Origin of the sequence: [Haemophilus] ducreyi (assembly GCF_900109315.1) — a bacterium.
GTDB lineage: Bacteria > Pseudomonadota > Gammaproteobacteria > Enterobacterales > Pasteurellaceae > Haemophilus_B > Haemophilus_B ducreyi.
Window position 1 is genome coordinate 115,344 of record NZ_FOJC01000002.1, and the last position, 115,343, is coordinate 230,686.

Here is a 115,343-nt window from a genome sequence, read left to right on the forward strand (position 1 = left end):
TTTGCGGATAACGTCCGAATTGAACAACAGGCACCACAGCATCGCAAAGCATTTTTAATTGGTCGCTATCAATATCAAGATAACCTAATTCAAGCAGAAGGGCATAATGCCTTGCTAGACTTACAGAGTAAAGAGGCTCAAGTGGCGAATACTACTTATCAATTAGTGGGGCGTCAAGGCAGAGGTGAAGCAGAAAGTGGTCAGTTTACGCCACAAACACGGCGTTTGAAAAATGCTAGTTTTACTGCTTGTTTATTGAATGATAATACTTGGTCAATTGAAGCAAATGAAATGGTGCAACATATTAAAGCAGGATATGCTGAGATGTGGCATGCACGTTTTAAGATCTTTGATGTACCTATTTTTTATTCACCTTATTTGCAATTTCCACTTGGGGATCAACGCCGTTCGGGTATCTTAACGCCTAAACTGTATCATTCGACTAAAGATGGCTTCATTTATTCTCAGCCATTTTATTGGGATATTGCACCGAATATGGATGCAACCTTTACTTCAAACTATTATTCCCGCCGTGGGTGGCAAATTAATCCAGAGTTTCGTTATTTAACTGCGTTAGGACAAGGTATTTTGGCTGGCGAATATCTAGCAAATGATCGTTTAGATACCTATCGACCAAAGGATATGAACGATAGACGTTATTTATTCCATTGGCGTCATAATATGAGTTTTTTGACCGATTGGCATTTAGATGTAGATTATACTAACGTAAGTGATCGACGCTATTTTTCTGATTTTGATTCTAGTTATGGTAATGTAACAGATGGTTACGCTCTTCAACATTTTAAATTAGGTTACTATCAACCGCAGTACAACTTGTCTATTTCAGGTAAAGATTTCCATACATTTGATAATGTTAAACCATATCGTGTATTACCGCAAATTGATTTTAATTATTACCAAGATCAATTTCTTAAAGACAGTCGTTTTAGTTTTTTTGCACAGATAGCACGTTTTGAAAATGATAGTAAGTCAATGCCGAATGCGTGGCGTTTTCATGCAGAGCCGATTATCAATATTCCTTTTGTTAATCATTATGGAAGTCTAAATTTTGAAACAAAATTATACGCTTCACATTACCAACAACAAAAGGGAGAGAATCAAATTGCCGAAGAAGTAAAAAAACAGCTAACCCGTATTATTCCGCAAGTTAAATTAGACTTTCAAACGGTATTAGAAGCAGATAAATCACTGTTTAGTGGTTTCAAACAAATCCTTGAACCTCGTTTGCAGTATGTCTATCGCCCTTATAGAGATCAAAGTGAAATTGGTTCAAAATCACATGAAAGCGTTGGTCTAGGCTATGATTCAGCATTATTACAAACGGATTATTACTCATTATTTAATGATCGTCGCTATAGTGGTTTAGACCGTATTTCATCTGCAAATTTAATTACAGCGGGAGCGAGCACGCGTTTCTTTAATAAGAAAACCGGTGAAGAAGTGTTTAATATTAGTGTAGGGCAAACTTATTATTTGAGACCATCAAGGGTAGATAGCTTAGCGATTGATAGTACGGCAGATCGCTCATCTTCATGGTCAGTTGAATCCAATTGGCGTTTTCAGCCTAAGTGGAATTGGCATGCTAGCTATCAATATGATACGCGTTTACATAAATCATCATTAGCAAATATGTCATTACAATATAAGCCTAGTACAGAGAATGTATTTCAGCTTAATTACCGTTATGTGAATGAAGATTACATCAATCAAAACTTAAGTTTTAACCGCTATGGGCAATATATTAAGCAAATTGGCGGTATGATCGGTTGGAATTTAACTGATAAGGTGGCAATTATGGCGAGCCATTATCGAGATATTGCTTTGAAAAAAGCAGTAGAAACGCAATTATCGTTGAATTATAACGCGTGTTGTTGGAGTGCTAATTTATATGTTGCACGTCAATTAACCACAACACCTATTGGCGCAAAAGACAGCATTCGCAATTTATATTATGATAATAAATTTGGCATTAATTTTGAATTACGTTTTGGCCATGATTATAGTAGTGGTATGCATAAAATGCTGAGTAAAGGGATTTTGCCATACGTAGAACAATATGGCATTAACTAACCAATAATAAAGGCAAGCTGATACTTGCCTTTATTTTTATCTTTTTATTAATGGCGAAAATGACGCATACCTGTTAAGACCATAGCCATACCGTGTTCATTTACTGCATCAATCACTTCTTGATCGCGTATTGAACCCCCCGGTTGAATAACACAACTAATACCAACTTTATTTGCTGCATCAATACCATCACGGAAAGGGAAAAATGCATCAGAGGCCATTACACAACCTGTCACTTGTAAGCCTTCATCTTCCGCTTTAATCCCTGCGATTTTGGCAGAATACACTCGACTCATTTGGCCTGCACCAATTCCAATCGTTTGGCCATTTTTCGCATAGACAATCGCATTTGATTTAACATATTTAGCGACTTTCCAGCAAAAGAGTAAATCATCTAATTCTGCTTGAGTAGGTTGACGTTTTGAAACCACTTTGAGTTGATCTAATGTAACAATGTCTTGATCGGCTTCTTGCACTAATAAACCACCGTTTACGCGTTTGAAGTCTAAACGTTGTGAAGCAACACTAAATTCACCGCATGCTAATACACGGACATTTTTCTTTTGGGCTAAAATAAGTTGAGCTTCTTCAAGCATGGTTGGCGCAATAATCACTTCAACAAATTGACGATCTACAACTGCTTGTGCAGTTTTAGCATCTAATGCACGGTTAAAGGCAATAATACCACCAAAGGCTGAAGTCGGATCTGTTTGATAAGCCCGATCATAGGCTTCTAAAATATCTTTGCCTAATGCCACTCCACAAGGATTAGCGTGCTTAACAATTACACAGGCTGGTTCTGCAAATTCTTTTACACATTCGAGTGCGGCATCAGTATCTGCAATATTATTATAAGAAAGTGCTTTACCTTGTAATTGCTTAGCCGTTGCTACGGAGGCCTCTTGTAAGTTATTTTCAACATAGAATGCCGCATTTTGATGGGCATTTTCGCCGTAGCGCATAGTTTGTTTACGGATAAAATTTAGGTTTAATGTGCGTGGAAATTGACCGCATACTTGGTTGAGATCCTCTTCAACACCTTGATAAGGCGGTACTTTTTGACCAAAATAGTTAGCAATCATTGCATCATATTGTGCGGTATGTTCAAATGCCTTAATTGCTAAGTTGAAACGTGTTGCTAATGTTAGTTCATTTGCATTTTCATCCATTTCAGTCAGAATCGCCTCAAAATCATGATTATTTACGACAATGGCAACATCTTTATGATTTTTGGCGGCAGAGCGTACCATTGTCTGCCCGCCAATATCAATATTTTCAATTGCATCAGCTAAGCTACAATCAGGTTTGGCAACCGTTTCAGCGAAAGGATAAAGATTTAGCACGACCATATCAATAGGTTGAATATTGTGTTGTTGCATTGTTGTGTCATCTAGGCCTCGACGCCCTAAAATGCCACCATGAATTTTGGGATGTAATGTTTTTACCCGGCCGTCCATCATTTCAGGAAACCCCGTATAATCAGATACTTCTGTAACAGGTAAGCCTGCTTCGGCTAATAATTTTGCAGTCCCGCCCGTGGAAAGCAATTTCACGCCACGTGTGTGTAAACCTTGTGCAAATTCGATAATACCTGTTTTATCAGACACACTTAATAATGCTTGTTGAATAGCCATATTTAATAATCCTTAACAATAAATACTTACTATAAAAAGTGTCAATTATAACGCAAACGTTTGCTTATTTCATCTGCAAGCGGTTTTTTTGTTGAAAAATTTTGCAAAATAGATCGCTTGTTTGCCTTCTAAAGTCGGTGCCAAAGTAAAAATAGCATACCAAGTCGATTAACGTTATTCATTATAGAGCGCCATATAAAGCTGTTGCTCAAAATTCACCAATGGCGTACGTTTGGTTTTGCTTTCTAGTTCACCGGTTGAATAGCCGTTTACAAATTGAACGAATGCAATGCGTTGGCCGCGTGCATTTTTCATAAAGCCCGCTAAGTTATATACACCTTTGAGCGATCCTGTTTTCGCAATTAAATTTTTAGCAAGAGGTTGTTTGATAATAGAACCACGTCCTGAAATTGTGCCATCTACGCCTGCAATAGGGAATGTTTCAAATAATTGTAAGTTAGCTTCATTATTTGCAATATATTCTAATGCTTGTAATAGCGTTTTTGCATTCACTTGATTATGTCTTGATAAGCCTGAACCATCGACTACCACACTATTATTAAATTGTACGCCAACTTTTGATTTTAATAACTGACGTATAGTTTGGCTAGCAAATGGAAAAGAAGCGGGGCGATTTTTTTGTTGGTTAGCAATAATGCGAAATAAACTATCGGCAATTTGATTATCCGATTTTTTCATCATTTTTTTCAGTAAGGTTGGTAATGGTTCAGAATTATGTTCTGCAAGTAAATGCCCTTGTTGTTTATTGAGTGATTCTTGAACTTTGCCATTAAACGCAATGCCTAAACGAGTTAAGTTTGCTTTGATTAGATTTGCACCATATGCTACAGGATCTTGCACAGAAAAACTTAAACCGAAAGGTTGCGTTTGGCGAGCCATACAGCCTTTTACGTGGTAGCGGTTATTATCATTCACCACCACATCTAATTGACAATAAGGTGCTTCTGCTTTATCGACAATATACGCTGAACTAAACACTTGAACCGGATAAGCAGCAGGCACGTTGACTTTCGCGAATTCCCCCACATTTTGGTTGGCATCTAGCATAATATGGAAACAATTATGATCAACATTGATAGCCGCTGGTGGGGAATTAAAACACATGGCTAAATCATTCCAAATCCAACCGGTTGCTTTATTATGGCTAGCAAAAACAGAAGTGTCTAAAATTAAATCCCCTGTAATTTTGCTAATGCCTTGTTTCTTCAATTGGCTGATTAATTGATAAAGGTGACCGCTTGTTAATAGCGGATCGCCTGTAAATTTAGCAATTAAATCACCTTGTAATATACCGTTTTGAATTGTGCCATTGGTTAACAGTGTTGTGTGAAAGCGGAAATCATTTGGTAAAGCAAGTTTTGCTGCGAGTGCAGTAAACACCTTTTGTGTACTAGCAGGTAACATAAAAATATCACTTTGATATTGTGTAATGATCTGCTTAGTATCTAGGTTTTTAGCAATAAAACTGGCAGAAGAGCCCGCAGGTAAATTAGCTACAATTGCATTGGTATTAATTGCCGCAGTGGCAAAAGTCGAGTAAAAAAGCGTGAAACCAATCAACGCGGTTTTTTTGAGAGATAAGTGAATGGATTTTAACAACATAGAGAATTGAATAGTTGATATTTTTAATAAGACGTTGAATAATATCGCTTTGCATAGTATTCGTAAACCTTAAATTTTTAGAAAGGATAGATAATGAAACAAATTCCAATGACAGTACGTGGTGCAGAATTACTTCGTGAAGAATTAGAATTTTTAAAAAATGTTCGTCGCCCGCAAATTATTGATGCGATTGCAGAGGCTCGTGAACACGGTGATTTAAAAGAGAATGCAGAATATCACGCAGCGCGTGAGCAACAAGGTTTCTGTGAAGGCCGGATTCAAGAAATTGAAGGAAAATTAGGTAATGCACAAGTGATTGATGTAGCAAAAATGACCAATAATGGTAAAGTAATTTTTGGTGCAACTGTTGGGCTAGTGAATATTGATACAGATGAAGAAGTGACTTATCGTATTGTTGGTGATGATGAGGCCAATATTAAAGAAGGATTAATCTCAGTTAATTCGCCGATTGCGCGCGGTTTAGTGGGTAAAAGTGTCGATGATTCAGTCAGTATTATTACCCCGGGTGGTAAAGTAGAATTTGATATTATTAGTGTAGAATATCAATAATAAGCGTTTTTTAGCTAAAAAAGCGGTCAATTTTATCAAATTTTGACCGCTTTTGTTGCTTTTTGATTATGCAAATAAATGATGGTGTTTAACTAATTCTTCACGAGTTAGGCTAAATACGCCAACACCGCCATTTTTTAATGTAATCCAATTAAATGGTACTGCCGGGAATTGTTCGATTAAATGCAACATACTGTTGCCAACCTCACAAACTAACACGCCGTTATTCGTTAAATAATCAGGTGCTTTGGTTAAGATTTGTTTAGTAATGTCTAAGCCATCTACTCCAGAACCTAGTGCAAGTTTTGGTTCGTGTTGGAATTCATATGGCATTTCATTTAAATCTTCTTCATCTACATAAGGTGGATTGGTTACAATCAGATCATATTTATCTTGGGGAATATCACTAAATAAATTAGAGTTGATAGGGAAGACTTGATGCGCAACTTGATGGCGTTCGATATTAATTTGCGCAACATCTAACGCATCTATCGATAAGTCAACCGCATCTATTTCGGCATTTGGGAAACGTTGTGCACAAGCGATAGCAATGCAACCGCTACCGGTACACAGATCTAAAATACGTTTTGGTTCTGCGTGTAAAATACCGGTAAAACCCTGTTGAATTAATTCACCAATTGGCGATCGAGGTACGATAACTCGTTCATCAACATAATATTCTGTACCACAGAACCACGCGGAGTTGGTTAAGTAAGCCACGGGTTTACGCATACCTAAGCGTTGCGAAACCATATCAATAATACGTTCTTTTTCAATACGAGTAATATTTGATGAATACATTGTTTCAGGTACATCAATCGGCAAACTTAATCCGTTTAACACTAATTGATTTGCTTCGTCCCAAGCATTATCTGAACCATGACCATAATAAATATCTGAAGCATTAAAATAGCTATAACTCCAACGCATCATATCTTGGATTGTTTTTAGATCCTCTTTCGTTGATGAATCAAATATTTCTTCCAACAATTCTAAATTATGTTCAAACATATATAACCTCTTTTAAGTGAGAGTTGCCCTATTCTATACCCATATGCCTTTTTGTGCTAGAATTCGAGTAAATAATCAGGAGAATAAAAATGAAAGTAAGTGAGCTTATTGACCTAGATCAGCAACATATTTGGCACCCTTACTCTTCAATGACTGATCCTATCCCTGTTTACCCCGTTGAATCAGCTAACGGCGTAAAAATTCGCTTAAAAGATGGTCGTGATTTAATTGATGGAATGTCTTCATGGTGGGCGGCATTACATGGCTATAATCACCTGCGCTTAAATCAAGCAGCAATCAATCAGTTACAGAAAATGAGCCATATTATGTTTGGTGGTTTGACACATGAACCAGCGGTTAAGCTTTGCCAAAAATTATTAGAAATTTTACCGCTTAGCTTAAATAAAATCTTTTTTGCGGATAGCGGCTCTGTTGCAGTAGAAGTTGCGATGAAAATGGCATTACAGTATCAACAAGCTAAAGCATCGCAAATAGGCGCAGCCAAAACATCAAAAACGCGCGCAAAATTTGCCACTATTCGCGCCGGTTATCACGGCGATACCTGGCTTGCTATGTCTGTTTGCGATCCGGTTACGGGAATGCACGGACTGTTTAATTCAAGTTTACCCGTTCAGTTTTTTTGCCACAGCTAAGCATCAAATTTGGCGAACCGTGGCAAGACACTGCTATACAGCCATTACAAGATTTATTTGAACAGCATGGTAATGAAATTGCTGCCTTGATTCTTGAACCGATTGTGCAGGGCGCAGGAGGAATGTATTTTTATTCGCCTGTTTATTTGCAAAAAGCACGTGAATTATGCGATCAATTTGGTATTTTGTTAATTTTTGATGAGATTGCCACCGTATTTGGTCGAACGGGTAAATTGTTTGCTTTAGAATATGCGAATGTCGTACCCGATATTCTTTGCTTGGGTAAAGCATTGACGGGAGGATATCTAACGCTTTCAGCGGCCATTACGACTACCGCAGTAGCTAATATTATTTGCGGAGGCGAAGCAAAATGCTTTATGCATGGCCCTACTTTTATGGCTAATCCATTAGCGTGTGCGATTGCTTATGAATCAATTAATTTATTATTAGCCACTGATTGGCGGTCAAATATTCAACGTATTGAACAACAACTTACTCAGCAATTAGCTATTGCAAAACAGTTCAACGCAGTGGCTGATGTGCGTGTGCTAGGTGCAATTGGTGTAATCGAAATGCGAGAACCGGTTGATTTAGTACAGTTACAGCACTATTTCGTTGAGCACGGTATTTGGGTCAGACCATTTGGCAAATTATTGTATATTATGCCACCCTTTATTATTAACGAAGCTGAATTAACTTTTTTAACTAGTCAATTAATTGCAGTATTAAGAAAAGTATATAACGAGTAAAATCTGCACGCGTAGCAAGTGGTAACAATAAAAGGCACAAGCATATGTTTGTGCCTCTATTTTTAAGGAAGTCGTAACGAAAAATGAGTTATTTTGCCGAAAAATTAGCTGAACTTGCTCAAGTTGGCTTAAATCGATCATTACCCGAGATTGAGCATCAAGGTAAATGGATTATTGCTCAAAATAGAAAAATGTTAAATTTTTCTTCAAATGATTATTTAGGGCTTGCTTCAGATACCGAATTACAACAGACGTTTTTGCAAAATATCTTGCAAGAAGCACCGCTTCATCAGTGGTTTAGTTCATCGTCTTCGCGTTTGTTAACGGGGAATTTCCCCATTTATGCGCGATTAGAGCAATTACTGGCACAACGTTTTCAGCGCGAAACGGCGTTATTATTTAATAGTGGTTATCACGCTAGTATTGGTATCTTACCAGCTTTAGTGGATAAACATAGCTTGATCTTGGCAGATAAATTAGTGCATGCGAGTTTAATTGATGGAATCCGTTTAGCAGGCTGTGATTTTTATCGCTATCAACATAATAATTTGGCACATTTAACACAATTGCTTGAAAAATGTACAGGACAATATAGGCGTATTATCATTGTGACAGAAAGCGTATTTAGTATGGACGGTGATGTAGCGCCTTTGCCACAATTGGTTGCACTTAAAAAGGCGTTTAGCTCACAAACAGAAGTTATGTTGTATGTTGATGAAGCACACGCGATAGGCGTGTATGGTGTCAATGGCTTAGGAATGGCGGAATTTTTTGATTGTATTGATGATATTGATTTATTAGTCGGGACTTTTGGCAAAGCTTTGGCATCAATGGGGGCGTATTTAATTTGTGATCAGCTCATTAAACAATATTTGGTCAATACTATGCGGCCGTTAATTTTTTCGACTGCGTTAGCGCCAATTAATGTCGCTTGGACTCATTTTTTATTTGAAAAACTGCCACAGTTTCAGCCCAAACGAGCACATCTTGCACGGTTAAGCCAGCAATTAAAACAAGCGGTTGAATTACGAAATGGTGATACTTTAGCGACTCAAAGTTGTATTGTGCCTTTTGTGGTTGGGGAAAATAGGCACGCAGTCGAAAAATCACAATATTTACAACAACAAGGCTATTATTGTTTACCAATTAGGCCGCCAACTGTACCCAAAGGTACGGCTAGAATTAGATTTTCATTAACAGCAGATTTAACAGAAGCTGAATTAAATGGCTTAATTGCTTGCTTATAAGCCAAGAGGATAATGATGAAAAGCAGATTATTTTCAACTAATCAACCAAATTTGATTATTTATTTTGCTGGTTGGGCGACACCGCTAGCCGTAGTTAATCATTTGGCATTGCCCCCAAATTATGATTTATTGTTTTGTTATGATTATCGAGATTTAACTTTTGAACGACCAGATTTGAGCCACTATCAACAAATCCGGCTAGTTGCTTGGTCAATGGGGGGTTGGGTTGCGCAAAAAGTTTGTCAAATCATACCGCTTGTTTCTGCCACGGCTGTGAATGGTACATTGTTGCCAAAACATAATGATTTTGGTATTCCGACAGCTATTTTTGATGGGACTTTAACTAGCCTAAATGAAGTAAATAGGCTTAAGTTTGCGCGACGAATGTGTGGTGGTAAAACACAGTTTGAGCGTTATCAACAATTGCCTGATCATCGTCCGTTTGTTGATGTATTATGGGAATTGAATAGTTTGAATCAAGCCATTTCTGATGGTGAGACTTTGCCAGCTAAATTATTGCCTTGGAGCCATATCTTTATCGGTCAAAAAGATAAAATTTTTCCCGCTGAAAATCAGCAACGATTTTGGCAACAATATCCGGTAAAAATATGCCCACTTGAACAAGGTGAACACTATTTGTGGTACGCTTTTTCTGATGGGAACAGCTATGGCAAAATTAGCAAAACAGCTGATTGCTAAACGATTTGTTAGCCATTTAACTGAATATGATCAGTATGCTATTGCTCAGCAACAAATTAATCATCAGCTAGTTGATTTATTACAAGCAAACACAGATAAGACTTTTCAACGCGCACTTGAAATTGGGTGTGGTACAGGCGATCTAACCGAAAAACTATTAGCCAAAATTCCGATTGAACATCTCACATTAAATGATTTTAACGCAATTTATTATCCGACGGTATTGCAAAAAATAAAACAGAAAAAACCGCTAGTAGTTGTTGATTTTATGCAAGGCGATGCTGAACAGCTTGTTTTTACACGCAATTTTGATTTAGTCAGTGCAGCTTCAGTCGTGCAATGGTTTGATAATCCGCAACAATTTTTACGCAATAGTGCAGATGCATTAAAGCCGGGAGGCGTGGTTTTATTTAATAGTTTTTCACCATTAAATTTGCAAGAAATTCGTCAACTAACGGGTATAGGCCTGAATTATCCAACACGATTGCAATGGCAAGAATGGCTAGCACAGGATTTTGAGCAATGTCAGCTTATTGAACAACCGATTAAATTAACGTTCGACTCACCGTTAGCGGTCTTAATTCATTTGAAAAAAACGGGTGTGACTGCGGTATCTAATAAACCTTGGAACCGTCACCAAATTAAGCAATTTTGTATGGAATACCAAGCATATTTTGCTTGTGAGCAAGGTGTTTATTTAACGTATACGCCTATTTTAATGTTGGGAATAAAGAAAAATGGGTAAAATAATTTTTGTTTCAGGTATTGATACTGATATTGGTAAGACTATTGCGACAGGTTTTTATGCCAAAAGATTGATGCAACAAGGCTTTTCCGTTATTACGCAAAAAATGATTCAAACCGGTTGTCAACACATCTCGGCAGATATTAAACACTGTCAGCTACAAGGGATTGAACTAACGGCAGAAGATTTAAATGGCATAACTTGTCCATATTTATTCCGTTACCCTTGTTCGCCACATTTGGCGGCTGAAATGGAAAATAATCCAATACTTCCATCAAAAATTGCACAAGCCAGTGCGTTATTAGCGCAAAAATATGACTATGTATTATTAGAAGGGGCTGGTGGTTTGGCGGTTCCTTATAATTCACAGCAAACAACATTAGATTATCTCGTTGAACAACAATTACCGTTGATTTTAGTGACTTCCGCTAAGTTGGGCTCGATTAATCATACTTTATTAAGTTTAATGGTTTGTCAGCAACATAAAATTGAAGTGGAAGCGGTTATTTATAATACTTATCCACTAGAAGATGAAAAAATAGCCAAGAGTACGCAGTTATATTTACAGCAATATATTAAACAACATTTCCCTAATACCGAATTTTTAGTAATGGATAGACAATGATTGAGCATGATGATTTAGCGTTATTTAGAACAGCAATTAAGGGCACCAAAAAAATTAAGCAAGATACGTTTGTACCTAAAACAATGCCACGTAAAAAGGTCAGTGAATGGCGAGAAACACAACAACAAAAAGACACTGAATTTTTCTTTTCTGATGAGTATGAACCGTTATTAAAAGAAGAAAATGAGAAAGTTAAATATTTACGGGCAGATATTGATCCCTATATTTTAAAACAATTACGGCGTGGCGATTTTCAACCGGATCTTTTTTTAGATTTACATGGATTAACTAGGCAAAAAGCAAAAACAGAATTAGCGGCGTTGATTTTAGCGTGTGAACGTGAACAGGTTTATTGTGCCAGTATTATGACCGGTTATGGTACACGTACTCTGAAAGAGCAAATTCCGCGTTGGTTAGTGCAACATCCAAAAGTAATTGCATTACATCAAGCGCCAAAACAATGGGGCGGAGATGCTGCCATTCTCGTATTAATTGAACAGCCGGAAAGCCTTGAAAAATGTTTATTTTAACATTAACCACAATCAAATAAGAGAATAGTGGCGGTACTTTGTTGGTTAATGATTTCATAAAATGGGCGCTTTATTGCTATCTCAAATAGGCAAAAATTTGTAGAATGCCACTTAAAATAATCTGAAAAGGAAAATGCTATGTTAGAACTCATTATTGCGATTGTATGTAGTGTCGCTGTTGGTGTATTAATCAAGTTTGCTCGGCAAAAGCAAGTAAATATTGCTCAAAGTATCGCAATGAATTATGTCGTAACTACAGCAATGAGTTATTGGCTATTAACGCCTGACTTTAAAGGACAAACAATAGTAGAAATTGTAGCGAATAATCCTTCTGCTTATCTATTTGTTGCATTAGGTTTTTTATTGCCTAGTATTTTTTTGATTCAAGCAAAATCACTTGAATTTGCAGGCATTATCCGTACCGATGCCGCCCAACGTTTATCGCTATTTTTACCTATTTTGGCGGCCTTCACCTTGTTTGGTGAGCAAATTACTGCACATAAATTAATGGCGTTAGTCTTTGCATTTATAGCATTAGCCTGTTTACTGTGGCGAACTCAAAAAGGGATCACGCATAACGCAGGTAAAATGGCTATCATCAGTTTAATGGGCGTTTGGTTTGGTTATGGCTTGATCGACACTTTATTTAAACAGATCGCTAAATCAGGATCGGCATTCCCAGTGACATTGTTTATCGGCTTCGTATTTGCGGGTTGTTTAATGTTTATCTATTTATTATTAAAACGGACCAAGTGGAATGTTAAAAATGTGTTGGTTGGCTTAATATTAGGCGCATTAAATTTTTGTAATATTTTATTCTATATTAAAGCACATCAAGTGATGAAAGATGATCCAACTTTGGTCTTTACCGGTATGAATCTAGGTGTTATTTGCTTAGGAACGGTTATCGGTGCTCTGGTCTTTAAAGAAAAAATCAACAAAATTAATTACTTAGGTGTTTGTATTGCTATTATTTCAATTATTTGTTTATTTTATTGGAAATAAAGGCATAAAAGGAACCGCTTGAGTGGAAGGAAGGTGTATGAAATTAATCAAAAAGTGTAGCCAAAATTATGTCAATTGGGTGCTACGTTTAGGGCGTGGTAAAGCAGCATTACTTGGTGTGTTTGTGCTTGCATTTTATGCATTGATTATACAAAGTGCCTTGACCTATCTATTTACCCGCGAAATTAAAGCACAAGATATTTTGCGTTCAATTTCATTTGGTTTAGTTTCAGCACCTTTTGTGATTTATTTTTTCAATTTAATTGTAGAAAAACTAGAGAAATCAAGAATTCAATTAGAAAAAAGTGTTTATGATTTAGGCATTTTACGCGAACAAGACGCACGTTTAAATGCGATGCTTGAGAAAAATAGCCGCGATAAAACCGTATTAATGGCAACCATTAGCCACGAGTTACGTACGCCTCTCAATGGTATTATTGGACTTAGTCGGATTTTATTAGAAAGTGAATTAAATGCACAACAGCGTGAATATTTAAAAACTATTAACATTAGCGCCGTTTCTCTGGGGCATATTTTTAGCGATATTATTGACTTGGAAAAAATTGATAGTCGTCGTATCGAGCTTTTTAAAAAAGAAGTGGAGTTTTCGCAACTGATTAGCGATATCAGCCATTTCGGGCATTTAATGGCAGCACAAAGACAGATTCACTTTCATATTTGTTATGCAGATGATTTACCAAATTTTATCTATGTAGATAATGCACGTTTGAGCCAAATTTTATGGAATTTGGTTAGCAATGCGGTCAAATTTACGCCCGCAGGTGGAGATGTTTATTTAACGGTTAAGCGATTAGATAAAGATCACTTTAGCTTTAGTCTGAGAGATACGGGGATTGGTATTCCAACCAAAGAACAACGAAAAGTATTTGCTCTGTTTTATCAAGCTGAAAACGCACAGGCGAAAAAAGCACAAGGGAGTGGCATCGGCTTAGCCATCTCTAAGCGGATAGCCAAATTAATGGGCGGTGATTTAACCCTAGAAAGTGAAGAAGGTAAAGGTTCTACCTTTGTGTTGACTATTCAAACCGAGCCCGTTAAAGCACGAAAAGCGGTTGAAATTATGGCACATTCGTTACGAGTATTATTGGTGGAAGATATTGAAGTTAATGTGATTGTAGCACGTACGATGCTTGAGAAGTTTGGCTGTCAGGTTGATGTGGCAATGAGCGGCGCTGATGCATTAGCCCAATTTGCAGAACAAACCTACGATCTAATTTTGTTAGATATTCAATTACCTGATATGAGTGGCTTTGATATTGCACAAACATTACGGCAACGTTATCAAAATGAACAACTTGATTATTTACCATTATTAATTGCATTAACAGCAAATGTTATGCAAACGAAGCAAGAATATCAGCAACAAGGTATGGATAATGTTTTGCATAAACCTTTATCGTTAGAAGCATTGGCGGAATGTTTAAATCATTATTTTGGTGGCGATTTTATGCAAAATTCAGCTGAAATCTTACCGCTTACCCAACAGCAAAAGCCTCAAGCAGATAACTCAACGGTAGTTTTTGATCAAAAAATGTTGAAAGAATTAGTTGAGATAATGGGTAAAAAAGCGGTATTAGCTAATTTTGATTTGTTCGCTAAGTTAATGCCGACTTATTTAGTGAACGCGAATCACTATCTCACAGAATGGCAGGCAGGGGCATCGCCTGAAATACGGCAAAAAATTACAGAAGAAGCGCATAAAATTAAAGGTGCATTAGCGGCTGTTGGGCTTAAACAATTACAACATATCGCCCAACTTGCTCAACGAGATAATGGTGAACAATGGACAAAACACATTGCCGAATGGTTGAACAATATTGAACAAGAATGGCAAACTGATCTTGAGCAAGCAACACATTGGTTGATAAGCCAACATTATGCTTAATGGACGAAGGGTTATTCAACTAAATAATGCGCACCTAAACTTTGCTCTGCTTGCGAATGTAACGTATCTAAGGTAAGCGGTGTTTTTGGTGTGTTTTTTTGCACATATTTGACCGCTTGTGCGATGGCACGTTTAGCAAAGGCTAAGCCCCGCAGACTGGGTTGCCACCTAAGCGATTGGCTCCCTGATGAAAAGATCAAAGCGTGTTATAACAAGGACGGTGTTGCATTAAGTAATGTACGTGTATATTCTTCGCGAGGCTGATTAAATACTTGATCGGCACGGCCTGTTTCGACTACTTTACCGCCATTCATTACAACAATGCGGTCAGATACTTGATGAACTGTTTGTAAATCATGAGAAATGAACAGCATTGCCAAATTTAATTCTTTTTTTAAATCAGCAAGTAGATTCAATACTTGAGCACGTACGGATACATCTAACGCAGAAGTTGGTTCATCTGCTACGATCAATTTTGGATTAAGTGCTAATGCTCTGGCAATTGCCACCCGCTGTTTTTGCCCGCCTGATAAACGTGTTGGCTCAACTAATGCTACAGAGCGAGGTAAACCGACTCTTGAAAGTAATTGATAAACGCGTTTTTCACGTTCTTGTGGTAGCAGAATATTATGTATATCCATAGGATCTTTTAAGATATCTAATACCCGCATACGAGGATTTAGTGCTGTTGAAGGATCTTGGAAGATAACCGAAACTTGGCTACCAAAATATTTGCGCGCTTCGGCACAGTTATACCGCATTTCTAAACCATTGAATTTCACAGAGCCGGAGGTTGGTTTTTGTAAACCGATCATAATATTTGCTAAAGTTGATTTACCACAACCCGATTGACCAACCAAGCCGACTGTTTCACCGGCATGAATGGCTAAACTGACATTATCTACGGCGGTAAACTTCTTGGGATTAAACAACCTTCTATCACGAGAAGTAAACTGTACAACAATATGGGATAATTCAATAATTGGCTTTTCTTTTACTACTTTTATGCTCATAGGATAGTCCTCAATGATTAGCGTGGATTTTAATTTTTCTCTAAGTGAGAGGCCCAAAAATGTTCCGGATGATCCGCAGTCGCTACCATCGTTAATCGTTGGTTTGGATCGGCATTTGGACGTAATGAACGGCTAGCAAAGCGGTCTCCTTTAGCAAAATCAAACGGCGATGGAACACTCCCCGGGATTTGATATAAACGCTTAGCACGCACTTCCGTTGAAAGGACCGAACCAAGTAGACCACGAGTATATTCGTGGGTTGGATTAGCAAGCAATGGCGTAGTAGGTGCTTTTTCCACCACTTGACCGGCATACATTACGGTAATGTAATGTGCAATTTGCGCAACTAATGCTAAATCGTGGCTAACAAACACCATGGCAAAACCGAGTTTTTCACGTAATTCATTTAATAGCTTGATAACTTCAGCTTGTACCGTTACATCTAAAGCAGTCGTCGGTTCATCTGCAATCAATAGCTTAGGTTCTCTGGCTAATGCCATAGCAATTAATACACGTTGTCGTTGGCCACCAGAAAGCTCGTGTGGATAGCGATTTAAGGTTTTAGCTGGGTCCAATTTTACCCAATGTAATAACGTTTCAGCAGAGTGTTTACCGCCTCGGCTAATTAATTGTGCCATTTGATCTTTAATCTTCATTGAAGGATTTAATGCACTGAGCGCATCTTGATAAATCATCGAAATTTCATGGCCACGTAGCGCATTTAAATTAGCTGATTTCAATAAATCGTGTTGTTTGCCACTGCGATCAGTAAATAAAATTTTACCGGTAATTTTCGCTGTTTGAGGTAATAGTCCCATAATCGAAAACGCCGTGATAGATTTGCCACAGCCTGATTCGCCGACTAATCCCATTGTTTCGCCTTCATGAATAGTAAAACTAATATTATCAACTAACGGTATTTCATTGTAACGATTGGGAAAACGAATGGATAAATTCTCAACCTGTAAAATTACGTTTGTGTTTGGATTTAATATCATTCTGTCTGTCCGAGACATTTCTTTTTCGTGCAAACGCAGTAAATAGCGTTTTAACGCGAGTGTTTCTGCCATCGCTTCTTGTACATCAGTAGCAAGTGGTTTAGTCACATCGTCTTTATTTTTGGTTGAGCGTGTTAGTTTTGGATTGACTAAGGCATAAGTTAAGCCTTCCGCCAAGATATTTAATGCGAGTACCGTGAGTAGAATCATCAGACCTGCAAAAGTCGTTGCCCACCAAAAACCACTTAACACCAAATTACGGCCTTCCGCTAAAATATTTCCCCATGATGGGAAAGGGGGCTGTACTCCTGCCCCTAAGAAAGAGAGCGAAGCTTCGAAAACAATTGCATCGGCAACCATAACGGTGGCAAAAACGAATACGGGCGCAGCGGTATTACGTACTACGTGTTTTACGAGAATATAAGTACGGCTACCTCCTAATACTCGTTCAGCACGAACATAATCTTCCTCCCATTGTGCTAGGACATTAGCACGTACAACACGTGCAAGTTGTGGCGTATAAACGACTGCTATGGTAATAATAATAACCGGTACAGAATTACCAAAAGTTGCCAGTAATACAGCAGCTAATGCGATACCTGGAAAAGCCATTAAGATATCCATTGATCGCATAATCACTTCATTGCCAAGTCTATCAGCGGTTGCAGCAGTTGCACCTAATACACAGCCCAATAGAATAGCAAAAGTAACCGCACCTAAACCAATAAAGAGCGACGTTCTTGCGCCCCATAGTATCCGCGAGAAAATATCTCTACCTAGGCGGTCTGTACCAAATAAGTAGTCTGTACTTGGTGCTTGAACCGGTCTCAGTGTTTGTAAAGGATCATAAGGCGCGACTATGGGGGCTAAAATGGCAATAATGGCAACAAATAGAATAAATATCAAGGCGATTTTTGAACTGGTGGGTAATGATTTAAACCTTGCACTGCCTGACGCAAGTCTATGCGCTAATGCTTGACGAAACATTATAGACTCCGGATTTTAGGGTTGATAAATAAGTATAAAATATCTACCATAATATTGACTAAAACAAAGGTGAATGCGATGGTTAAAACTACGCCTTGCACTAAATGTAAATCATGATTGACAATGCCATTGAAAATTAATTTTCCCATACCTGGTAGATCAAAAATTTGTTCAATAACGACCGCTCCTCCAAGTAAATAACCAACCCGTAAACCTAATACTGTTACGGGGGTAATAAGTGCATTGCGTAATACATTATGCCGAATGACAGTTGCATAAGGCACGCCATTACCGATAGCGGTTCTTACATAATCTTTATCCATTTCTTCTACCATCGTAGTTCGTACGACACGAATCAATGAGGCACAAACAGGTAAAGCTAAAGCAAGTGATGGCAGAATCATTGATCGGACGTATTCATGTGGATCTTCACTAAGCGGTACAAAACCACCTGAAGGTAGCCAATCAAGTGTTAAGGAAAAATATTGAATGAGTAAGATACCTAGCCAAAAAGAAGGCGTTGCAATGGCTGCGACAGAAATTAAGCGGATAATTTGATCAATCCAACGATCACGATAAAGGGCAGCCAAAATACCGAGAGAAAAAGAGACGGTAGCGGCTAAAAATACGCCAATCAATGTCAGTTGTAAGGTGAGTGGAAATGCTTTTGCGATCATATCAATAATCGGCTGTTGTGGCGGTGTAGTTAGCCCAAAATCAAGTACCACTAGATTAGCTAAAAAACGAACATATTGCACAACCAAAGGATCATTTAAGCCGTGTTGTTGTCGATAAATTTCTTTAGCGACTTCCGAAGCACTTTCTCCTAGCGCAACAGTGGCGGGATCACCGGGCGTGAATTGTAATACGATAAATACAAGGGCGGTAACACCTAAGATCATTATGGGAAGAGCCATTAAACGCCGCCATAATAATCGGAGTATGATTTGCATTTTATTCTCCTTAAATGTAGAGATACTCCAAAAAATTCTATTTACTGCTATATCATATCATCATTATTACTATGTTGCTGATTGAAGAGGTGGCAATTGGATAGGGATTTAGGATGTAAAAGCGAATAATTAAATTCATTAAAATATAAAAATAGCGCAACTTTATCAACAAAACGGTTAAATTTAGCCAAAATTTAACCGCTTATTAGTTGTTCACTTATGTACGACCTACACCAAGGAAAGACAAACCTGTTGTCGGTAATGGTTGGAAATCGGTTAGTTTTTTAGTATTCCACGCAGTTGGTAATTTACGGTGTATGATGGGATAAAGTGGCACCTGTTCAGCAATAATATTGATGGCTTTTTGCCAAGCAACTTTTGAGCCTGCAGGATTTTTTATTGCTTCGTCCAGTAATTTTTGTACTTCGTGATATTTTGCGGTATTTGCCCAACGGAAGCGGCGTTTTGGCCAAACATCACCACGATACCACCAACTTAATAATAAGTCTAAATCGTTGCCAAATACGGACGGATCTCCGGGTGCAATAACGACTTCATAAGCACCTTTATCGACATGCGCACTATATAACGCACCTGATTGTAAATGTTGTAGCGTGACTTTTACCACACTCAGCGCATTCCAAGACTCTAGAATTAATGGCGCACATTCTTTAACCCAAGCATGATCAGTTGCGAGTAATTGGAAAGTTAAGTTGGTGATTCCTGCTTCAGCTAATAATTTTTCCGCTTTAGCTTTATCATAATCATATTGTGAACTCGCTTTGACATAATCTGGGTGGGTATCCTGTAGGTAAGACGTTGCTGCTTTAGCGTTCCCTAAGAAAACAATATCAATTAATTTTTGCTTATCTAAAGCATAATGTAATGCTTGGCGCACTTTAGGATTATCAAATGGTGCTTTTTCGCAATTAAACATTAAAAAGAGCAGACCAAATGATTGTACAGACTCAACATTACTTTTACGTTTTAAGTGTTCAGCATCAAGATATGGCACAGATTCAATCGCTTGCACACGACCTGATTCTTGAGCTGTAACACGTGCTGTATCGTCAGATAATAAGAACCAAGTCATCTTTTCTACTTTAGCAGGGTAGTGCCCGTTATATACGGTATTTGCTTCAAATACGATGCGATCATCTTTTGTCGCAGAAACAAATTTGTATGGACCGGAACCGATAGGTTTAGCATCAAAAGCAGATTGTCCAGCTTCGACAATATGTTTGGGTACAATTTTAATAATTGTTAACCGTTCTTTGAATAAAGCAAAAGGGTATTTCAATTTGAATTCAACAACATTGTCATCTAGCGCTGTAACAGAAGCAATAAAGGGAATAAATTGAGCAAATAGTGAGGCTTTTGCCGGATTTAAAACGCGTTCAAATGAATAGACTACATCTTCAGTAGTAACAGGGCTACCGTCGTGGAACATTGCGCCTTCCCGTAAGCTAATATGATAAGTTAAATCATCTTTTTGCTCAGGTTCTTTAGCGGCTAGTGCCAAATAAGGCTGACGCGTTACCGGATGTAAATCCACTAAACCTTCGAAAATATGCAGATTGGCTGCCATTGACGATGCACCACTTGAGGTTAAAGGATCAAAACCGGTTGAAATTGGATATGCAATCCCTGCTTCAATTGTTGAGCCTGAAGGCGCGCTAAACGCATCGGCTGAAAATGCACCTAGCGTGCCACTGAATGCAATACCAACGCCAGCACTTGAAAGTAATTTCATAAAATGGCGGCGAGATTGATTGTATTCAAAATGAGAAGTCATAGAATACCTCCTATAAGGGTATAAATAAATATTCAGTCAGGGATTGTCTGAACTTGTAATATAGTTGCCACATTAAAATGAAGCGAATTTATCAAATTTTTATAATAAAATAGATTAATTCTGTCATAACGATTTATATTTTACCATAAAGTTAAGAATAGCAAATTTGTGATCTTTCTGACAGAAAACTTGCTTTGCAGATAAAGCGCTTTTCGGTATTATCTTTTTTATTTTTTAATTGGCAAATCACGTGAGTCGTATCCTTCCACCTTTAAGCCTTTATATTCATATCCCTTGGTGTGTGCAAAAATGCCCATACTGTGATTTTAATTCACATACACGGAAAGGAACCATTCCTGAAGCTGAATATATTCAACATTTATTAGCTGATTTATCGCAAGATTTAGTCACTTATAAAACGGCTATCGCAAATCGTAAAATTCATTCCATTTTTATTGGTGGAGGAACTCCTAGCCTTTTTTCAGCAGAAGCAATAGCTTACTTATTAGCAGAAATTAAGCAACGGATTGCGTTTGCTCCACAAATTGAAATCACACTTGAAGCCAATCCCGGTACCGCAGAAGCAGAGCGTTTTATTTGTTATACCGAAGCAGGGATTAACCGTATTTCAATGGGGATTCAAAGTTTTGAAGAGGAAAAATTACGCAAGTTGGGGCGTATTCACGATGCTCATGAAGCTAAACAAGCGGTCTATTTTGCCAAAAATGCACTTATTTCGCCATCACGAACAGTAGGGTTACACAGTTTTAACCTTGATTTAATGCACGGGTTGCCAAACCAAACGCTTGAACAAGCATTAGCGGATTTAAATACGGCTATTTCGCTTAATCCACCGCATTTTTCTTGGTATCAATTGACTATTGAACCAAATACAATGTTCTATTATCGTCAGCCGACGTTACCTGATGATGATGAACTATGGGCTATTTTTGAACAAGGCCATCAGTTATTGACTATGGCGGGTTATCAACAGTATGAAACTTCTGCTTATGCTAAGCAGGGATTCCAATGCCAACATAATTTAAATTATTGGCGATTTGGTGATTATTTAGCCATTGGATGTGGTGCTCACGGGAAAATTTCTTACCCAAGCGGTGAAATTTATCGATTCAGTAAAACCAAACATCCTAAAGGCTATATGCGCGGTGATTATCGCGATAGCCAACAATCGATTCAACTTGATGATCGCCCCTTTGAGTTTTTTATGAACCGCTTTCGTTTACTTGAGCCAACACCAAAGCAAGAATTTGAGTGCTATACTGGATTAGATTGTGAAAGGGTAAGGCCAACGATTGATTGGGCATTAAATAAACATTATATTTCAGAAACTAGAACAACTTGGCAAGTTACACAAAAAGGCAAACTGTTCTTAAACGAGCTATTAGCAGGCTTTTTGACATAACTTGAAAATTTTTGGGAAAAAATAACCGTTTGTAGTAGAATGTAAGCGGTCTTTTTTAGGGATTTTTAGCCATGAATACACTTAAAGTGGGTGATACCGCGCCACAATTTACATTATTAGATCAAACTGAACAACCTGTTTCGTTAACGCAATTTACAGGTAAGAAAGTCTTAGTCTATTTCTATCCTAAAGCACTTACGCCAGGCTGTACGACTCAAGCATGCGGTTTACGTGATAGCAAAGCGGAATTAGATCAATTAAATGTAGTTGTGCTTGGCATTAGCCCAGATTTACCGAAAAAACTAGCGCAGTTTGTCACAAAAAAAGCGCTTAATTTTACATTATTGTCTGATCCTGAACATCAAGTCGCGGCCGATTTTGGGGTTTGGGGCGAGAAAAAATTTATGGGTAGAACCTATGATGGTATTCATCGGATTAGCTTTTTAATTAATGAACAGGGTATAATCGAGGCCATATTTGATAAATTCAAGACCGCACAACACCATCAAATAGTAATGGATTTTGTAAAAGGACTAAATTAATGGGAAAAAAAGCGGTTTTTTTAGATCGTGATGGTACCTTGAATATTGATCATGGTTATGTTCATCAAATTGATGATTTTCAATTTATTGAAGGCGTTGGTAAGGCATTAAAACAATTACAAGATAAAGGTTATTTGTTAGTGTTAGTCACTAATCAATCTGGTATTGCGCGTGGTTATTTTAGTGAGCAACAATTTCAGCAATTAACAGAATGGATGGATTGGTCGTTAGATGAAGACTATGGGGTTGTGTTGGACGGTATTTATTATTGTCCACATTACCCAGAAGGTCAGGGCGAGTATCAGCAGAAATGTGATTGTCGTAAACCAAAAGCCGGTATGTTTCAGCAAGCGATTAAAGATTTAAACATTGATCCCGCTCAGTCTTATATGGTCGGCGATAAATTGGAAGATTTATTAGCTGCAGAAACCGCAGGCGTAAAAACGAAAGTCCTTGTGCGAACAGGTAAGACAATTACCGCAGAGGGTGAAAAAAAAGCAGATTTAGTACTAAATAGTTTGGTTGGTTTAGTACCTTACGTAAACTAATAGGTAAAATATATGAGTTACACTGATACAGTATTGTCATCTCTTAAATTAGGGCAAAAAACAGAATACACGGGGGAATACGATCCTATGTTATTACAAGCCGTACCACGTAAATTAAATCGTGATAATTTAGGGATCACAGAACAACAACCTTTTAACCAAGGCGCAGATGTTTGGACGTGTTATGAAGTTTCTTGGTTGAATTTAAATGGTTTACCTCAAGTGGCTATTGCAGAAGTGGTCATTGATGCAAATAGCGAAAATTTGATTGAATCAAAAAGTTTTAAGCTTTACTTAAATAGTTTTAACCAAACTATATTTGAATCATTAGAGCAAGTTGAATATATCATTGAATCTGATTTAAGTCGCTGTGCTTGCGGGCTAGTTTGGGTAAAAATTCACAAATTATCTGAATATAAGAATGAAATTATTGCTGATTTCAGTGGTGAATGTATCGATGAACAAGATATCGAAATTGATAACTACCAATATTCAGCGCAATATTTAGAGCATTCAGCAGAAGGTGAAGAGGTTGAAGAAACACTTGTTAGCCATCTACTCAAGTCGAATTGTTTAATTACGTCACAACCTGATTGGGGCAGTGTGCAAATCCATTATGTGGGTAAAAAAATCAATCGTGAAAAATTATTACGTTATTTAGTGTCATTCCGTGAGCATAATGAGTTCCATGAACAATGTGTTGAACGCATTTTCACAGATTTAATGACGTTTGCTAAACCAGAAAAATTAATGGTGTATGCACGTTATACGCGCAGAGGTGGTTTAGAGATTAACCCGTTCCGTGCAAATTTTGATGCAATGCCACAACATATAAGAATGGCTAGACAATAATAGTAGATCGCCCGTTTTCAAACGGGCGATTTTTTTATGCGTTTAGCAAAGAAATCAGCATTTAATTTTACTGAAAGACATATTGGCAGGCATAAAGGTTTATAAGGATTAGGGCTGCCTTTTGAATTATGATATCCGATGTTTTTCCACGGCAGTAAGCATTCCTCGTAATAAGTTTAATTCATTTTCTTCTAGTTTTGCTCGTTGGTATAAACGGCGTAATTTTAATATTACTGCATCATTCCGAATAAAGCCTAATTCTTTATATAAGCGTTCTGTATGGTCGAAGAAATGTGCCATTGTTGCGGCAGTAGGATAGTTTTTCTCTTCAGTAAGCGGTTGGATTATCGGTTTTTTTTGCAGTTCCAACCAAGCCATTCGAATTTCATAACACGCTAATTGAACCGCCATTGCTAAATTTAAAGATTCATATTCAGGATTCGTTGGGACGTTTAAATGATAATGGCATTTCAGTAATTCTTCATTCGTTAAGCCGATTCGTTCGCGTCCAAAAATTAAAGCAATTTTGTGTTGGTTGGTATTATTAATTATCAATTTGCCACATTCACGAGGTTCAACCAGTGTGCTTTGTAAGTGACGTAAACGTGCGCTTGTGCCGATAATAAGCTGGCAATCTGCTATTGCAGCGTCAAAAGTGTTAAAGATTTGGGCATTATCAAGAATGTTTTTAGCTCCTGCTGCGAGTGCAGTTGCCTGTTCATCTAGTGGGTTTTTAGGTCTAACTAAGCGTAAATTAGACAATCCCATGGTCTTCATTGCCCTTGCGGCAGAGCCAATGTTGGCGGATAAGGAGGTTTCTACTAAGATAATTTGAATTTGATTTAAGCGGTCCATTTTTTATTTTTGTTAGGTTTCTTTGCTTGAAGATTCTAACAAATTTGTGGAGAACAAGGAATTTATAAATGAGTATCAAATAATTTATTTGAGAGGTATAATTTTTTACCTATTAAATCTATTTAGTGATACATTTACACGCATATTTATTTGTAATAAATAGCACATTCTAAGTAAGCTGAATGGCGAAATTGAGCTTATCTTTAAATTAATACTTATCCAACCATACAGGAGTTTTTATGCTTATTGGTATACCAAAAGAGCTTTTAAACGGTGAAACTCGTGTGGCGGCAACGCCTAAGACCGTTGAGCAAATTAAAAAACTTGGCTTTGATGTTATTGTAGAACGTGATGCTGGCTTTAAAGCGAGTTTTGAAGATGCAGCTTTTGTTAGTGCAGGTGCAAATATTGGCACACAAAAAAAAGTGTGGAAAGCTGATATTATTTTTAAAGTAAATGCGCCAACTGATGCTGAAATTGCATTAATGAACGAGGGCACAACATTAGTCAGCTTTATTTGGCCCGCACAAAATGCAGAATTAATGCAAAAATTGACCACTAAGAAAATTAATGTATTAGCGATGGACACAGTCCCACGTATTTCTCGTGCTCAAGCGCTTGATGCGTTAAGCTCAATGGCAAATATTTCAGGTTACCGAGCAGTAATTGAAGCGGCAAATGTTTTTGGTAGCTTCTTTACAGGGCAAATTACTGCTGCCGGTAAAGTGCCACCCGCAAAAGTGTTAGTGATTGGTGCGGGTGTTGCGGGATTAGCTGCTATTGGTGCGGTAAATAGCCTTGGCGCAATTGTAAGAGCCTTTGATTCACGTCCAGAAGTAAAAGAACAAGTTAAATCAATGGGCGCTGAATTTTTAGCCATTGATTTTGAAGAAGAGGCTGGATCAGGTGATGGTTATGCGAAGGTTATGTCGGAAGAATTTAACCGTCGTTCGATGGAGCTCTATGCTGAGCAAGCAAAAGACGTAGATATTATCATTACAACTGCGGCTATTCCGGGTAAGCCCGCGCCACGTTTGATCACTAAAGAAATGGTAGATTCAATGAAGCCTGGTTCTGTTGTGGTCGATTTAGCCGCGGCAACCGGTGGTAATTGTGATTATACTAAAGCCGGAGAAGTGGTTATCACTGATAATCAAGTGAAAGTGATTGGTTATACTGATTTTCCTGCCCGTTTGCCGACACAATCTTCTCAGCTTTATGGCACTAATTTAGTTAATTTATTAAAACTACTAACGCCGAATAAAGATGGTCAAATTGCGATTAATTTTGATGATGTTGTTGTGCGTGGAGTAACGGTTATTCGTGATGGTGAAGTGACTTGGCCCGCACCACCTATTCAAGTATCAGCACAACCACAAAAGCCAACAGTAACGCCGATTACGCCTAAAGTATATAAGCCTGCAAGGTCTGGCGTTAAATATAGTATTATCGGTGGCGTAATTGCACTATTTTTCTGGATAGCCTCTATTGCACCTGCTGCATTTTTATCCCACTTTACGGTTTTCATGTTAGCGTGTGTAGTGGGTTATTATGTTGTTTGGAATGTAAGCCACGCGTTGCATACGCCATTAATGGCCGTTACTAATGCTATTTCAGGCATTATTATTGTTGGTGCAGTGCTACAAATTGCACAGCCAACCGGTAACTTATTTATTGATTTGTTGGCATTTTGTGCAATTTTAGTCGCTAGTATCAATATTTTTGGTGGTTTTAAAGTGACTCAACGTATGTTGGCAATGTTTAGAAAAGGTTAAGGAGAACGTTAAATGTCTTTAGGATTTGTAACTGCGGCATATATTATTGCTGCTCTTCTTTTTATTATGAGCTTAGCAGGGCTTTCTAAGCATGAAACTGCTAAAGCAGGTTGTTGGTATGGCATTTCCGGAATGGCGATTGCCTTATTCGCAACAATTTTGGGTCCACAATCTTATGGCACTATTTGGATCCTCGTTGCTATGGCGATAGGGGGATATATTGGTATCCAGAAAGCCTTAAAAGTAGAAATGACAGCAATGCCAGAGTTAGTGGCAATTTTACATAGTTTTGTTGGTTTAGCGGCAGTATTAGTTGGCTTCAATAGTTATGGTTTACATAATGATCCGTTAATACCGTCGAATTTAGATGCGGTAGCACGAGCTAATTTCATCGTAAAGCAACAAACCTTAGCTACTATTCATTATATTGAGGTATTTTTAGGTATTTTCATTGGTGCGGTTACTTCTTCTGGCTCATTGATTGCATTTGGTAAATTAAGCGGTAATTTATTTGGATGTAAAGTATCCTCTGTTGCATTAAATTTACCTAATAAACACAAGCTCAATTTAGCAGCATTAATTATTTCCGGCTTATTAATGATGGTGTTTTTGAATAACCCGCTAAATATTTTCCCAGTGTTAATTATGACGATTATTGCACTTGCGCTTGGTTGGCATTTAGTTGCATCGATTGGTGGAGCGGATATGCCTGTTGTTGTTTCTATGTTGAATTCATATTCAGGATGGGCAGCTGCGGCGGCAGGTTTTATGTTAAGTAATGATTTGCTTATCGTAACTGGTGCGTTAGTTGGTTCATCTGGTGCAATTCTTTCTTATATTATGTGTAAGGCGATGAATCGTTCATTTATTAGTGTTATTGCCGGTGGTTTTGGGAATGAAATGAAAGCTGATTCAGCAGCAGAACAAGCACAAGGCGAACACCGTGAAACAACGGTAGACGATGTGGCAGAAATGTTGAAAAACGCACATTCTGTGATTATCACTCCCGGTTATGGAATGGCGGTTGCGCAGGCCCAGTATCCGGTCGCGGAAATCACCGCTAAATTACGTGAAAAAGGCATTAATGTTCGTTTTGGTATTCATCCAGTCGCGGGGCGATTACCAGGTCATATGAATGTATTGTTGGCGGAAGCGAAAGTGCCTTATGATATTGTTTTAGAAATGGATGAAATCAATGATGATTTTGAAAATACAGATGTTGTGTTGGTCATTGGTGCTAATGATACAGTGAACCCAGCTGCGTTAGATGATCCATCAAGCCCAATCGCAGGAATGCCTGTGCTAGAAGTTTGGAAAGCCCAAAATGTTGTGGTATTTAAACGTTCTATGGCAGTGGGTTATGCTGGAGTACAAAATCCATTATTCTTTAAGGAAAATACCCAAATGTTATTTGGTGATGCTAAAGAACGTGTAGATGATATTTTACGAGCATTAAATTAGCATTATTAATGAGTAAAGCGGTCTGATTATTGAAATATGATGTAAATCAAGTAGATAATTAGATCGCCTATGAATGAAAAAAGCCTTAATTTAAGGCTTTTTATGTTGATTAACGGAAAGATTTATTTATCTTCATTGATACGACTTGAAATCGCACTTTGTTGATTTTTATATTTTGCATCTTTACGCGCGTTATAAGGCTTAGCTGCAGATCCACTCAATACTTCAAAGCTTAATGCACCAATCACCATATTAGGACGCAGGGCTAATGGTAGTTTACCGGCGTTAAAGAATTCTAATACAATTTTGCCGTGCCAACCTGGATCAATGCGATGAGCGGTAACATGTACCATTAATCCTAGGCGAGCCAATGAAGAACGTCCATCTAGCCAACCAACAATATTATCCGGTAATTTCACTGACTCTAGGGTAGTGGCCAAGGCTAACTCACCTGGATGAAGGAAAAAAGCTTCACCTTCTGCTAAAATAATTTCATCACTCATGATTTTTTCAAGTTGTGCGCTGACTTGTTCACGAGGTCCACTTAAATCAATATAAGGTGTGGCGTGCTCACGAAAAACACGGAATGAATTTCCTAGTCGCACATCAACGGTCGCACCAAAAATTTTATCATTAGTTGGGCGAGGGCTAATGTTAATGAGATCTTGATCTAAATAATGCTCAATATCGGTATCACATAGACGCATAATGTATCCTATTTTTTTGATAATAATTGTTTGATTTGGGCTTTTAATATATCGATCGCAATTCGGTTTTTACCGCCTTTGGGTATAATGATATCGGCATATTGTTTAGATGGCTCAATAAATTCTAAAAACATTGGGCGGACAGTTTTTCGGTATTGCGATATGACCGAATCCATTGAACGACCACGTTCAATTAAATCACGCTGTAAACGGCGAATGGAACAAATATCTAATGGCGCGTCAACAAAGATTGAAACATTAATTTCATTGCGGATTGTTTCATGCATTAACAATAAAATGCCTTCTAAAATAATAATTTTTTTTGGTTCAAAATGCTTACTAGATGTTTTTCGATTGTGCTTAGCATAATCATATTCAGGAATTTGAATGGGCTTTCCTTGTTTTAGTTGGCGAAGGTGTTCAACTAATAGATAGTGATCCATTGAATCGGGATGATCGTAATTCGTTTGCTCACGTTCATCCATCGTTAAATGCGTTTGATCTTTATAATAAGCATCTTCAGAAATAATATCGATATCATTGGAATCTAATTCTTCTTTCAGTTCTTTATAAATGGTAGAAGCAATAAGGCTTTTACCTGAAGCAGAAGCACCTACAATAGCAATAACGATACAAGCTTGATTTTCAATGGTCTCTGGCATAGAAGTTCCTAGTGTCAGCGTATAAATGAGTGAAAAAATAGCCTATCATACCGTATTTTTGTAAGTTTTTAGCTATAATTGACCGCTAATTTAGCATACAGAAAACTAATAGTGGCAATCCTAGTAATTTTCCATTGGGTTTATAAAATAAAAAACGTCCAAATTATTTGTCTGAACGTTTTTTATTTAGATTGAATTATAAATAGAATTTTTCAATGAAATTTAATTTGCTGTCTAGTTTTAAGACTAATGGTTGACCTGTTGGAATCTCAAAGTACATAATTTCAGCATCAGAAATCCCGATAATATGTTTGGCAAGTGCGCGTAATGAATTACCGTGGGCCGTTACTAAAACGCGTTTGCCAGATAATAATGCGGGGGCAATTTGATCTTCCCAAAATGGCAGAACACGTTCTAAAGTGACTTTTAAATTCTCACCATTCGGCACAACTTCTTTGGGTAGGTGCGCATAACGGCGATCATTATGGGCTGAATTTGGATCTGATGGTGCTAATAGTGGTGGTAGGGTATCATAAGAACGGCGCCAAATATGTACTTGTTCATCTCCATATTTTTCTGCCGTGGCTTTTTTATCTAAGCCTTGTAATTCACCATAATGACGTTCATTTAAACGCCAATGTTTCACCTGTGGAATCCATAATTGATTAGATTCTTCTAATACAATATTACACGTTTTGATTGCACGAGTCAGTACGGAAGTGAATGCGATATCAAATTCATATCCTGCAGCTAATAGTTTTTGCCCTGCTGCTTTTGCTTCTTCAACGCCACGGTCGGTTAGATTTACATCGCGCCAACCAGTAAATAAGTTTTTCGCATTCCATTCACTCAATCCGTGACGAATAAATACTAATTCCATAAACACTCCTTTGTGTTAATATTGATTTTAAAATGGTATATTTATAACAAAAATCAATATACTTTGAAATAGTTATATTATTTCTTTTTATAAAAGCAACAGAAAAGCTGATTTTCCTCAAAGATTTGATTAAAATAGCAATTTTAATAATAGTTTATGGATGATTGGTGTAGGTAATATTCTTGTGAAAGTGTTTTTTTGTTTTTCTCCAATTGTGGTGCTTATTATGGTTATTCAGTCCGTTAATGCTACGGAACTTTTGAATATTCAGCAAAAAATTCAACAGCAAGAAACTAAAATTAATGATCAACGCCAAAAAAGAGATACATTACAAGTGAGCTTAAAAAGCCAAGAAGTTGAAATGGGTAAGATCATTGAGCAACTTAAAGAGACTGAAATGTCTTTAAAAGAGATACAAGATGCTATTAAGCGAACAGAGCAAGATATTCGTCAATTAGAAAGACAAGAAAAAGCCCAGCAAGAGCAGCTAAAGAAGCAATTAGATTCAGCTTATCGCTCAGGTATCCAATCTTCAGTGTTAGCTAGATTGCTTTCTGATCAGGCAAAAGAAGCAGAGAGAATGATGGCTTATTATGGGTATCTTAATCAAGTGCGGATTGATATTATTCATCAATTACGTCATACACAAGAAACGCTTAAAACACGGCGAACTGAATTAAAACAGCAACAAAAAGAACAACAGGCGCAATTAACTATACAAAAAAAACAAGAAAAAACACTAAAAAAAGTACAAATAGAACGGGAAACTACCTTGCATTCGCTAGATAAAACATTAGCACAGGAGCAAAGCCGTTTAGATGCATTGAAAAATAATGAAATTGCGTTACGAGCTCAGTTAGCCAAGGCGATGGAAGAGGCTAAACGAAAAGATAAATTACAACAAGCACAATTAGAGCAAACACGAAAACAAAAAGAACAACAGCAAGAAACAGAAAAAAAATCAACAGCGAAAGTAGTAGAACAGCCTAAAATACCTGAGAAATTGACTAAAACGGCACAAGGTTTAGGTATACCAAATAAACAATTTAATATGCCTGTCGTTGGTAAAGTTATCAATAGGTTTGGTACCACTCAAATGGGAGAGTTAACTTGGCGAGGAACAGTGATTGAGGCTAACCAAGGCTCACCAGTACACGCGATTGCAGGAGGGCGTGTGGTTTTAGCAGATTGGTTACAAGGGTATGGACAAGTTGTGGTTATTGATCATGGTAAAGATGATATGTCCTTATATGGTTATAATCAATCTTTAATGGTACGTAAAGGCGATGTTGTTGCACTAGGACAAAAAATTGCTTTGGTTGGCAATACCGGTGGTCAAAATCGGTCAGCGCTTTATTTTGAAATTCGCCGTAAAGGCAATCCAAAAAATCCGATGGGATGGGTGAAATAAAATGCAGAATTTATTAAAAAGTAAGCAGTCTATTATTCGATTATTTTGGCAAATTCTATGCTTTTTGATACCGCTTTTTTCATTTTCACTACAAGCAGAGGTGAAGTCGGCTAAATCAATTATGCCCGTTAAATTAGCAATTGTGATTGATGATATTGGCTATCGAACTAAAGAAGATAGTGCTATTTATGCATTACCAAAAGAAGTCAGTGTTGCCATTATTCCTAACGCACCTTATGCGACTGAACGTGCTAAAAAAGCGTTCTTACAAAAACGAGATATATTAATTCACTTACCCATGCAGCCTAAAGATAAATCTAAACCTATTGAAGCGGACGTATTAATGGTGAATGATAGTCAAGATGAGATTAATCAATTAATTCGTACTGCGCGTAGGTAAGTGCCTTATGCAATTGGCTTGAACAACCATATGGGGAGTAGCGCGACCGCTGATCGGCTAACAATGACCAATTTAATGCAGGTATTATTAAAAGAACAACTCTTTTTTTTAGACAGTAAAACAGGCCCTAGTGTAGCAGCGAAGATAGCACGTCAATTGGGTATAAGAACGTTAGAACGCCATTTATTTTTAGATAATAGTGACAATTTAGCTGATATTACCGCACAATTTAATACCGCTATTGATTACGCACGCAAGCACGGTAATGTAATTATAATTGGCCACCCTCGTAAAAATAGCATTGAAGTATTACAGAAAAGGTTAGCCTCTTTGCCTAAAGATATTCAATTAGTTGGCTTAGGCTCATTATGGCGTGATGAAAAAGTGACGTCACCAAAACCATTTATTATGTACTTTGAAAATAGAGCAGCTTTAACATCGGTAGCACCATTTAAATCCGTTGCTGTGCTTAGAGGATTACCCAAAGACTAACTTTTTACTTTTAGGAAAAATACTGTGAATTTTAATTTCCGTTTTTTTATAACAGGCTGTTTTTTAACATGTTCGCAAATTATTTTTGCTGAACAATTAGCGACTACATCACAACAAGAGATACTTGCCGAACGTCCTCAATTAACAGCTAAAATAGCTGTTGATTTAGATGTTAAAGGGATTAAAGAAAAAGATGAAGATGCTTGGCAAAATGTACAAATTTATTTGGCACAAATTAATAATGAATACGCAGATGGTTCGGAACGTTATCAATATTTAGTCCAAACAACAGTCGATAAGGCATTACGTGCTAAAGGATATTACAACTCACAATATCAATTTGTAAAAACAGTAAGCGCAGAGCAAAAGCCTTTATTGACACTTAATGTGCAATTAGATAATCAAAAAGTAAAAATTGATGAAGTAGATATTCAGCTTCAAGGCGATGCTAATACAGATGAAGATTTTGTTGAACTGAAAAAGACCGCACCTAATCAAGGTGATAGTTTAGCACATAATGCTTATGATGATTTTAAAAGCCATATTGAAGGTTTAGCCTTTAAAAAAGGGTATTTTGATGGACAATGGTTATATCACCGCTTAGAAGTATATCCACAAAACCATTCAGTTAATTGGCGTTTAGCTTATGACAGTGGCAAGCGTTATCGCTATGGCGAAATTAACTTCATTGATAACCAAATAAAAGAAGAATATTTAACTAATATTTTAAAAATTGCACCACAACAATATTATTATGCAAGTGATCTATCATTGATGACTGCTGATTATTTATCAAGTAATTGGTTTTCTTCGGTATTAGTTGAACCAAAATTAAATGAAAAAGCAAAACTTGTTGATTTAAAAATATTTTTTCAACCTAAAAAGAAAAATAAAGTTGAGATTGGCGCTGGGTTTGCCACGCAATTAGGTACCCGCTTGCAATTAAATTGGAAAAAACCATGGTTGAATGAACGAGGGCATAGCATTGATTCTCGTACTTACCTTTCATTGCCAGAGCAAACGCTAGAGTTAGGTTATAATGTTCCATTGCGACAAAATCCATTACATTATTATTATCAATTCTCTGGCTCACTAGAACATCAGAATCAGCAAGATACAAAATCAATAGCGGGTTCATTTGGTTTACAACGTTTTTGGACACACGAAACGGGATGGTCATTCTCTGCGGGCGTTAAGTCGCGTTATGATTCCTTTACACAGGCAAATGATAAGCATAAAACATTACTCGTTTATCCAACAGCAGCGTTAAATCGTACCCAAACTGATGGAAACCGTTTTCCTCTTTGGGGGGATAGTCAAAGAATAACAGTGAATTGGGGCGCAAAAATATTTGGCTCAGATGTAAGCTTTTACAGTTGGAAAGCGTCAAGCACTTGGATTCGAACTTATTTAGATCGTCACAGGTTATTTTTACGTGGAGAGGTGGGGCAAGTTCATACTAAAGATTTTCATCAGATCCCGCCAACATTACGCTATTTTGCTGGCGGCGATATGAGCATTAGAGGCTTTGCTTATAAAAGCATTTCACCTAAAGAACCTAAAAGTGGTAAGTTAATAGGCGGTTCACACTTAGTGACGACTACGGCGGAATATCAATATCGTATTTACCCAGATTGGTGGGCTGCCATTTTTTATGATACCGGTTTAGTATCAGATAAATTTGATCATCGTGCATTACATTCTGGTGCTGGCGTTGGCGTGCGTTGGGTTTCACCAATTGGTGCTATTAAATTTGATATTGCAACACCTGTTAAATCACCTAATAACAAACGTGGGGTACAATTTTATATTGGCTTAGGTTCAGAATTATAATTACTCAGTCTTATTATGCATAAACAACCAAATACACATCAGACGGAACATTTTGCTGACTCTTCTGCGCCAGCAAAATCGACTTCAAAAAATAAATGGCGATGGTTTCGTCGTGCCTGTTGCTTATTATTAGCCTTATTGTTTCTTCTTTTACTATTTTTATTTACAGCTAAAGGGCAACAAACTGCTTTTCGATTAGTAGATAGATGGCTAGAACCATTAACTATTGGCAAAGTAGAAGGCAGTATCCAACAAGGGTTAACTTTATCAGATACTCAATTTGTTATGGAGGGAGTAAATGTTAATGTTGGGCAAGCGACCTTACATATAGGTTTTGAATGTTTAATCTATCGTCGAGCCTGTGTGGAAAATATTGCACTGAAAGATGCTCACGTTACAATTGATAGCACTAAACTTCCGCCCTCGAAAAAAGTAGAAAGTAAGCCATTTACTGAATTGAATATTCCGTTAGAGATTGCATTAAAAAAACTATCGTTGGATAACATTCACGTTAAAATTGATGATATGGATATTCAGTTAGATTCTTTCTCGTCAGGAATCACGGGAAAAGGACGTGTACTTAACTTATCACCCACTCAGCTGACAGGTTTACAACTTTCGTTAGCACCCGTAGCGCAGTTAGATCAACAAGCGGTTGAAAAAGCAGACAATCTTGCAAAAAATAGCGTAAATCAGCCCGCACATTCAATAGATTGGTCTGCTATTAAGCAACAGTTAACCAGCCCATTATTGTCAAAACAATCACCCATTAGTTTACCTTTAGACGTAATTATTCCGCAATTTGAAGGGAAAAATATTCTTATTCAGCAAAAAGTTAGAGATCAAGCCGGAGAAGTCAATAATGTTAAATCGTTGGTGCATATTGATTCACTACAATTACGCGCAAATGTAGATCAACAAGCGATTAGATTAGAAGATTTTAGCTTAGTAAGTGATCAAGGTCATTTACTCTCGAAGGGATCGTTAATGTTAGCTAACGACTATCCGTTAAACTTACATGTAATGGCTAATTTGGCGGAGCAAAGATCGATTAACTTGCCGGCGAGTGAATTAACAACAACATTAAGCGGTTCATTATTGGCTACGACACATTTAACCATGCAAACCAGTGGCGTAGCGAATATGAAGCTAGTAAGTGATGTGCAATTGGCTGAGCCAAAAACGCCTTTAAAAGTCAGTTTAAATAGCTATGCAATTCATTATCCTTTATTCAGTAATACGTTTGAACAGCCACTTAAGATTCAGGCAGCAGATATACAGTTAAATGGCGATTTACTTGATTATCAATTAGATACGCAGATCAGTGTTGCTGGCATGGGAATGCCAAAAAGTCAATTAGCGCTCAAAGGACAAGGGCAAATCACACAATTTAATATTGAAGAACTACGGCTAGACGCTTTGGAGGGTAATGCCAAATTAGGCGGTAATGTTGATTGGTCTGACGGTGTCAAATGGAATGCAGATTTAAGACTAGCAGGAGTCAATACTCAAACGTTATTACCAAATTGGCCAGCAAATTTATCGGGAATGTTACAGTCAAAAGGTTATGCAGCACGTGGTGCAGAGAACGATTGGCAATTGGACTTTCCACAATTGGATATAAAGGGACAATTATTCAATAAAGATCTACATTTACAAGGTGATTTGAAATCCAGTAGTCAAACTTTGCTTGATATTGCCAACGCTAGTTTGATTTATGGTGACAATAATATTGTGATGAAAGGGCAATTAGGCAAACAATCTGACTTTTTTGCAGATATTAACGCCCCTAATTTGCAAGGGTTAATTCCAAAGTTATTAGCGAATATTAATGGATATGTGAAATTAACCGGTGATATTAGTGCGCCTAATCTCGATCTTGATCTCGATGCCAAGAAGCTTAGTTATAATGATATACAATTGAAGCATTTAACTGCAAAAGGACAGCTCACTACAGAAAAAAGGGTGCAAGGTAAGTTAATCCTTGGAATGGATCAGTTTTCTTATGACAAGATCAATATTAAACAAGCGGACTTAATCGTGGAAGGAAATGAAGATCAGCATAGTTTAAGATTGGTGGCTAAAGGCCAGCCTGTAGGCGCAGATTTAAAACTGAAAGGTAAATTTGATCGTGCTCATCCAGTTTGGACAGGGCAGATTGATCAGTTAGCATTTGATAGCAAAGAATTTGGTACGCTTAAAACGCAAGAAGCGGTCAAATTAAATTATGATCATCAAAAAATCAATACAACGATTGCAGCACACTGTTGGCGGAATCGACAATTTCAGCTGTGTTTTCCACGATCATTTAATGCCGGAGTAGAAGGGCAATTACCTTTTGAGCTTAAACAGCTTAATTTAGCAATATTACAACCTTTATTAGCGAAACAGAGTCAAATTGCGGGTATTGTTAATGCAAAAGGTGAGGTAGCCTGGGGCAAACATAAGTTACCACAACTGAATGTTCAATTAGATTCCCATTTGCTTCAATTTACACAAAAATTGGAGGAAGGTAAAACGCTACCATTAATACTTTCACCGGTCAGTATTAACGTGAATTTAGCAGACGACAATTTGAAATTACAAACGGCGATGGGGACTCAAGATAATGGCAATCTGAAAGCGGATTTATCTATGTTAGAAATTGCAGCTAATCGTAAATTATCGGGTAATATTGATATTAATCAGCTCAGTTTGAAACTAATTCAGCCTTTATTAAATGCCGGAGAAAAAATGGATGGCAAAATTAATGGTCATTTAAGTTTAGCGGGTAATGTTAGCTCGCCTCTATTGAATGGTTCGCTTAACTTAAGTGCTTTGCAAGCCAAAGCAAATGCAATGCCATTTAATGTAACCGCAGGGCAGTTAGATCTTGCTTTCCACGGTGCTACGTCAACATTAACAGGTAAAATTCGTACTGTAGATAGTGAATTAGAACTAACGGGTAATGCCGATTGGTGCCATTTAGATGCATGGAGAACGCAATTACAAGCTAAGGCGCACCGCTTCCGTTTGGATATGCCAAATTTAGCTAAAGTCGAGTTTAGTCCAGATATTGAAGTGGTTGCTACACCAAAATCGCTGAACTTAAGTGGTCAGATTGATATTCCATCGGCGCGAATTCAAGTGGAAAAATTGCCTGAAAGTGCGGTTAGTGTAAGCAATGATGAAATTATTATGGGCCAGTCGGTGAAGAAAATTGGTCGATTAGCTAAACAGCCTATTCCGCAACAAACTGAAAATGGAACGCTGATTAACGCTAATATTAACATTAATATTGGTAATGACGTTTATTTAAATGCGTATGGTCTAAAAAGTTATTTAGGTGGCACTATTGCTGTCCGTCAAGGTAAACAAGGGCTTGGTTTGTATGGCCAAGTGCATATGAAAAAAGGCCGCTATGCGTCATTTGGTCAAGATTTACTCATTCGCCGTGGTGTGATTAATTTTGCAGGCCTACCTTCTCAGTCAACTTTAAACATTGAGGCGATTCGTAATCCTGATGCAATGGATGATCCTGATATCGTTGCAGGCGTGAAAATTAATGGTTTAGCGGATGCCCCAGAAGTAAAAGTCTTTTCAGAACCAGCACTTTCGCAAAATGAAGCACTTTCTTATATTTTAACTGGGCGTTCATTAGAAAACAGCGGTGATTCAGCTAAAGGCAATGCAATGGCGATGGCATTATTAAACTTAAGTTTAGCGAAAAGTAGTAAAACAGTCGGCAAAATTGGCAGTGCTTTTGGATTGAATGATTTAACGGTAACCACAGCGGGTATTGGCGATAAGACTAAAGTCGAAGTGAGTGCCAGTTTAACCCCCAAATTCCGCGTTAAATATAGTATTGGTATTTTCGCGGCATTAACTGAATTGACTTTACGTTATAATCTTACGCCTAAACTTTATCTACAATGGGTATCCAGCGTAAATCAGGCGGTTGATTTAATGTATCGCTTTGAATTTGACTAACTATTCAATTTTGGCAGAAGGAGCGGTCAGTTTTGCAAATATTTTGTTAAGGCTGACCGCGTTTGTTTACCATTTTGTTACTCATATTTATAAATGGCGTGCTAAAATTACAAAGCATATCTCTTTAATTTAGTAATAAGATGTAAAAAATGGAAAGACAACGGCAAAGGCATTTACAAAAGTGGCTAAGAACACAGCAAAAAAGCATTAGCAAATGGCTGTATTTAAATGTATTGTTTGGTAGTGCAAGCGCGGCCTTAATGATTGCACAGATGGCACTCTTGGCGACCATACTACATAATATAATTATTGAAAAACAACCGTCCTATTTGTTGTTAACTGAATTAGCTTTATTATTAGGTTGTTTTTTAGGGCGCTCGTTATTGGCGTTACTGCGTGAACGTATTGGCTTTAAAGCGGGGCAACAATTACGTCAGCACTTACGCACACAAATTATTGCTAAACTCTCAGCGATTGGACCTATTGCTATTCAACAAAGACCGGCAGGTAGTTGGGCTGCATTAATGTTAGAGCAAGTTGAGAATCTACATAATTTTTATGCGCGATATTTGCCACAACAATTTTTATCGCTTATTGTACCGCTAGTTATTTTAGCGGTGGTTTTTCCCATTAATTGGGCGGCAGGTTGTATTTTATTGATCACCTTGCCTTTATTGCCTTTATTTATGGCGTTAGTCGGTTTGAAAGCGGTAGAAGTGAATCAACGTAATATTGGCATTCTTTCTCGCTTAAGCGGTCAATTTTTAGATAAATTGAAAGGTCTGGAAACTATTCGACTATTTGGCCAAACAGAACAGCAAGTGGAACAGATTCATCAAAATACGGAAGCATTCAGACTTAGTACGATGGATGTGCTAAAAATGGCTTTTTTGTCTTCTGCGGTGTTAGAATTTTTTACGGCGATTTCAATCGCGCTGATGGCGGTTTATTTTGGCGTTAGTTATTTAGGAGAACTTCATTTTGGCGGTTATAAGCTAGAAATTAGCTTATTTATTGGCTTTTTTTGTTTAATGTTGGCGCCTGAATTTTATCAGCCATTGCGCGAATTAGGCGTTTTTTATCATGATAAAGCCGCCGCATTAGGCGCGGCAGATAATATTGAAGCCTTTTTAAATAATAACGAGATATTTATCCATTTTGCAGGTTCAACGCAAAAAGATTTGGTAAACAGTCCGCTTACCATTGAGGCTAAAGAATGTGTCATTCTTTCGTTAGAGGGTAAACCGTTGACTAAGTCATTGAATTTTATGATTCGTCCATATCAACAGATCGCATTAGTAGGGCCAAGTGGGGCGGGTAAAAGCTCATTAATGAATATGTTGCTGGGTTTTTTAGCTTATCAAGGCTCAGTCAAGGTTAATGGTATCGAATTACGTGACTTAAATTTAGCGCAATATCGAGCGAAATTAGCTTGGGTAGGCCAAAATCCACAACTCATTAAAGGTTCGTTACGAGAGAATATTTTACTTGGCCAGCAACATATTAGTGAACCTGCATTCAAACAAGCGCTTGCTTTATCTAAAGTAGATGAATTTGTTGATCGGTTAGGTTTAGATTATCAAGTACAAGATGCAAACGGAGGTCTTTCTGGTGGACAAGCACAACGCATTGCAATTGCACGTGCGTTATTACGCCATTATGAATTGCTATTATTAGATGAACCCACAGCAAGTTTAGATTTGCAATCAGAACAGCAGGTCTTAAAGGCATTACAGAACTTGAAAGGCAAACAAACTACATTAATGATTACTCACCGTATTGAAGATCTTAAACACTGTGATGAAATTTGGTTGATGAAAGCGGGCGATTTAACGATTGATCGTCCGCATTCAAGCATAGACCATTATGAATGGCTAACACAAAATTGATCTACGATACTTAATTTTTGAATGATAAATTACCTATTATGAAATCACTTTTTCCTTTTTTCGCGCTTTATCGTACCCATTGGGGGCTTTTGTTATTGGGGATTGTGCTAGCCATTACCAGTTTGGCAGCAAGTATCGGCTTGTTAAGTTTATCGGGTTGGTTTCTATCAGCTTCTTTTTTGGCAGGTTCTTCCTTCATTTTCAATTTCTTTTATCCTTCTTCTGGTGTTCGAGGATTAGCGATTAGTCGCACAGTTTCACGCTATTTTGAGCGGTTAGTGACGCATAATGCGACTTTTCGTGTGCTAGCAAATTTACGTGTGGCAGTATTTCGTAAATTAATACCGCTTAGCCCGGCTAAATTAAATCATTTTCGCCATAGTGAGCTATTAAATCGATTAGTGGCAGATGTTGATACGTTAGACACCTTATATCTTAATCTCTTGTCTCCTTTTGTCAGTGCGATCATGGTCATTGCTTTTATGGCTATTGGCTTGTCATTTATTTCGCCTTTATTAGTTTGGCTGATTTGTGGTAATTTATTGGCGCTATTAATGCTATTTCCTTGGTTATTTTATCGTTTGGGGCGTAAATCTGGCGCAAGAGCTATTCAAGCGCGGGCAGCATATCGCAGTCAATTTATTGAATGGGTGCAAATGAATGCCGAATTTTTACTTTTTGGTAGCCTATCACAAGCAACCGTCAAATTAGCACAAACTGAAAGTGCGTGGTTTAAGGCACAAAGTAAAGAAAGCCAATTAACCGGTTTATCAAATGGTTTATTGATTCTGTCAAATGGTTTGTTGTTATGTGTGGTGCTTTATCTAGTTTCAACCGCTATCACGGTAACAAATGTTGATTATCCAGAAGCATTGATTGCTTTAGTGGTATTTTGTGTGATGGCATCAATGGAAATTTTGATGCCGATAGGCCTCGCATTTTTACATTTAGGGCAAGTTATTGTTGCGGCAGAACGTTTGAATGAAATTACTGAACAACAGCCATTGGTTAAATTTGATGGCCAGGAAAAATGGCAAATAACAGTTGAAAATCAACCGCTTATTCGCTTTGAGAACGTCTGTTTTCGCTATCCTGCACAAGCAGACAATGCATTAAATCAGCTTTCTTTTGAAGTATTAAAAGGGCAATTTGTCGCAATTGTTGGCAAAACAGGCAGTGGTAAAACCACTATTTTTCATTTATTAAATCGTCATTACGAGGCTAATCAAGGGGTAATTTGGTTAAATCAACATAAAATCAATGCCTTTGCAGAACAAACTTTGCGTCAAAATATGGTTACCTTGAGTCAACGAGTGCATATTTTCAATGGTTCATTGCGTGATAATTTATTGATTGGCGATCCACAGGCGACAGATAACGCATTACTTACCGTGTTACAGCAAGTTGGCTTGAGTTATTTGATCGACGATCACGGTTTAGCCTTATGGCTGGGTGAAGGTGGACGCCCACTTTCTGGTGGAGAACAACGGCGTTTAGGTTTAGCAAGAGTGTTGCTTAGTCACGCAGAAATTGTGTTACTTGATGAACCCACAGAAGGTTTAGATCGTGTTACGGAACAGCAAATTCTTGCGCTAATTTTACAGCATTGTACGGGCAGGACATTATTAATGATTACGCACCGCGTATTTGGATTAGATCAATTTGATGTGGTGTATCGTTTAGATCATGGAAAATTAATTAATACAGAATAGCCTATGTTTCTGAGGGGTTAAGCTATTTAAGGATAAATTTTTGCTTGAGCATTCAAAACAAAGCGAATAAGTGCTATATTCATAGCTAATTTTTTATGTTATTTTTTGATTAATTATGGCGACTGATTACCAAGACATTACTATTGCCTTTGCCGGCATCTGCCAAGCGGCTACTTTAGTGCAACAATTTGCGAATAAAGGTGTCGCGGATCGCGCTGTGTTTAGTTCAACAATAAAAAGTTTATTGGTTACTCAACCGCAGTCGACCTTAGCGGTTTATGATGGCAATATCGCCCATTTAACAATGGGATTAGCCACTGTGCAAGCACAAATGGGCGGTGGTAATGGTAAATTAGATACAGAAATTGGCCGCTATTGGATTAATATCTTAGCCTTAAGTCAGAAATTAAATAAAGATCCCGTGGCAAAATCGCAACTAATCCAGCGCCTAAAGCAAATTGAACGCCAATTATCTTTATATGGTAATGACATAATGGCCGATCAAATAATTGCTAATTTAGCGGCTATTTATAGTGAAATTATTAGCCCATTAGGTTCAAAAATTCAGGTTCTTGGTTTACAGGACTATTTGGTTAGACCCGATATTCAGCACAAAGTCCGTGCAAGTTTATTAGCCGGTGTTCGAGCGGGTATTTTATGGCAGCAAGTTGGTGGTAGTCGCTGGCAATTTTTGTTTTCTCGTAAAAAGATTTTTAATCAAGCAAAACTATTTTATAAGGATTTTGAGCTATCTTCTGATTAGCAGATGCTCATTTCAACATTTATCTATTTTTGGAGAAAATAATGGAAGTTACTGCTTTAACAGCATTATCGCCGATTGATGGTCGTTACCAAGATAAAACAAATGCACTTCGCACAATTTTTAGTGAATTTGGCTTACTCAAATTTCGAGTAACTGTGGAAGTGCGTTGGTTACAAAAATTGGCATCACATCCACAAATTAGCGAAGTTTCAGTTTTGTCGCAAAAAGCAAACGATTACTTAGATCAAATTGTGGCAAACTTTTCCATTGATGATGCTAAGCACATAAAAATGATTGAGCGTGAAACTAATCACGATGTAAAAGCAGTTGAATATTTTTTGAAAGAAAAATGTAATGCATTAGCTGAATTACAAGCGATTAATGAATTTATTCATTTTGCTTGTACCTCAGAAGATATTAATAACACTTCTCACGCATTAATGTTAAAAATGGCACGTGAAGAAGTATTATTACCAGAATGGCAAAAATTGATTGATGCAATTGTTGAGCTTGCTAAACGTTATCAACATATTCCACTACTGTCTCGTACACACGGTCAACCTGCGAGCCCGACCACTATTGGTAAAGAAATGGCGAATGTGGCTTATCGTTTGCGCCGTCAATATAAACAATTACAAAATTTAGATATTTTAGCTAAAATTAATGGCGCCGTTGGAAACTATAATGCACATTTATCAGCTTATCCAGAAATTGATTGGCATACCTTTAGTCAACAATTTGTTGAATCTTTAGGAGTTAATTGGAATCCATATACCACACAAATTGAACCACACGATTATATTGCAGAGTTTTTTGATTGTGTAGCACGTTTTAATACGATTATGATTGATTTTGATCGTGATATGTGGGGCTATATTGCGTTAAATCATTTTAAACAGCGTACTGTTGCTGGAGAGATTGGATCATCAACAATGCCTCATAAAGTGAATCCGATTGACTTTGAAAATTCAGAAGGTAACTTGGGTTTAGCTAATGCCGTGATGGCGCATTTAGGACAAAAATTGCCAGTTTCACGTTGGCAACGTGATTTAACTGATTCTACAGTATTACGTAATCTTGGTGTTGGTTTAGGCTATTGCTTAATTGCCTATTCAGCCACTTTAAAAGGCATCAGCAAATTAGAAGTGAATGAACAGCATTTACAAGATGAATTAAATCAAAATTGGGAAGTGTTAGCTGAACCCATTCAGACTGTGATGCGTCGCTATGGTATTGAAAAACCATATGAAAAACTTAAAGAATTAACACGTGGTAAATGTGTAAATGAAGCCGTTATACGGCAGTTTATTGATACGCTCGCCATTCCAGAAAGTGAAAAAGCACGTTTAAAAGAAATGAGCCCGGCTACTTATATTGGATATGCGATTGAGCTTGTAGATAAGTTATAATATTTGCTAAAAATGACCGCTTGTTTTTGCTACAAGCGGTCATTTTGCTTATATTTTTACTCAAAAGATGAATAAAATGAAACAATCGATTCGACATAATAAAATTATAGAATTAGTTAACCAGCTTGGCTATGTTAGTACGGAAGAACTTGTGGCACAATTGGCGGTGAGTTCACAAACTATCCGACGTGATTTAAATGAATTGGCAGAAAAAAATTTATTACGCCGTCATCATGGCGGAGCGGGAATGCCGTCGAATAATGAAAATAGTGATTATAGCGAGCGCAAAAAATTTTTTTCCGCACAAAAGAATATAATTGCTCAGCAAGTGGCAAAAATGATTCCTAATGGTTCATCACTTTTTTTAGATATTGGCACCACTTCTGAAGCGGTCGCTTATGCACTATTATCACATCAGCATCTTAGAATTGTGACTAACAATCTAAATGCAGCACATATCTTAATGCAAAAAGATGATTTTCAAATTACTATTGCAGGTGGTGATCTGCGGGCAGATGGTGGTATTATTGGTGAAGCAACGGTTAATTTTATTAGTGAATTTCGTTTAGATTTTGGTATTCTTGGCATCAGTGCCATTGATGAAGATGGTTCAATGCTTGATTATGATTACCACGAAGTACGAGTGAAAAGAGCGTTAATGCAAAGTTCACGTCAAGTTATCTTGGTTACTGATCACTCAAAATTTAATCGACGTGCAATTGTACGTTTAGGCAACATCAGTGAAGTAAATTATCTATTTACAGATTTGCCATTACCGTTAGAATTACAGCAATATTTAGCACCTACAAACGTTACTCTTTATATTTGTAATAATTAATGATAACTTTTTTTCAACGACATGGCTATAAAGATAAATGGTTGGCATACATGCAGTTAATGCGTTTTGATAAGCCAATTGGGACTCTATTACTTCTTCACCCAACATTATGGGCATTATTTGCTGCAGCAGGCGGTATCCCGTCTAGTTCAATATTAATTATTTTTATACTAGGCGTGATTGTCATGCGTGCAGCAGGTTGTGTGATTAATGATTATGCAGATCGCCATATAGATGGCAAAGTTAAACGAACCTCACAACGGCCATTGGCAACAGGTCGTGTAACCACTGTTGAAGCTAAAGTGTTATTTTTTGTACTGTTAATCATTGCATTTTTATTGGATTTATCACTCAATCAATACGCATTTTTGCTTTCATTTGTTGCCGTGGCATTAGCGGTTATTTATCCGTTTATGAAACGTTTTACGCACTTGCCTCAAGTCGTACTTGGTATGGCTTTTGGCTGGGCGATTCCTATGGCATATGGTGCAGTGATTGAAGATTTGCCGTTAACATGTTGGTTATTATTTTTAGCTAATATTTTATGGACAGTTGCTTACGATACGCAGTATGCAATGGTTGATCGTGATGATGATTTACGTATTGGAGTTAAATCAACCGCTATTTTATTCGCACAATACGACAATAAAATTATTGCGCTATTACAATTTTTGTCACTCATTTTATTTATTCTGTTTGGGTGGTTAAGTGAATATCACATTGGTTATTTTATTGTATTAGCCTTAACTTCAACTTTATTTATTTATCAATGTTGGTTAACAAAACAACGGGTTAGAGAGCAATGTTTTAAAGCATTCTTAAATAATAATTACTTTGGTTTCGGCATTTTCATCGCGATTCTAGTGGGCATTTATGGTTTTTAAGTTGTTATAGATGAATACTATAAATTGATCATTAAACGGTTAATCAATTAAAAGCAATTGTGGCAATAGCCTCAATGTAACGGCTTTATTTGTAAAGGAAGCGCTAAGCGGTAGAATTTTTGCGAATAAAAGCATTTTGTTCAAATTCATTTCATATTTCATTTCATTTTAATAAGCGCTTGAATATTGCAAAGATTCTGCAAAATTCTAGCCAAAATAGCGCGCTTGTTTTTTAATACTTTTCCACATTTTTCTGCTATAATCTTGCTAATTTTTGGCTTTGGCAAACGGTTAAAGCCTTTTTCAATTTGATAGATTATAGGAATAACGAATGTCTGAACAAAATCAAACAAATAGTTATGATTCTTCGAGTATTAAAGTCTTACGGGGCTTAGATGCGGTGCGTAAACGTCCGGGAATGTATATCGGCGATACTGATGATGGCACGGGGTTACATCATATGGTGTTTGAAGTGGTGGATAATGCCATTGATGAAGCATTAGCAGGCCATTGTCAAGATATTATTGTTACCATTCATTCAGATAATTCTATTTCTGTACAAGATGATGGACGTGGTATCCCAGTTGGTATTCATCCTGAAGAAGGCGTTTCTGCGGCAGAAGTAATTATGACCGTCTTACACGCAGGCGGTAAATTTGATGATAATTCATATAAAGTCTCCGGTGGTTTACACGGCGTGGGCGTTTCGGTTGTTAATGCGCTGTCATCAAAATTACAATTAACAATTCGCCGAGAAGGGCATGTACACGAACAATTTTATAGTTTAGGCGAGCCTGATGCGCCTTTAACAATTATTGGTAATACAGATAAAACAGGCACCAGTGTACGCTTTTGGCCTAGTTTAGCGATTTTTAAAAATAAAACTGAATTTGAATATAAAATTTTATCTAAAAGACTGCGTGAGTTATCATTTTTAAACTCAGGTGTTTCGATAAAATTAATTGATGAACGCGAAGGTAAAGAAGAGCACTTTAAATATGAAGGTGGTATTAAAGCCTATGTTGAATATTTAAATGAAGGCAAAACGCATATTCATAACACTCCTTTTTACCTTGCTACAGAGAAAGACGGCATCGGTGTAGAAGTTTCGTTACAATGGAATGATAGCTATAACGAAAATGTTTATTGCTTCACGAATAATATTCCACAACGTGATGGTGGTACCCATTTAGCGGGTTTTCGTGGTGCTTTAACACGCGCTTTAAAAAATTATATGGATAATAGTGGTGTCGTTAAAAAGGTAGACGCTAATATTGATGCTTCAGGTGATGATGCGCGTGAAGGGCTTGTTGCGGTGATTTCCGTTAAAGTACCCGATCCAAAGTTTTCTTCACAAACAAAGGATAAGCTTGTTTCATCTGAAGTGAGAGGGGCGGTTGAAAGCTCAATGAATGAAGCATTAGCAGAATATTTAGCTGAAAACCCAGATGATGCAAAAAATATTGTCACAAAAATTATTGATGCTGCGCGTGCAAGAGAAGCCGCGCGTAAAGCACGTGAGATGACACGTCGTAAAGGTGCACTAGATTTAGGTGGTTTGCCAGGGAAATTAGCGGATTGTCAGGAAAAAGATCCAGCCTTGTCTGAATTATATTTAGTGGAGGGAGATTCTGCGGGGGGATCCGCTAAACAAGGTCGTGATCGTAAAAATCAAGCTATTTTACCCTTGAAAGGTAAGATTCTAAATGTAGAAAAAGCACGTTTCGATAAAATGCTTTCATCGCAAGAAGTGGCAACTTTAATTACTGCGTTAGGTGCAGGAATTGGGCGAGATGATTACAATATTGAAAAGTTACGTTATCACAAAATTATTATTATGACCGATGCGGATGTTGACGGTGCGCATATTCGTACGTTACTGCTGACGTTCTTCTATCGTCAAATGCCGGAATTGATAGAAAACGGTTATGTTTACATTGCTCAACCGCCTTTGTATAAAGTGAAAAAAGGTAAGCAAGAGCGTTATATCCAAGATAATGATGAAATGTTGCAGTATGAAATTGATATTGCGCTAGAAGGAGCCGGATTATATGTCAGTGAAGGCGCTCCAGCATTAAGCGGTTTAGCTTTAGAAAAGCTAATCAGTCAATATAATGGCGTGCAGAAATTATTTGAACGTTTAGTTCGTCGTTATCCAATGACGATATTAAATGAATTGATTTACAGTACAGCCCTCTCAGTTGAATTAGCCAAAGAACAGCTAAAAATAACCGCTTGGACGGAACAATTAGTCAACACACTTAATACAAAAGAAGTGAATGGCAGTAGCTATCAAGCCAGTGTTTCTTTTAATAGTGAACGGCAAATATACGAGCCACAAATTGTGGTAACAACACATGGTATGGATACGACTTATCGTATTGATTTTAATTTTATCACCAGCAATGAATATGGCCTTATTGTGAAATTAGGTGAGCAATTAAATAATTTATTAGCTGATTCAGCTTATGTTGTGCGAGGTGAGCGTCGTCAAGCGGTATCAACTTTTGCAGAAGCATTAGATTGGTTAGTGAAAGAATCTCGTAAAGGTTTAACCATTCAACGTTATAAAGGATTAGGTGAAATGAATCCAGAACAGTTATGGGAAACAACTATGGATCCCGTTGCCCGTAAAATGTTGCAAGTAAATATTAGTGATGCGATTGCAGCGGATAAATTGTTTAGTACGCTAATGGGCGATGAAGTTGAACCACGCCGTGATTTCATTGAAAGCAATGCATTATATGCTAATTTAGATATTTAATTTTTGCTACTAACAAAAAAAGCCCTAAATAAAGGGCTTTTTTTGTTGGTAAGAATGGTTAATTTTTTAATAAATTAAATCGCTTATTGTGCTTGTTTCGTCTTACGGGCTTTATACCATTTAATGCACACATAAATGGCGAGTAATCCTAAACCAGCAAAAATAATATGTTGTCCATTTTTAACTTGTTCATGTAACCAATTGATATTTTGTGCACCATAATCGCCTAAATATACCCAAATAGGCACAGAAATAATAGCGGCTGAAAAATCCACTAATAAGAAACGCGTAAAACTCACACGGCGAGTAATACCCGAAACTAAATAGACGACGGCCCGCAAACCGGGTAAAAAACGAGCAATAAAGAGTAAGCGGTTACCTTGTTTTTCAAATCGCTCTTGTACCTGTTTATAACGTTCTTCAGTAATAATGTTACGAATGAGCGGGAATTGACGGATTTTTTCACCATAAATGCGCCCAAGCCAATACATCGTGCTATCGCCGACTAATACACCAAACATACTGACAACAAGTATCCAATGCACATTAGTATAGCCCAGCCCTGAAATCACACCGCCAGAAACAAGCGTAATATCTTCAGGAATCGGAATACCAAATCCACAAGCTAATAACACTAAAAAGACAGCCCAATAGCCATAGCTACTAAAAAAGCCGATTAAAAATTCCATTTTTATTCCTCTGATTTATTTAAATTACGAACCGAATGACGCAACACTAATTCTGGATGAAATTCAATAGTGTGTGGTTGATATTCTTTATGACCTAGCTTAATTCGCTCTAATAATAAATTAAGCGCTTTAACACCCAAACGAGATTTAGATTGGTGTATTGTCGTGAGTGGTGGAGAAAAAAAGCGTGATGAATGGGTATTGTCGTAGCCAATAATTGAAATATCTTGAGGTACGGCAATTCCTTTTTCACTGAGTGCAGATAATACACCTAATGCAATAGTATCACTAAAACAGAAAATAGCGGTGGGTAGTTTATCTAAACGGAGCAAATTATTCATCTGTTCGAAGCCACTTTCTGGTTCAAAATCGCCTTCTAAGATCCATTCTTCCCTAATCGGTAAGTTTGCTTCTTTCATTGCTTTGATAAAACCTTCAAGACGTTCACTGCAAATGGTTTTAGTTAAATAGCCAGAAATTACGCCGATATCTTTATGGCCATTATCAATTAAATGGCGTGTCGCTAAATAAGCACCATTAAAACTGTTATCAATAATGCGGTCGTTTTTTTCGTGAGCTTTGCCCCAATCCATTACCACCATAGGAATATTGGTGGCATTAAATAATTCTAATGAGTTTCGGGTATATTCAGAACACATAACTAATATGCCATCAACGCGTTTTTTGATTAGCATATCTAAATGGTTTTGAATCTTTTCTGGTTCATTTTGTGTGTTACATAAGAAGAGAGAGTAGCCTTGTTGATAGCAATGTTCTTCTACCGCCAACACAATTTCTGCAAAATAGGGCGCTTCACTTGTAGTAATAATCATACCAATTGATTTGGTTGTGTTTATTTTTAAACTACGCGCAACAGCACTTGGTGAGTAATTTAATTTCTGAACAGCATTCCAAACAGTTTTGCTGGTTTCTTCTGCTACAAAGCGGGTTTTATTAATTACGTGGGAAACCGTAGTGGTTGAGACTCCCGCTAATTTAGCAACATCTTTAATTGTGGCCATAATCCTTTCTCTTAAAGTAAATTATTCTAATATTATAACGAAAATTTATTTAGATAGATCAAAAATACTAGACGAAAATTTAAAAATTATAAAAATATAAAGTTGAACTCAATGAGTGTTAGTGCTAATGTTTAGTTGAAAGAAAAGAATAAAACATAATGATGTTATATTTTATAAATAGAAAAATTTATGGAGATTTTAATAAGAATAGAAAATTTTTGATGGGCCCGAGTTCGGACTTCGAACTGACACGCTTTAAAGGCGGCGGATTTTGAATCAAGTGCCTAGGAATATTTTGCTCCTAAATTTATTGAATGGAATCATATAGGAATGGTTATTTGATTAGCGCAATTCAGCAAAAGGAATTATTCAATCTATTTTCTCAAATTATTTCACATACAAATAAAGGGCAATTGCTCTTTGAGAGAGCGCATTATAAAAGCAAAAAATTAGCAGGAGAGAAAAAAGAAGTGGTTGAATTTATCAAAATGGTTACCAGAAAAAATGCCATTTAAACGGTGTTTAAACGGCATTTAAAGCAAGATTAATTTAATGCTTTTTGCGGTTTTCAGGCAATAACATAATCGCAACAAGGTATAAAGATGCAATTGCAAAGTAGAATTGCATTGAGTGTTCCCATGTCATTAGATCTAGCACTAAGCTCCATATTAAGTTGAATAAGGTATAGAAAGTATATGCGAACGCCCAAATTAAACTAATCATAATGGTTACTCGCTGTGGTGAGCTGTTTGGTAACTCATGCGGTAAATTCAGGAGGATTGGATATTGAATAAACATAATACAACCTGAAATAAACATTAAGGCATAAGCAAATATTGCAGAATCTTTTGCAAATAGGAATGCTGCACCCATCGTTATAATCATACCAATAACTGCGCTAATTAATACTGGACGAACTGGAAAGGTTAAGCGCATACGTAACATGATTAATGTACCTAAAATACCGCCACCACTAATTGACAGTAACATAACGCTACTATCCATATTAGGTACGTGTTTTGGTAAGATTGAAGGCATAGTGGTTAAGGACATCACGTATAAGAATAAGAAGCCACCGAAGCCCATTGCGATTTTCCATACAAATGGGTCACGCAATGCCGTTTTATAGTCATAGGAATCTTCTGTTTCACTGTTGTTTTTAGTGTCGAAGTCTTTCGCTTTCCATAGCCACAATAAACCCGCAATGATCGCTAAGCCTGCTAATACGCTTAAAGTTACACGCCAGTCCGCACGTAATGCATCAGACCATAGGGCGAACATTACGGCTACTAAAAATGCGCCAATATTATAAGAGGCTGTGACCAATGCGTTGTACGCTAGTTTACGGTGTGGTGCAACGAATTTAGCCATAATTGGATTCATATATACCATGATCATCGAACCACCGAGCGCCATGATCATACGCGCTGCCGTGTATAACCAATAGTTTGGCATCCAGACCGCCACCATCGCGAAGCTGAGTAAGCCAAGTGCTAAGATAGCTGCTTTACGTACGCCTAAACGCAGGAGGAAGCTTGCTGCTAAAAAGTTAGCAAAAATACGTGCAATCGTAATGGTGTAGTTGATCACTTGTCCCATTACCGAAGAGACGTGCCCATCAAAATAAGTATCTAAAATTTCATGGCCTAATGTTGAACCACCGACCCAGCTCGCCGCAAACATGATGTAAGCGAAGATCAAAATAAATAACATGCTGATACCAGTCTTTTGATTGATTTCTTGGTTTGTTAAGGTCATTTGTTAATCCTCTAAGTCCTTAGTTTTCAGAGAAGGTGAGTATAACATAAACATAACATAAAACAGCAAATATGATTACCAAACGTAACAATAAATAATCTTAAAAGTTACATAATTGCAACAAAATCAAGCAAATAAACATTTTTATTAAGCAATAACATATAATTTATATGCGACAAGCGATTAAAAAATCATCGCTATGTTCATAACAGTGATCAGGAAATTATGTGAAAATTCTACCTTACTAGATTTAAATCTTTATTTTTACTCACTATCTAAGAGCAGCAGATAAACGAAATAAGTTAAGGAATATATTAGTTTAGGTTATTACATAAAGGACTGGAACGGGAGAGTAATAATTATAAATGGTGATCCATCAGTAGCTATTGGGTTCTACATAATGATTCTAATTTTTAGTAATGTAAATAATGTAGGAGAGGTCCAACCTGAATTAGCTTGGATTCGACAATGCTATACGAAGAGATTAACATTAAGGAGTATTGACTTTCCAAAGGAGGAATTTTAGATATGGTGCCTGAGGTCGGACTCGAACCGACACGGTTATTCACCGGCGGATTTTGAATCCGCTACGTCTACCAATTTCGTCACTCAGGCTTGAGTTGATAATTTAGCATATCGCTTAAATTAAAAGACGGAAAGATTATAGAAAAATCTCAGTGCTTATGCAAGGGCTAAAAAGATAAACCAGATCAGTTGTTGTAAAAAGCAACAGATGCAATGTAGCGGTTAAAGTTATTCACATAAATTGTGGATAACTTTATGAATAAAATCGACTAGCAAAGATTAACACCTTGATTTGTTAAAGAAAAATTGGGTTTCTTTGAAAAAGTCTAAAAAGTGGTCATTTGATACTGATGACTTTACTGACAATATTGCCTTTCGATAATTGTGTTTCAATTCGATCACCGATTGCAATTTGTTTTGCATCATAAATAATCTTTCCTTGCTGATTTTGTGTAACTGAATAGCCTCTAGCAAGTATTTTTAACGGGCTTAAGCCATCAATACGTGTGCACAATTCTTGGAGTTTTTGCCGTTCTTGGCTTAACTTTTTCTCTATTGTAAAGTTTAATCGTTGCGATAGTTGATTAAAATATTGTATGTTACTTGCAACATAATGTGGGAGCTTATTATGTTTTACGTATTGAGTTAATGTTTGCCAGCGTTGTTTTTGGGTTGCGAATAGTTGTGTGATAGTAGCCGTTAAGCGGTGTTTAATATGAATGAGCTGTTTTTGTTGTATCTGTAATTGGCGTTTTGGATGTTGTACGGTTAAGCGTAGGGTTAGCCGTTCAAATCTATTTAGTTTATGTGACCATAAGCGGTCAAAGGCAAGGTTAATTTTGTCAAATTGGTGATGTAATTGGCGAATTAATTCTTGTTGATCACGACTAACTAATTCTGCTGCGGCTGAAGGCGTTGGCGCGCGTAAATCAGCCACAAAATCGGCAATCGTGATATCTGTTTCGTGCCCGATCGCACTCACAATCGGAAGTTGAGAGTGAAAAATAGCATACGCCACAATTTCTTCATTAAAACACCATAAATCTTCTAAGGAGCCACCGCCTCTTGCAATAATTAAAAGATCACATTCATTACGTCGATTAGCTAAATTAATGCTTGCCACAATATCTGCGGCAGCTTCTTTACCTTGAGTAAGTGTTGGATAAATAATAATATCGAGATTTGGATCACGCCGTTTTAAAATATTAAGTATATCTTGTAATACGGCGCCGGTTGATGAGGTAATGATACCAATCCGCTTGGCAAAACTAGGTAATTTTTTTTTGTATGATTGTGCAAAAAGTCCTTTCGCAGCGAGTGTTAATTTGAGTTGTTCAAATTGTTTCTGTAATAAGCCATCACCAGCTAATTGCATACTATCAATAATAATTTGATAGTCGCCTCTTGGTTCATACAAACTGACATTTACTAACACTAAGACTTGCATACCATTAGCCGGTTGAAAGGTAACGCATTGATTTTTCATGCGGAACATGGCGGCTCTGACCTGTGCTTGTTCATCTTTTAACGTGAGATACCAATGGCCTGATGTTGGCTTAGTGAAGTTTGAGATTTCTCCAGTCAGCCATACTTGGCCAATTTCCATTTCTAATAGGTGTCGAACAGAATAGTTTAATTGTGTAATTGTAAGAATATTATTCATCTCAAGCGGTCAAATAATTAATAAATTAAGTAAAAGTGTAATGCGAAAGTAGAAAGTAAGGCAAGCAATAATAAGTGATATGGCAAATATGAAAAAGCCCTCGATAAAATCGAGGGCTGAAATATGGTTGCGGGGGCTGGATTTGAACCAACGACCTTCGGGTTATGAGCCCGACGAGCTACCAAGCTGCTCCATCCCGCGTCTGTGAGTAGATATAATATAAATATTTTCAGATAATTGCAAGTAATTTTATGAAAATAATTTGTTTTTATGAAATTATGCCAAATATTGTTTGCTTTTTCTAAGGAAATACGGTGAAAAAATGGGTATCATTTTGAATTAAATTTTGTTAACCTAATATCTTTTAAATTTATTCAGTTTAGAGAGAGTTTGGGTTAGGGATTATGATGAATTGGAACGTAACTAAAAGTTGGTTTAAAGTTGCTGTGATCGCTACATTAATTGCCGGATGTTCTGCTAAGCATGGGGCTCATAAACTGACGAATGATCAGCAACTTGAACATGCAAAATTAGGTGCTGTTTATACTGATCGTCAATTTAGCCTTTACAATTTTGTTAGAGTGCCAACTGTGGTGGCAAAGAGTCCGGTTGTGAATTTTCAAGATTTTTTAAAGCAGTTAAATAATGTTCGGGCTTATGCAACTAATATTACCGGTCGCTATGATCGTACTTATGGCAAAGTATCCGCTTGGATTGCGGCAGGCGGTAATATTTCAGAGTTGAATCATTATAACATTAATGCTTTACAAATGCGTGGTGAAGATGGCTTCCAGAATGTATTAATGACAGGGTATTATTCACCGGTTATTAATGCACGCCGTTCACCACAAGGTAAATATAAACACCCGATTTATTCGATGCCTAAACAAAAACGGCTAACGCGTGCTGAAATTTATTACGGGGCATTAGCCGGTAAAAGTTTAGAGTTAGCCTATAGCGATTCATTGTTAGATAACTTTCTATTAGGTGTACAAGGTAGTGGTTATGTTAATTTTGGTGATGGGCGTTTAAATTATTTTGCTTATGCGGGTCAAAATGGCCATAAATATAAAAGTATTGGGCGCTTGTTAGTAGAAGATGGTGAAATTGCTAAAGAAAAAATGTCTATTCAAGCCATTCGTGAATGGGGCAAAAAGAACCCGCATCGAATACAAGGTCTATTAGAACGTAATCCATCTTATGTCTTCTTTAAACATGATCCGACAGGGCAGGTAAAAGGTTCGGCAGGTGTGCCTTTGGTCGCGCTAGCTTCAGTGGCATCAGATAAAAGTTTAGTGCCTTCAGGCAGTGTGTTGTTAGTAGAAATGCCTTTGATTGATCATCATGGTAATTGGACCGGTAAGCACGAAATGCGTTTGATGGTGGCGTTAGATGTTGGTGGGGCAGTAAAAGGTCAACATTTTGATTTATACCAAGGCATTGGTGAGCGTGCTGGTCATCAAGCTGGCTTAATGAAACATTATGGGCGTGTTTGGGTATTAAATTAATTTGTTAGTTTAAATAAGCAGTCGATTTTGCTAATTTTAGCGAAATTAGACTGCTTATATGCGCTTTAAAGTGCGTTAATACAACCGCCACAAGATCCGCAACGCCAGTCTTGCTAATGCACGGCTTGATAGAAATAGCGCATAGTTTGTTCTTCAATTGGAATATTTTCCGCAATGAATAGATCGCTTAGCCATTCAATGTTTTCAACAATCCATTCATCTTCATCTAAACCGTCTAAATATAGCTCGTCTTCAGGATCAATATAATTATAAATGCCTTTGGTGCCCATATTGCTATCATAGCGTTCTTTGGGCAGATCGATTAGCTTTCCATTGTAGTGAATAATCCAATGGCCTAAACACATTACTTGTTGTTTGCGCGTCCACTCCGCAGTAAATGGATTTTCCATTATTTTTTCCACTTTATATTGTTATAGTTAGGCATTAGCGAGAATAACGGCACGTTTTGGTGCAGGCAATCCTTCGATTGTTTTACGCTGATCTCTTGGATCTAAAAAATCAACTAAGCTTTCATTTTCTAACCACTCAGTTTTGCGTTGTTCCGCTAAAGTGGTTACGGATTGATCTACACAACGCGCATTTTTAAAACCGATTTTCTTTAGCCAATTAATCAATGCGGCAACTGAAGGAATGAAATAAACATTTTTCATTTTAGCATAGCGATCTGCGGGGGTAAGAACATCATTAATATCGCCATCAATAATTAAGGTTTCAAGAATTAATTCGCCACCTTTAACTAATTGTGCTTTTAGCTGTGAAAGATGATCGAGCGGTGATTTTCGATGATATAACACCCCCATAGAGAAAACAGTATCAAAAGCAGCAAGCGGTTGCATTTGTTCAAGACCGAGTGGAATTAAGTTAGCGCGACGGTCATTGCCAAGTAATTGGCGAACCGCCTCAAATTGGCAAAGAAACAGTTCAGTTGGATCAATGCCGACTACCATTTGGGCGCCTTCGTCAACCATACGCCACATATGATAGCCGTTACCACAGCCTACATCTAAAATGGTGCGATCTTTCAAGGGGGCTAAATGCGGTAATACGCGCTGCCATTTAAAATCTGACCGCCATTCTGTATCTATATGAACACCATGTAAATGATAAGGACCTTTACGCCAAGGCATTAATTGTTTTAAACGATAAATTAAATATTGCTTTTCACCTTCTGGAAGTGCTTCTGCCAACACCGCTTCTACTTTGTCTGTTAGATTAATAGACGTGGGGAAAGTAGGCATAGATGTTGCAATTTTTGCCCATTTAGCATAATCACTATGCGCGGTTTTTTCCCATTGCTTCAATTGTAAAGGCAGTGTTTCCAACCAAGCAGAAAGAGGTGAGGTTGCAATTTGTTGATAAAAAGGGCGAAAGTCGATCATACTGGTTTTTCTTTACTAAAATAATGTTAGGATTATTGTGAATAAAAAAGGCATAACTGCCTGAAAAAATTAGATTATTTAGCAATAGGGTTTACTTTTGCCATTTATACGTTGGGATAAGCATTGAGTAATTATTGCTCAAAAGGTTGTTAATTCTAGCAAAATTCATTCAGTAAGTAAAAAAATTGCAATATTTCTCTAAAAATTGAGCGCTTATGTGATTTCTGTTTTGTGTTTTTAACGCGCTAAGTGATAAAATTTAACACAGTATTTGAATTAGATTTGAGAAAAGAATGACTAGCGCAGAATTATTAATGAATGTAACACCCAGTGAAACCCGAGTTGCTTTAGTTGAAGATGGTTTGCTGAAGGAGCTACATATTGAGCGTGAAGCGAAACGAGGTTTGGTCGGCAATATTTATAAAGGACGCGTGACACGAGTTTTGCCAGGTATGCAATCCGCTTTCGTTGATATTGGCTTGGAAAAGGCGGCATTTTTACATGCTTCTGATATCGTTTCACATACAGAATGTCTTGATGAAAGTGAAAAAAAGCAATTTGTAGTAAAAGATATCGCAGAATTAGTTCGCGAAGGACAAGATATTATTGTGCAAGTCGTTAAAGACCCATTAGGGACCAAAGGCGCTCGCTTAACAACCGATATTACTTTGCCATCACGCTATTTAGTTTTTATGCCGGAAAATAGCCACGTAGGTGTTTCACAACGGATTGAAAGTGAGCAAGAACGTAATCGTTTAAAAGCGTTAGTTGAACCCCATTGTGATGAACTCGGCGGTTTTATTATTCGTACTGCAGCAGAAGATGTTTCAGAAGAAAGCTTGCGCCAAGACAGTATTTTTTTAAAACGCTTATGGCGTAAAATTTTAGAACGTAAAGCAAAATATCCGGCACGTTCAATGCTTTATGGTGAGTTAGCACTTGCCCAACGTATATTACGTGATTTTGTCGGAACACAAATTAGTGCTGTTCGGATTGATTCAAAACAAACACTTGAACAAGTGACGGATTTCTTAAATGAATTTATGCCAGAATTAACAGAAAGCGTTACTTTATATAATGGCTCACATACCTTATTTGATACTTATGGTGTAGAAGAAGCTATTCAAAAAGCATTAGATAAACGTGTTAATTTAAAATCAGGTGGTTATTTAATTATTGAACAAACAGAAGCAATGACTACGATTGATATTAATACCGGCGCATTTGTTGGCCATCGTAATTTAGCGGATACAATTTTCAACACTAATATTGAAGCAACCCAAGCAATCGCACATCAATTACAGTTGCGTAATTTAGGGGGCATTATCATTATTGATTTTATTGATATGCAGCAAGAAGAACATCGTGAACGCGTATTGGAAGTGCTACGAGAAGCATTAAAAAATGATCGTGTTAAAACGAATGTCAATGGTTTTACCCAATTAGGATTGGTAGAAATGACCCGTAAACGCACGCGTGAAAGCTTAGAGCGAGTATTATGTTGTGATTGTCCGGTATGTAATGGGCGTGGTACGGTTAAAACGATTGAAACGGTTTGTTATGAAATTTTACGCGAAATTGTGCGCGTGCATTATTCGTATAGCTCAGAAAAAATTCGTGTATATGCTTCAAAAGAAGTCGTGGAATATTTAATTAATGAAGAAACACACGCGTCATTAGCAGAATTAGAAGCGTTTATTGGTAAAAAAGTAGAAATTAAATTAGAGCCTTATTATCATCAAGATCAGTTTGATGTGGTCGTCATGTAACCAATCCATTTGGTATTTCAAATAAATCAATGTACAATCATGACTAATTTTCTGAAGAATTTATCATTTATGCAAGAAACATATCTTTCAATTATTAAAACATTTAAACGTTTATTTCCGATTATTCGGAATTACAAGTGGGGGTTAATTGCAGCTTCTGTTGCATTGATTTTAAACGCATTAGTAGATTCTAGTTTAATTTATTTATTAAAGCCATTATTAGATGATGGATTTGGTAAAGCAGATAATGCCTTTCTTAAACAAGTGGCAATATTAGTTATGCTATTTATTTTGCTGAGAGGGGTGTCTAATTATATCGCAAGTTATTGTTTATCTTGGGTTTCTGGTAAAGTCGTAATGACGCTACGGCGTAATATTTTCCAACATTTGATGTATATGCCCGTCAGCTACTTTGATAAAAATCCTACAGGGCGTTTACTTTCTCGAGTAACTTATGATACAGAAATGGTCGCGAGTTCATCTTCTTACGTATTAGTCACTATTGTTCGTGAAGGTGCTTATTTAATTTCTTTATTTGCTGTGATGGTCTATACCAGTTGGCAGCTATCTATCGTTTTATTTCTATTAGCACCCATTATCGCATTTTTAATTAGTATTGTTTCAAATCGTTTTCGTATTTTGAGCCGTAATATTCAAAATTCGATGGGAGAATTGACAGTCACAACTGAGCAAATGTTAAAGGGGCATAAAGTTGTTCTTTCATTTGGTGGGCAAAAAATTGAAAAAGCACGTTTTGATCGAGTCAGTAATAATATGCGCCGGAAAGGCATGAAAATAGTCTCTGCCGATGGCATATCTGATGGTTTAGTGCAATTAATTGCTTCTTTAGCGCTATCAGCAGTGCTTTATGTTGCTACTTTCCCTGAGGTTATGAGTGAAAATTTAACTGCCGGCTCTTTTACGGTTGTCTTTTCATCAATGATGGCTATGTTACGTCCTTTAAAATCGTTAACCAGTGTCAACTCTCAATTTCAACGCGGCATGGCAGCATGTCAAACATTATTTGAGTTTTTAGATTTAAAAACCGAAAAGAATAATGGCACTAAGCAGGTTGAACGAGCACAAGGTTGTATTACATTTGATAATGTTATTTTTAGTTATGAAGGTAAAGAAGAGCGGGCATTGAATCAAGTTTCATTTACTATTCCACAAGGCAAAACCGTTGCATTAGTGGGACGTTCAGGTTCGGGTAAATCAACAATTGCTAGTTTATTAACCCGCTTCTACGATGTGAATGAAGGGCAAATTCTGCTTGACGGTGTTAATATTGAAGAATATACCTTAGAAAACTTGCGCGAGCAATGTTCTGTTGTTTCACAACAAGTTCACTTATTTAATGATACCATTGCGAATAATATTGCTTATGCAGCAAAAGATAAATATAGCCGAGCACAAATTATTGCAGCAGCACAAGCGGCTCACGCAATGGAGTTTATCGAAAAATTAGAACAGGGTTTAGATACTGTAATTGGTGAAAATGGCGCAAGTTTATCAGGTGGTCAGCGCCAACGTTTAGCCATTGCTCGCGCATTATTACGTAATGCACCTGTTCTAGTGTTAGATGAAGCAACGTCTGCACTTGATACTGAATCAGAACGCGCCATTCAATCCGCTTTGGCAGCGTTGCAAAAAAATAAAACAGTGTTAGTGATTGCGCACCGTTTGTCTACTATTGAAAAAGCAGATGAAATTTTAGTGGTCGATCAAGGTAAGATTGTTGAACGGGGTTCACATGAACAATTATTAGCGAAAGGCGGTGCTTATAAACAACTGTATAGTATGCAGTTTAGTGAGTAATCGCCATTAAATAGAAAGCCTCATTTATGGAGGCTTTTGCGTTACTAAGCGGGCTATTATTTGCCCCATTTTGCAAGTTTTTAGTAATAATGTACCGATTCTTGCTTAGAATAAGAAGGATCTTATTAATTAAAGGTAAATATATGAAAAAAAGTACGCTGTTATTTTCTCTGATAGCTATGGTGTTAAGCGGTTGTAATTCGGTATTAAATGCACCGACAGAAGTGAAAAAGCCAGTATACCAAATAGAACATACCGATCCTGCTTGGCAACAACATTTAAAGCAATTAGCCGAAATTAAAAATTATGAAGTTAAAGGTCAATTTGGCTATATTTCTCCTACAGAGCGTTTTTCTGCTCATTTTGATTGGCAATATAAAACACCAATAGATTTTACTTTAGCGTTATCGTCAAATTTGTCCACTAAATTGTTGAAATTACAGCGAAGTCATCAAGGATTGACCGTTTCAGATAGTGAAGGTTATTCTCGTACTGAAGCAGATATACACGCACTAATGCAAGAAATTATAGGCGTGTCATTTCCAATTGACCAATTTGCATATTGGGTAAAAGGTCAGCCAGCACAAGAGGGGAACTATATTGTGAATGAAAAACGTCAACTTTCTCAATTTAGTTATCCAATCAATCAACAAATTTGGCAAGCTCGTTATGTTGAATATCATGAAAATCGGGTGCCGTATTTACCTAAATTAATTGTACTTGAAAATGGTCAACAAACATTAAAAATTCGTCTTGATCATTGGAATTATTAAATGAACAGAATAATTTTACCTAGTCCCGCTAAATTGAATCTTTTTTTATATATAAATGGACGAAGAGCAGATGGATATCATCAACTACAAACGCTTTTTCAATTTCTAGATGTTGGTGATGAAATAGACATAAGCATAACAACGTCAAATTCCACAATTGAGTTAGTCAATGATATTGCAGGTGTTGCGACAGAAGAGAATTTAATTTATCGTGCAGCTAAATTATTACAGAAAAAGACTGCTTGTCAGCAAGGCGCTAAGATTGCAGTAGCTAAATATTTACCGATGGGCGGTGGCGTTGGCGGTGGTTCTTCTAATGCGGCTACAGTATTGGTTGGACTTAATTATTTATGGCAGACAGGGCTTTCATTAGCACAATTGGCGGAATTAGGTTTATCTTTAGGGGCGGATGTGCCGATTTTTGTGGTAGGTAAGGCCGCTTTTGCAGAAGGTATCGGTGAGATTTTGACGCCTTGCGAATTACCAGAAAAATGGTATCTAGTATTAAAACCAAATATTTCAATTGAAACGTCTTCGATTTTTAAAGATCCGAAGTTACCACGCAATACACCAAAGCGTAGCTTGTCAGTATTATTAGCAGAAGATTGGGGAAACGATTGCGAAAAAGTTGTGAGGGAACATTATTCAGAGGTTGAAGATCTTATTCAAGAATTATTACAATATGCACCGTTTCGATTGACGGGTACAGGCGCTTGTATTTTTGCTGAATTCGCTTCGAAAGCAGAAGCTGAAAAAGTCTTTAATTGTAGACCCCATAATATGTACGGTTTTATTGCAAAAGGGCAAAACATTTCTCCGTTACATAAAAAATTAAACTTATTTTCTTAATTGCCTTAGTAAACTCAAGGATCAATTCCAATGCCAGATATTAAACTGTTTGCGGGTAACGCAACACCAGAACTTGCAAAACGTATTTCAGAACGCCTTTATATTTCTTTAGGAAATGCAACAGTAGGGCGTTTTAGTGATGGTGAAATTCAAGTACAAATTAATGAAAATGTGCGCGGTTCAGATGTATTTATTATCCAGTCAACTTGTGCACCCACTAATGATAATTTAATGGAATTGATCGTGATGGTTGACGCGTTACGCCGTGCTTCAGCGGGGCGGATTACTGCTGTGATACCTTACTTTGGTTATTCTCGTCAAGATCGTCGTGTTCGTTCAGCGCGTGTACCCATTACGGCTAAAGTAGTCGCAGACTTTCTTTCTAGTGTAGGTGTTGATCGTGTATTAACCTGTGATTTGCACGCAGAACAAATTCAAGGTTTCTTTGATGTACCTGTTGACAATGTTTTTGGTTCGCCTGTATTAATTGATGATATTCTTGAGAAAAAAGATTTGGTAAATCCAATCGTGGTGTCACCAGATATTGGCGGGGTAGTACGTGCACGTGCTGTGGCTAAATTGTTAAATGATACTGATATGGCGATTATTGATAAACGTCGGCCTAAAGCGAATGTTTCGCAAGTGATGCATATTATTGGTGATGTAACGGATCGTGATTGTATTCTAGTCGATGATATGATTGATACCGGTGGTACTTTAGTTAAAGCAGCCGAAGCGTTAAAAGATCGCGGTGCTCGTCGAGTATTTGCTTATGCAACGCATGCAGTTTTTTCTGGCTCCGCAGCTAATAATTTAGCTAATCCAGCACTTGATGAAGTGGTTATAACCGATACTATTCCATTATCTGATGAAATTGAGGCATTAAATAAAGTACGCGTATTAACATTATCAAGCATGCTTGCTGAAGCTATTCGCCGAATTAGCAATGAAGAATCTATTTCGGCAATGTTTGATGCATAATTACATTTGACAAGTAAAGCCCAATCGAAAGATTGGGCTTTTGTTTATTGCGTATAGTGTAGAATTAAGCGGTTAATTTTAGGCATAATTTCGTTAAAATTTGGTTTTCTATAGGTATAACATATGTATTCTTTGATTCGAAAAGCATTGTTTTCAATGGAAGCAGAAACAGCACACTATTTTTCTATTCAAGCATTAAAACTGATGGGTAAATTACCTTTTAGTTTATGTTCAACAACGCTAAATCCTGTAGAGGTCATGGGATTGAAATTTAAAAATCCTATTGGTCTAGCCGCAGGTGCAGATAAAAATGGTGAAGCAATAGATGGCTTTGCTAAATTAGGATTTGGCTTTATCGAGGTTGGCACAGTAACGCCTTTAGCCCAAGATGGTAATAATAAGCCACGTCAGTTTCGTATTTTGGAAGCAGAAGGAATCATTAACCGAAATGGCTTTAATAATCAAGGTGTTGATGTATTAGTAGAGAACGTGAAAAAGGCTAGTTATGATGGTATTTTAGGTATTAATATCGGTAAAAATGCAACTACACCGATTGAAAATGCATTAGATGATTATCAAATTTGTTTGCATAAAGTCTATTCATATGCCGATTACATTACGGTCAATATTTCTTCGCCCAATACGCATAATCTGCGCGCTTTACAGTATGGTGAAGCACTCGATCATTTGTTAGCTGAACTTAAAACAGAGCAAGCAAAATTGGCAAAAAAATTTAATCAATATAAACCGCTTGTTTTAAAAATTGCGCCTGATTTAACCAATGAAGAAATTGTTTCAATTGCCGATAGTCTTATTCGGCATCAAATGGACGGTGTAATTGCAGGAAATACAACGCTTTCTCGTGAAAATGTTGCGGGACTTAATTATGCTCATCAACAAGGCGGATTAAGCGGTAAACCATTACATACATTGAGCACGAAATTAATCAGTACGTTAGCAAAAGAACTAAATGGAAAAATACCTATTATTGGCAGTGGTGGTATTCATTCTATTGATTCTGGACAACAGAAAATAGATGCAGGTGCTCATTTATTGCAATTATATTCAGCAATGATTTATCAAGGCCCAACCTTGATCCAAGAATTAGCTAAAAAGATCATCTTAAGATAGTAATACAGTATATTGAGGGATTAATTTAGTGGATTATACCGCTTTGTAACCTGATTAGCGTTAACACTTAGTTAGTAAAAAATGGACAAAATAGGGCAATTTTGCTATCTTATCTTGCAAATTTTATTTTTATTTTTTTATAAATTTTAAAAATCTGTTTGGTATCAACTAGATATCATGAAGATGTTCAATTTATTAGATGATAATTTTTCACACTCTATTTAAAGTAATTGGTGTGTTTTTTCTTAAAGCTAGTAAATTGAATGTGCATTATTTCATCAACCGATAAGTTTAAGAACTTATCACTACTATAATTATATTTAAGATAAGGACAACCTATGTCAGCGTTAGAAAGAGATGTAGACCCATTTGAAACGAAAGAGTGGCTTGAATCATTAGACTCATTAATTCGTGTTGAAGGTGCTGAACGTGCACAGTTTATTATTGATGAATTATTAAATCAAGCTCGTGCGGGAGGCGTGCCTGTTCAATCAGGTGTAACAACAGCATACGTAAATACGATCCCTGTATCGGCACAACCAGCGTATCCGGGGGATCACGCGATAGAGCATCGTATTCGCTCGGCTGTTCGCTGGAATGCTATCGCAATGGTTTTACGTAGTCAGAAAAAAGATCTTGATTTAGGCGGTCATATTTCAACATTCCAATCTGCAGCAACAATGTATGAAGTTTGTTACAATCACTTTTTCAAAGCAGCAACAGATAAGAATGGTGGTGATTTAATTTTTTCACAAGGTCATGCTGCACCAGGTATCTATGCGCGTGCTTTCTTAGAAGGTCGCCTTAGCGAACAACAAATGGATAACTTCCGTCAAGAAGCATTTATTGATGGTTTATCTTCATATCCACATCCAAAACTAATGCCTGAATTCTGGCAATTCTCAACCGTATCAATGGGATTAGGCCCTGTTAATGCAGTTTACCAAGCACGTTTCTTAAAATATCTTGAAAACCGTGGTTTAAAAGACACGGCAGATCAAAAAGTTTATGCATTCTTAGGCGATGGTGAAATGGACGAAATTGAGTCTAAAGGGGCATTAACTTTTGCAGCACGTGAGAAGTTAGATAACTTAATTTTTACAATCAGTTGTAACTTGCAACGTTTAGATGGCCCAGTTAATGGTAATGGTAAGATTATTCAAGAACTAGAAGGACTATTTGTTGGTGCTGGTTGGGAAGTTATTAAAGTATTATGGGGGAGTAATTGGGATAAATTATTCGCAAAAGATACTTCAGGTAAGTTAACACAGTTAATGATGGAAGTATTAGATGGTGATTATTTAACCTTTAAATCTAAAAATGGTGCTTACATTCGTGAACATTTCTTCGGTCGTTATCCTGAAACAGCCGCATTAGTTGCAGATATGTCTGATGATGAAATTTGGGAATTACGTCGTGGAGCGCACGATAGTGAAAAACTTTATGCAGCATATGCTAAAGCGCAACATGCAACGAAACCAGTTGTTATCTTAGCTCATCAAGTAAAAGGCTATAAGATTCCAGAAGCAGAAAGTAAGAATACGGCTCATCAATCGAAAAAAATGTCTTATGATAGCCTTAAAGGATTCCGTGACTACTTTGAATTACCATTAACGGATGAACAAGTAGAAAATTTAGAATATATTAAATTTTCAGAAGGCTCAGCGGAGTATGAATATTTACATGCTCATCGTAAAGCCTTAAATGGTTATGTGCCAGTTCGTCGTAAAGCGTTTAATATTGATTATCAGGTGCCTGCATTAGAAGAATTTCAAGCATTATTAGAAGCACAACCGCGTGGTATATCAACTACTATGGCATTTAGTCGTGTGTTGAATACATTATTAAAAAATAAAAATATTGGTAAAACAATTGTACCAATTATTGCTGATGAAGCGCGTACTTTTGGTATGGAAGGTTTATTCCGTCAAATTGGTATTTATAATCCACATGGTCAAAACTATGTGCCTTCGGATCGAGATCTTGTTGCTTATTACCGTGAAGCGAAAGATGGTCAAGTTTTACAAGAAGGTATTAATGAATTAGGTGCGACATCTTCTTGGGTAGCTGCAGCAACCTCTTATTCTGTAAGTAACCAACCAATGATTCCTTTCTTCATTTATTATTCAATGTTTGGTTTCCAACGCGTTGGCGATATGATGTGGTTAGCGGGCGACCAATTAGCTCGAGGCTTTATGATCGGGGGTACTTCTGGCCGTACAACATTAAACGGCGAAGGTTTACAGCATGAAGATGGTCACAGCCATATTCAAGCGAGCGTTATTCCGAACTGTGTGACTTATGATCCATCATTTGCTTTTGAAGTTGCGGTTATTGTACAAGATGGTATTAACCGTATGTATGGTGAGAAACAAGAAGATGTATTCTATTACATTACCACTTTAAATGAAGTTACTGAACAGCCAGCAATGCCTAGCGGTGCTGAAGAAGGTATCCGTAAAGGATTGTATAAATTTGAAACGGTTGAAGGTAAGAAAGGCAAAGGCCATGTACAATTGTTAGGTTCTGGTGCAATTATGCGTCATGTTCGTGAAGCAGCACAAATTCTTGCGAAAGAGTATGGCATTACTTCATATGTGTTCTCAGCACCTTCATTTAATGAATTAGGCCGTGATGGCGCAGATTGTGCACGTTGGAATTTATTACATCCAACGGAGGCTCCACGAGTTCCATATGTTGGTCAAGTATTAGCTGATTTACCAACGGTTGCATCAACGGATTACATGAAATTATACGCAGAGCAAATCCGTGCTTATGTCCCAACTAGACACTATCATGTGTTAGGTACGGATGGCTTTGGTCGTTCTGATAGCCGTGCAAATTTACGTGAACATTTTGAAGTTAATGAACATTATGTTGTAGTTGCTGCATTAGCACAACTAGCGAAAGAAGACTCGGTAGATGCTAAAGTTGTTGAAGAAGCAATCAAAAAATTCGGCTTAAACGTAGATCGTATTAATCCATTATACGCTTAATAAACTTTGAAGCGGCCATTATTATAATATTTTTACAAATATGGCCGCTTGCTTAATTCGGAACGAAGGGATATAAAAATGTCAAAACAAATTAATGTGCCAGATATTGGTGGCGATGAAGTTACCGTAACAGAAGTAATGGTTAATGTTGGCGATACTATTACAATTGATCAATCAATTATTAATGTGGAAGGTGATAAGGCCTCAATGGAAGTGCCAGCACCTGAAGCGGGCGTGGTAAAACATGTATTAGTTAAAGTGGGTGATAAAGTCACGACTGGTTCAGCAATGCTCGTGTTAGAAACGGCAGATGCCGCACCGCAAGTTTCAGCTCCAGTTGCTGTTTCAGTAGCATCAGCTATTGTTGAAGTAAATGTACCTGATATCGGTGGTGATGAAGTAAACGTGACGGAAATTATGGTTAACGTTGGCGATGAAATTACTGAAGAGCAATCATTAATTACTGTAGAAGGTGATAAAGCATCTATGGAAGTCCCTGCACCATTTGCGGGTGTAGTAAAAGAAATTTTAGTCAAATCAGGTGATAAAGTCTCAACCGGTTCATTAATTATGAAATTTGAAGTAGCGGGTGCGGCTCCAGCTTCTGCAACTGTTGCACCAACCGCGGTAGTTGCGCCTACAGCTCAGTCTGCTAAAGAACAAGGTCAATCAGGTTTAAGCCAAGCACAAGTAGAAGCAAGTTCAGTATTTGCGCACGCTACTCCGGTTATTCGCCGTTTAGCGCGTGAATTTGGCGTAAATTTAGATAAAGTTAAAGGTTCAGGCCGTAAAGGGCGTATTATTAAAGAAGATCTTCAAGCATACGTTAAAACAGCTGTTCAAGTATTTGAACAACAAGGTGGATCGACAGCAAGTGCAAGCGGAGCGGGTTTAGGTTTATTACCATGGCCAAAAGTTGACTTTAGCAAATTCGGCGAAGTTGAAGAAGTTGAGTTAAGCCGTATTAATAAAATTTCTGGTGCAAACTTACATCGCAACTGGGTTATGATTCCACATGTAACGCATTTTGATCGTACTGATATCACTGCACTTGAAGAGTTCCGTAAAGAACAAAATAAACTAGCAGAAAAACAGAAATTAGACGTCAAAATCACACCGGTTGTATTCATTATGAAAGCCGTCGCAAAAGCATTAGAAGCATTCCCTCGTTTCAATAGCTCACTTTCTGAAGATGCACAACGTTTAACACTTAAAAAATATATTAACATTGGCGTAGCAGTAGATACACCAAATGGTCTAGTCGTACCTGTGTTCAAAAATGTGAATAAAAAAGGTATTATTGAACTTTCTCGCGAGTTAATGGAAGTATCTAAGAAAGCACGTGATGGCAAATTAACCGCTTCGGATATGCAAGGTGGATGCTTTATTATCTCAAGTTTAGGCGGTATTGGTACAACGCACTTTACACCAATTGTAAATGCGCCAGAAGTCGCTATTTTAGGTGTTTCTAAATCTGAAACATTACCGGTATGGAATGGTAAAGAGTTTACTCCTCGCTTAATGCTTCCATTATCATTATCATTTGACCACCGTGTAATCGATGGGGCTGATGGTGCACGCTTCTTAAGCTACATCAACGGCGTATTAGCAGACATTCGTCGTTTAGTAATGTAATTTAAACAAACGGTCTATTTGGCAAAAAGCCAAATTAGACCGCTTGTAAGACTAATTGAGGCAAAAATGAGTAAAGAAATTAAAACCCAAGTTGTCGTACTTGGTGCGGGCCCTGCAGGTTATTCGGCAGCATTCCGTTGTGCAGATTTAGGTTTAGAAACGGTTATTGTTGAACGTTATTCAACATTAGGTGGTGTGTGTTTAAATGTAGGGTGTATTCCTTCAAAAGCATTATTACACGTTGCTAAAGTGATTGAAGAAGCAAAACATGCGGATAAAAATGGTATTACATTTGGTGAACCAATCATTGATTTAGATAAAGTCCGTAAGGGTAAAGAAGCCGTAGTGTCAAAATTGACGGGTGGTTTAGCGGGTATGGCTAAAGCGCGTAAAGTAACGGTTATAGAAGGTTTAGCAGCATTTACTGATTCGCATACCCTAGTTGTACGTGATCGAGATGGCAATCCGACGACAATTAAATTTGATAATGCTATTATTGCAGCGGGTTCTCGTCCTATTGAATTACCATTTATTCCACACGAGGATCCTCGTATTTGGAACTCTACCGATGCACTTAAATTAAAAGAAATTCCGAAAAAACTTTTAATTATGGGCGGTGGAATTATCGGCTTGGAAATGGGAACTGTATATCAATCACTAGGATCAGAGATTGAAGTAGTCGAAATGTTTGATCAAGTTATCCCGGCGGCAGATAAAGATGTTGTTTCAATTTATAGCAAACAAGTTGAGAAAAAATTCAAATTAATGCTTGAAACCAAAGTAACGGCAGTAAAAGCGGAAGATGATGGTATTTATGTCTCAATGGAAGGCAAGGCTTGTAATGATACTAAGCGTTATGATGCTGTTTTAGTTGCTATTGGCCGTGTACCAAATGGTAAATTGATCGACGCGGGTAAAGCGGGCGTAGAAGTAGATGAACGCGGTTTTATTCATACTGATAAACAAATGCGTACTAATGTACCACATATTTTCGCTATCGGTGACGTTGTGGGCCAACCAATGCTAGCGCATAAAGGTGTACATGAAGGTCATGTTGCTGCGGAAGTTATTGCAGGAAAAAAACATTATTTCGATCCAAAAGTAATTCCTTCAATTGCTTATACCGAACCTGAAGTGGCTTGGGTGGGTAAAACAGAAAAAGAATGTAAACAAGAAGGATTAAACTATGAAGTGGCTAAATTCCCTTGGGCTGCTTCTGGACGTGCAATTGCTTCAGAATGTTCTGAAGGAATGACAAAATTAATCTTTGATAAAGATACTCACCGCTTGTTAGGTGGGGCAATTGTTGGTTCAAATGGCGGTGAATTACTAGGAGAAATTGGCTTAGCAATTGAAATGGGTTGTGATGCAGAAGATATTGCTTTAACTATTCATGCACACCCAACTTTACATGAATCCGTTGGTTTAGCCGCAGAAGTATTTGAAGGATCTATTACAGATTTACCAAATGCGAAAGCAAAAAAACGCTAATTTATGATTAAATAAGCGGTAAGATTTTGCAAATTTTTTGTCTAATCTTACCGCTTATTATTTAAAATGGTTTAATGTTATAAGTTTAGCTTAAAAAGCAATATATTATGTTCTTTTTTTCATCACTTGAAATTAAAGCAATAAATTATTATTGACATGTATTCAGATATTCGTAGAATAATAATTACTGATTGCAAATAATCATTTAAAGCGGGAATAGCTCAGTTGGTAGATCCAGACCTTCCAAGGTCTGGGCTCGCGAGTTCGAGCATCGTTTCCCGCTCCATCCTTATGGCGTGTTAGCAAAGCGGTTATGCACTGGATTGCAAATCCATGTAGATCGGTTCGATTCCGGTACACGCCTCCATTAATTATTCCAAGTCATTTTAAATATTCCTAGCTTTTATAGAGCCTATATAATTTCATTTTATTCAAATACCTATTAGACTATAAATAATCATTTTTGTAAAATGAGTAATTAATTTTATTTTGCTATCAGTTGTCACTTCCAATATTTTGTTAACCTGTTATACTTCTTTATCTGAGTTAGTTAGGCAATCACTGGTTTATTGAAGCCCTAAAGTGTTCTTTAGAACAAACTAGTGGGACAAATAGACGAGAGGAAAGTCCGAGCTACAAAGGGCAGAGTGCCAGATAACGTCTGGGAGGCGTGAGCCTACGACTAGTGCAACAGAGAGCAGACCGCCTGTTATTAAATAGGTAAGGGTGAAAGGGTGTGGTAAGAGCACACCGCGTGAATGGTAACATTTCACGGCACGGTAAACTCCACTCGTAGCAAGACCAAATAGGAATCCAATGAGTGGCCCGTTCAGGATTCGGGTAGGTTGCTTGAGCTTGTGTGTGAATACAAGCCTAGAGGAATGATTGTCCACGACAGAACTCGGCTTATCGACTAACTCAGTTCAATTTAAAAAAGCGAATAGGACCGCCTGTTCGCTTTTTGCTTTTTACAAGGAGATAATTAATGCACTTCTTTAAATTAGTTGTGTTTCCTCTATTCTGTTTAGTTGCGCCATTGTCAGTGATGGCACATCCGCATTCTTTTGTTGATTTGAAAAATAAAGTATTAGTTGACGGAACCCAATTAAAAGGGTTTCAGATGGAATGGACTATGGATGAAATTGCTTCAGCTGAATTGATTTATGAAGTTAAAAATAATCCTGATCATCAAGCGGCAAAAAAATCTATTACGGCTGAAATGGAGCAAACAGCGATTGAAAATCACTATTTTAGTTATTTATATAATGCCAAAGATCAGCCGTTAAAATTTAGTGCTAAACCTTCGAATACAACATTTAGGATTGCAGGTAATCGTGTGGTGTTTTACATTACTTTTTACTTAAGTAAACCTTATGATCTTAAAAATAATGCCATTCGTTTTTATACTTATGAGCCAAGTTACTATATGGCGATGGAGTATAATAATCAACGAGACTTATCAATTAATTCTTCAGAATGTAAAGCGAAATTAACCCAACCAAATGTTAACAATTCATTACGTTTATATGCTTCAAGTTTAGATAAAAATCAAAAACCTAATATGCCTGACGGTGAAGATAATTCACTTGGTGCTCAATTTGCTCAAACTGTGGAGGTGGTATGCGAATAAATAGCAAAGAATTAGTTGGAATAAGCATCATTTTACTATTAGGTTTGAGTATTTATCAATTTTATCCTTTTTTTCTATTTAAAGTGGTGGAGTGGCAAAAAGAATTTAATCAGCTGTTATCTTCATCATTAAATGCATTAACTGAACATAAACAACAAGCAGGGCTAACTTTAATTACTGTAAGTTTTTTGTATGGTGTTTTCCATGCTGTTGGACCAGGACATGGCAAATTTATTTTAACTAGCTACCTTTCCTTAGAAACGACTAAACTCAATCAAGCAATGAAATTAACATTAGCAGCGGCTTTAGTACAAGGAATCGTCGCAGTAGTATTAGTATCAATTATTATTGTTGTATTTACACTTTCTAGAAATTATTTCAATTTAACACTAAAGTGGATTGAACGTGGTAGTTTTAGTGTAATGATTATCTTAGGTGTGTATTGGTGCTATCAGTCATTTAAGCTATTTAAGCAACAAAAAAAACCGCTAAATACCCTTAAAATCAAAAAAATTGCCAAAATAACTAAAATTAGCCCGCAAGTAAAACCATTAACGCATACGCATTCAGCGCATTGTGGTTGTGGACATCAACATTTACCCTCTTCTGCCCAAATACAACAAGCTAAAGATTGGAAAGCACAAATAATGATTATTTTGAGTATTGGCGCACGGCCTTGTTCAGGCGCAATCTTGGTATTATTCCTTGCCTATACGCTTGATTTATATAGTTGGGGCGTATTATCTGCATTGGCAATGGCCGTTGGAACAGGGCTAACCTTAAGTCTATTTGCCTGGCTAGTGTTAGTTGCCCGTAATAAAGCAATTCGTTTAAGCAGTTGGTATATTTCGGAGCAACACGGCCACTATTGGGCGGCTGGAGTAAAAATGATAGCGGCTTGTGCATTGATTATTTTAGGTATAACTTTATTCCATAGTAGTTTTATCGAACTAAATATGGGAACAAGTTTATTAAAACGATAATTTTTTTCATTAAAATGTATTCTAAATGCCAAAAAATTATTACAATGCAAACGATTACTTGTTATAGCTAGAGGGCTTTTAATGGATTTTATTGTTTCAGGCTTTGAAGATGTACTAAGATGGATTGTCGCGACAATTGATGGGCCACTTTGGGATTTAACCACCTTATTACTTTTGGGGGCGGGTTTATTCTTTACAATTACCACCGGTTTAGTACAGTTTCGTCTTTTCCCCCGAAGTTTACGAGAAATGTGGGGAGGTCGGAATACAAAAGGCGAATCATTAACGCCTTTCCAAGCCTTTACAACAGGTCTTGCTAGTCGAGTAGGTGTTGGGAATATTGCTGGCGTAGCCACCGCAATTGCATTAGGTGGCCCAGGTGCTGTTTTTTGGATGTGGGTTACCGCATTAATGGGCATGAGTTCTGCGTTTGTCGAATCGTCCTTAGCGCAGTTATATAAAACACGCGATCATAATGGCATGTTTCGAGGTGGACCCCCTTATTATATTGCACGTGGGTTGAAATTTAAGCCACTAGCAATGATTTTTGCCGTTACCTTAATTTTTACCTTTGGTTTTGCCTTTAATGCGGTGCAATCAAACTCAATTGTGGCCGCTACAACTAAGGCGTGGAATTGGAATGCCGAATATATTGGCATGATTTTAGTCGTATTAACCGCCATAATCATTTTAGGCGGAGTTAAACGCATCGGCGTTATTTCAGCCAGAATTGTACCGGTAATGGCATTATTTTATCTGATTATTGCTTTAGCTATTTTAGGCATGAATATTAACGCGGTTCCTGCCGTGTTAGCTAATATTATTGATAGCGCTTTCGATTTTTCTGCCGCCGCGGGTGGATTCTTTGGTAGTATTGTTTCAAAGACAATGTTAATGGGAATTAAGCGCGGATTATTTTCTAATGAAGCAGGTATGGGCTCAGCACCTAATTCTGCAGCAACCTCAAATGCAAAACATCCGGTAAGTCAAGGGCTTATTCAAATGTTAGGGGTGTTTGTAGATACGATTGTGGTGTGTACTTGTACCGCAATTATTATTTTAATGTCAGATAATTATGGCAGTGAAACATTGAAAGGTGTGGAACTCACTCAGACAGCATTAACATTTCATTTAGGTGAATTTGGCTTACATTTTTTAGCATTTTGTTTATTACTGTTTTGTTACACATCTATTATTGGCAATTATGCTTACGCAGAAACGAATATTCGCTACATTAAAAACAAACCTTGGTTTATTTGGGGGTTTAGAATAGTCGTCCTGTTTTTTGTTTATTTCGGTGCGGTTCGTGATGGGAGTGTTGTGTGGGCTTTTGCTGATACAGTAATGGCGGCAATGGCAATAATAAATTTAATTGCTATTTTAATTCTTTCTCCTATTGTTTGGCGGCTTTTAAAAGATTATTTACGCCAATTAAAATCAGGCCAGGAACCCGTCTTTAATATTGAAGAACATCAAGATCTTATCCATCGTGGCGTGGATCCATTAATTTGGAAAGCTAAAAGAGAGTAATCCATTTATAAGCGGTCTTTTTTGCAAAAAAAACAGCAGAATAGGCCGCTTTTCCATCCAATTTCTTTGCAAATCTAACGATTTAAAGTAAAATCCATCGATTAATTTTCCTTTAAATAATTTATAACCGTATAGGACATTTCTTGCCCGATGAAAATGCAGAATATTCGTAATTTTTCAATTATTGCACATATTGACCATGGCAAATCAACGTTATCAGATCGTTTGATTCAAACCTGTGGTGGACTATCTGATCGTGAAATGGAAGCACAAGTTTTAGATTCAATGGATCTTGAACGTGAACGCGGAATCACGATTAAAGCACAATCAGTAACACTCCACTATAAAGCAAAAGATGGTGAAACTTATCAATTAAACTTTATTGATACACCAGGGCACGTTGATTTTTCATATGAAGTTTCACGTTCTTTAGCCGCCTGTGAAGGGGCGCTATTAGTGGTTGATGCGGGACAAGGTGTAGAAGCACAAACACTTGCAAATTGCTATACTGCGATTGAAATGGATTTAGAAGTTGTTCCTGTTTTAAATAAAATTGACCTACCGGCAGCTGAGCCAGAACGAGTAGCAGAAGAAATTGAAGATATTGTTGGGATTGATGCGATTGATGCCGTACATTGCTCGGCTAAAACCGGTTTCGGTATTGAGAACGTTTTAGAAGATATTGTTAAAAAAATTCCAGCACCAGAAGGTGATCCAGAGGCACCTTTACAAGCATTGATTATTGATTCTTGGTTTGATAATTATTTAGGTGTTGTCTCTTTAGTCCGCATTAAAAATGGATCAATTAAAAAAGGCGACAAAATCAAAGTAATGACTACAGGCCAATCGTATAATGTTGACCGTTTAGGTATTTTCACACCAAAACAAGTAGATACGACAGAATTAAAAACAGGTGAAGTGGGTTGGGTTGTTTGTGCGATTAAAGATATTTTAGGTGCACCGGTAGGTGATACTTTAACACATCAACACCATTCTGCTACAGAGGTTTTACCCGGATTTAAAAAAGTGAAACCACAAGTTTATGCAGGTTTATTCCCGATTAGTTCAGATGATTATGAAGCTTTCCGTGATGCTTTAGGCAAATTAAGCCTTAATGACGCCTCTTTATTTTATGAACCAGAAAATTCAACCGCGTTAGGCTTTGGTTTCCGTTGTGGTTTCTTAGGTTTATTACATATGGAGATCATTCAAGAGCGTTTAGAACGTGAATATGATCTTGATTTAATTACCACTGCACCTACAGTAGTTTATGAAGTATTACAAACAAATGGCGAAACGATTTACGTAGATAGCCCGTCAAAATTACCGCCGATTAGTAATATTGATGAAATTCGTGAGCCAATTGCTGAATGTAATATGCTTGTGCCACAAGAATATTTAGGTAATATAATTACCTTATGCGTAGAAAAACGTGGTATACAAACCAATATGGTTTATCATGGTAATCAAACTGCCTTGACTTACGAAATCCCAATGGGAGAAGTCGTTTTAGATTTCTTTGACCGTCTGAAATCTACTTCACGCGGTTATGCTTCATTAGATTATAGTTTTAAGCGCTTCCAAACGGCAGATATGGTGCGTGTAGATATTATGATTAATAGTGAACGAGTAGATGCTTTGGCATTGATTGTTCATAAAGATAATGCAGCATATCGTGGTCGTGAGTTAGTAGAAAAAATGAAAGAACTTATCCCACGTCAACAATTTGACATTGCAATTCAAGCTGCGATTGGTAATCATATTATTGCCCGATCAACAGTAAAACAATTACGTAAAAACGTATTGGCGAAATGTTATGGCGGTGACGTGAGCCGTAAGAAAAAACTACTACAGAAACAAAAAGAGGGTAAAAAACGAATGAAATCCTTAGGTAATGTAGAAGTTCCACAAGAAGCGTTTTTAGCTATTTTACATGTAGGTAAAGATTAAAATCCTAAACAAAGTTGAGAAGCGAGTAAATTATACATACTTAATTCTCAACTTTAATTCTTTAAGACTAATAAGAGGTTGATGATGGCACAAATTATGCCAATTATTTTTATTGCTATTTTGTATGGTGTTTGGAAAATGTTAGATTTGATGCAATTACCTAATACTATTTCTATTTTACTCGTTGCATTAGTTTTTATTTGTGGCAGTTTTTGGTCATTCTATAAATTTAGTGCCGGACCTCGCCGTAAACTGGCGATTAACCGGAAGGAAAAACAGTTAAATCGACCACTTACTGAAGAGGAAAAAGCAGAGATACAACCTCCGTCACTTATAGGTGATTTTTTGGCGTCATTGTTTGGCGTATTGCTATTTGTAACGGTTTTACGTTCATTTATTTTTGAGCCATTTCAGATTCCTAGCGGTTCAATGGAGCCGACGTTACGGGTTGGGGATTTTTTAGTCGTGAATAAATTTAGTTATGGCATAAAAGATCCTATTTGGCAAAACACTTTAATAGAAATAGGCCATCCTCAACGAGGTGATGTGATTGTTTTTAAAGCACCAAAACAGCCACATATTGATTATATTAAACGTGTGATTGGGGTGGGCGGAGACAAAATCAAATACGATTCAAAAACACAACAATTAACTGTAACGCACGCGGAGGGTCAGCAAAATGTATTTACATACAGTGATGCTAAAGCAAATGCAGAATTCTTTTATCACGACGAAATGCAAATGGAGCGGACTGAAAAAGGCGATATTACGCATCAAATTTTGAATAATCCTTATCCATTTAATTATGAGCCATATTTATTTAGTCAAGATGGGCAAATGGTAGGAGAATGGAGCGTACCAGCTGGGCATTACTTTGTCATGGGCGATAACCGTGATAATAGTGAAGATAGCCGTTTTTGGGGCTTTGTGCCTGAACAAAATATTGTGGGTAAAGCAACATTTATTTGGTTGAGTTTAGATAAAAAAGCAAATGAATTACCCACAGGGCTACGTTTTAGCCGAATGTTTAGTGCAATAAAATAAACTAAAAGACTATGTATATAGAACGATTACAAAAAAAAATAGGTTATCAGTTTGCTAATTTAGATTATTTATTACAAGCATTAACCCATCGTAGTGCGGCAGCTAAGAATAATGAGCGTTTAGAGTTTTTAGGTGATTCAATTTTAAATTATGTCATTGGGCAAGCGTTATTCGAAAGATTTCCTCAAGCAAATGAGGGAGAACTAAGCCGTATGAGAGCGACTTTAGTAAGAGAACAAACGCTAGCAATTTTAGCGCGTCAATTTGATTTAGGTGAATATATGAAATTGGGCGCAGGCGAGTTAAAAAGCGGTGGTTATCGTCGTGAATCGATCCTTTCTGACTGTGTAGAAGCAATTATCGCGGCGATCTATTTAGATGCAGGTATGGATAAGGCGAGCGAGCGAATTTACGCGTGGTATCAAACCTTGTTAGATGAAATGAAGCCCGGTGATGCACAAAAAGATCCGAAAACACGCTTACAAGAATTTTTACAAGGACGTCGTTTAAAATTGCCTGGATATGAAGTGCTTGATATTAAAGGTGAAGCACATAACCAAATATTTAAAGTCAGTTGTAAGATTGAGACTTTTACTGATATTTTTATTGGCATTGGCACCAGTCGCCGTAAAGCAGAGCAAAATGCAGCAGAGCAAATTTTGCTTAAATTAAACAAATAACAATGCATAAAAATAAGCATGCTAAAGCGTAAGCGGTCGATTTATTGACGCTTTATTTGTAGTGATAAAACAAGGAATGAGAATGATAGAACAAGCACCAAAAACCTATTGTGGTTTTATTGCGATTGTGGGGCGTCCAAATGTAGGTAAATCAACATTATTGAATAAGATTTTAGGGCAAAAAATTTCAATTACTTCACGCAAAGCACAGACAACACGCCATCGTATTGTGGGCATTCATACAGAAGAACAATATCAAGCAATTTATGTGGATACGCCAGGGATACATATCGAAGAAAAACGTGCAATTAACCGTTTAATGAATCGGGCTGCGAGTTCAGCAATAGGTGATGTTGATTTAATTATTTTTGTCGTAGAAGGGACTAAATGGACAGATGACGATGAAATGGTATTAAATAAATTACGGACTGCTAAAGCTCCGGTAGTCCTTGCAATCAATAAAGTAGATAACATTAAAGAAAAAGATGAGCTGCTGCTACATATTACTGCGTTATCTCAGAAATTTGATTTTGCTGAAATTTTACCTATTTCGGCACAACGAGGTAAAAATGTCCATATTTTGCAAAAAATTGTGCGTAAATCCTTGCGTGAAGGAGTACATCATCTCCCTGAAGAATATGTTACGGACCGGTCACAGCGTTTTATGGCATCAGAGATTATCCGCGAGAAATTAATGCGGTTTACTGGTGAAGAATTGCCTTATTCTGTTACTGTTGAAATAGAACAATTCAAATTGAATGAGCGTGGTACTTATGAAATTAATGGCTTGATTTTAGTTGAACGTGAAGGCCAGAAAAAAATGGTTATTGGCGCTAAAGGACAGAAAATTAAGACAATTGGTATAGAAGCACGTGCTGATATGGAACGCCTATTTGATAATAAAGTTCATTTAGAACTTTGGGTTAAAGTAAAAGCAGGATGGGCTGATGATGAGCGTGCGCTAAGAAGCCTAGGCTATATGGATGAATAGCTAACAATATGTAATATGATTGAACAATGGCAACGAGGCTTTGTTCTCCATCGACGAGAATACCGTGAAACAAGTCTATTAGTTGATTTTTTCACAGAGCAACACGGGCGCATTACTTTATTAGCTAAAAGTGCCAAACGAGTACGCTCACCATTAAAAGCCGTACTTCAACCGTTTACGCCACTACTATTACGTTGGAGCGGTAAAGGCGATTTAAAAGTATTAACGAAAGCAGAGCCTGCAGCACTGACGTTGCCTATGCATCACACCGCATTATATAGCGGCTTATATGTAAATGAAATTTTGATAAGAGTATTAGAAAATCAGACCGCTTATACAGCGCTATTTCAGCACTATCTTCAATGTATAACACAGCTAGCCACACAGCCAGAAAAGTTACAAGTCACACTACGTACTTTTGAGTTTCACCTGCTAAAAGCATTGGGCTATGGCGTTAATTTTTCGATTTGTGCAGCCACGGGGCAACCAATTGATGCGGGTATGTATTATCAATTTTCTGAAAATAAAGGTTTCTTTGCTTCATTATTACGTAATCATTATACTTTTTGTGGCAAAGATTTATTAGCCTTTGAGAAAGCCGATTTTTCTGATACTGATACCTTACAAGCGGCTAAACGTTTTACGCGTATTGCGCTTAGACCTTATTTAGGCTCACAACCATTAAAAAGTCGCGAGTTATTTCAAGCGATCCTCCCTCATAAATTAAAAAGTAGTTAATGATTGAAGAATGTCGATTTTTTGATTATAGCTAAATTTAGCAGTCAGTTATTATTGATAAGCCATATTGCGGCTGAGTATATATAAAATTGTCACAATAGATAGCATTTATGCTATGCTGATCGTAATAATGTTGACTAAACAGGAAATTTTATATGTCAAAACATCTTACCCAACAACGTTTTATTGATTTTGCTATTCAAGAAAACGTACTTGCAGCACTTGATAGTAAGGGATTTGAGTTCTGTACGCCCATTCAAGCAAAAACATTGCCTATTACCTTGGCCGGGCGAGATATTGCTGGGCAAGCTCAGACGGGGACAGGTAAAACAATGGCATTTTTAGTGGCTACTTTTCATCATTTACTGACCCAAGATATTGAAATGAATCCTAACCAGCCTAGTGCTATTATTTTAGCGCCTACACGCGAATTAGCGGTGCAAATTGCATCGGATGCAGAATTGCTAGTTAAACATTCTGATTTAAAGCTAGCGCTTGCCTATGGTGGTGATGGTTATGAGAAACAGTTACAGGCTATTCAAAAAGGTGTTGATATTTTAGTTGGGACTACCGGACGCGTTATTGATTATGTAAAACAAGGCATCATTAATTTAGATAAAGTAAAGGTTATCGTTTTAGATGAAGCAGATCGTATGTTTGATCTAGGCTTTATTAAAGACATTCGTTACCTAATGCGTAAATCGCCACCCGTTAGTCAACGTTTAACTATGTTATTTTCTGCAACACTTTCCCCACGAGTGCGTGAATTAGCTTATGAAGATATGCATAATCCTGAATATATTGAAATTGAGCCGCTACAACGCACCGGCCATCAAATTAAAGAGGAATTATTTTACCCTTCAAATGAAGATAAAATGGCATTGTTATTGACTTTATTAGAAGAAGAATGGCCAGAACGTTGCATTATTTTTTCGAATACTAAACACAAATGTGAAGAAATTTGGCGATATTTACATGCTGATGGGCATCGTGTTGGATTATTAACCGGTGATATTGCACAGAAAAAACGTTTAGCCTTGTTAGATAGTTTTACTAAAGGTTCTTTAGATATTCTAGTTGCGACAGATGTTGCCGCACGTGGTTTACATATCTCAGAAGTCACTCACGTGTTTAACTATGATTTGCCAGATGATCGCGAAGATTATATACATCGTATCGGACGTACCGGTCGAGCGGGAGAAAGTGGTTCTTCTATTAGTTTTGCGTGCGAACGTTATGCGGTTAATTTACCTGCCATTGAAGAATATATTGGGCATCAAATTCCAGTGAGCCAATATGATAGCAGTGCATTACTTGAATTGCCTAAATTAGCACGCCAACGTTCAAAAACATATCACACTAAACGGAAGTAATACGATGAGAGATTATCCAATTGCTCAAACTAACACAGGTCAAATTATTTCATTAACAGCGAAAATGGCGAACCGCCACGGATTAATTGCCGGTGCAACAGGAACGGGTAAAACGGTGACGTTACGTAAATTAGCTGAGCTATTCAGTGATGATGGTGTCCCCGTTTTTCTTGTTGATGTTAAAGGCGATTTGTCAGGGTTAGCACAAGCGGGGCATTTAACAGGAAAAGTGGCGGAACGCATTGCACAATTTGATTTAGGCGGTGAGGATTACTTAAATCCTTATCCTGTTACATATTGGGACCTTTTTGGACAAAGTGGTATCCCTTTGCGCACAACTATTTCAGAAATGGGGCCAATGTTGCTTGCTCGTTTACTAAATTTAAACGCCACACAAGAAGGATTATTGAATTTAGTTTTTAGAGTGGCCGATGATCGTGGTTTATTATCGATTGATTTGAAAGATTTACGTGCGCTCTTAACGTTTGTGGCTGAAAATGCTAAAGCATTTCAAATAGAATATGGCAATATTTCAGCCGCTAGTATAGGCGCTATTCAGCGTTCATTACTCGCCTTAGAAAATGAAGGTGTGAGCAATTTATTTGGCAAACCAGCATTGAATTTAGCCGATTGGATACAAACGCGCGATGGTCAAGGCGTAATTAATGTATTGAACTCCGAAAAATTGATTAATTCACCACGTTTATATAGTGCTTTTTTATTGTGGTTTATGGCAGAGTTATTTGAAAACTTACCCGAAGTAGGTGATTTAGCAAAGCCAAACTTTGTATTGTTTTTCGATGAAGCACATTTATTATTTGATGGCGCGCCCAAAGTGTTGGTGGACAAAATAGAACAAGTTGTGCGCTTAATTCGCTCAAAAGGTGTTGGCGTTTATTTTGTAACACAAAATCCGTTAGATTTACCAGACACTGTGCTAGGTCAATTAGGTAATCGAATTCAACATGCCTTACGCGCATTTACGCCACGAGATCAAAAAGCTGTTAAGGCTGCGGCAGAAACATTTCGTGCGAATAAGCATATTAATGTAATTGAAGCGATTTCTCAGTTAGCGGTTGGGGAAGCACTTATTTCGGTATTAGATGAAAAAGGAATGCCAACTCCGGTTGAACGGGCGTATATTTATCCGCCAAGAAGTCAGTTAGCCCCTCTTTCTATGAATGAACGAGATGAGTTAGTTAAGCAAGATGATTTATATCACTATTATAACCAATATGTGGATAACTATTCTGCTTATGAGGCTTTAAATGCTCAAGCTAAAATAGAACAAGCAGATGCAGACAGTCAAAATAATTTTTTTGCAGGAATATTAAGCGCTATTTTTGGTAATAAAAAGAAAAAAGATCAAACCGTTGCTGAACAGATAGTCAGTAAAGTGACTCAGGATGTGACAAGAAAACTGACCAATCAAGTATCTAAACGTATTGTGCGTGGGCTTTTGGGCGCGATTATTAAATAACGACCATGTTATTCCCAAATATAGCGCACTACTTTTAGCTAAAATAGGCAAATTTTTACTTATTTAGCCCGCTTATATTTAAAAAAGCTAGTAATATTATTAATTTTTTGAGATAATAGACAAGTTTTTATACTGATTGCTTTTTAGTATTCGGAGAGTAAAAACACATTTTATTTTTAACACTAAAACACACACATATCATAAGCCGAAAATCGGGTGCTTATGTAATTTAAGTTGATTTATCGGGATATGTGGAGGCTAAACCCCATTCTGTTGTCTAAAATAGACAGAATAACAATATCAAGGAAAAATTCTTATGGCACAAGTTTCTATGCGCGATATGCTTAATGCTGGCGTTCACTATGGTCACCAAACTCGTTATTGGAATCCAAAAATGAAACCATTTATTTTTGGTGCACGTAATGGTGTCCACGTAATCAATTTAGAAAAAACATTACCATTATTTAATGAAGCATTAGCAGAATTAACGCGTATTTCAAGCAACAATGGTAAGGTTTTATTTGTTGGTACAAAACGTGCAGCGTCTGAAGCAGTTAAAGCAGCAGCAGTAGATTGCCAACAATTCTATGTAAATCACCGCTGGTTAGGTGGTATGTTGACTAACTGGAAAACAGTACGTCAATCAATTAAACGTTTAAAAGATTTAGAAGCTCAGACTCAAGATGGTACTTTCGATAAAATCACTAAGAAAGAAGCTTTAATGCGTACACGTGAACTTGATAAATTAGAGTTAAGTCTTGGCGGTATCAAAGATATGGCAGGTTTACCTGATGCAATTTTTGTTATTGGCGCAGATCATGAACATATCGCAATTAAAGAAGCAAATAACTTAGGTATTCCAGTGTTTGCTATTGTTGATACTAACTCAACGCCAGATGGTGTTAACTACATCATTCCAGGTAACGATGATGCAACACGTGCAATTCAACTTTACTTAGATGCAGCTTCTGCAGCCGTGAAAGAAGGTCGTGGCTCAAACGTTGAAGCTGAATTACAAATTCCAGCTGAGTAATAGTTAAGGCATTGCCCTTAAATCATTTTTAGAGCAAGGGCGATTATTAAATCGCCCTACTTTTCTTTATTTATCTATTCAATCTTTGAGGAATACAAAATGGCTGAAATTACAGCATCTCTCGTAAAAGAACTTCGTGAACGTACCGGTGCAGGTATGATGGAATGTAAAAAAGCGTTAGTTGAAGCGAACGGTGATATTGAATTAGCAATCGACAATATGCGTAAATCAGGTCAAGCAAAAGCGGCTAAAAAAGCAGGTCGTGTTGCAGCTGAGGGTGTTATCCTTGCTCGTGTTGCATCAGGTTTTGGTGTATTAGTTGAAATGAACTGTGAAACAGACTTCGTTGCAAAAGATGCGGGCTTCTTAGATCTAGCAAATGAAGTTGCTGATTTCGCAGTAGCAAACAAAGGCACAACCATTGAAGCATTAGCGGCACAATTTGAAGAAAAACGTGCATCACTAGTTGCTAAAATTGGTGAAAACATGAACATTCGTCGCGTTCAATATTTAGAAGGCGAAATTATCGCTCAATATTTACACGGTGCTAAAATCGGTGTATTAGTAGCGGGTCAAGGTTCAGATGAAGAACTGAAAAAAGTGGCAATGCATGTAGCCGCTTCTAAACCTGAATTTGTTAATCCAGAAGCTGTTTCAGCTGCAGTGGTTGAACACGAACGTCAAATTCAAATTGAGATCGCGATGAACTCTGGTAAACCAAAAGAAATCGCAGAGAAAATGGTTGAAGGCCGTATGAAGAAATTTACGGGTGAAGTTTCATTAACCGGTCAACCATTTGTAATGGATCCGTCTCAATCAGTCGGTGACTACTTAAAATCAGTTGCTACTTCAGTGACTAATTTCATTCGCTTAGAAGTGGGTGAAGGCATTGAGAAAGTTGAAGAAGATTTTGCAGCTGAAGTAGCTAAAATTACTGCGGGTAACGCTTAATTTTTCTCCTTTAGCAAAAAATAAAGCAGGCAATTGGCCTGCTTTTTTATTATTAGTAATCTGTGCTATTCCTGAACGTGCCCATTTAGTTTGTGTTGATGGATAGGAATAATCACTGCCGGATCGGGCTTTGCAGGGATTTTTTCGATAATTTGTTTTAAACCGTAGTCATTATCGTCCGCTTGATTGCTAAAAAGATCGACGGCAGGATTAAGCTTCTTATTGATAATACCGAGCCATTTACCTATTCCATCTGTAAAATTTAAACCCGATTTAAATACTTTATAAACGTGACGTTCTTGGTCGTCACTCGAAATTTTAAATAATGGTACATCAAAGTGAAATTTACTTTGTGCGGTGTTTAAAATATGAATGCCATTTTTATTTTCACTATGAATTAAACCGTGATCAGAGAAATAAATCATTGAAAAACGGCGTCCTGTTTTAGTTTCATTTTGTTTGAGTTGCTTATAGACTTTCTCGATAAGTTGATCGGTCTTCTTAATTGAGGACAGATAGCAGTTGATATCATGGTATTTTGCGGGGATTTTAGTGTCGTCATAGATTTTAGGATAATCAGTTAAACGATCACACGTAATTGGGTGTGAACTATATAAATGTAAGACAATAAAGCGTTTTGCTGTGCTTTTTTGCTCAATAATTTGTATAAACTTAGGTAATAGCTCAAAATCACTGATATTTTGACTAAATGAATCGCCTGATTTTAAAAAGATTTTTTTATTACTCTTATTGGCTAAAGAAGAAATAGGCGTATCAAATTGACCTAAATAACCTTGGTTAGATAGCCAAAAAGTGTTAATTCCAGCAGAATTAACTAATTCTATTACATTCATTCGATAGTTACCCTCCCAGTTTTGCGTATCAGGTTTGGTTAATAACAACTTTAATGATGCGATCGTATTTGTGCCACCAGAAGTGAAACCGTCAATTAATGTGCCTTTTGCATTACTCATAAACGGCGTATTATCAACGGGATAACCATAAGCGTGGTGATAATCTTTTCTTGCACTTTCACCAATAATCAATACATAATCATCATATTTTGCATCAGATGAAAGAGTTGATTCTCCCCATTCAGAAGGAATAACACTGCTACTATTTAATATAGCTAATTCTTGTTTAACTTTCATTCCTTCATTAAAAAATTCGTGAAACAGTTTAAATGGAGCTAATGAAAATGATGAAATAACAAAGGCGATCACAATAAAAGTGCGGTTGTTCAGCAAATTAATGTGATATTTTTGGTTGATTTTTCGGAAAAAAACGACCGCAAGTATAATGCTGAGGCCTGCTAGATAATTGAAAAGTGATAATTGTGAAAGGAATTCACGCGCTTCTAATAAATCAGTCGCAAATAAAGAAGCGATATATTGATAAGAAGGAGGGCCAAAAGATAAACCAATTGGCGTATAAATTGCATAGCTAAATGTAATAGGCAACAATAGCAAGTAAAAAGATAATCTAGAACTACCTAACACAATAATTAATATTGAGGTTAGCAGTAGTTGAATCAAATTGGGTTCCGGAAAAAAACCAGAACCTTTTAGCATTACATAGCTAGCAAAGAGCGTTAAGAGTATAGCAATTAAGCTAAAACAGGCTTGTTTTGAGGTGAGTTTTAATTTCATTATAGATTCTAGTAGTAAATATATAGGGGCCCTATTCCTTGTTTAATAAGGATATTCTATAATAACTCAATTTTATTTTTAGTCTACACAACATTAAAAAGAGGCAAGTTAAAATGAGTAAACCTATCTATAACCGTATTTTATTAAAACTAAGTGGTGAGGCATTGCAAGGCGATGAAGGTGTTGGCATCGATCCGTCAATTTTAGATCGCATGGCATTAGAAATTAAAGAATTAGTTGAAATGGGCGTAGAAGTTGGTGTGGTATTAGGCGGTGGTAATTTATTCCGGGGTGCTAAATTAGCCAAAGCAGGAATGAATCGCGTCGTGGGCGATCATATGGGAATGCTTGCTACCGTGATGAATGGTTTGGCGATGCGTGATGCATTACATCGTGCCGAAGTAAATGCTAAATTAATGTCAGCATTTCAGTTAAATGGTATTTGTGATACGTATAACTGGTCAGAAGCAATTAAAATGTTACGTGAAAAGCGCGTGGTTATTTTTTCAGCGGGTACGGGGAGCCCATTTTTTACCACTGATTCAGCTGGATGTTTACGCGGTATTGAGATTGAAGCCGATGTTGTTTTAAAAGCGACTAAAGTAGAGGGGGTTTACGATAAAGATCCTAGCAAATTTAATGATGCAAAATTATATAATACGTTAACTTATGCAGAAGTGATCGATCAAGAATTGAAGGTGATGGATTTAGCCGCATTTACGCTTGCACGTGATCATAATATGCCTATCCGTGTATTTAATATGGGTAAGCCGGGCGCATTACGTGAAGTGGTAATGGGGACAACAGAAGGCACAACTATTTCTTAATTAATAAAAAATAGGCGTATTTTGGCTAAAAAGAATAGCAATATGCCCGCTTTACTATGTTATTTATTTTTTGATATTTTAGGCGAATTATAGCTTTACTAGATATAAAACAGCCTAAATGGTCAAGCTAGAAATATCACTTTAAGACTATGAAAAAATGCGTTATTTAGGTAGAATTGACAAATCTATTAATGCAATTGAAAGGAATAATAAATGATCAATGAAATTAAAAAAGACACGCAACAACGTATGGAAAAAAGTTTAGAAGCATTAAAAAGCCATATTTCTAAAATCCGTACAGGTCGTGCTCAACCAAGTCTTTTAGATGGTATTCAAGTAGAGTATTATGGTTCAGCAACGCAGTTACGCCAAGTGGCAAATGTCGTTGCTGAAGATGCGCGTACTTTAGCGGTGAATGTATTTGACCGTTCATTAATCAGTGCGGTAGAAAAAGCAATTTTAACTTCTGATTTAGGGTTAAATCCATCTTCAGCAGGCGCAACCATTCGTGTTCCGCTGCCGGCATTAACGGAAGAACGTCGTCGTGATTTAATAAAAATCGTAAAAAATGAAGGTGAGCAAGGAAAAATTGCTATTCGTAATGTTCGTCGTGATGCTAATGATCAAATTAAAGCTTTATTAAAAGATAAAGAAATCAGTGAAGATGAAGAACGTAAAGCACAAGACGAAATCCAAAAAATCACTGATGGTTATGTGAAAAAAGTTGATGAAGTGTTAATGGCTAAAGAAAAAGAATTATTAGATTTCTAAACTAACTTAATGAAAAGTGGGGAAACCCACTTTTAATATAATTAGCCAATATTTTTAAAAATTAGACCGCTTGTGGTTTAATTTGCCAGCAATTGAATAATTGCGTAATACCCTTTCTTAATTGTGCTTCCGTTAAATGCCCAAAACCTAAGCTAAATAATTTTTTATTTTGATATTCAATAGGATACACTTTTATGCGATGTGTTTCTGCCAATTGAACTAGCTTAGCTAAACTTCTTGTTTCATTATATAGCTCAATCAATAAGTAAAAGCCAGAATGTTCGCCATAATAGCGAATACAATATGAATAGGGCGTTAATAATTGATAGAGTAATTCCATTTTTCGCCGATACACTTTTCTCATCCGATTAATATGTTTTTCAAATTCGCCTGTTTGAATAAATTTTGCCAAGCGTTGTTGTTCTAATCGCGAAACGGTCACATTGAGAAAACCACAATATTGCTGATAAGCATTTAATAACGTTTTAGGTAACACCAAAAATGTAATGCGTAATGAGGGCATTAATAGTTTAGAAAATGAACCTAAATAAATCACTTTACCGTGATTATCTAAGCTCTGTAATGAAGGAATTGGTTTGCCTTGATAGCGAAATTCACTATCATAATCGTCCTCAATAATATAACGTCCAGTCTTTGCGATGGCCCATTCTAATAATGATTGCCTTTGATTAATGGTTAAAATGTGTCCAAAAGGGTAGAGGTGAGAAGGCGTTAAATAAGCTATATCAATCTTATTTTGTGTTAAAAATCCAATATCTAGCGGGTAGTTTTCTGTACTAAAAGGCATTTTAACAATAGGTTTATGATACAAATTGAGTAATTTTTCTACCGTAGTATAACCATAAGATTCCATTGCCCAGTTCATTTCAGGTTGTAATTGTTGAAAAAGTAAAATTAGTCTTTGCAAGCAACTTTCTACACCTGCACCAATAATAATTTGTTCTGCTTCACAATGAACACCACGTGAAGCAAGTAGATATTGTGAAATTTGTTGGCGTAAATTTAAATCGCCTTGCGGCTCGCCACTGTTTAACCAGGTGTTATGATCAAGGTTGGCACATTTTTTCCATTGTTTGAGTGGAAAGTGATCGATATCAATTTTGTTTGGATTAAAGTCTAGTAGATAGTTTGTAGAAGCGGTTATTTTTGTTATTTTTTTGCTGTAACAGGTTGTTGGATAAGTATGTTCTGATTGAAAGCAAACCAAGAAGCCACTGCGAGCTTTAGACTCAATATAGCCTTCCGCTAATAATTGTGCATAAGCACGTTCAACAGTATTTTGACTAATTTGTAAATGCTCAGATAAACGGCGCTTTGAAGGTAATTTATCATTTAACTGCAATTCTTGCTGATAAATTGACCGCTTGATCTGTTGGTAAAGCTGTAAATAAAGCGGTTGTTTTTTATCTTTATTGAGTAGATAACTTAGCTTTTTAATCATCTGACCTGATTAAAAATATAAAAATTGATACTTTTAATCATATCTGTTTTTTGTCAAAATAACGAATATTTTCATTATAGTAATCAAGGAATAATCAATATGTCAGTAATTTTAGGATCAGACTTAGTAAAACGTGGTATGGCACAGATGCAAAAAGGCGGTGTTATTATGGACGTTGTTAACGCAGAGCAAGCACGCATTGCAGAGGCTGCGGGGGCAGTGGCAGTAATGGCATTGGAGCGAGTTCCTTCTGATATTCGCGCAGCGGGTGGCGTGGCACGTATGGCAAACCCGCGTATTGTGAAAGAAGTCATGGAGGCTGTTTCAATTCCGGTAATGGCAAAAGCAAGAATTGGCCATATCACTGAAGCACGTGTACTCGAAGCAATGGGCGTAGATTATATTGATGAAAGTGAAGTATTAACGCCTGCGGATGAGGAATTTCATTTATTGAAAAGCGAATATACGGTGCCTTTTGTTTGTGGCTGCCGTGATTTAGGCGAAGCCTTACGCCGTATTGGAGAAGGTGCATCAATGTTACGTACCAAAGGAGAACCAGGTACTGGAAATATTGTTGAAGCAGTTCGCCATATGCGTAAAGTAAACTCACAAGTGCGTAAAGTGGTCAATATGAGTATAGATGAGTTAATGACGGAAACTAAGATCTTAGGTGCGCCATTTGAGTTATTATTACAAATCAAACAGCTAGGTAAATTACCGGTAGTAAATTTTGCAGCGGGTGGTGTGGCAACGCCAGCAGATGCAGCATTGATGATGGAATTAGGGGCTGATGGTGTGTTCGTTGGTTCCGGTATTTTTAAAGCAGAAAACCCAGAAAAATTTGCGCGTGCAATTGTTCAAGCCACCACCCATTATCAAGACTATGATTTAATTGCTCGTCTCTCAGAAGAGCTTGGCGAACCAATGCGAGGTTTAGAAATCAGCAAATTGAGCGTGCAAGACCGTATGCAAGAGCGTGGTTGGTAATGGCTGACTATTCTAGATACACGGTTGGTGTATTAGCGTTACAAGGTGCAGTCACAGAACATATCGCGCAAATTGAGTCGTTAGGCGCTAAAGCAATAGCAGTAAAGCAAGTCGAACAATTAAATCAACTTGATGCATTAGTTTTACCTGGGGGTGAAAGTACGGCAATGCGCCGTTTAATGGAAGCAAATGGCTTATTTGAGCGCTTGAAAACCTTTAATAAACCTATATTAGGCACTTGTGCAGGATTAATTTTACTTGCTGATGAAATTATTGGCGGTGAGCAAGCTCATTTAGCTAGAATGGCAATTAAAGTTCAGCGTAATGCATTTGGTCGTCAAATAGATAGTTTTCAAACGCCATTGACTGTTAGCGGATTAGATAAGCCTTTTCCGGCGGTATTTATTCGTGCACCTTATATTACTGAAGTGGGTGAGAATGTTGAAGTGTTAGCAGAATGGCAAGGTAATGTTGTATTAGCTAAACAAGGTCATTTTTTTGCTTGTGCATTTCATCCAGAATTAACTAATGATAATCGCATTATGGCATTATTATTAGCTCAGCTATAAACGAATTAAGCGGTCTTTTTTATTGTTTATATAAATTAGACTGCTTGTTTTTGCTGTTTTTTTTCTATTCTACGGCGTTGGAAAAATTCACTAATCTGTTTACTGCACGCTTCTTTTAGGACTCCACCTTGTACAGTGAGCAAATGGTTCATTTTATAATCTTCAAATAAATGAAAGCGTGAGCCAATGGCCCCGGTTTTATAATCTGATGCACCAAATACTAATCGGCTCAGCCGGCTATGCAGAATAGCACCTGCGCACATAGTACAAGGCTCTAACGTGACATATAATGTACAATCTAACAGCCGATAATTTTGCAGTCTATGGCTTGCTTGCCGAATGGCGAGTATTTCTGCATGTGCCGATGGATCAGAAAGCGCAATGACTTGATTCCATCCCTCACCAATGATATTTCCCTTTGAATCAACCAATACCGCTCCAACAGGAATTTCACCTATGGTTTCGGCGCGTTTAGCTAATGTCAATGCATATTGCATTAATTGAATATCTTGTGCTGAAGCAACTAAACAACAATCACGTTCTTGCGTTTTGATAAACATAGTATAGTAAGTTAAGTATTTAAGCATTGAAAATGCCCCAACATACGGGGCATTTTTGATCAGAAATTAATTATTAGTCGTTAATCACGGCTACTTTTGTTATTAAAGCGTTTTTCTTTAAAGCCAGTATTTTTACGCTCTTTATTAAAGCTATCTTCGCGGTAATTTGGACGACTATTACGACCGCTATTGCGTTGATCACGACGACTTCCATGGCGTTCTTCAAATGGTTGACTATTAGCACCACCGGCAGGGCCTAATAATGACATTTGCATTTGTTTGTTTAATACGCGCGTCTTATGTGCAAAGTGTTGTACGATATGGTTTGGTATACCTTTAGGTAATTCAATAGTTGAATAGCGATCATGTAATTTAATATGACCAATATAACGGCTATTAATATCACCTTCATTTGCGATTGCACCAACAATATGGCGAACTTCCACACCATCTTCACGGCCTAATTCGATACGGTATAAGTCCATAGCTACACCATTATTTTCACGATGTTCGCGACCATTACGGCGATCGTTACGTTCGTTACGATCACGGCGACCACGTTCACTGCGTAAATTATGCACTTCTGGATCAGGCGGTAATATTAATTTCTGTTTTTCTTGAAGCATCATCATCATAGCCGCTGCAAGTTTTTCGTGATCTTGATCGGCCGTGAATAAGTTTTCAAGCAATTCACGATATTTTTCTAAATCATGATGTTCTAACTGTTTAGAAATCTTAGCTTTAAATTTCTCACGGCGTTTTTCCATTAATACTTGATGATTTGGAATAGCCACCGGATCAATTGGTTTTTTCATTAATTGTTCGATGTTGCGTAATAAGCGACGTTCTCTTGGTTCGACAAATAATAATGCACGCCCTGAACGGCCAGCACGACCAGTACGACCGATTCGATGTACATAACTTTCAGAGTCTAATGGAATATCGTAGTTAACCACTAAGCTAATTCGTTCCACATCTAAGCCACGTGCTGCAACATCTGTTGCCACAAGAATATCTAAACGACCTGATTTTAATTTATCTAAAGTTTGCTCACGAGATTGTTGAGTCATATCACCGTTGAGTGCTGCGGTGCGATAGCCATTACGCTCACATAATTCGGTGATATCAATCGTGCCTGTTTTAGTCCGTGTGAAAATAATAGCCGCATCAAATTCTTCAACTTCTAAAAAGCGCAGTAAGGCTTCATTTTTGCGGAAACCATTTACTAACCAGTAGCTTTGTGTAATATCTGGCGCAGAACGTTGTGTTGCTTGAATTTTAACTTCTTTAGGATCAGACATAAATCGGCGTGTAATACGGCGGATAGGCTCTGGCATAGTGGCTGAAAACAAGGCTGTTTGGTGTTTTTCTGGTAATTCTGCCATTACTGTTTCAACATCATCAATAAAGCCCATATGTAACATTTCATCGGCTTCATCTAATACGATTGATTTGAGGGTAGATAAATTTAACGTACCACGGCGAATATGATCAAGAATACGACCGGGTGTACCCACAACCACTTGAGAACCTTGTTTTAATGCACGTAACTGAATATCGTAACGTTGACCACCATAAACGGTAACTACACGAATGCCTTTCATATTTTTGGTAAATTGCTCACAAGCATCCGCAACTTGAATCGCTAATTCACGAGTCGGTGCCATTACCAACATTTGTGGATGGCGTTGATTTGGATCGATTTGTGCGAGTAAAGGCAATGAAAATGCCGCTGTTTTACCGCTACCAGTTTGCGCCATACCGAGTACATCGCTACCAGCTAATAAATGGGGAATACATTCTTGTTGAATAGGAGATGGAGTTACAAAACCCATATCATTGACAGCATCTAGAATTAATTGAGGAAGACCTAAGTCAGAGAAAGTTAAAGTATTAGTTGTCATAAAAAACCATAAATAATGAGTAATAAGCAAATGAAAACATTAAACCTAGCTTAAATATACTGATTTATATTCAAGATTATCTTATTACTAATTGATAAAAATTGTTGAGTTTTTAGGAAAGAAAAAATGAAATAACGAAGCGAATTCAATGCTTTTACAATTTGTCTAAATGAGTACAAGCGGTAAAAAAACAGTAATTTTGCCATTTTTAACCGCTTGTTTGCGTCCTAATTTCTCCCAACAACAGGATAAGTTTGATTTTCCATAGCTCTTAGCTGTGATAATTCAAACAGGGCAAAACGATACTCAACAAAGTTAAACACTTGATTTGCAAGAGAGAGACGGAAAGCACTAATTGCCTCATCCGTTTTATTTAATTTGAGTTGTTGTTTTGCTAAATAGAAATATGTTTCAGTTAAAATTTCTGCATATGAAGCTGTATTTGGTTGAGCTTCTTTATCCATTATATCACGAAGTTGCGCGAGAGTTAACCCCCCTAAAAAATAATGAATAATATTTGTGCCCCAATAGTGAGCAGATAATGCTTTTGATCGTGCAATTAGGTTTGCTTTTGCTTCATTAGGTTTAAATTCTAGCTCATTGAAGTATAACCATAAGACACGATAGGGATCTGCTTTATCTTCTTGGTAAAAGCGTAATAAATCACGTTCAGCTTCAGAATAACGCCCGCTATAATAAAATGCTAAGCCACGGTTTAAAAACGTGTAATTGTAATGAGGGTCAAGTTCTAAAACAGCATTAAATGCATCTAGAGCACTATCATAATCATCTTCAAGTAACAGATATAGACCAATGTAATTATAAGCGGCCGCCATTTTTTGATTTAAGCTAATCGATTGCATAAAATCATGCCGGGCTAAAGACCATAATCCTAAACTATCGTAAATAACACCACGTTCAAAGTAGAGGTCTGCTCGCTCATTAGGGGTTAACTTAGCTTCTTGTAACACTTGAGTTAATCGAACAATCATCACTTCTTGCTCAAAGCGTAATTGAGGATTTAATTCAGCAAATGCCAAATGCTTAGTTGAAATCATCTCTGAAGTATTGCGATTAAGACAACCGCTAAGCATTAATAATGCTAATGTAGCTAATGTTAAGAAACGAAGCTGGACCACTTTAAAGATCAATCGACACATTAATAAGCGCCTTTAAGTTTAATGCTCTACTTCCTTTGAGAAAGTAGAGCATTTTATGCTTAGTTCTCAGTAGATTCTTCTTGAACGACAGCTTCTGGAGTAATGCTTGTCGAAAGGTTATTATCCAGATCTTTCATCGTTAGGCGGATACGGTTTTGGCGGTCAATTTCGACTACTTTTACATTAACTTCTTGACCTACCGATAGATAATCAGAAACGCGTTCAACACGAGCATCTGTAATTTGTGAAATATGCACTAAACCTTCTTTGCCACCTAAAATCGTCACGAATGCACCAAAATCGACAACACGGGAAACTTTACCGGTATAAATTGCATTCACTTCTACTTCAGCTACGATCTCTTCAATACGAGACATAACCATTTTAGCCGCATTATTATCTGTTGCTGCAATTTTTACTGTACCGTCATCATCAATATCAATGGATGTACCGGTTTCTTCAGTTAAAGAACGAATAACGGCACCGCCTTTACCAATCACATCTTTGATTTTTTTAGGATCAATCTTCATAGTATGAATACGAGGTGCAAAATCAGAAAGATTTGCGCGCGGAGCAGGGAGTGCTTGTTCCATTACGTTCAGAATATGCATACGTGCGCCTTTCGCTTGGTTTAATGCAATATGCATAATCTCTGGCGTAAGGCCTTCAATTTTGATATCCATTTGTAGCGCAGTTATACCTTCACACGTACCGGCTACTTTAAAGTCCATATCGCCTAAGTGATCTTCATCGCCCAAAATATCAGAAAGCACAACAAATTTTTCGTCTTCTTTAACTAATCCCATAGCAATACCCGCTACAGTAGCTTTAATTGGCACACCTGCATCCATTAACGCTAAAGACGCACCACATACGGAAGCCATTGAGGAAGAACCATTTGATTCAGTAATTTCTGATACAACACGTACGACATAAGGAAATTCTTCTGCGCTTGGCATAACGGCTAATACCCCACGTTTTGCTAAACGACCGTGACCAATTTCGCGACGTTTTGGTGAGCCGATCATACCTGTCTCGCCGACAGAATATGGAGGGAAATTATAATGGAATAAGAAGCGGTCGGATTTTTCGCCAGTTAATTCATCAATAATTTGTGCATCACGTTCAGTCCCTAAAGTAGCGACTGCTAATGCCTGAGTTTCACCACGCGTGAAAATTGCCGAACCATGGGTGCGAGGTAATACGCCGGTGCAAATATCTAATGCACGAACCGTGTCTACTGTACGACCATCAATACGAGGCTCACCCGCTAAGATACGTCCACGCACGACTGAACTTTCTAATGCGGTGATAATATCAATAATAGCACCTCCGCTAATTGTTTCATCTTGAGCGGTTAATTGTGCGATAACGTCAGCTTTAATCGCATCAATTTGCTCATAACGTGCTTGTTTTTCTGTAATGCGGTAGGCATCACCAATACGCGTTTCTGCCAATGCTTTTACTTGATTAATTAATGCAGTATTTGCTTCTGCTGGTTGCCAATCCCAACGTGGTTTTCCCGCTTCTTTTACAAATTCTTTGATATTTTCAATCACTACTTGTTGTTGCTGATGACCAAATACCACCGCCGCTAACATTTGTTCTTCTGAAAGGATATCTGCTTCAGATTCGACCATTAAGACCGCTTTATCTGTACCTGCAACCACTAAATCTAAACGGCTTTGTTTTTGCTCAGTAATCGTTGGATTAAGGACAAATTGATCATTAATAAAGCCGACACGCGCTGCACCAATTGGTCCATTAAATGGTACACCAGACAGTGATAATGCTGCAGAAGCGCCGATCATTGCGACTAAATCCGGGCTAATTTGTGGATTAACAGAAACAACAGTAGCAACAATTTGAATTTCATTAAAGAAGCCGTCTGGGAAAAGCGGACGAATTGGGCGGTCGATTAGCCGTGCAATTAACGTTTCATTTTCGGACGGGCGTCCTTCACGTTTGAAAAAACCACCGGGAATACGGCCGGCTGCATAAGTACGCTCTTGATAGTTTACTGTTAATGGGAAGAAGTCTTGACCTTCTTTTACTTCTTTTTTCGCTACCACACTTACAAAGACTGTCGTATCGTCCATACTTGCCATAACCGCAGCAGTGGCTTGACGCGCGATAGCGCCTGTTTCTAGAGTTACGGTATGTTGGCCGTATTTAAATTGTTTAACAATGGGTGTCATTTTTGAATTCCTATTTATTTTTTACTTTCTATTTCTTGTTTTATTTCTTTAAATTGCGACTAGCAAAAGCTATCTTTTAAACAAAATCAATAAAATAACTTTTGATAGCCGCCTCTCTAAAATTAAGCAATAAAACGCATCTATTATACAGAAAAATAGAGAAAAATCGCCTATTATTTTGAAGATAGCGTTTTTATAACATAAAATGGCTTTTGTTTTATTGCTTATGTGGACAAATATCCATAAATCATAGAGAATAAGCGGTCTTTTTAATAACATTTTTGCAACTGATGACTAAAGAAATTAGCTATGAAGGCGTTGAACAAATGCCAATTAAGCGTTTTACTGAAGATGCTTATCTCAATTATTCAATGTATGTAATTATGGATAGGGCCTTGCCTTTTATTGGCGATGGTCTTAAGCCTGTGCAACGTCGTATCATTTATTCAATGTCAGAATTGGGGTTAAATGCCTCAGCAAAATATAAAAAATCAGCACGTACGGTAGGTGATGTGTTGGGTAAATTTCACCCGCATGGCGATAGTGCTTGCTATGAAGCGATGGTTTTAATGGCGCAGCCATTTTCTTATCGTTATCCATTAATTGATGGGCAAGGTAACTGGGGCGCACCTGATGATCCTAAATCATTTGCTGCAATGCGTTATACCGAGTCAAAATTGTCTAAAATGGCTGAAATTCTGTTAAATGAATTAGGACAAGGCACGGTAGATTATCAGCCTAATTTTGATGGTTCATTAGCTGAGCCACAGTATTTGCCAGCTCGGCTACCGCATATTTTATTAAATGGTACTATGGGCATTGCTGTTGGAATGGCAACTGATATCCCTCCTCATAATATTAATGAAATTGCGCAAGCGGGCGTAATGTTATTAGAGAATCCAGATACTACTTTAAATGAATTATTAACCGTCATTCAAGGGCCTGATTATCCGACAGAAGCAGAAATTATTACCCCTAAAGCAGATATTGTGAAAATGTATGAGCAGGGGCGTGGTTCAATTAAAATGCGTGCTGTGTGGAAAAAAGAAGAGAATGAGATTGTTATTTATGCCTTACCACATCAGGCATCACCTTCTAAAATTATCGAACAAATTGCGACACAAATGCGCAACAAGAAGTTACCTTTGGTCGAGGACATTCGAGATGAATCGGATCACGAAAATCCTATTCGGATTGTGTTGGTTCCGCGTTCAAATCGAATTGATTTCAATGGATTAATGGATCACTTATTTGCCACTACTGACTTAGAAAAAAGTTATCGTGTCAATATGAATATGATTGGTTTAGATGGTAAGCCTGCAGTAAAAAATTTAGTGACGATTCTAACTGAATGGTTACATTTTCGTCGGACTACTGTTATACGGCGTTTATCTTATCGCTTAGATAAAGTGCTAAATAGATTGCACATTTTAAATGGTTTAATGACCGCTTTTTTAAATATTGATGATGTGATTGAAATCATTCGCCATCAAGATGAACCCAAAGCCGAATTAATTGAGCGCTTTGCTTTAACTGAAATTCAAGCAGACGCTATTTTAAATTTACGGTTGCGCCATTTAGCTAAATTAGAAGAACATCAATTGCAAGCCGAACAGCATCAATTAGAACATGAACGAAATGAATTACAACGTTTATTGGCTTCTGATCGTCGGCTAAATAACTTAATTAAGAAAGAAATTCAGCAAGATGCAAAAGCATTTGTGAGTCCGCGACGTTCTCCATTAATTGAACGCGCAGAAGCAAAAGCGATTGCTGAAAGTGATCTAGCGCCAACAGAAGATATTACGGTTATTTTGTCTGAAAAAGGTTGGGTACGTTGTGCAAAAGGGCATGATATTGATGTACAAGGGCTGAGTTATCGTGCCGGTGATGGTTATTTAGCTCATACACGAGGTCGTAGTAATCAGCCTGTTGTTTTCTTAGACAGCACTGGCCGTGCTTATACGATTGATCCAACCACCTTGCCATCAGCGCGTTCACAAGGCGAACCTTTAACCAGTAAAATTAGTTTGCCAGAAGGCGCAAGCATACAGCAAGTATTGATGGCAAATCCAGAAAGCAAAATATTGATGGCATCTGATGCGGGCTATGGTTTTATTTGTACTTTTAATGATCTTATTTCTCGCAATAAAGCCGGTAAAGCGGTTATTTCTTTGCCGGAAAATGCTAAAATATTAGCACCACAATGGATTGAAAATAGCGATGAACTGTCGATTGTTGCAATGAGCACTATCAATAGAATGTTAGTCTTCCCATTAACAGAATTACCTACCCTTACTAAAGGAAAAGGCAATAAAATTATGAATATTGCCACACAAGCGGCAAAAGAAGGCAAAGAATTGCTAGCCCGTTTGTTGTTAATTAAATCGAATCAGTCACTTGTTTTTATGGCGTGCAAACGTAAAATCACACTTAAACCAGCAGATATTGATCACTATCGTGGTGAACGTGCACGTAAAGGAACACAACTTGTCCGAGGCCTAAATGTTAATTCAACGGTCACTATTATAGAATGATGAAGAGCTAAATGGTTGATAGGCGGTCTAATTTTGCTAAAATTAGACCGCTTCTTTTTGCGTGATTACATTTCTATTTTTGCTATATTACTGTACAATACGCACATTTTTCACTGATAAACCAAAGAGTCTATGCAGAACGAATTGGCGCAAACTATTCCTGAACTTATCTCTTGGACGAAAGAGCGAGAATTTTCTCTTTCGCTTCCTTCTGATCGTCTTGCATTTTTATTGGCGATTTCCATCTATAATAATGAACAGACTGATGGCGAATTATTAGAAAGTGATTTAATCGACCTGTTTCGTTATGTTTCAAATGTGTTTGAACAGTCAGAAGCAAGCTTATTACAGCGGGCAAATAATGCGATTAACGATTTGGTTAAGCAACGATTTTTGAATCGTTTTTCCAGTGAGTTCACTGAAGGCTTAGCTATTTATCGCGTTACACCATTAGGTGTTGGTGTTTCAGATTATTACGTGCGCCAACGAGAATTTTCTTCTTTACGTCTTTCTATCCAACTTTCGATTGTTGCCGATGAAATTCAGCGTGCTTCAGTGGCTGCTGAGCAAGGGGGTGATGAACGTTATTGGCGTAATAATGTTTTTGCACCACTCAAATTCTCTGTTGCTGAGATTTTTGATAGCATTGATCTCTCACAACGAATGATGGATGAAAATCAGCACCAAATTCGTGAGCAAATTGCAGACTTGTTAAGCCAAAATTGGCACGAAGCAATTATTAATTGCCAACAATTATTAGATGAAACCTCCATCAATTTAAGAGAGCTACAAGACACCTTGAATGCTGCTGGAGATAAATTACAATCTCAATTATTACGTATTCAAAGTTGTTTAATCAGTCGCGATGATTTAGCGTTTGTTGATCAACTAATTGTGAATTTACAAAATAAATTAGACCGCATTATGAGCTGGGGACAACAAGCGATCGATTTATGGATTGGTTATGATAAACACGTGCATAAATTTATTCGTACTGCAATTGATATGGATAAAAACCGCGTGTTTGGGCAACGGTTACGCCAATCTATTCAGAATTATTTTAGCTCACCTTGGTTACTTTATACGGCTAAAGCTGAAGCGTTATTAGATTTACGTGATGATGAGGCGATGTTAAATGAAATGGAAGCCGTTGGTGAGTTACCTATGGCATTAGAATATGAATCGCTTACTGATGTACAAACACAGATTGTTACAGCAATCCAAGCAGAATTAGCGCATTTCCGTAACACGGCGCAACCGATCAATCTAGGGGCTGTTTTGCAAGAGCAACTGGCGCGCTATCCACAATCCCGCCATTTTGATGTGGCACGTATTATCGTCGATCAAGCGGTTAAGCTTGGTATGGCAAGTCAAGATCATCAGGCGGTTTATCCTGTTTGGCAACCGATTGATGACTTTAGTGCCGCAGTACAAGCCCATCTGATTGATCAGTATGATAAATAGAGAATCAATAAAATGACAGAATATATTCAAGACGCGATCCCCGCAAAATTGGCTATTGCCATTGCCAACCCCATTTTTCCTCAGTTAGACAGTCAACTACGTGCAGGCAGGCATATCAGTATAGAAATGCTTGATGAGCACGCTTTTTTAATGGATTTTCAAACTGAATTAGAAAGTTTTTACCGTCGCTATCACGTTGATTTGATTCGCGCCCCAGAAGGCTTCTTCTATTTACGCCCAAAAGCGTCAACCTTGATTGCCCGCTCAGCCATGTCAGAAATGGAAATGTTAGTAGGTAAAGTATTGTGTTATCTCTATTTAAGCCCAGAACGATTGGCGCAACAGGGTATTTTTAGTCAAGATGATGTGTATGAAGAATTGCTCAACTTGGCCGATGAAAATAAGTTACTTAAAGCGGTTAATCCACGCTCAACAGGCTCCGATTTGGACCGTGCTAAATTAGCTGAAAAAGTGGGGGGGGCATTACGCCGATTAGTGCGCATTGGTATTATTACACGTGTAGGTGAGCAAAATAGTAAAAAATTTATTATTTCAGAAGCGGTGTTCCGTTTTGGGGCTGATGTACGAGCAGGGGACGACCCGCGCGAAGTACAATTGCGTTTAATTCGTGATGGTGAAGCAACTACCCCAACTTTATTAACAACAGCAGCGATCGAATTTGCTGAAGATGGAGCCCGTGATGAATTAGAAGAAAGTGAAGCAGAATAATGATGAATACCAACGAATTATTTGATCAAACCGCGGTGAATTCATCGCAAGATAAACCATTAAATCCACTATTTGCAGTAGCTCAGTCGGCTAATATTGCACGTGGTAAGTTTCGTTCCTTAACATTAATTAATTGGAATGGTTTTTTTGCTCGGACATTTGATTTCGACGAACTTGTGACTACGCTTTCTGGCGGTAATGGTGCGGGTAAATCTACGACAATGGCAGGGTTTGTCACGGCATTAATTCCGGACTTAACCTTATTAAATTTCCGTAACACGACGGAAGCAGGCTCAACATCAAGCTCACGTGATAAAGGCTTATATGGTAAATTAAAAGCTGGGGTATGTTACGCAGTATTAGAAACCGTTAATTCACGTGCACAACGAATTATTACCGGCGTTCGTTTACAACAAATTGCAGGACGTGATAAAAAAGTCGATATCCGCCCATTTTCGTTACAAAATGTGCCAATGACGGATTCAGTGATCAGCCTATTTACTGAACAAGTCGCCAATAAAGCTCGCGTGCTATCCTTAAATGACTTAAAAGAAAAGTTTGAAGAAACAGCGGTAACATTTAAGCCTTATCATTCAATTACTGATTACCATAGTTTTATGTTTGATTTAGGCATCTTGCCTAAACGGTTACGCTCATCGTCCGATAGAAATAAATTTTATAAATTAATTGAAGCTTCACTTTACGGCGGTATTTCAAGTGTTATTACTAAATCGTTACGTGATTACTTATTGCCAGAAAATAGTGGTGTTCGCCAAGCATTTCAAGATATGGAAGCGGCACTACGTGAGAATCGCATGACGTTGGAAGCGATTAAAGTAACACAATCTGATCGTGATATGTTTAAGCATTTGATTACTGAAGCCACGCAATATGTTTCGGCCGATTATATGCGAAATGCGAATGAACGGCGTGGTAATGTAGTTTCCGCGTTAGCACAACGCCGTACTTGGTATGATACAAAAGCTAAACTTTTAGTAGAAGAACAACGATTAATTGAATTTAGCCGTGAAGTTGCAGATATTAACCTTACAGAACAGTCACTAGAAAGTGAATATAATGTGGCGAACGATCACCTAAATTTAGTAATGAATGCGTTACGGCATCAAGAGAAAATTATTCGCTATCAAGATGAAGTAGATGCATTAAATGAAAAATTAGAACAGCAACAGATTGCCCTTGAGGAAGTGAGCGAACAGGTAGAAGATGCCCAATCGCATACGGATGAAATAGATGATCGCGTTGACGGATTACGTTCGCAAATAGCTGATTATCAACAAGCATTAGATGCACAACAGACGCGTGCCTTACAGTATCAACAAGCAATTACTGCACTTCAAAAAGCCCAACAGCTATGCGCTTTACCTCATTTAGATTTAGATAACCTCAAAGATTATCAAACAGAATTTGAAGCACAAGCTCAAGATATAACCGATCACGTATTTGAGCTTGAACAACGCCTATCAATTTCTGATATGACTAAAACACAGTTTGAAAAGGCTTATCAATTAGTTTGCAAAGTATCCGGTGAAATTGACCGCTCACAGGCTTGGTCAGAAGCAACGCAGCTATTAGCCACATTCCCCGATCAAAAGATGCAAGCCGCTCAAGCGGTCGCATTACGTCAAAAACTTGCAGATCTTGAGCAACGCTTACATCAACAACAAAAAGTACAACGATTGATCACGGAATTTAATCAGCAAGCGGCGACAAAATTAACGGATTTTACCGCTTTAGAAAATCATCTTGAACAACAACAAATTAAATTAGAAGATCTTGAAGCAGAATTAGCCAATGTTATTGAGCTTCGTTCAGTACACCGCCAACAGCAAGAACAACTCACTCAGCAATATAATCAATTAGCCAAAACAGCGCCGGCTTGGCATACGGCTCGATCTGCGTTAACACGTTTAGAAGAACAATGTGCTGAACAGTTTGAAAATAGCCAAGCTATTATGCACTGTATGCAAGAAATGTTGCGAAAAGAGCGAGAAGCAACGCTTGAGCGAGATGAATTAGCACGTACTGAAGCGGCGTTAGCTTATCAAATTAGTCAATTAAGCCAAGCGGATGGTGCTGAAGATATACGTTTAAATCAATTGGCTGAGCGTTTAGGTGGCGTGTTGTTATCAGAATTATATGATGATGTATCACTTCAAGATGCGCCTTATTTCTCCGCGTTATATGGTGAAGCACGTCATGCCATTGTAGTTCGTGATTTAACCAGCGTTAAAGCGCAATTAGAAAAACTAACGGATTGTCCAAATGATCTTTATTTAATTGAAGGCGATCCAACAGCTTTTGATGATACCGTGTTTAGTGCAGAAGAATTATATGATGGTGTAATTGTTAAAGTATCTAATCGACAATGGCGTTATTCCAAATTTCCAGAGGTCCCACTATTTGGACGTGCCGCACGTGAAAAACACCTAGTTACTTTAAAAACTGAGTGCGATGATATTGCTGAACAACACGCTGAAAGTGCGTTTAACGTGCAAAAATATCAACGACTACATCAACATTTAAGTCAATTTGTCGGCACGCATTTAAATATTGCATTTCAACCAGATCCTGAAATGTTAATGCAAGAGATCGCTCTTGAGCGACAAGAAATTGAGGGGCAATTAAATCAAGCGGTTGAAAATGAACACTATTTACGTCAACAAGCAGACCACTTGAAAGCAGAATTGCAAATGTTGAATAAAATTCTACCGCTTGCGAATACACTTGCAGATGAAACAGTGATGGAACGTTTTGAAGAATGTAGAGAACAATTACAATCTGCAGAAGAAAATGAATTATTTGTGCGCCAATTTGGGCAATATTTGACTCAATTAGCACCGATTGCCACTAGTTTGCAAACCGATCCTAGCAAATTTGAACAGCTTGAGCATGATTATCAACAAGCTAAAAGCACACAGAAAATCTTACAACAAAAAGTGTTTGCGCTTTCCGATGTTATGCAACGCCGGCTACATTTTAATTATAGTGAAGAAAATCAATGTGAAGGTTCTGCATTAACAGAGCAATTACGCACAGATCTCGCATTGGCACAGCAAGAACGTGAGCAAGCACGCCAACAATTACGCCAAGCACAAGCACAATTTACTCAATACAATCAAGTATTAATCAGCTTACGTAGCGCTTATGATGCTAAATATCAAATGTTACAAGAATTGATGCAAGAAATTGATGATTTAGGGGTAAGAGGCGACTCTGCGGCTGAAGAGCGTGCGCGTTTACGCCGTGATGAATTACAACAACAATTAAGCCAACAACGTGCACGTAAAGGCTATTTAGATAAACAATTAGGCATCATTGAAGCTGAAATTGATAATCTGAATCGCCTATTACGTAAGACGGAGCGTGACTATCAAACACAACGTGAATTAGTCGTCCAAGCAAAAGCAAGTTGGTGTTTAGTTCAAAAATTATCACGCAACAGCGATGTAGAGAAGCGTTTAAACCGCCGTGAATTAGCTTATCAATCGGCAGAAGAATTACGTTCTATTTCAGACAAAGCATTAGGTGCATTACGTACAGCAGTGGCTGATAATGAATATTTACGTGATAGTTTACGCGCATCAGAAGATAGTCGTAAGCCAGAAAATAAAGTGGCATTCTTTATTGCGGTTTATCAGCATCTACGCGAGCGGATCCGCCAAGATATTATTCGCACCGATGACCCGATTGATGCGATAGAACAAATGGAAATTGAATTATCACGTTTGATAAATGAATTAACCAGCCGTGAGAAAAAATTAGCGATTAGTGCGGAGTCTGTTGCGAATATTTTACGTAAAACGATTCAAAGAGAACAAAATCGTATTTTGCAATTAAACCAAGGATTACAAAATATTGCTTTTGGTCAGGTAAAAGGCGTTCGTTTAGTGGTAAATATCCGTGACACACATTCCATTTTATTAAATGCTTTAAGCGATCAACATGAGCAACATAAAGACTTATTTGAAAGTCAAAAACTCAGTTTTTCTGAAGCGCTTGCTATGTTATATAAACGCATTAATCCGCACATTGAATTGGGGCAACGTATGCCTCAAACCATTGGTGAAGAGTTACTTGATTATCGTAATTATCTGGATCTTGAAGTGGAAACTTTACGCGGTGCATATGGCTGGATGCGTGCAGAGAGTAGTGCCTTATCAACTGGTGAAGCGATTGGCACAGGGATGTCTATTCTATTGATGGTTGTACAAAGTTGGGAAGAAGAATCTAGACGTATGCGCGCTAAAGATATCTTACCTTGTCGTTTGTTATTCCTAGATGAAGCCGCACGTTTAGATGCAATGTCAATTAATACGTTGTTTGAACTTTGTGAGCGTTTAGATATGCAATTATTAATCGCCGCGCCAGAGAATATTAGCCCAGAACGTGGTACAACATATAAGTTAGTGCGTAAGATTTTAGCAAATCAGGAATACGTTCATGTAGTCGGATTGAAAGGGTTTGGGTAGCAAATGAATAAATCAACATAAATCAAAACGAAGGATACTGGATTAATTTTAAATTAAATCGTTGTGTAAAAAAGAGGACTATAATCTAAGTTATAGTCCTTTTTATCTGCAAGAGTGCTTATTGGCAAAGATAATCGTCAATCAGACCGCTTATCTAGCATCATTTTTCAACAAATTGATTGCTTTGTTTAATCATTTGTAGGAATAACGCCAGCGGTGGTCGTTTTGTCTGCACTTTTTCACCATTGGCATTATATTTTTCAAAATGGCCAAACTTGTCAAGATGATACTGTTCTCCATTAGGCATAATAGCTACGGTCCATTTATGATTAGAGGCTAATGCCCATATTCGCTCATTTGGTGAAGTTAAATTAACTCCTTGAGCATAATCATTAATAGGATTATTCACCGCAAAAAGTTGCATCAATAGTGTCGGCAATAAATCTAAATGGCTTGAAAGCACATTAATTTTTTGGTTTTCACCTTGCCAATAGATCATCATCGGCACTTGTAAATGCCGTTTGGTGAAATTCATTTCAGTTGCCGGATTTGCTTGGTCAGCGGTAATAATTACTAACGTATTCATTAATAAATTATGTTGCTGTAACGTGTACCAAATTTGATTAAATTGTGCATCAACGTGTTCAAGTGGTGCTAGACTATCGTGAGTGCTTGGCATAGAGAGAGCCAAGTAACTGAAAAAAGGTTTAGCTAAACGTTGATTGAGCCAAGCAGTCCATGTTTCAATCGCTTGTGCATTGCCTTTTATTTTAGGTAATGAGAAACCGGCAAAAATACTTTGTTGGTAAATAGGTGTGGCGAAACTATTATGAGAAAATAAACCAAATTGATAATCTGCCTGTTCAAATGCGGTTAATAATGGTGAAGTTTGCTTATTAGCGAGCATTGAGTCTAAATATTGACCGCTCAAGCTATAAAATATTCCCAATAAGTTAGCCGCGCTAGAATCACCACTGCCATAATGATTCATAAAGCGGTATGTTTTTTCACTTATTTGTGTTAAGTGAGGCATTTTTTCCGCCACAATCATTTCATTTGCTAAGCCAGACATATTTACTATTAAAACATTAGTATATGGTTTGCGGTTAAAAGTTAAATGTTGTTTTGGATAATTGAGGTAGAAACTATCAAGCCGGCCATTTTCTGCGATGTTTAACTGTAATTTCGTACGATTGATCACACCGTGTTTGGCAAGGAAATTCCGTGCGGTCATTGGGTGTGATAATGGATAGTTGGATTTTTGTGATGTAATTGGGCGATATAAGCGTATATCTGCCCAAGCATAAATTAAATGTGTCGCAGTAAAGCAAGCTACAAAGAATAGCGCGACAAACTTACCCCATTTTTGCCGGCTAAAACTACGTAATTTCTGCCAACACCAACGAGAGTAGAGCATTTGTGCTAGCAAGATAATCGGCATAGGCACAAATAATAATTGCCATTGATGAGAGAGCTCACTATTATCATATGGAGTAACTAATAAATCCCAAACTAATGGTGATAAATGCAAATAAAACTGTTTAAATACTTCAGTATCAACCAATAAAACAGTTTGCCCAATCGTGGCAATAATAACGGATAAACCACGAAAGGTGCGTTCATTTTTAATGATAAAAGAAAGTGGAAATAAAAGAAGTAGGTAAGCAGCAAAAATAATAAAGCTAAAATGCCCAAATAAACTAGTAAAGAAATACAGTTTACCGGACAGCGTATTTGGCCAATCAGCATTAAACGCGTAACGAGTTGAGATACATAATGCTAATACTACATTAAAAAGTGTAAACCAATGTCCCCAGGTGATGCGTTGGGATATTTCTTCCTTATATTGGCGAGAATAAGTCGGTAGCAATTGACGCAAGGGCTTAAACATTATTAGCGCGCTTTTAAAGAATTTTTAAGTGCAGTTGAAAACGTATCAGCTAATACCATACGTTGAGTTTCTGTTTGAATATTCTCTAATAAAATATTGCTAACTAGATTGCCTAATGCCATGATTGAAAGATCAACGGGCGCCTTATGTTTTTCAGGTATTGTAATTAAATCGTAAGAAAGTTGTTCGAATTGCTTACTTTGATATTTTGATTGTTTTGCCATAATAACGATAAGAGTTAGGTTAAAAACATGTATTAGATAGTAGCATAAAAAATGTAAATAAGAGAGTGATAAACCCTAGTATTTTTAAATTTTTGTAAAAGCCATACCAGTTGAATAAGTTAGTGCTACAATGCTCAATCAATTTTTATAGATCAATTAATCGATATTTATTCTTAATAAAAAGCATTTTGAAATCATAAAATAAAAAAGAATAGATGTTAAAAAATAGCCGGACAATGGACTAAAACGAACTTGATAGGCTATTTTAGGTAGTTGGATATGTACAAGATTTTGACCTAATAAATCTCTCTTCAAATACTATCAATTGTGGCATGCTCATAATTGATTTTTCCTAATATCAAACGTGTTTTGTTTCAGTGAACTAAAACATTAAACTGAAACTTTTTATTCGCCATTTATGAATGAAAAAAACTAAGGAGTAATGATTAAATTGCTAGTAGATTTACTCATTAAATATGGCCAATCAATAGATGTTATAAATTTATCATCAGTAAATAAACTGCTTATTGCATAAAGTGTAGCTTGAAAAATTATGTTCCTGCTTAAAGGTATTTTTAAGTGGGAAAACCCTATTTTATATATTATCCCTCTTTGTTATGGAGATGTTATGACAACAGAAACGAAAAAGCCTTCGTTCTTTACAAAGGTAACGCTATGGATCATTTTAGCGTTGGTATTACTTATTTTTGCGGCAGTAATTGGCTTTAATCAATTTATTGCAAAAAGCAAAGCCAATGCAGCCGCAAACCCATTTCCACCATTTGCCACGGTAACGGCGACCACAGTCAAGGCTACAGAATGGACACCAGTGATAAAGGCCGTCGGCACTATTCGCCCTAATAATGGTGCCATGTTAAGTGCGCAAGCAGCCGGTTCAGTGACGGCTATTCATATTAAGTCTGGTGAACGGGTAACGCGTGGTCAGTTGTTAATTGAATTAGATTCTTCTGTAGAGCAGGCAACGTTACATGCTTCAGAAAGCCAACTACCTAATGCAAAAGCAACATTAAGCCGTTATCGTAGTTTAGTGGCCTCCAAAAGTGCTTCTAAAGCGGAACTTGATAAAGCTCAAGCAACCTATAATCAATTGGTAGCAAACATTGAATCTTTAAAAGCCGCGATTAAACGCCGGCAAATTTATGCTCCGTTTGACGGTATAGTTGGTATTGTAAAGGTCAATCTTGGTGAATATATTACCGCTGCCACTGAAATTGTAAGGGTAGAGGATAGTAGCCAAATGAAGGTGAGTTTTAATCTACCTCAAACTAATTTAGCCGATATCACGATTGGTCAGCGGGTTGCCTTTAGCGTAGATGCAATTCCTAATCAAACCTTTGAAGCAAAAGTATCGGCTATTGATTCTGCGGTCACAAAATCAACCGGTTTAGTTGCTGTAGAAGCGGTCGTTGATGGACGTGGTCAGCTAATGTCGGGAATGTTTGTACGTCTAAATATTGCGCTAGCCACGGAAATGGATCAAGTCGTCGTGCCACAAATAGCCGTGACTTATACAATGTATGGCGAATCCGCATATGTATTAGATAAATTATCTGAACAAGAAAAAGAGCAATTATTAAAAGTATTAGCCTCTCAAACCTCATCTCCAATTAACGGTAAAAAAGCCCAAAAATTGATTGAGAATATTGACGGTGTCTTTAAAGCGCGTCAGGTTGAAGTAAAAACGAATGATAGACAAGGTATTTATGCGCAATTAAAAAATGCGGGCGTTAAAGTAGGCGATACTTTAGTGACAAGTGGCTTCCAACGTTTACGTAATGGTGCTTATGTGACAATTGCAGATAGGCAACCTGTTGGCATCTCAAAGCCAGCCATAGAAACAAACTTATAATTGAGGCATTTTCATGTTCACAGATATTTTTATTAAGCGTCCAGTATTAGCGATTAGTATTAGTATCGTATTTATTATTTTAGGGCTACAAGCAATGTTTAAATTGCAAGTACGTGAATATCCTGAAATGACAAATACGATCATTACGGTCACAACAAATTATGCGGGTGCTGACGCTGAAACAATGCAAGCTTTCATTACTTCAAAATTAGAAGAATCGATTGCACAAGCCGATAATATTGATTACATCAAATCTGACTCGGCACCAAGCACGAGTAATATTACTATTAAGATGAAACTGAATACTAATCCGGGTATCGCAGTAGCTGATATTACTTCGAAAGTAAACGCCGTACGTTCACAACTTCCTTCCAATATTGATGATCCATCTATTCGTTCTTCCACCGGCGCTATGGAAGCGATTGTTTTTATTCGATTTTCTTCAAAAGAATTATCAGCACCACAGTTAACGGATTACATTGAGCGCGTGGTGAAACCACAAATGTTTACTGTCAATGGCGTATCTAAAATTAACTACTTTGGTGGCGCATCTTTTGGATTACGTATTTGGCTTGATCCTGCCAAAATAGCTGGCTTAGGATTGTCTTCTAATGAAGTAACGGCGGCATTAGCGGCAAATAATGTGCAAACGGCTGCCGGCAATTCAAATGGTTATTACACTGAATACCGTAATAAAGTAGAAACAACGACTAAAAGCGTTGAAGAACTTGCAAGTTTAGTGATTAAAACATTGCCAAATGGTTCAAATATTAAACTAGGCGATATTGCAGAAATTAGCTTAGAGAAAGCGCGTGATGATTCTCGTGGTATTGTAAATGGGCGAGAAGCGGTCGTATTAGCGGTAGAAGCTGCCAGTACCGCAAACGCGTTAGATGTTGCTAAACATATTTATCCAAAATTTGCAGAAATTCAGTCAAATTTACCTGCTTCAGTGGAAGCTGAAGTTATTTATGATAAAACTATTGCGATTAATAGCTCAATTAAAGAAGTCGTTAAAACTATTTTAGAAGCAGTAATAATCGTATTAGTTGTGATAGTGTTATTCCTTGGCTCATTCAGAGCAATGATTATCCCGATTGTGACCATTCCGATCTCCTTGATTGGCGTGTTAATGGTATTACAAGGCTTTGGATTTACCATTAACTTACTGACCTTACTTGGACTAATTTTAGCGATTGGACTGGTAGTAGATGATGCGATTGTAGTATTAGAAAATGTTGAACGGCATATCAAACAAAACGGAGAAACACCATTCAGAGCAACCATTATTGGTACGCGCGAAATTGCAACACCAGTTATTGCAATGACCATCACCTTGATGGCAGTTTATTCGCCTATGGCGTTAATGAGCGGTATTACCGGATCTTTATTTAAAGAATTTTCCTTAACACTTGCTGGAGCGGTGTTTATTTCAGGCGTAGCTGCCCTAACACTTTCTCCTATGATGACGAGTAAAATTCTCAAACAATCAGACAAACCAAGCTGGTTAGAACAACGTATAGAAAAAACCTTACATAAAGTAACGGATATCTATACCAAAATATTATTGGTTGTTATGGCAAGCCGTTATGCCATATTAGTGTTTGCTGGATTAATTTTTGCATCTTTGCCGATGTTATTTAATTCACTTTCTAGTGAAGTAGCCCCTGCCGAAGACCGTGGTATTGTTATGGGAATGGCAAGTGGTCCTGCCAACGTTAATATGGACTATATGCAAGACGTGATGTTACCTGTTGCTCAACAAATTAATCAACTGCCAGAAGTAAATGCCACACAAATTATGCCCGGTTTTCCTTCTTCTAATGGATCATTTATGTTAGTGCCGTTAAAAGATTGGAGTGAGCGTACTCGTTCACAGAAAGAAGTGTTGGCGGAGGTGAATAAAATTACTAATGAAGTTACCGAAGCTTCAGTTATTGGTTTTGAGTTTCCAGAAATTTCAACAGGTGAAAGTGGTTTACCATTCTCCTTTGTTATCACTACCGCAAATGATTACCGCGATTTAGCACAAGTGGCAAGAGACTTCTTATTAGCAGCACAAAGCTCAGGACAGTTTTTCTTTAATCAACTAGACTTAAAATTTGATACCGCATCAATGGCCATTAAGATTGATCGCGAAAAAATGGGAACTTACGGGGTTACAGCCGCAGATATCCGCTCCGTTTTGGGCAGTTTCTTATCAGGTGCAACATTAGCACGTGTCGATATTGATGGAAGAGCTTATGATATTATTTCACAAGTTAAACGTTCAGAACGTCTAAGCCCACAAGACCTTGCGAAATATTATGTTAAATTAAAAGATGGATCTTCTGTGCCATTAAGTACTTTTGTCAGTATGGAGTTAAAAACACAACCACGCACATTACCTAAACTAAATCAGTTAAATTCTGCGACTATTACAGGCGTATTAGCTGGTTCAATGGGTAATGCGGTTAAATGGGCAGAAGCAAAAGCTGCCGAAATTTTACCCGCTGGCTATTACTATGATTTTATGAGCGAATCACGCCAATATAAACAAGAAGGCAATGCATTAGCGTTAACATTCTTATTAGCCATAGTAATGATCTATCTCGTGTTGGCGGTCCAATTTGAATCATGGCGTGATCCAATGGTTATTTTAGTTTCCGTACCACTAGCAATTAGCGGAGCATTAGTGGTGTTAAATATTCTAGCACTACCGATGATTGGTAAGGCAGGTGCAACCTTAAATATTTACTCACAAGTAGGCTTAATCACCTTAGTTGGCTTGATCACCAAACACGGTATTTTAATGTGCGAAGTTGCGAAAGAAGAACAGCTTCATCACGGCAAAAATAAATTTGATGCCATAACTTATGCCGCGCAAATTCGCTTACGCCCAATTTTAATGACCACAGCCGCAATGATTGCCGGTTTAATACCGCTACTATATGCAACCGGTGCGGGGGCAGTAATGCGCTTTAGTATTGGTATTGTGATTGTAGCCGGATTAGCGATCGGTACTTTATTTACTTTATTTGTATTGCCGGTTATTTACACCTTCTTAGGTGAAAATCATAAACCGCTACAAGAGTTTGAAGAAAATAAGCATTATCCAGTGATTGCTGAGACTGAGCATTCATAACAAAAACATAAAAGCCTCGCATCGTCGAGGCTTTTGTTTTCATTATTTTGACGATGTCAGATAACCATTTTTCTATTACAATACAGCCCTTATCTTAAGGTTATATATTAAGGAATGAAAATGACCCCATTTAGCGTAGTGATTTTAGCCGCCGGTAAAGGCACACGAATGTACTCAGATTTACCTAAAGTACTGCATCCTATTGCAGGTAAATCAATGGTCAAACACGTGATTGATACCGTCAAACAAATGGATGCCAAACAAATTCATTTAGTGTATGGTCACGGCGGTGACTTATTGAAAACACATTTAAAAACAGAACCACTCAATTGGGTTTTACAAGCAGAGCAATTAGGTACCGGTCACGCCATGCAACAAGTGGCTACTTTTTTTGCAGATGATGAAAATATTTTAATGTTATATGGCGATACGCCATTAATTACAGCACAAACCTTAACCCGTCTTATCGCAGCCAAACCGGCAAATGGCATTGCATTATTAACAGTAGAATTAGCAAATCCGACCGGTTATGGCAGAATTATTCGACAAAATGGCTCAGTAGTGGCAATTGTAGAGCAAAAAGATGCTAGCTCAAACCAACTAACTATTTGTGAAGTTAATACTGGTGTTATGGTAGCAAGTGGCGCCAGTTTTAAACAATGGCTAAGCCGTTTAAATAATCAGAATGCTCAAGGCGAATATTACATTACCGATATTATTGCAATGGCAAATCAAGACGGTTATAGTGTGCAAGCTATTCAAGCCAATACTTTAATGGAAGTAGAAGGCGCAAATAACCATCTACAATTAGCCGCTTTAGAACGTTTTTACCAACAAACACAAGCAGAAAAATTATTATTAGCTGGCGTCAGTTTAATGGACCCAGATCGCTTTGATCTTCGAGGTAGCCTACAACACGGAAAAGACGTTCAAATTGATGTAAACGTAATTCTTGAAGGTGAAGTTAAATTAGGCAATAGAGTACGTATCGGTGCGGGCTGTATTTTAAAAAACTGTGTGGTGGGTGATGATGTAGATATTAAACCTTATTCAGTTTTTGAAAATGCAATTATTGGCAATAAAGCACAAGTAGGGCCTTTCGCACGTTTACGTCCCGGAGCTAAGCTTGAAGCAGAAAGCCACGTAGGCAATTTTGTTGAAATTAAAAATGCTCAGATTGGTAAAGGCTCAAAAGTCAACCATTTAACTTACGTCGGCGATGCTGAAGTGGGCGAAAATTGTAATTTAGGTGCCGGCGTCATTACCTGTAATTATGATGGCGCAAATAAATTCAAAACGACTATTGGCAATAATGTATTTGTTGGATCGGATGTACAGCTCATTGCACCCGTGAACATTGCAGATGGCGCAACAATTGGTGCCGGTGCAACTATTACAAAAAATATCGCCGAAAATGAACTGGTGATTAGTCGTGTACCACAACGGCATATTCAAGGTTGGCAACGGCCAACAAAGAAAAAATAACAAGCATAGCATTAATAATGCGGTCAGCATTCGCAAATTTTTTGCATAGTCAGGCCGCTTATTTATGAATGGATTGCTTGGTTATTTGATTAAACCAACTCACGTAATCAAATTGATCATAAAACTTGTAACCAAACCAACCACAAAA

Annotated in this window: 85 protein-coding genes, 4 tRNA genes, 1 other RNA gene and 3 pseudogenes (2 of these 93 cut by a window edge); 64 read left to right on the top strand and 29 right to left on the bottom strand. The window is 37.3% G+C overall.

What is annotated here, in order from left to right:
- Positions 1–2,091 carry the 3' portion of an LPS assembly protein LptD gene (gene lptD, locus BMX01_RS01795; protein WP_074647647.1) on the top strand. It extends 240 nt beyond the left edge of the window, so the window shows 2,091 of its 2,331 coding nt (coding positions 241–2,331); its start codon lies beyond the left edge, outside the window; it ends in the stop codon at positions 2,089–2,091.
- 47 nt (positions 2,092–2,138) lie between these two features.
- On the opposite strand, the gene purH is transcribed toward lptD, so the two are convergent.
- Positions 2,139–3,725, bottom strand: a complete 1,587-nt coding sequence (gene purH / locus BMX01_RS01800) for a bifunctional phosphoribosylaminoimidazolecarboxamide formyltransferase/IMP cyclohydrolase (protein ID WP_064082804.1) — start codon at positions 3,723–3,725, stop codon at positions 2,139–2,141.
- A gap of 174 nt (positions 3,726–3,899) precedes the next feature.
- Entirely contained in the window at positions 3,900–5,348 is a 1,449-nt protein-coding gene (gene dacB / locus BMX01_RS01805; RefSeq protein ID WP_064082805.1) for a serine-type D-Ala-D-Ala carboxypeptidase, read from the bottom strand.
- Positions 5,349–5,441: 93 nt separating this feature from the next.
- On the opposite strand from dacB, the gene greA reads away from it, so the two are divergent.
- Entirely contained in the window at positions 5,442–5,918 is a 477-nt protein-coding gene (gene greA, locus BMX01_RS01810) for a transcription elongation factor GreA (RefSeq protein WP_010945491.1), read from the top strand.
- A gap of 66 nt (positions 5,919–5,984) precedes the next feature.
- Here the strand turns inward: greA and prmB are convergent, their stop codons facing one another.
- On the bottom strand, positions 5,985–6,929 hold the full coding sequence (prmB, locus tag BMX01_RS01815) for a 50S ribosomal protein L3 N(5)-glutamine methyltransferase (protein WP_064082806.1): 945 nt from the start codon (positions 6,927–6,929) through the stop codon (positions 5,985–5,987).
- Between the two features lie 89 nt (positions 6,930–7,018).
- On the opposite strand from prmB, the pseudogene bioA reads away from it, so the two are divergent.
- The 8 genes and pseudogenes from bioA to BMX01_RS01855 all read left to right on the top strand — a co-directional run bounded on the left by bioA (position 7,019) and on the right by BMX01_RS01855 (position 15,088).
- Positions 7,019–8,331, top strand: a pseudogene (gene bioA, locus BMX01_RS01820) (adenosylmethionine--8-amino-7-oxononanoate transaminase).
- An 83-nt stretch (positions 8,332–8,414) separates the two neighbouring features.
- Positions 8,415–9,578 (top strand): 8-amino-7-oxononanoate synthase, encoded by a 1,164-nt coding sequence (locus tag BMX01_RS01825; RefSeq protein WP_064082807.1) that lies wholly within the window; start codon positions 8,415–8,417, stop codon positions 9,576–9,578.
- A gap of 15 nt (positions 9,579–9,593) precedes the next feature.
- Positions 9,594–10,258, top strand: a pseudogene (locus BMX01_RS01830) (DUF452 family protein).
- A complete protein-coding gene (gene bioC / locus BMX01_RS01835) occupies positions 10,246–11,022 on the top strand; it encodes a malonyl-ACP O-methyltransferase BioC (RefSeq protein ID WP_064082809.1) in 777 nt (258 codons plus the stop codon). Before BMX01_RS01830 ends, bioC begins: the two are co-directional and overlap by 13 nt.
- Entirely contained in the window at positions 11,015–11,647 is a 633-nt protein-coding gene (bioD, locus tag BMX01_RS01840; RefSeq protein WP_064082810.1) for a dethiobiotin synthase, read from the top strand. Before bioC ends, bioD begins: the two co-directional genes overlap by 8 nt.
- A complete protein-coding gene (gene smrB, locus BMX01_RS01845; protein WP_064082811.1) occupies positions 11,644–12,177 on the top strand; it encodes an endonuclease SmrB in 534 nt (177 codons plus the stop codon). The genes bioD and smrB overlap by 4 nt, the downstream gene beginning before the upstream one ends.
- 138 nt (positions 12,178–12,315) lie before the next feature.
- Positions 12,316–13,182: an EamA family transporter gene (locus BMX01_RS01850; protein WP_064082812.1), complete on the top strand. Its 867-nt coding sequence runs from the start codon at positions 12,316–12,318 to the stop codon at positions 13,180–13,182.
- Between the two features lie 37 nt (positions 13,183–13,219).
- Positions 13,220–15,088, top strand: a complete 1,869-nt coding sequence (locus BMX01_RS01855; protein ID WP_074647650.1) for an ATP-binding protein — start codon at positions 13,220–13,222, stop codon at positions 15,086–15,088.
- Between the two features lie 11 nt (positions 15,089–15,099).
- On the opposite strand, the gene BMX01_RS01860 is transcribed toward BMX01_RS01855, so the two are convergent.
- The 5 genes from BMX01_RS01860 to BMX01_RS01880 all read right to left on the bottom strand — a co-directional run bounded on the left by BMX01_RS01860 (position 15,100) and on the right by BMX01_RS01880 (position 20,834).
- Positions 15,100–15,288: a hypothetical protein gene (locus BMX01_RS01860; protein WP_064082814.1), complete on the bottom strand. Its 189-nt coding sequence runs from the start codon at positions 15,286–15,288 to the stop codon at positions 15,100–15,102.
- A 6-nt stretch (positions 15,289–15,294) separates the two neighbouring features.
- Entirely contained in the window at positions 15,295–16,101 is an 807-nt protein-coding gene (locus BMX01_RS01865; RefSeq protein ID WP_074647651.1) for an ABC transporter ATP-binding protein, read from the bottom strand.
- Positions 16,102–16,130: 29 nt separating this feature from the next.
- Positions 16,131–18,086, bottom strand: coding sequence for a dipeptide/oligopeptide/nickel ABC transporter permease/ATP-binding protein (locus tag BMX01_RS01870; RefSeq protein WP_064082816.1), 1,956 nt, complete (start codon positions 18,084–18,086; stop codon positions 16,131–16,133).
- Positions 18,086–19,039, bottom strand: coding sequence for an ABC transporter permease (locus tag BMX01_RS01875; RefSeq protein WP_064082817.1), 954 nt, complete (start codon positions 19,037–19,039; stop codon positions 18,086–18,088). Before BMX01_RS01875 ends, BMX01_RS01870 begins: the two co-directional genes overlap by 1 nt.
- Before the next feature lie 217 nt (positions 19,040–19,256).
- Positions 19,257–20,834, bottom strand: coding sequence for an ABC transporter substrate-binding protein (locus BMX01_RS01880; RefSeq protein ID WP_064082818.1), 1,578 nt, complete (start codon positions 20,832–20,834; stop codon positions 19,257–19,259).
- Between the two features lie 250 nt (positions 20,835–21,084).
- Here BMX01_RS01880 and hemW point away from each other — a divergent pair, with 250 nt between their 5' ends.
- The 4 genes from hemW to queF all read left to right on the top strand — a co-directional run bounded on the left by hemW (position 21,085) and on the right by queF (position 24,199).
- Positions 21,085–22,257, top strand: a complete 1,173-nt coding sequence (gene hemW / locus BMX01_RS01885) for a radical SAM family heme chaperone HemW (protein WP_064082819.1) — start codon at positions 21,085–21,087, stop codon at positions 22,255–22,257.
- A 71-nt stretch (positions 22,258–22,328) separates the two neighbouring features.
- Complete coding sequence (bcp, locus tag BMX01_RS01890) at positions 22,329–22,799, top strand: thioredoxin-dependent thiol peroxidase (RefSeq protein ID WP_064082820.1); 471 nt, start codon at positions 22,329–22,331, stop codon at positions 22,797–22,799.
- On the top strand, positions 22,799–23,347 hold the full coding sequence (gene gmhB, locus BMX01_RS01895) for a D-glycero-beta-D-manno-heptose 1,7-bisphosphate 7-phosphatase (protein WP_074647654.1): 549 nt from the start codon (positions 22,799–22,801) through the stop codon (positions 23,345–23,347). Before bcp ends, gmhB begins: the two co-directional genes overlap by 1 nt.
- Before the next feature lie 12 nt (positions 23,348–23,359).
- The gene (gene queF / locus BMX01_RS01900; RefSeq protein WP_064082822.1) at positions 23,360–24,199 is read left to right on the top strand and encodes an NADPH-dependent 7-cyano-7-deazaguanine reductase QueF; all 840 of its coding nucleotides are present in this window, start codon (positions 23,360–23,362) and stop codon (positions 24,197–24,199) included.
- A gap of 126 nt (positions 24,200–24,325) precedes the next feature.
- Here queF and trmJ read toward each other — a convergent pair whose 3' ends face one another.
- Complete coding sequence (gene trmJ, locus BMX01_RS01905) at positions 24,326–25,054, bottom strand: tRNA (cytosine(32)/uridine(32)-2'-O)-methyltransferase TrmJ (protein ID WP_064082823.1); 729 nt, start codon at positions 25,052–25,054, stop codon at positions 24,326–24,328.
- Between the two features lie 239 nt (positions 25,055–25,293).
- On the opposite strand from trmJ, the gene pntA reads away from it, so the two are divergent.
- Complete coding sequence (pntA, locus tag BMX01_RS01910; RefSeq protein WP_064082824.1) at positions 25,294–26,829, top strand: Re/Si-specific NAD(P)(+) transhydrogenase subunit alpha; 1,536 nt, start codon at positions 25,294–25,296, stop codon at positions 26,827–26,829.
- A gap of 12 nt (positions 26,830–26,841) precedes the next feature.
- Complete coding sequence (pntB, locus tag BMX01_RS01915) at positions 26,842–28,290, top strand: Re/Si-specific NAD(P)(+) transhydrogenase subunit beta (RefSeq protein ID WP_064082825.1); 1,449 nt, start codon at positions 26,842–26,844, stop codon at positions 28,288–28,290.
- 122 nt (positions 28,291–28,412) lie between these two features.
- On the opposite strand, the gene dcd is transcribed toward pntB, so the two are convergent.
- The 3 genes from dcd to BMX01_RS01930 all read right to left on the bottom strand — a co-directional run bounded on the left by dcd (position 28,413) and on the right by BMX01_RS01930 (position 30,539).
- On the bottom strand, positions 28,413–28,997 hold the full coding sequence (gene dcd, locus BMX01_RS01920; protein WP_064082826.1) for a dCTP deaminase: 585 nt from the start codon (positions 28,995–28,997) through the stop codon (positions 28,413–28,415).
- A gap of 8 nt (positions 28,998–29,005) precedes the next feature.
- Positions 29,006–29,659, bottom strand: coding sequence for a uridine kinase (udk, locus tag BMX01_RS01925; protein WP_064082827.1), 654 nt, complete (start codon positions 29,657–29,659; stop codon positions 29,006–29,008).
- Positions 29,660–29,855: 196 nt separating this feature from the next.
- Positions 29,856–30,539: a 2,3-diphosphoglycerate-dependent phosphoglycerate mutase gene (locus BMX01_RS01930; RefSeq protein WP_064082828.1), complete on the bottom strand. Its 684-nt coding sequence runs from the start codon at positions 30,537–30,539 to the stop codon at positions 29,856–29,858.
- 226 nt (positions 30,540–30,765) lie between these two features.
- On the opposite strand from BMX01_RS01930, the gene envC reads away from it, so the two are divergent.
- The 11 genes and pseudogenes from envC (at position 30,766) to gyrB (ending at position 48,903) form a co-directional block, all read left to right on the top strand.
- Positions 30,766–31,950 carry a murein hydrolase activator EnvC gene (envC, locus tag BMX01_RS01935; RefSeq protein ID WP_231098739.1) on the top strand — a complete coding sequence of 395 codons (1,185 nt, stop codon included), beginning with the start codon at positions 30,766–30,768 and terminating at the stop codon, positions 31,948–31,950.
- 1 nt (position 31,951) lies between these two features.
- Positions 31,952–32,842 (top strand): annotated as a pseudogene (locus tag BMX01_RS01940) (divergent polysaccharide deacetylase family protein).
- Positions 32,843–32,962: 120 nt separating this feature from the next.
- Positions 32,963–34,675, top strand: coding sequence for an autotransporter assembly complex protein TamA (gene tamA / locus BMX01_RS01945; RefSeq protein WP_232008227.1), 1,713 nt, complete (start codon positions 32,963–32,965; stop codon positions 34,673–34,675).
- Positions 34,676–34,690: 15 nt separating this feature from the next.
- Entirely contained in the window at positions 34,691–38,644 is a 3,954-nt protein-coding gene (tamB, locus tag BMX01_RS01950) for an autotransporter assembly complex protein TamB (protein ID WP_064082830.1), read from the top strand.
- 149 nt (positions 38,645–38,793) lie between these two features.
- Positions 38,794–40,533, top strand: coding sequence for a heme ABC transporter permease/ATP-binding protein CydD (cydD, locus tag BMX01_RS01955; protein WP_064082831.1), 1,740 nt, complete (start codon positions 38,794–38,796; stop codon positions 40,531–40,533).
- Between the two features lie 38 nt (positions 40,534–40,571).
- A complete protein-coding gene (cydC, locus tag BMX01_RS01960; RefSeq protein WP_064083048.1) occupies positions 40,572–42,245 on the top strand; it encodes a heme ABC transporter ATP-binding protein/permease CydC in 1,674 nt (557 codons plus the stop codon).
- 115 nt (positions 42,246–42,360) lie between these two features.
- Positions 42,361–43,008 (top strand): high frequency lysogenization protein HflD, encoded by a 648-nt coding sequence (hflD, locus tag BMX01_RS01965; protein WP_064082832.1) that lies wholly within the window; start codon positions 42,361–42,363, stop codon positions 43,006–43,008.
- A gap of 41 nt (positions 43,009–43,049) precedes the next feature.
- Complete coding sequence (gene purB, locus BMX01_RS01970; protein WP_064082833.1) at positions 43,050–44,417, top strand: adenylosuccinate lyase; 1,368 nt, start codon at positions 43,050–43,052, stop codon at positions 44,415–44,417.
- Positions 44,418–44,493: 76 nt separating this feature from the next.
- A complete protein-coding gene (locus tag BMX01_RS01975; RefSeq protein WP_064082834.1) occupies positions 44,494–45,255 on the top strand; it encodes a DeoR/GlpR family transcriptional regulator in 762 nt (253 codons plus the stop codon).
- Positions 45,255–46,139: a 4-hydroxybenzoate octaprenyltransferase gene (gene ubiA, locus BMX01_RS01980; protein ID WP_064082835.1), complete on the top strand. Its 885-nt coding sequence runs from the start codon at positions 45,255–45,257 to the stop codon at positions 46,137–46,139. The genes BMX01_RS01975 and ubiA overlap by 1 nt, the downstream gene beginning before the upstream one ends.
- Before the next feature lie 331 nt (positions 46,140–46,470).
- Entirely contained in the window at positions 46,471–48,903 is a 2,433-nt protein-coding gene (gene gyrB / locus BMX01_RS01985; protein WP_074647656.1) for a DNA topoisomerase (ATP-hydrolyzing) subunit B, read from the top strand.
- 83 nt (positions 48,904–48,986) lie between these two features.
- Here the strand turns inward: gyrB and BMX01_RS01990 are convergent, their stop codons facing one another.
- Complete coding sequence (locus tag BMX01_RS01990; protein WP_064082837.1) at positions 48,987–49,592, bottom strand: DedA family protein; 606 nt, start codon at positions 49,590–49,592, stop codon at positions 48,987–48,989.
- Between the two features lie 2 nt (positions 49,593–49,594).
- Positions 49,595–50,614 (bottom strand): HTH-type transcriptional repressor PurR, encoded by a 1,020-nt coding sequence (purR, locus tag BMX01_RS01995; RefSeq protein ID WP_010945447.1) that lies wholly within the window; start codon positions 50,612–50,614, stop codon positions 49,595–49,597.
- Positions 50,615–50,952: 338 nt separating this feature from the next.
- Here purR and BMX01_RS07810 point away from each other — a divergent pair, with 338 nt between their 5' ends.
- Positions 50,953–51,129 (top strand): hypothetical protein, encoded by a 177-nt coding sequence (locus tag BMX01_RS07810; protein ID WP_155727093.1) that lies wholly within the window; start codon positions 50,953–50,955, stop codon positions 51,127–51,129.
- A gap of 34 nt (positions 51,130–51,163) precedes the next feature.
- Here the strand turns inward: BMX01_RS07810 and BMX01_RS02000 are convergent, their stop codons facing one another.
- The 4 genes from BMX01_RS02000 to BMX01_RS02015 form a co-directional block, all read right to left on the bottom strand.
- A complete protein-coding gene (locus BMX01_RS02000) occupies positions 51,164–52,372 on the bottom strand; it encodes an MFS transporter (protein ID WP_074647659.1) in 1,209 nt (402 codons plus the stop codon).
- A gap of 529 nt (positions 52,373–52,901) precedes the next feature.
- Positions 52,902–52,987 (bottom strand) — tRNA-Leu (locus BMX01_RS02005).
- Between the two features lie 247 nt (positions 52,988–53,234).
- Positions 53,235–54,560 carry an exodeoxyribonuclease VII large subunit gene (gene xseA / locus BMX01_RS02010; RefSeq protein ID WP_064082840.1) on the bottom strand — a complete coding sequence of 442 codons (1,326 nt, stop codon included), beginning with the start codon at positions 54,558–54,560 and terminating at the stop codon, positions 53,235–53,237.
- Positions 54,561–54,684: 124 nt separating this feature from the next.
- A tRNA-Met gene (locus tag BMX01_RS02015) sits at positions 54,685–54,761 on the bottom strand.
- 206 nt (positions 54,762–54,967) lie between these two features.
- Here BMX01_RS02015 and mltA point away from each other — a divergent pair.
- Positions 54,968–56,068, top strand: a complete 1,101-nt coding sequence (gene mltA / locus BMX01_RS02020) for a murein transglycosylase A (RefSeq protein WP_064082841.1) — start codon at positions 54,968–54,970, stop codon at positions 56,066–56,068.
- Between the two features lie 113 nt (positions 56,069–56,181).
- Here mltA and BMX01_RS02025 read toward each other — a convergent pair whose 3' ends face one another.
- Positions 56,182–56,478 carry a hypothetical protein gene (locus BMX01_RS02025; RefSeq protein ID WP_064082842.1) on the bottom strand — a complete coding sequence of 99 codons (297 nt, stop codon included), beginning with the start codon at positions 56,476–56,478 and terminating at the stop codon, positions 56,182–56,184.
- Positions 56,479–56,505: 27 nt separating this feature from the next.
- The gene (cmoB, locus tag BMX01_RS02030) at positions 56,506–57,468 is read right to left on the bottom strand and encodes a tRNA 5-methoxyuridine(34)/uridine 5-oxyacetic acid(34) synthase CmoB (protein WP_064082843.1); all 963 of its coding nucleotides are present in this window, start codon (positions 57,466–57,468) and stop codon (positions 56,506–56,508) included.
- A 293-nt stretch (positions 57,469–57,761) separates the two neighbouring features.
- On the opposite strand from cmoB, the gene rng reads away from it, so the two are divergent.
- The 24 genes from rng (at position 57,762) to tsf (ending at position 85,294) form a co-directional block, all read left to right on the top strand.
- Positions 57,762–59,237: a ribonuclease G gene (gene rng, locus BMX01_RS02035; protein WP_064082844.1), complete on the top strand. Its 1,476-nt coding sequence runs from the start codon at positions 57,762–57,764 to the stop codon at positions 59,235–59,237.
- A gap of 69 nt (positions 59,238–59,306) precedes the next feature.
- Complete coding sequence (gene msbA, locus BMX01_RS02040; protein WP_064083269.1) at positions 59,307–61,055, top strand: lipid A ABC transporter ATP-binding protein/permease MsbA; 1,749 nt, start codon at positions 59,307–59,309, stop codon at positions 61,053–61,055.
- Positions 61,056–61,198: 143 nt separating this feature from the next.
- Positions 61,199–61,828 carry a lipoprotein insertase outer membrane protein LolB gene (gene lolB / locus BMX01_RS02045; RefSeq protein ID WP_064082846.1) on the top strand — a complete coding sequence of 210 codons (630 nt, stop codon included), beginning with the start codon at positions 61,199–61,201 and terminating at the stop codon, positions 61,826–61,828.
- On the top strand, positions 61,829–62,677 hold the full coding sequence (ispE, locus tag BMX01_RS02050; protein WP_064082847.1) for a 4-(cytidine 5'-diphospho)-2-C-methyl-D-erythritol kinase: 849 nt from the start codon (positions 61,829–61,831) through the stop codon (positions 62,675–62,677). It abuts the gene before it with no gap.
- A gap of 30 nt (positions 62,678–62,707) precedes the next feature.
- Entirely contained in the window at positions 62,708–63,658 is a 951-nt protein-coding gene (locus BMX01_RS02055; RefSeq protein WP_074647662.1) for a ribose-phosphate pyrophosphokinase, read from the top strand.
- A 123-nt stretch (positions 63,659–63,781) separates the two neighbouring features.
- Positions 63,782–64,789, top strand: coding sequence for a quinone-dependent dihydroorotate dehydrogenase (pyrD, locus tag BMX01_RS02060; RefSeq protein ID WP_064082849.1), 1,008 nt, complete (start codon positions 63,782–63,784; stop codon positions 64,787–64,789).
- A 338-nt stretch (positions 64,790–65,127) separates the two neighbouring features.
- Complete coding sequence (gene aceE / locus BMX01_RS02065; RefSeq protein ID WP_064082850.1) at positions 65,128–67,785, top strand: pyruvate dehydrogenase (acetyl-transferring), homodimeric type; 2,658 nt, start codon at positions 65,128–65,130, stop codon at positions 67,783–67,785.
- 78 nt (positions 67,786–67,863) lie between these two features.
- Positions 67,864–69,420: a pyruvate dehydrogenase complex dihydrolipoyllysine-residue acetyltransferase gene (aceF, locus tag BMX01_RS02070; protein ID WP_064082851.1), complete on the top strand. Its 1,557-nt coding sequence runs from the start codon at positions 67,864–67,866 to the stop codon at positions 69,418–69,420.
- Positions 69,421–69,486: 66 nt separating this feature from the next.
- A complete protein-coding gene (gene lpdA / locus BMX01_RS02075) occupies positions 69,487–70,911 on the top strand; it encodes a dihydrolipoyl dehydrogenase (RefSeq protein ID WP_064082852.1) in 1,425 nt (474 codons plus the stop codon).
- A gap of 210 nt (positions 70,912–71,121) precedes the next feature.
- Positions 71,122–71,197, top strand: a tRNA-OTHER gene (locus tag BMX01_RS02080).
- A 7-nt stretch (positions 71,198–71,204) separates the two neighbouring features.
- Positions 71,205–71,278, top strand: a tRNA-Cys gene (locus BMX01_RS02085).
- Positions 71,279–71,453: 175 nt separating this feature from the next.
- Positions 71,454–71,836: RNase P RNA component class A (gene rnpB / locus BMX01_RS02090), an RNA gene on the top strand.
- 60 nt (positions 71,837–71,896) lie between these two features.
- Complete coding sequence (locus BMX01_RS02095; RefSeq protein WP_064082853.1) at positions 71,897–72,541, top strand: DUF1007 family protein; 645 nt, start codon at positions 71,897–71,899, stop codon at positions 72,539–72,541.
- A complete protein-coding gene (locus BMX01_RS02100; protein ID WP_064082854.1) occupies positions 72,532–73,524 on the top strand; it encodes a nickel/cobalt transporter in 993 nt (330 codons plus the stop codon). The genes BMX01_RS02095 and BMX01_RS02100 overlap by 10 nt, the downstream gene beginning before the upstream one ends.
- An 81-nt stretch (positions 73,525–73,605) precedes the next feature.
- Positions 73,606–75,054: an alanine/glycine:cation symporter family protein gene (locus BMX01_RS02105; protein ID WP_064082855.1), complete on the top strand. Its 1,449-nt coding sequence runs from the start codon at positions 73,606–73,608 to the stop codon at positions 75,052–75,054.
- Between the two features lie 156 nt (positions 75,055–75,210).
- Entirely contained in the window at positions 75,211–77,004 is a 1,794-nt protein-coding gene (gene lepA, locus BMX01_RS02110; RefSeq protein WP_064083049.1) for a translation elongation factor 4, read from the top strand.
- A gap of 84 nt (positions 77,005–77,088) precedes the next feature.
- Positions 77,089–78,048, top strand: coding sequence for a signal peptidase I (gene lepB, locus BMX01_RS02115; RefSeq protein ID WP_074647665.1), 960 nt, complete (start codon positions 77,089–77,091; stop codon positions 78,046–78,048).
- A gap of 11 nt (positions 78,049–78,059) precedes the next feature.
- Complete coding sequence (gene rnc / locus BMX01_RS02120) at positions 78,060–78,728, top strand: ribonuclease III (protein WP_064082857.1); 669 nt, start codon at positions 78,060–78,062, stop codon at positions 78,726–78,728.
- Between the two features lie 82 nt (positions 78,729–78,810).
- Positions 78,811–79,719 carry a GTPase Era gene (gene era, locus BMX01_RS02125; protein WP_126497622.1) on the top strand — a complete coding sequence of 303 codons (909 nt, stop codon included), beginning with the start codon at positions 78,811–78,813 and terminating at the stop codon, positions 79,717–79,719.
- A gap of 15 nt (positions 79,720–79,734) precedes the next feature.
- Positions 79,735–80,457, top strand: coding sequence for a DNA repair protein RecO (recO, locus tag BMX01_RS02130; protein WP_064082859.1), 723 nt, complete (start codon positions 79,735–79,737; stop codon positions 80,455–80,457).
- Between the two features lie 155 nt (positions 80,458–80,612).
- Complete coding sequence (gene rhlB / locus BMX01_RS02135) at positions 80,613–81,830, top strand: ATP-dependent RNA helicase RhlB (protein ID WP_064082860.1); 1,218 nt, start codon at positions 80,613–80,615, stop codon at positions 81,828–81,830.
- Positions 81,831–81,834: 4 nt separating this feature from the next.
- The gene (locus BMX01_RS02140) at positions 81,835–83,310 is read left to right on the top strand and encodes a helicase HerA-like domain-containing protein (protein ID WP_064082861.1); all 1,476 of its coding nucleotides are present in this window, start codon (positions 81,835–81,837) and stop codon (positions 83,308–83,310) included.
- 316 nt (positions 83,311–83,626) lie between these two features.
- The gene (gene rpsB / locus BMX01_RS02145) at positions 83,627–84,343 is read left to right on the top strand and encodes a 30S ribosomal protein S2 (RefSeq protein WP_064082862.1); all 717 of its coding nucleotides are present in this window, start codon (positions 83,627–83,629) and stop codon (positions 84,341–84,343) included.
- Positions 84,344–84,442: 99 nt separating this feature from the next.
- Entirely contained in the window at positions 84,443–85,294 is an 852-nt protein-coding gene (gene tsf, locus BMX01_RS02150) for a translation elongation factor Ts (protein WP_064082863.1), read from the top strand.
- A 65-nt stretch (positions 85,295–85,359) separates the two neighbouring features.
- On the opposite strand, the gene BMX01_RS02155 is transcribed toward tsf, so the two are convergent.
- Complete coding sequence (locus BMX01_RS02155) at positions 85,360–86,943, bottom strand: phosphoethanolamine transferase (protein ID WP_064082864.1); 1,584 nt, start codon at positions 86,941–86,943, stop codon at positions 85,360–85,362.
- Positions 86,944–87,056: 113 nt separating this feature from the next.
- Here BMX01_RS02155 and pyrH point away from each other — a divergent pair, with 113 nt between their 5' ends.
- On the top strand, positions 87,057–87,770 hold the full coding sequence (pyrH, locus tag BMX01_RS02160) for a UMP kinase (protein WP_074647668.1): 714 nt from the start codon (positions 87,057–87,059) through the stop codon (positions 87,768–87,770).
- Between the two features lie 213 nt (positions 87,771–87,983).
- Entirely contained in the window at positions 87,984–88,541 is a 558-nt protein-coding gene (gene frr, locus BMX01_RS02165; protein ID WP_064082866.1) for a ribosome recycling factor, read from the top strand.
- A 61-nt stretch (positions 88,542–88,602) separates the two neighbouring features.
- Here frr and pdxR read toward each other — a convergent pair whose 3' ends face one another.
- Positions 88,603–90,000 (bottom strand): MocR-like pyridoxine biosynthesis transcription factor PdxR, encoded by a 1,398-nt coding sequence (gene pdxR, locus BMX01_RS02170; protein ID WP_078179329.1) that lies wholly within the window; start codon positions 89,998–90,000, stop codon positions 88,603–88,605.
- A 102-nt stretch (positions 90,001–90,102) separates the two neighbouring features.
- Between pdxR and pdxS the strand changes: the two genes are divergently transcribed.
- On the top strand, positions 90,103–90,990 hold the full coding sequence (gene pdxS / locus BMX01_RS02175) for a pyridoxal 5'-phosphate synthase lyase subunit PdxS (RefSeq protein WP_074647671.1): 888 nt from the start codon (positions 90,103–90,105) through the stop codon (positions 90,988–90,990).
- Positions 90,990–91,559 (top strand): pyridoxal 5'-phosphate synthase glutaminase subunit PdxT, encoded by a 570-nt coding sequence (pdxT, locus tag BMX01_RS02180; RefSeq protein WP_064082869.1) that lies wholly within the window; start codon positions 90,990–90,992, stop codon positions 91,557–91,559. The genes pdxS and pdxT overlap by 1 nt, the downstream gene beginning before the upstream one ends.
- A 35-nt stretch (positions 91,560–91,594) precedes the next feature.
- On the opposite strand, the gene tadA is transcribed toward pdxT, so the two are convergent.
- The 4 genes from tadA to pnp all read right to left on the bottom strand — a co-directional run bounded on the left by tadA (position 91,595) and on the right by pnp (position 97,381).
- Positions 91,595–92,119 carry a tRNA adenosine(34) deaminase TadA gene (gene tadA / locus BMX01_RS02185; RefSeq protein ID WP_064083050.1) on the bottom strand — a complete coding sequence of 175 codons (525 nt, stop codon included), beginning with the start codon at positions 92,117–92,119 and terminating at the stop codon, positions 91,595–91,597.
- Positions 92,120–92,199: 80 nt separating this feature from the next.
- On the bottom strand, positions 92,200–94,023 hold the full coding sequence (locus BMX01_RS02190; RefSeq protein ID WP_064082870.1) for a DEAD/DEAH box helicase: 1,824 nt from the start codon (positions 94,021–94,023) through the stop codon (positions 92,200–92,202).
- Between the two features lie 227 nt (positions 94,024–94,250).
- Positions 94,251–95,183 (bottom strand): lipoprotein NlpI, encoded by a 933-nt coding sequence (gene nlpI / locus BMX01_RS02195; protein WP_064082871.1) that lies wholly within the window; start codon positions 95,181–95,183, stop codon positions 94,251–94,253.
- A gap of 59 nt (positions 95,184–95,242) precedes the next feature.
- A complete protein-coding gene (gene pnp / locus BMX01_RS02200) occupies positions 95,243–97,381 on the bottom strand; it encodes a polyribonucleotide nucleotidyltransferase (RefSeq protein WP_064082872.1) in 2,139 nt (712 codons plus the stop codon).
- A 290-nt stretch (positions 97,382–97,671) separates the two neighbouring features.
- Here pnp and parC point away from each other — a divergent pair, with 290 nt between their 5' ends.
- The 4 genes from parC (at position 97,672) to mukB (ending at position 106,601) form a co-directional block, all read left to right on the top strand.
- Entirely contained in the window at positions 97,672–99,918 is a 2,247-nt protein-coding gene (gene parC, locus BMX01_RS02205; RefSeq protein ID WP_064082873.1) for a DNA topoisomerase IV subunit A, read from the top strand.
- Positions 99,919–100,050: 132 nt separating this feature from the next.
- Positions 100,051–101,382, top strand: coding sequence for a chromosome partition protein MukF (gene mukF, locus BMX01_RS02210; protein ID WP_064082874.1), 1,332 nt, complete (start codon positions 100,051–100,053; stop codon positions 101,380–101,382).
- Positions 101,383–101,394: 12 nt separating this feature from the next.
- Positions 101,395–102,111: a chromosome partition protein MukE gene (mukE, locus tag BMX01_RS02215; RefSeq protein WP_064082875.1), complete on the top strand. Its 717-nt coding sequence runs from the start codon at positions 101,395–101,397 to the stop codon at positions 102,109–102,111.
- A complete protein-coding gene (mukB, locus tag BMX01_RS02220) occupies positions 102,111–106,601 on the top strand; it encodes a chromosome partition protein MukB (RefSeq protein ID WP_074647676.1) in 4,491 nt (1,496 codons plus the stop codon). The genes mukE and mukB overlap by 1 nt, the downstream gene beginning before the upstream one ends.
- Positions 106,602–106,761: 160 nt before the next feature.
- Here mukB and BMX01_RS02225 read toward each other — a convergent pair whose 3' ends face one another.
- Both BMX01_RS02225 and BMX01_RS02230 read right to left on the bottom strand, forming a co-directional pair.
- A complete protein-coding gene (locus BMX01_RS02225; RefSeq protein ID WP_064082877.1) occupies positions 106,762–108,492 on the bottom strand; it encodes a DUF3413 domain-containing protein in 1,731 nt (576 codons plus the stop codon).
- 2 nt (positions 108,493–108,494) lie between these two features.
- Positions 108,495–108,716, bottom strand: a complete 222-nt coding sequence (locus BMX01_RS02230; protein WP_064082878.1) for a DUF1414 domain-containing protein — start codon at positions 108,714–108,716, stop codon at positions 108,495–108,497.
- 628 nt (positions 108,717–109,344) lie between these two features.
- On the opposite strand from BMX01_RS02230, the gene BMX01_RS02235 reads away from it, so the two are divergent.
- From BMX01_RS02235 to glmU, 3 genes are all read left to right on the top strand, one after another.
- Positions 109,345–110,586 carry an efflux RND transporter periplasmic adaptor subunit gene (locus tag BMX01_RS02235; protein WP_064082879.1) on the top strand — a complete coding sequence of 414 codons (1,242 nt, stop codon included), beginning with the start codon at positions 109,345–109,347 and terminating at the stop codon, positions 110,584–110,586.
- A 13-nt stretch (positions 110,587–110,599) separates the two neighbouring features.
- Positions 110,600–113,710 carry an efflux RND transporter permease subunit gene (locus BMX01_RS02240; RefSeq protein ID WP_064082880.1) on the top strand — a complete coding sequence of 1,037 codons (3,111 nt, stop codon included), beginning with the start codon at positions 110,600–110,602 and terminating at the stop codon, positions 113,708–113,710.
- 120 nt (positions 113,711–113,830) lie between these two features.
- Complete coding sequence (glmU, locus tag BMX01_RS02245; RefSeq protein ID WP_064082881.1) at positions 113,831–115,195, top strand: bifunctional UDP-N-acetylglucosamine diphosphorylase/glucosamine-1-phosphate N-acetyltransferase GlmU; 1,365 nt, start codon at positions 113,831–113,833, stop codon at positions 115,193–115,195.
- A gap of 58 nt (positions 115,196–115,253) precedes the next feature.
- Here glmU and BMX01_RS02250 read toward each other — a convergent pair whose 3' ends face one another.
- A protein-coding gene (locus BMX01_RS02250; protein ID WP_064082882.1) for a DUF1919 domain-containing protein crosses the window boundary here: on the bottom strand, positions 115,254–115,343 show its final stretch. 549 nt of this gene lie beyond the right edge of the window; the window shows 90 of its 639 coding nt (coding positions 550–639); the start codon falls outside the window, past its right edge — the gene reads right to left on this strand; its stop codon occupies positions 115,254–115,256.

Coding starts and splice junctions, on each gene's coding strand:
- greA (WP_010945491.1), top strand. CDS start 5,442: ATGAAACAAATTCCAATGACAGTACGTGGTGCAGAATTACTTCGTGAA.
- purB (WP_064082833.1), top strand. CDS start 43,050: ATGGAAGTTACTGCTTTAACAGCATTATCGCCGATTGATGGTCGTTAC.
- trmJ (WP_064082823.1), bottom strand. CDS start 25,054: ATGGACCGCTTAAATCAAATTCAAATTATCTTAGTAGAAACCTCCTTA.
- BMX01_RS01880 (WP_064082818.1), bottom strand. CDS start 20,834: ATGACTTCTCATTTTGAATACAATCAATCTCGCCGCCATTTTATGAAA.
- rhlB (WP_064082860.1), top strand. CDS start 80,613: ATGTCAAAACATCTTACCCAACAACGTTTTATTGATTTTGCTATTCAA.
- era (WP_126497622.1), top strand. CDS start 78,811: ATGATAGAACAAGCACCAAAAACCTATTGTGGTTTTATTGCGATTGTG.
- lpdA (WP_064082852.1), top strand. CDS start 69,487: ATGAGTAAAGAAATTAAAACCCAAGTTGTCGTACTTGGTGCGGGCCCT.
- hflD (WP_064082832.1), top strand. CDS start 42,361: ATGGCGACTGATTACCAAGACATTACTATTGCCTTTGCCGGCATCTGC.
- cydD (WP_064082831.1), top strand. CDS start 38,794: ATGGAAAGACAACGGCAAAGGCATTTACAAAAGTGGCTAAGAACACAG.
- BMX01_RS02000 (WP_074647659.1), bottom strand. CDS start 52,372: ATGACCTTAACAAACCAAGAAATCAATCAAAAGACTGGTATCAGCATG.
- pnp (WP_064082872.1), bottom strand. CDS start 97,381: ATGACACCCATTGTTAAACAATTTAAATACGGCCAACATACCGTAACT.
- xseA (WP_064082840.1), bottom strand. CDS start 54,560: ATGAATAATATTCTTACAATTACACAATTAAACTATTCTGTTCGACAC.
- mukB (WP_074647676.1), top strand. CDS start 102,111: ATGATGAATACCAACGAATTATTTGATCAAACCGCGGTGAATTCATCG.
- BMX01_RS02140 (WP_064082861.1), top strand. CDS start 81,835: ATGAGAGATTATCCAATTGCTCAAACTAACACAGGTCAAATTATTTCA.
- aceF (WP_064082851.1), top strand. CDS start 67,864: ATGTCAAAACAAATTAATGTGCCAGATATTGGTGGCGATGAAGTTACC.
- BMX01_RS01825 (WP_064082807.1), top strand. CDS start 8,415: ATGAGTTATTTTGCCGAAAAATTAGCTGAACTTGCTCAAGTTGGCTTA.
- mltA (WP_064082841.1), top strand. CDS start 54,968: ATGAATTGGAACGTAACTAAAAGTTGGTTTAAAGTTGCTGTGATCGCT.
- envC (WP_231098739.1), top strand. CDS start 30,766: ATGGTTATTCAGTCCGTTAATGCTACGGAACTTTTGAATATTCAGCAA.
- BMX01_RS02235 (WP_064082879.1), top strand. CDS start 109,345: ATGACAACAGAAACGAAAAAGCCTTCGTTCTTTACAAAGGTAACGCTA.
- cmoB (WP_064082843.1), bottom strand. CDS start 57,468: ATGATCGACTTTCGCCCTTTTTATCAACAAATTGCAACCTCACCTCTT.
- BMX01_RS01855 (WP_074647650.1), top strand. CDS start 13,220: ATGAAATTAATCAAAAAGTGTAGCCAAAATTATGTCAATTGGGTGCTA.
- purR (WP_010945447.1), bottom strand. CDS start 50,614: ATGGCCACAATTAAAGATGTTGCTAAATTAGCGGGAGTCTCAACCACT.
- rnc (WP_064082857.1), top strand. CDS start 78,060: ATGTATATAGAACGATTACAAAAAAAAATAGGTTATCAGTTTGCTAAT.
- BMX01_RS02190 (WP_064082870.1), bottom strand. CDS start 94,023: ATGACAACTAATACTTTAACTTTCTCTGACTTAGGTCTTCCTCAATTA.
- bioC (WP_064082809.1), top strand. CDS start 10,246: ATGGCAAAATTAGCAAAACAGCTGATTGCTAAACGATTTGTTAGCCAT.
- lepA (WP_064083049.1), top strand. CDS start 75,211: ATGCAGAATATTCGTAATTTTTCAATTATTGCACATATTGACCATGGC.
- BMX01_RS02095 (WP_064082853.1), top strand. CDS start 71,897: ATGCACTTCTTTAAATTAGTTGTGTTTCCTCTATTCTGTTTAGTTGCG.
- pntB (WP_064082825.1), top strand. CDS start 26,842: ATGTCTTTAGGATTTGTAACTGCGGCATATATTATTGCTGCTCTTCTT.
- lolB (WP_064082846.1), top strand. CDS start 61,199: ATGAAAAAAAGTACGCTGTTATTTTCTCTGATAGCTATGGTGTTAAGC.
- pyrD (WP_064082849.1), top strand. CDS start 63,782: ATGTATTCTTTGATTCGAAAAGCATTGTTTTCAATGGAAGCAGAAACA.
- lepB (WP_074647665.1), top strand. CDS start 77,089: ATGGCACAAATTATGCCAATTATTTTTATTGCTATTTTGTATGGTGTT.
- pdxT (WP_064082869.1), top strand. CDS start 90,990: ATGGCTGACTATTCTAGATACACGGTTGGTGTATTAGCGTTACAAGGT.
- udk (WP_064082827.1), bottom strand. CDS start 29,659: ATGCCAGAGACCATTGAAAATCAAGCTTGTATCGTTATTGCTATTGTA.
- pntA (WP_064082824.1), top strand. CDS start 25,294: ATGCTTATTGGTATACCAAAAGAGCTTTTAAACGGTGAAACTCGTGTG.
- bioD (WP_064082810.1), top strand. CDS start 11,015: ATGGGTAAAATAATTTTTGTTTCAGGTATTGATACTGATATTGGTAAG.
- BMX01_RS02240 (WP_064082880.1), top strand. CDS start 110,600: ATGTTCACAGATATTTTTATTAAGCGTCCAGTATTAGCGATTAGTATT.
- tsf (WP_064082863.1), top strand. CDS start 84,443: ATGGCTGAAATTACAGCATCTCTCGTAAAAGAACTTCGTGAACGTACC.
- BMX01_RS02225 (WP_064082877.1), bottom strand. CDS start 108,492: ATGTTTAAGCCCTTGCGTCAATTGCTACCGACTTATTCTCGCCAATAT.
- aceE (WP_064082850.1), top strand. CDS start 65,128: ATGTCAGCGTTAGAAAGAGATGTAGACCCATTTGAAACGAAAGAGTGG.
- BMX01_RS01870 (WP_064082816.1), bottom strand. CDS start 18,086: ATGTTTCGTCAAGCATTAGCGCATAGACTTGCGTCAGGCAGTGCAAGG.
- recO (WP_064082859.1), top strand. CDS start 79,735: ATGATTGAACAATGGCAACGAGGCTTTGTTCTCCATCGACGAGAATAC.
- pdxS (WP_074647671.1), top strand. CDS start 90,103: ATGTCAGTAATTTTAGGATCAGACTTAGTAAAACGTGGTATGGCACAG.
- BMX01_RS02055 (WP_074647662.1), top strand. CDS start 62,708: ATGCCAGATATTAAACTGTTTGCGGGTAACGCAACACCAGAACTTGCA.
- dcd (WP_064082826.1), bottom strand. CDS start 28,997: ATGCGTCTATGTGATACCGATATTGAGCATTATTTAGATCAAGATCTC.
- dacB (WP_064082805.1), bottom strand. CDS start 5,348: ATGTTGTTAAAATCCATTCACTTATCTCTCAAAAAAACCGCGTTGATT.
- nlpI (WP_064082871.1), bottom strand. CDS start 95,183: ATGTGTCGATTGATCTTTAAAGTGGTCCAGCTTCGTTTCTTAACATTA.
- pyrH (WP_074647668.1), top strand. CDS start 87,057: ATGAGTAAACCTATCTATAACCGTATTTTATTAAAACTAAGTGGTGAG.
- BMX01_RS02155 (WP_064082864.1), bottom strand. CDS start 86,943: ATGAAATTAAAACTCACCTCAAAACAAGCCTGTTTTAGCTTAATTGCT.
- BMX01_RS01875 (WP_064082817.1), bottom strand. CDS start 19,039: ATGCAAATCATACTCCGATTATTATGGCGGCGTTTAATGGCTCTTCCC.
- BMX01_RS01975 (WP_064082834.1), top strand. CDS start 44,494: ATGAAACAATCGATTCGACATAATAAAATTATAGAATTAGTTAACCAG.
- ubiA (WP_064082835.1), top strand. CDS start 45,255: ATGATAACTTTTTTTCAACGACATGGCTATAAAGATAAATGGTTGGCA.
- msbA (WP_064083269.1), top strand. CDS start 59,307: ATGCAAGAAACATATCTTTCAATTATTAAAACATTTAAACGTTTATTT.
- prmB (WP_064082806.1), bottom strand. CDS start 6,929: ATGTTTGAACATAATTTAGAATTGTTGGAAGAAATATTTGATTCATCA.
- rpsB (WP_064082862.1), top strand. CDS start 83,627: ATGGCACAAGTTTCTATGCGCGATATGCTTAATGCTGGCGTTCACTAT.
- tadA (WP_064083050.1), bottom strand. CDS start 92,119: ATGTTTATCAAAACGCAAGAACGTGATTGTTGTTTAGTTGCTTCAGCA.
- mukE (WP_064082875.1), top strand. CDS start 101,395: ATGACAGAATATATTCAAGACGCGATCCCCGCAAAATTGGCTATTGCC.
- gyrB (WP_074647656.1), top strand. CDS start 46,471: ATGTCTGAACAAAATCAAACAAATAGTTATGATTCTTCGAGTATTAAA.
- rng (WP_064082844.1), top strand. CDS start 57,762: ATGACTAGCGCAGAATTATTAATGAATGTAACACCCAGTGAAACCCGA.
- queF (WP_064082822.1), top strand. CDS start 23,360: ATGAGTTACACTGATACAGTATTGTCATCTCTTAAATTAGGGCAAAAA.
- bcp (WP_064082820.1), top strand. CDS start 22,329: ATGAATACACTTAAAGTGGGTGATACCGCGCCACAATTTACATTATTA.
- frr (WP_064082866.1), top strand. CDS start 87,984: ATGATCAATGAAATTAAAAAAGACACGCAACAACGTATGGAAAAAAGT.
- BMX01_RS01865 (WP_074647651.1), bottom strand. CDS start 16,101: ATGAGCATAAAAGTAGTAAAAGAAAAGCCAATTATTGAATTATCCCAT.
- gmhB (WP_074647654.1), top strand. CDS start 22,799: ATGGGAAAAAAAGCGGTTTTTTTAGATCGTGATGGTACCTTGAATATT.
- BMX01_RS01850 (WP_064082812.1), top strand. CDS start 12,316: ATGTTAGAACTCATTATTGCGATTGTATGTAGTGTCGCTGTTGGTGTA.
- BMX01_RS02230 (WP_064082878.1), bottom strand. CDS start 108,716: ATGGCAAAACAATCAAAATATCAAAGTAAGCAATTCGAACAACTTTCT.
- parC (WP_064082873.1), top strand. CDS start 97,672: ATGACTAAAGAAATTAGCTATGAAGGCGTTGAACAAATGCCAATTAAG.
- glmU (WP_064082881.1), top strand. CDS start 113,831: ATGACCCCATTTAGCGTAGTGATTTTAGCCGCCGGTAAAGGCACACGA.
- tamB (WP_064082830.1), top strand. CDS start 34,691: ATGCATAAACAACCAAATACACATCAGACGGAACATTTTGCTGACTCT.
- BMX01_RS01930 (WP_064082828.1), bottom strand. CDS start 30,539: ATGGAATTAGTATTTATTCGTCACGGATTGAGTGAATGGAATGCGAAA.
- BMX01_RS01990 (WP_064082837.1), bottom strand. CDS start 49,592: ATGGAATTTTTAATCGGCTTTTTTAGTAGCTATGGCTATTGGGCTGTC.
- BMX01_RS02100 (WP_064082854.1), top strand. CDS start 72,532: ATGCGAATAAATAGCAAAGAATTAGTTGGAATAAGCATCATTTTACTA.
- ispE (WP_064082847.1), top strand. CDS start 61,829: ATGAACAGAATAATTTTACCTAGTCCCGCTAAATTGAATCTTTTTTTA.
- purH (WP_064082804.1), bottom strand. CDS start 3,725: ATGGCTATTCAACAAGCATTATTAAGTGTGTCTGATAAAACAGGTATT.
- BMX01_RS02025 (WP_064082842.1), bottom strand. CDS start 56,478: ATGGAAAATCCATTTACTGCGGAGTGGACGCGCAAACAACAAGTAATG.
- BMX01_RS02105 (WP_064082855.1), top strand. CDS start 73,606: ATGGATTTTATTGTTTCAGGCTTTGAAGATGTACTAAGATGGATTGTC.
- smrB (WP_064082811.1), top strand. CDS start 11,644: ATGATTGAGCATGATGATTTAGCGTTATTTAGAACAGCAATTAAGGGC.
- cydC (WP_064083048.1), top strand. CDS start 40,572: ATGAAATCACTTTTTCCTTTTTTCGCGCTTTATCGTACCCATTGGGGG.
- mukF (WP_064082874.1), top strand. CDS start 100,051: ATGCAGAACGAATTGGCGCAAACTATTCCTGAACTTATCTCTTGGACG.